Source organism: Paenibacillus sp. FW101-FHT12H11 (assembly GCF_058790355.1).
Map to the genome: position 1 here is coordinate 1 of NZ_JBYTCO010000014.1, position 101,323 is coordinate 101,323.

Consider the following 101,323-nt stretch of genomic DNA (forward strand, 5'->3'; position numbering starts at 1 on the left):
GTAGCCGAGTTGAAATTATCCTTGAATAAAGATATTGATAAAGCCGGAGACTTTAACTTTACGGTGTTAAACCAAGCAGCGATCGCTACGGGTAAAGTGAGTGTTCAATCCCAAAAAATCGCAACAAAAGTTGAAATCGGCGATTTGAGTGATGTCATTGCAGCGGGCGATGAGGATGTGTATGTCCCAGTCGTAGCTTATGATGCGTCCGGCAATCAATTGAGCATGGATGATCTGACAAGTGATGATAACGTAGAGCGCATTCAAGTGAATGTTTCTGGAGTTCTAGGTACAACAACACCGAAGATCCTCCAGTCGGGTGAACACAGAGGAACCATTAACCTGCACAACATTGCGATGAACAGCAAAGGTGCGGTAACAGTAACCGCGATCATCGTATCGCCAAATGCCCAAAGCACAGCGACAAAAACGTATACGATCAGCGATGTTCGTGTACCGGATCGTTTGAAAGAAGTTGAAGCACCAGCGGCTTCCATTCTTCCAGGGGCACATGCGTCCTTCCAATACCAAGTGCTTGACCAATATGGCAAAGTGATGGATAAAGCATGGGATAGCGATGGCAATGGGAACGCGGTTGCCAATGGTTCCGGGAAATATGGCTACACGGTAGAGCTTGTTGATGCGACAAGCGGGACAACAACATCCGTCAGCCCAGCGTTTGCTACGAATGTTTCCAATAGTACAGCGGGTGTAACGACAGATGATGATGTACCAGGCAACGTGTACCAAGTGTACAGCGGCCGCGTGGTAGACGGTAACGGCAATGAAGTGAAAGAAAATGGTACACAAGCTGATTTCGAGAAATTTAACGACGGATTCCGCTTTGTAGCGCCAACAACAAATCCAGCAGCATCGTACAAATTCTATGCTCGCATCGTAAAACATGAAGGTACAACAGCAACAGAAATCGCTAAAATCGATAAAAACATCGATGTAATCACAAGTGCGCAAGATTTGACGTACTCCGTAGGTGAACTCGGCAATATTGCGAACGTGCTGGATAGCGGCATTGCAGCGAGCACTGTAGCAGCAGATCCAAATGCGGATGATGCGTTCAACGGTACAGGACACAGCCAATTTGCGAAAGAGATCAAGATTACGGCAACGAATAATGCCGGTGAGTCGGTGGCATTGCCAGGTATTATTACAAGTGCCACATCTTCGGATTCCACGGTAGCTGTTGTAGGTTATGATGCAGCAAACAAAAAAGCGTATGTACTGGGTAACAAAACAGGCACAGCGACGATTAGCGTTACGTACCTGACAACGAAAAATGAGTACAAACAAGCGACATTAAGCGTAACGGTTAAAGGCGATGCGATCTCCGTAGAGTCCTTGACAGCTGGCAACAGCAGCTATGATGTGACAGCAACAGAAGTAACAGCAGGTGCATTCAACATGTACGGCGGCATGGACTTGGAAGTTCGCGATAACTACGGCATTAAGTATGATGGCGGCGCGAACGGCGTTGTACAAAAATACAATGGCGTATACGGACTGACGTTTATTGCGAACCACATTGTTCTTGGCGCTATGACAGGCACGCCAACAGCGGCTGACAATGCAGTGACGATCAATGCAGATGGCACTGTGAGCTTCGGAGCGAACGTGAAGAAATTCGATCTGACAGTGACAGCGCCAAACGGCAAACAAGTAACAACTGCGATTAATGTTCGTTAATTGACTTAAACAATTAAAGAAAAGACTGCTGGATTTCATAGGCAGTCTTTTCTTTTTTTATTATTTCCTCTGAAGATAAAAAAACTCATTAACATTCAAATGTATAAAATAAGACAGCTGCATTTATTAAAAATTCGTTGTTCATGCTGAATTGCTATAGAATCCCCTAGAAAATCGTTTAATCAGTAAAATTAATTTTAAAAAATGAATAAAAACTTTTTTTAAACCGCAACTTTTTAGATTTTAGTGCGTTTAATACTCTGAAAGCAAGGAAACAATAAAGAGTTAACCAGTTTATAATAAGCCATACTGATCTCATAAAATAACTCTTTACGACGCTATTCGACCAATGTATAATGTAAATTGGTGTGGGTGTCTTTCTTCCTACTTTAAGTTTACTAGTTTCCAATGCAGCTACTAGAGCTGCACGCGAACTTAGTTATATTATGCTCTAACTCTGGAAAGGGGGTGAACCAAACTATGAGTAAATTGAGCTCAAATATTGATAGCTTTAACCTAAAAAATAAAACCAAAGATATTCAAGGAGGAGAAAAAAAGGTTATGAAGAAAAGTTTATCCGTAGTTCTTTCTACAGCAATGGCATTATCCATGTTTTCATCCCTAGCATTCGCAGCAAAATCCTCTGCTGATTTCACAGATCTTAAAGATCTTGACGCAGCTACAAAAGCAAAATTTGATGCAATGATCTCTGCAGGTATTTTCGACGGAGTGAGCGACACTACATTTGGTCTTAAAGACGAAATGAACCGTGCTCAATTCGCAAAAGTTGCAGCTTTGATCACTGGTATCGAAGTAAACAAAGATCTTAAAACTTCCAGCTTCTCCGATGTTAAAGCTGACGACGCTGCTAACGGCTACGCTCTTCCTTACATCGAAGCTTTGAAAACTGCTGGTATTACTGACGGCTATGCTGAAGGTCAATACAACCCAGCTGGTAAAGTAACAAAAGAGCAATTGGCTACTTTCTTGGTTCGCGTACTGGGTAAAGATGCTGATGCTAAAGGTAAAACAGGTACTGATACAACAGTTTCCGACTGGGCACAAGGCTATGTAGCACTTGCTCTTGAATTGAAACTTCTTCCTACTGGCGATGCTGGTAAATTCGGTGGCCAATCCAACGCAACTCGTGACCTACTTCTTACTGGTGCATACGAAGCGAAAGCTCAATACGTAGCTCCAGGTAAAGTTGCAGTTACAGAGGCTAAAGCAACAGGCGTACAACAAGTAACAGTTAGCTTCAATAAACCAGTTGATACTGACAAAGCAAAAGTTTCCTTGAAACAAGGTACTGCTGACGTTGTAACAACTACTAAATTTGCTGATGACAAGAAATCTGCTGTATTGACTTTGACTGATACAACAATTAAAGCTGGCGAATATACTGCAACTCTTTCGGGTATTGACGAAGCTAATCTTGGTACAGCAACTGGTAAATTCACTGGACAAAATGAAGTTCTTACAAAAGTTGACTTCGTAAGTGCTAATGACACAGTTGCTCAAGCAAGCAGCGTAATTATTAAAGCTAAAGCTACAAACCAATACGGTGAAAATGCTTCTTTCTCCGCTGGTAACTACAATGGTTATGTTACTGGTGCAGTATTGAAAAAGATCTCCAAAGATAATGATGGTAACCTTCTAGTTACAATCGATACAACAACTACGGGTGCTGGTGGAGCTGTTCCAACTCCTAACGTTTCTATCACATCCATTACTTTGATCTCCAACGACAGCAGCCATATTTCTGCTACTAAAAACTACAAAATTGGTACTACTCCAATTTTCAGTAAATTAGAGCTAGGTTCTGCTCGTTACTCCAATGGTAAAACTGCATTGGCTGGTAAAGGCGAAAACGTTAAATTTGATTTGAACATCTACGATCAATATGGAAGCCTTATGCCGTATGATTCAAACGAAGCTAATTTCGCGAAACCAAAAACTTCTTTGATCTTTAGCGACTACTTCGGTGCAGATAACACTGATTATAGCTATGCAATTGAAGATAACGGAAATAACATTGCACAATTGAAAATTTCCTTGAACAAAGAAATTGATAAGTCTGGTGACTTCAATTTCACTGTTCTGAACCAAGCTGCTATTGCAACAGGTAAACTTACAGTTCAATCCCAAAAAGTAGCTACAAAAGTCGAAATTGGTGATTTGAATGATGTTATTGCAGCGGGTGATGACGATGCATATGTGCCAATCGTAGCTTATGATGCATCTGGTAACAAACTTAGCTTGGATGATCTGACAAGTGATGATAACGTAGCTAGAATCACTGTTAACGTGTCAGGTGTTACTGGTACTGGGGCTACTACTCCTAAAATCCTTCAATCCGGCGAGCACAGAGGTACTGTTAAACTTGATGGAATTGCTACAAACAGCAAAGGTGCTGTTACTGTAACAGCTATCATTGTATCACCTAATGCACAAAGCACAGCAACTAAAACTTATACAATCCAAGATGTTCGTAAACCAGATCGCTTGAAAGAAGTAACAGCTCCAGCAGCTAACCTTGTTGCAGGCGGGAAATCCTTCTTCCAATATCAAGTTCTTGACCAATATGGTAAAGTAATGAAAAAGGTTTGGAACAATGATGGAAATGGTAACGCTTTGGCAAGTGGAGGTATTTCTTACACTGTTGAGCTTGTTGATGCAGCGGCTAGCAAATCTACATCTGTATCACCTGCCTTTACTAATGGAGCTTCTGTTAGTACAGTAGGCGTAACTACAGATGATGATCCTGGAAAAACTGGTTCTGTATACCAAGTATATAGTGGTAGAGTTAAAGAGACATCTTTCGAAACTTTCAATGATGGATTCAGATTCTACACTCCTGTAGGAACTACTGATACAGGATACAAATTCTTTGCAAGAATCGTGAAGCATGATGGTAGTAGTAATACTGAGGTAGCTAAAGTTGAAAAAGACATCACTGTAATTACTTCTGCTGACCTGACATACTCAGTTAACAGCTTGGGTAACTTGGCTAACGTTCTTGATAGTGGCGTAGCTAAAAATAGCGGTGTAACAAGTGCAACATATGCATTTGATACTGCTTCAGGTACTCGCAGCCGTTTCGGTAAAGAAATTAAAGTTTCTGCTACTAACAATGCTGGCGATGCTGTAGGTCTTCCAGGTGTTATTACTGGTGCAACATCATCAGATACTAACGTTGCTGTTGTTGGATATGACGCAACTGGCAAAAAAGCATACGTTCTTGGTAACAAAACAGGTACTGCAACAATTAACGTGACTTATATGACACTTAAAGGTGACTACAAGAACATTACATTGCCAGTAACTGTGAAGAACGATACTATTACAGTTGAAACTTTCACTGCTGCTAACAGTAACTTCACGATGGCTGCTGGAAGTACATTCAATGTTTATGATGCTATCGATGGTAAGGTTGTAGATAACTACGGTCTTACATTTGATGGAAAAGCTGGTGGGAACTTGCAACTTTATGCTAAAACATTTGGTTTAGTTTATGTTGCACAGCACCTTAGTTACTATGGAGATAAAACTGGTGGCGCTGCTGATCAAGTAACTTTTGACTATGCAACTGGTATCGCTACTGTAGGTTCTAACGTAAAAGGTTTTGACTTGACTGTTTCTGCACCTAACGGTAAACAAGTTACAACTGAAATCAAACGCCCAGCTAATTAATAGTAAATAAAAAAGAAGGCCTTTATAGGTCTTCTTTTTTTTATTGTTAGAAAGTCATTCTTTATTAATTGCATGAGTTTGTAAGATGAATTCATGATGAATACTTTTAGTTGTAGTAATATTTTTTTGTGTCAATTGTAAGGTAGCCAACATGCTTTGTTTAAAAGCAGACAAATTTGAATTGCTGTTATCGGCCATCCACGCTTGTAATAAATTTTTTGATTTAGTGATTTGTTCCATCGTTTTTGATTGGCTAAATATAATATCATCTATTTTATTATCTGATTTAATGCTCTTTTTTATGCGGTTTGCGAAATCAAGTGACTCAGTAAATTGGCTAGTTAGGGTTTGGAACTCGAGATCAATAAGTTGAGAATAGCTTGATGGCGAAGCTACTTCTAAATAATAATTGAGATTTTCGGCATATATCCTAAAAGCATAGTCTGTATCACTTAACCAATTGTAGCAATCTGAAAGAAGGGATAAATCGTTATTACTCGATGTGTCATTTTTATTCGGCAAACTGACATTGACACTATACGAAGAATCATCCCAAGCGACATCGGCACCTAACTGCCTTAACATATAAATCGGCACCATCGTTCTTCCGTTATAATTGATAGCTGGCACATCTTCTACCTTAAGATCACTCCCGTTCGTTTTCACGCTTACGATGGGATTACCTTCGAAATCTCCTCGGATTGAGGAAGCGTTGACGGTACTAGTGATAAAGAATAAAATCATAGTAACTGTTAGCAATTTTTTCATAGAATCACTCCGTTTGCTAAATTATTTAACCGTTAATAATTCAACAAAAGAAGTAAGATATCCTTTAATTTTACAGATTATTAAGACAGGAGAGTTAATAGCGAATGAATATGAAAAAAATGATCTTGGCATCAGGCGGTACAATTTTACTATTATCCACATCCCTTTCAGTTTCTCAAGCTGAAGCACCAACCCCAGGCTCGTCCACCGACCCGGTGATCACAAAGAGCTATTTTGATCAGAACACTTTAAGCGAAGCCAAGGTGAAGGAATTAATGGCCTCAGTGATCGCTGCTAGTGCTGGTGGAAGCCAGCCTGGCAGTGGGAGCAACGGAGGCACGGGCACTACACCAGCGCCATCGACGATGAAGGTTGTCCAATTGGCAAATGGACAAACGCTGTACGCCGGTGCTGGCGCTGAGTTTATCGTGCGAAGCGGTAGAGTTCTCACCGTGAGCAACGATGATAATGGCATCCCGGATGTAACGGGAGGCAAGGATCTTCCAGCGGGGACTGAACCTGCGCTGAATCATCTTTTGATTTTTCCAACTGAAGGTCGCGGTATAAAAACATCCCCGAAAAATACAGCGGAAGTTTATGTCATGGTACGTGGAAGCTATTTGTTGTTGAATGCTGATGGAAGCACGGCTGCGAAATAGTTTCTTCTCCACAATTTTACCCTTAATGACAACTTCTTATGAGGTTTGAGATCGGAAATCTAGCCATAATAAAGGTGTCCCCACTTGGGTCAACTGTTTACGGAGCATGGTTCTAATAATAAAAACTCTAAGGAGGCGTTTATTATGGCTAGAAGTAACAACAAGTTGGTTCCTCAATCAAAAAAGGCGCTAGATGCACTCAAATATGAGATTGCTGCTGAGTTGGGATTACCAGTGGGTAAGCAAGTGTCGATGAATTCGGATACCGAGTTTGCGACGGAGTTGGGTTCAATCCCCTCTTCCTCAGTGAAAGAGGACTATTGGGGACACATCTCTTCAAGAGATACCGGTGCTGTTGGAGGGACGATAACCAAAAGGCTGATCCAACGCGCTGAAGAAGCTTTGTTTTCGCTCTAAATTTAGAATTTATTCATAATTTATTCACGACTACATTCATTGACACTAGACGACAAATAAAGTAAGATAATTTATTGAAGGTCAATGTTTAATTTAACCTTTTCCAATCGGGAAAGGTTCATTTTTTTGTTGTCTTTATTTATTAATAGCTTGATTCAAATTTTAGCAGTGCGGAATTCAAAGTTCTTGTCAGCGCAGAGCGCAAAAGAGGGATTCCGTTTGGCGTGAAAAGCTGCCGCTAAAGCCGGGCCCACTTTTTTTCATATAGAGGCATCGAGTAGAAGCTTTTCAAACATACTAAATGATATTAGGAGGATGAATGATATGGCGCAAGTACGTGGACGTCGTTTATTTACATCCGAATCCGTAACAGAAGGTCATCCGGATAAAATTTGTGACCAAATTTCTGACTCGGTATTGGATGCGTTTCTTGCTAATGATCCGAACGCTCGTGTAGCATGTGAGGTATCTGTAGCAACTGGTTTGGTTTTGGTAATCGGTGAGATTACTTCAAGCTCTGAATATGTTGATATTCAAGCAATCGCAAGACAAACGATCAAAGAAATCGGGTACACACGTGCGAAGTACGGTTTTGACTACCAAACTTCCGCAGTTCTTGTTTCTTTGAATGAACAATCCCCTGATATTGCACAAGGTGTTAATAAAGCTCTTGAAGCAAGAGAAGGTAAAATGTCTGATGAGGAAATCGAAGCGATTGGTGCGGGCGACCAAGGTTTGATGTTTGGTTTCGCAGTTAATGAGACACCTGAGCTTATGCCGCTTCCGATCTCTCTTTCCCACCAATTAGCTCGTCGTTTGACAGAAGTGCGTAAGAACGGTACTTTGCCTTACCTTCGTCCAGACGGTAAAACACAAGTAACTGTTGAATACGAGAACGACAAGCCTGTTCGTGTGGATGCAATTGTTGTATCGACACAGCACAGCGAAGAAATAACGTTGGAGCAAATCCAAGCGGATATCAAAGAGCATGTTATTAAACCTGTCGTACCAGCGCACTTGTTGGACGAAAACACAAACTATTTCATCAACCCAACAGGCCGTTTCGTAATCGGTGGACCTCAAGGGGATGCTGGTTTGACTGGTCGTAAAATCATCGTTGATACGTATGGCGGTTACGCACGTCACGGCGGCGGTGCTTTCTCTGGTAAGGATCCAACGAAAGTTGACCGTTCCGGTGCATACGCAGCACGTTATGTTGCGAAAAACATCGTAGCTGCTGGACTTGCTGAAAAATGTGAAGTTCAATTGGCCTACGCAATCGGTGTAGCACGTCCTGTATCTATTGCTGTAGATACATTTGGTACGGCAAAAGTAAGCGAAGAGAAATTAGTTGAGCTGATCCACAACAATTTTGACCTTCGCCCAGCTGGTATCATTAAAGAGCTTGACCTGCGACGTCCAATTTACCGTCAAACGGCTGCATATGGTCACTTTGGCCGTAATGACCTGGATGTTCCTTGGGAGCGTACAGACAAAGCTGAGCTTTTGAAAGCTCAAGCATTAGTTTAATATAGTTAGATAAGCCATCCTATTATGGATGGTTTTTTATTTTCAGTAAAATAGAACATATGTTTGACTCACGATATAAAAAATGGTAATATATACATATACTTAATGACTTTTCATCACGAGAACTTCGTATGTTATAATGTAATTACGATTATAAGCATCTATTATAGATGGATCGGGGAGTGATGAAAATGGATAATGAGTTGAAAGAAGCTTTATCAGCACTGCTGAAGGCTGAATTTTTGCCGATGTATCATAAGATAGATTTGATGGATAAGCGTATGGATGGGATTGAAAATCGTTTGGCTGGTATCGACAACCGCCTAGATGGTCTCGATAAACGCTTAGATGGTATTGATACTCGTCTTAATGGCATCGACAATCGCTTAGATAAGCTTGAAACAGAACAATCCCAAGTTAAACAAGCTGTCTTAGAAACCAATGCAACTGTAAAACGGATTGAACTCATCCAAGAACAGCAGCATTCCATTATTGAACTTTTGTCAGCTCGGTCTATTGAGCATGAAGCTAAAATAAAACGTATTCTGTAAATTTTACAGGTTTTGTATCTCAGGCAGAGAGCAGACCCCATAAGGGATGGCTCTCTTTTTTGTGTTTCTTTGGTGTATAAATACAACTGTAATCCTATCGTAACTTTTTCCATAGTTTAAGAGTCTATATAAGTATCGTGAAAATGATAGATAATAGACTTAGACTGAAAGAGGAGTGTGGAAAAGCAACATGACGGTACAGAAGCAAGTATGGATTGGTGCGCTGGCTTGCGCATTGGTGTGGCAATTGGCAGCTGGAACTACGGTAAGTGCGGCAGGTTCAACGTTGACGCTTAGTTCACAGGAAACAATTACATCAGGCGCAATCATGAAGAATTATGTGTGGACAACAACTAGAAGCAATAAGGATGTTTCGGTAAACGCCAATGTGATCGAGGTCGACTTGACGAATCCGAACGTAAAGATAGACGCAATGGCAGGGACGAATACGCAGTTTACGAAAAACCAAAGTGTTTTGGGCATGGTAAAGGATAGCGGCGCAGTTGCAGGTGTGAATGGAGATTTCTTCAATACGCAGGCTGAAGGTGTCCCGGAGGGCGCTCAAATTACAAATGGAACGGTAATGGCGACGCCGGCCAAAATATCGGGATTATATTCTTTTGCAATCACAAAGAACAATCAGCCGATTATTGATATCCTTGACTTTGAGGGCAAGGTAACAGCGAAAGATGGAACATCTTTTGAACTTGGCGGTGTGAATAAAACGTATTATTGGGATGATAACAATGTCGCGATGATTGCTGATGGACTTTTCTTATATACAAGTGCCTGGGCAATGACACAAAGAGCAGTAGATGGTACGCATGTTCCTACTGAGGCCCTTATTCAAAATGATATCGTCAAGGAAATTGCGGTAGATACGAATATTAAAATGATTGCTCCCGCGGACGGCTACATACTTAGAGGTTCAGGCTTAGCTAGGGAGTTTATCGTAAATCACCTCAAAGTCGGAGATAAAATCACTACCAAATATGATATGGTTCCGCATGATGCTTCCAAAACATATGATTGGAAAAACTTCAAAATGCTTATCGGGGGAAGCACGCTGTTAGTTGACGATGCGAAGCCGAGTTATTTCACGCGAAACATTAATGATTTCAGCGGTTACAGTCCGCGATCACGAACTGCATTAGGTTATTCCAAAGATATGAAAACGGCATACATTATTACCTCCGATCGCAGTGCAGGTAGCGCGGGTATGACACTGCCAGAGCTTCAGCAGTTTATGATTAGTGCTGGAGTTTGGAAAGGCTTAGTTCTTGATGGTGGTGGTTCCACACAGATGGTTTCCAGACCTCTAGGTGATTTTGACCCGAAATTGGTGAATAAAACGGAGAATGGCAACCAACGTTCCGTTGCAAATGGTTTAGGTGTATATTCAACGGCGCCTAAAGGTGAGTTGAAAGGCCTTATTTTAAAAGGTCAAAATATTTTATTCATGAATGAATCCAGCACTTATCAATTCAAGGCATATGACGATTATTTTAACCCGATTTCAGTGGATGGTATCGTTCCACAATGGAGTAGTTCGACAGCAAATGGTGGCTTTAAGGATAATGTATTTACACCTACAGTACCAGGCAAAACGCAGATTACTGCGAAGTCAGGGAAAGGTTCCGCATCCATGGATGTTGAGGTTATCGGCCGGGACCAAATTACTTCCATGGAATTCAATTCAGGCGCTTTTTCATTGACCGAGGGTGGGGATTTTAAGTTGCCTATCATGGTGACAACCAAAAGCGGTGCAACAAGAGAACTGCCCGCGGCATCAGCAACATGGGAACTTAGCGGAGTAAAAGGGAGCTTGAAAGATGGTATTTTACATGTAGATAGTGCTTCAGGTTCTCAAGCTGCTCAGGTTATCGCAAGGTATGATGGCTATAGCACCATGGTTACTCTTCCTGTGGGACAAGAAAAGGTATGGTACGATCTTGATAATTCTGCGGTTATAACTACTGGTGATAAATATCCAGCTGAGGTTGTTTCTTCTGTAAATATTGAACAAGCGAATGGAAATAAGAATTTAGCGATTACTTACGATTTTACAAAAGGTACAGGTACAAAAGCCGCATATGCCCGATTTGATGGTACGAACGGTGTGCAAATTGCAGGTGAACCTGAGTTCATTACAGCTAAGGTCCTCGGAGATGGAAGCTTTAACTGGGTGCGTGCTGAAATTGTTGATGCTGATGGCAAATTGAACTATGTCAGCTTCACAGAAAATACGAACTGGACGGGCTGGCGCAAGCTAACAGCTGATGTCTCCGATCTTAAATTCCCCATTAAGCTTAAGAGCGTTTATGTAGCTAATCCGGCCAATGGACAGGATGAAAGAGCTTCGAAAGGGAAAATTAGTATAGATGATATCTCGTTTATTTATAAAGGACAGCTGCCGGCTTTGCCGAAAAATTCAGTAAAACTTACAGTGAACAAGAAGCAAGTAACAGTAAACTCAAAAGCAATGACGTTAGAGCAAGCACCGACGATTGTAAATGATAATACACTTATTCCAATTCGATTTGTTACAGAAGCTCTCGGCGGTAATGTGAAATGGGATGAGAAAGAACGGAAGGTTACCGTTATTCGCGGGGATAAGCTAATCGATTTGTGGATTGATAATGCAGATCTACTGGCAAATGGGGATCGTGTCACAGCGGAAGTAGCGCCAAAAATTATGAATAATGTAACAATGGTCCCACTTCGTGTAATTTCTGAGAAATTAGGTTTTAAAGTAGGCTGGGATCCCCAAAATTATGGGATAACTATTGAATAAATAGTGCTAGAAGTTCACTTCAAATTGTAAGAACTATGTTACAATATGGGGTAGACTAATTTCTAATATTGTTATTAAAAAGGAGCATGTTTCATTTGCAACCAGACGCTATAGATCGTGTCATAAAAAACGCAATTAACGTCATGGAGAGCAGCAAGTATCAGATGTTCGAGATCGCTGAAGCTTCTCGCTTGGAGAAAGAATCGCTTACTCGTGAACTTGAAGAAATTAAGCATGAAACAAGCATCACGATAGATTTAGTCGACAAGTTAGAGAAGGACTACAAGCGCTCCCGCATTCGACTCACGGAAGTCAGTCGTGACTTTAATAAGTACCGTGAGGAAGATATTAAGGTTGCTTATGAAGCGGCTATTGCCTTTCAATTACAACTTACTATTGCTAGAGAAAAAGAAAATAATCTGAAGACCAGACGCAATGACCTGCAAGTGCGAACTAAGAATGTGGACAAGCAGGTGGAACGGGCTGAAACGATCGTCTCTCAGATGAATGTAGTTTTAGAATACTTATCCGGAGATCTCAATCAGGTCACTCGCATATTAGAATCGGCTAAAAACAGGCAACTGCTTGGTTTAAAGATTATTCTGGCGCAAGAGGAAGAGCGAAAGCGTATTGCGCGTGAAATTCATGATGGTATGGCTCAGACCTTGGCAAATGTTGTGTTACGAACAGAAATTGCTCAGCGCATGCTTATTAAAGAAGATATCCCCGCGGTTAAGGAAGAACTAGTGGATTTGAAGGGACAAGTCAGAGGGGGACTTGAAGAAGTTCGCAAGATCATCTTCAACCTCCGCCCGATGGCGCTCGACGATCTAGGTATCGTACCGACTCTGCGTAAATATGTTCAAGATTGCGAAGAGAAATATCGAATTCGTACGCAATTCAATCTCGTAGGCAAGCAGACTCGGATTCCATCAGGACTTGAAATTGCGATTTTCCGACTGGTGCAAGAAGCTCTATCTAATGTAATAAAACATGCGAAAGCAACTTTCTTATCTGTTGAGCTAACACTGGAACCTGATCAAGTACAAATCTACGTAGTAGATAATGGGGTCGGCTTCGATGTGCCGCAAACAGAGCAGAAAATAGCTAAGGGAAATAATTTTGGTTTGTTAGGCATGCGTGAGCGTGTTGAGCTTCTGGAAGGCACAATGATCATTGATTCCGCCAAAGATTCCGGAACCAAAATTACAATGCTAATCCCTATTGGCGGCGGTGCAGAGAACAAGGAGGAAAATCAAAATGGACAACACGGCGAGTCATAAACGCAATGTGCGAATTGTTATTGCGGACGATCACCAGCTGTTTCGCGAAGGTGTTAAACGGATTATCAATATGGAAGATGATATGGAAGTCATTGGAGAGTGTGGCGATGGGATCCAGGTTATCGAGCTGTGTAATCAAATCACGCCAGATATTGTTCTCATGGACATCAACATGCCACTTGAGAATGGTGTAGTCGCGACTGAGCGCTTAAAGCTTATTTTCCCTGATATTAAGGTTATCATTCTTTCGCTACATGATGATGAGAGCTATGTGTTTGAGACCCTTCGCAAGGGAGCTTCGGGTTATTTGCTTAAGGATATGGAAGCGGAGTCGCTTATAAATGCGATTCGTTCTGTGGTGGCTGGTCACGCGTACATTCACCCCAAAGTTACAGGAAAGCTAATCAACCAACTAAGACGCATGACGTATTTAGATGACGTAGGTGTGGTTGGATCAGGACAGGGCGCTAAGGATTCTGCGCTTAAATACATACATAATACCAACAGTCCACTTACCAAACGGGAAGCGGAAGTTCTTCGTTTAATGGCAGAAGGCAAAAGCAATAAACTGATCGGAGAGTTCCTCTACATCAGCGAAAAAACGGTGAAGAACCACGTCAGCTCCATTCTCCAAAAAATGGAGGTTGATGACCGTACACAAGCGGTTATCATCGCGATTAAGAATGGTTGGGTAACCCTGTAAGACTCCCGTTGTTGGAACCCCTCTACTTTTTGTGGCATACACTGCAATTAAGGGAGGGATCCGCTATGTGGATTGGGTTACTTTGGATCTTGGGTTGCTACGGAATCAGCATCGCAGTGCTTCATCTATTGTTCGGAGCCCGCAAGGGTAGAAAGAAGAAGCCAGCAAAAGTTCTGCTTGTCACCAAAAATAACCAAAATCAAATTGAATGGTATATTCGCTCTTTATTTTTTTTCTCTGGATTAAAAGGCTACGAAGTTACGGCAACGATCTACGATGAAGGGTCTTCTGACGACACCAGGCAAATTATTGAGCGACTATCCCATACCCATTTGCTTGATTTGCGATATCAAATGGATTTTGACGCAGTTGATCAATTTAGGAGTCAGCATGAAGGGGAACCTGTTATTGTTGTTCATCTTAGCAACAGAGAAGATCTTGTGAAAATCCCTGTGGGATGGTAGTAATCGCTTACAGATGGTACTTAAAAAGAGAGTAAGGTGAGCAATGAAGGTTCAACTCTACGCCCTTTGTTTAAATAAAGAGTGGAATTGGCAATTGTCCATTCACCCTATGACAGACATTCAATATTGGTTCGAGCAATACGCAGCCGACGCCGGCCTCGTACTGTTCGAACCTTTTATTTCGTTTGGGCAAGGTGTGCGGCTGCTTAGAAAACTAAAATCTGCAAATTTAAAACAAGCGGTTCAGAACGATGAGAGTATACTGAGGCAGTTCCGCCAGGCGGCAAAAGATTGCGGTTTGCTAAATTGCGACAAAATTGCAATGAAGAAAGTAACATTTAGAGAACAAGGTTTGTTCCCTAGAATGATTTTAGATTATGGAATTTATATAAAGGTTGTATTAGCTTGCAGCGGTAGGACATTGCTTGAAGAGGAATTTGAGCAGCTTTTAAAAGCAACAAATCTAGAACTAGGTGCAGGGGAAGCGTGGATGAGTTATCTTCAGCTAGCTCATCTTAACGGAGATATAAAATTAGAGAATGGGCTGCATATAAAGGAGTACAGGGAATGGCGCCGAGGTTACCAAAAAAGGACGATTTACTCCTGTAAACGGTGCGGAAGTGGTGAGGAGAGCTTGTATTGGTCAGCCTGCCATTTCTGTGGACAAGACTGTCCTTACTGTGAGGCGTGCTTAACTATGGGGCAGGTAAGGTTTTGCTCGTTGCTTATATCGGGAGGGACATCTGAGAATGGAAGGTTAATGATGGAAGACGCGAGACAGTCATTTGAGAATCTGGAAAACTACATCAAGCCATGGGGACTTAGTGATGCTCAGACTAGAGCGTCTCTGGAGGGGCTGCAATTTATTACGGAAGAGAAGGGAAAGGATAAACGCGGACTGCTGGACAAAGAGCCTCGAAAGTTTTTAATCTGGGCCGTTACGGGTGCAGGAAAGACGGAAATGATATTCCCTTTCGTTCACATAACAGTGGCCAACGGAGGGCGAGTGTTGATTGCAACTCCACGAAAAGACGTTGTATTAGAGCTTCAACCAAGAATATCGCGAGCTTTCTCAGACTATAGTGTCGTTACGCTTTATGGTGGTTGCGAGCAGCGGTGGGAGCAAGGGCAAATTACAATTGCCACGACACATCAACTCATGCGTTTTGATGAGGCATTTGATCTTGTCATTATTGATGAAATTGATGCATTCCCATACCATAACAATCCAATGCTTGCTTATGCTGCAGCTAAAGTTTGTAAACGAAGTGGTGTAAATATATTGCTGTCGGCTACACCACCGAAAAGCGTTAGGCAAGCGGCTGAACGAGGCCATTTACCACATGTGCGGGTACCTGTGCGTTTTCATAAAAATCCCCTGCCAGTGCCGGAGCTCATAGCCACCCCAGCCATAAATAAATCTATAAATACTCGAGCTCTGCCTAATTCGTTATTTGCTAAGTTGGTAGCATCAGTGAAGCGAGGTGCACAGTTGTTTGTTTTTGTTCCCAACATTTGCTTGGTGGAGCCCACGGTGGAACTACTAAGGTTAAAGTTTCAAGGGGGTAATATGTTGTGCATTGAGGGGACCTCGTCAAAAGACTCTAACCGAACTGAGAGGGTTCAACGTTTTCGTAACAGGGACATACGAGTCTTGGTGACAACGACGATTTTGGAACGGGGAGTCACTGTTCCTAAATCGGATGTTTTTATCCTAGATGCTGATTCTAAATTATTTGATGAAGCAGCTCTTGTTCAGATGGCGGGGCGTGCGGGTAGATCAAAGGACGACCCGGCTGGAAAGGTTTATTTTGCAGCCAAAGAAATCACAAGATCTCAAAAGGAGGCTATCCGACAAATCGAAAAAATGAATCGCATAGCGCGTAAACGGGGTTATTTTGAAAGGGGGAAGTGAATGAGTGATTGGAAAAATTGGCTAGGCGCAATGAGAGGAAATTTCTTTTCACTGCTCAGTCCGTTAAAGGAAGAGTGCTTGCTGTGCAAACAAGTTAGTTCTGATCGCGTTAAGCAGTTGGGACTTTGTCGTTCGTGTTATTTGAGGATACCGTGGATTCGAGAGGCATTTTGTACGATATGCGGACGAGGAGAGGTATGTTATGACTGTCAAAGAAGGGGACACGCTTATTTTTCAAAAAGCCGCAGTGCTGTGAGATACGATGAAATGATGAAAGAATTATTAGCTCGTTATAAATATCGAGGAGATGAGCGACTAAAGGCTGTAGTTGGCCAAATGCTTGTTCATGCGTATCACTTATTGCAAGAGGAAATGAGAGAGTGTTGTATGAACCCAGCTTCAGTTAAGAAACTTATCACGTTTGTACCTGTCAGTGAACGCAGATTAGTGGAGCGCGGATTTAATCAAGCCGAACAAATGGCTGTTGAATTAGGGAGAAAAGTCGGGCTCCCTGTCGTCCCACTGCTTAAACGTTCGAAACATACAGATAAACAAAGTTTCAAGAATAGGAGTGAGCGTCTGGACGATCTAGTACATGTTTTTGAGATCAACGAGTTGCTGCTTAAACAGCTGATAAGTTGCCAGGCAGCTTCGTACGTCGTATACATCGTAGATGATGTATACACCACAGGGAGTACTATGAATCAGTGTGCAAGGGTTTTAGGCGAATACCTTCCAGCAAAAGTGTTCGGTATTACATGGGCGCGATAGGGCTACAGCCGGGCTCTCGAAAAATAGAGATATGCAAACGCTGTCGGATTGCGGTAAACTGGAATTAAATATTTAGGTATAGGGAACAATAGAAGGGGGCCATATAATGGGCATGAACGTTGCTAATTGTCCACGCTGTGGGAAGATTTTTGTTAAGGGTTTTGCTGAGGTGTGCCCGAATTGCTTGAAAGATTTGGAGCAGCAGTATGATAAATGTCTAAAGTATTTGCGTGCGAACAAAGGCACTACTATAAATGATTTAAGCGAAGCGACGGACGTATCTATTAAGCAAATTACGAAGTTTATTCGTGAGGGTCGGATTTCCATCGTACATGCGCCGAATATGGCTTACCCTTGTGAAGTGTGTGGGACTATGATTCGTGAGAATACGATTTGTGAATCTTGTCGTAGCAAGTTAGTGAAAGATGTTAAGAATAACGCTGAGGATGAGCGGAGAAAAGCAGAGCAGGCAGACAGGGAAAGCAAGATGAGCTTTAAGATTCAAGAACGACTACGTGACCGCCATTAATTTAGAATTAGGACTGTAGAGATATAAAGTTTCATATTGGGGATGCCGATAATAGTTCTAAAGATTATCGGCATTTTGTTTTTCTAGGTCAGAGATATGGGAGTGTTATAGTATGAAAATTAATGACAATCAACGAGTCGGAGCCATTAATCCTTATAAAAAAGCTGGAGATGCGGCATTTACTCAAGCTGCCAGCAAGAAAGGTAAGCTGAAGGATCAAGTTGAGATTTCAGCTGAAGCGAAAGAGCTTTTAGGGGCTTCGGAAACGGCTCGAACGGAAGAACAAAAAATTCGCATCGAACAACTTAAATCATCTGTTGCAGCAGGAACTTACCACGTGGATGCAGGCAAAATTGCAGAAAAAATCCTTCCTTATTTGAAATAAGGAAACACATCATAGATAGAAACAGGTGACGATCATGTCCATACAGACACTGTTGGAAACGATGGAGAAGCTTCAGGAAGCACACGAGGCGCTGCTTGAACTCGCCAAGGCGAAGACGCCGATTCTTGTTAGCAATGATATCGATCAACTGAATATGATTGTTAATCGTGAAAATAAATGGGTGAGAGCGATTGCAGAAGCGAATCAGCAACGGATTCAAATCATCGGCTCTTACTTAATTTCGAGAGGATATAATCCTAACCCCAAGATTACGGTCGGAGATTTAATCAAAGTTATTTTTAAGGCTGAAGAGAAACAGGCGCTTATGGAAGTACAACAGAAGCTGCTTGCTACAATAGAAGTATTGAAGCAAAACAATATCATTAATCAACAGCTAATCGAGCAATCTTTATCATTCGTCAATTATTCGCTTGACTTAGTTATTGGTCCCCCTGAAGATGATCTGGTTTACAGGAATCCGAACCAAGTTAAGAGTGCAAACCGATTAGGCATGTTCGATAGAAGAGGCTAATTATTAAACAGACCAGAATAATCCCAAAAAGGGCATAGGAGAGGGAAAACCATGAGATCGACTTTTGGTGGAATTGAAATATCCAAGCGGGGGATCCTTACACAACAAGCCGCATTGACAACGGCGGGACATAACGTAGCCAATGCTAACACCCCTGGCTTTTCGCGCCAGGTGGTCAAAATGGTTGCGGCAGAACCTATTGAGGCTCTAAGTTTGCAACGATCAACTATCCCAGGTCAAATGGGACAAGGTGTTATGTTTACTGAGGTGGAGCGGATCCGCGAAGCTTTTCTAGACAAGCAATATGCTAATGAGAACAAAAGCTTAGGTGAATGGACGGTTCGTCAAGATACATTAGAAAAGTTGGAAGCAATCATTAATGAGCCTTCGGATACCGGTCTTCGTCAGGTTCTCGATAATTTTTGGAACTCCTGGCAGGAGCTTAGCAAGCAACCGGATAATCTTGAAACAAGGGCCGTCGTTAAGGAAAGTGCTTTGGCTGTAACAGATGCTTTTAACCATGCAGCAAAACAGCTGAAAGACTTAGGTTCTGATTTGAAAGATAATATGACCGTAAAAGTGACACAAGTAGACACGACTTTGAAACAAATTGCCGGACTCAATAATGAAATTTTCCGTGTTGAAGGCCTCGGTAACAATGCTAACGACCTTCGTGACCAACGGGATTTGCTTGTTGACGAGTTATCCAAAGTAATCAATGTTAGCGTGCAAGAGGAGTCAGGCGGCTACCATGTCAAAATGGGGAACCAGGATCTTGTGGTTGCGAACGAAGCAACGGAGTTTACGAGTGACTTAGCTAGCGGAGCATATCCGGCTGATTTGAACAGCGGCGAGCTGTATGGCTTGATGTTATCGGATCAACGTTATGTAACGGAGTATAAAAATCAATTGAACTCAATGGTTTCGACCATCGTAACTGCCGTTAATGATATGCATAAGCAAGGGTATACGCTACAGGATCCTCCAACCAAAGGAGGGGACTTCTTTGTACCGATTACAGACTTTAATACAGCTGCAGAAACAGTGCAAGTAAGCTCGAATATTACGGATAATGTGGAGCGAATTGCCGCTTCAGGCAAGACATATACAGATGCTAACGGTGTGGAACGAGTGGTAAAAGGTAACAATGAGCTAGCTTTGAAACTCGCTAATATTAAGAATACGAAGTACAACTTTGATGGCTCAGGTGTCACTAAAATTATCCTTAATGGTGGCACATTCGACGAATTCCTTCGCGCGGTAGTGTCAGAAATCGGAGTTCAAACGCAAGAGGCACAGCGCCAGGTATCCAATCAGAAAATACTAGTAGATCAAGTAGATGCTAGACGTCAATCAGTCAGTGGTGTTTCACTGGATGAAGAAATGGCGGACATGATTAAATACCAACATGCATATAATGCGGCTGCCCGTTCACTAACCACTTTCGACGAAATGTTGGACAAAGTAATTAACTCAATGGGAACTGTAGGCAGATAAAAAGCTAGATACAATGGATATGGGGTGAAATTACAATGGCATTACGCGTTACGCAAGGCATGCTTAATACACAGTTGCTACGTAATTTAAATTCGAATCTAACTAGGATGGACAAGTTGCAGGATCAACTTTCAACAGGCCGCAAAATCAATAAACCATCAGATGATCCGGTTGGAATTAGTTTCTCAATGCGTTATCGCAGTGAACTTGATACCAATGATCAGTATCAGAGAAATGTAGATGCTACGGTGTCTTTCCTGGATTATACAGATACTATGTTAGATCAGACGGGCAGCGTTTTACAAAGGGCCCGTGAGCTAGCTGTATCAGCCGCTAATGGGACCAACTCAGAGGACTCGTTAAGTGCTATGAAAACCGAAATTGATCAATTGTATGGTCAGTTAACCAATATTGGGAACAGCCAATTCAACGGGAAGTTCGTTTTTAATGGACAAATTACAGACAAGGCTCCCTTCCCTGATCCGGATAACGCAGCCAATGCTGTAACCGATAACGGTGAAATTAAATTTGAAATTGGTGCAGGCGTTCAAATCGCAATGAATAAAACGGCTGAACAAATATTTGGTACTTCAGGCATGCAGGATAATGCTTTCCAGATTTTAAAGGATTTATCTACTTCACTTGCTTCCGGTAACACTGCGGGCATTCAAAAATCCATTGAACTTATGGATACACGAATGAGCGGAGTGTTGGGTGCTAGAGCAGATATTGGAGCTAAGACGAACCGGGTTCAACTTGCTGAAAACAGACTCGATGATATCGGCATTAACCTACAAAGTCTACAGTCCAAAACCGAAGATGCAGATATGTCGCTTGTTATCACAAACTTGAAAATGGAAGAAAACGTGTACCAAGCCTCACTGTCTGCTGGGTCTAAGGTTATTGTGCCTACATTAGTTGATTTTCTGCGTTAATATTCTCGCTTAGGAGGCTGTTGTGATGCCTAGTATTCCTCAAATACAAATAAGCCAGCAGCCCGCTCTTATCGGGATCGACGCAGATCTTGGGCAGCAAGATATCCGCCAGCCTCGACCTACTTATGAGATGCAAGTGGATAGGCCAAAACAAGACATCCGTCAGCCTCGGGGCGAACTCGAAATAGATCAGAGTCGTGCCTGGGATGCGCTAGGTCAAGGTCCAATTCTTACGGCTCTAAGTCGTATTTATTCGCAAAGCCATGAAATTGCCATGCAAGGAATTGCACGTAGAGTTGAAGATGGGAATCGTATGGCTGCAATTCACTTAGGTGGGAATGCCATAGCTGAAATTGCGAAAGAATTAAGTATTAGCCGTTCACAGTTCGACTATTACGGCGAAGCAAGCTATGATAATGTCGATATTACCTACACTGCACATAAAGCGGAAATTAACGTTACGGATGGAAAAGTTAACGTAAATGCGCAAGTTAATAAACCTGAGATTGACTACAATCGCGGGAAGCTTGATATTTACATGAGACAATACCCCAAGGTGGAAATTACACCACCACAAATTGATTTCAAAACCTAATGCGTTATAATCAGGCTATAGATGATTTCTATGGCTTTTTTTATTTTAAAATGGATCGAAGGAGCTTGAGATATGCACATTTCGACGTTATTTTTTGGCGAGTTAGCCGTTCAAGAGTCCGAAGTCTTCACGTTTGCACAAGGTGTTCCAGGATTTGAGGGTTTAACACAATTTATTTTGGTTCAACCTGAAGATAGTGCTCCATTTTCATATATTCAATCTGTTCAGAATGGTGATCTTTCCTTCCTTGTAGTTGATCCTTTTTTATTTTTTAAGGAGTATGATATTCTTCTGCCGGACAACTTACAGGAAGAGTTAAAAATTGAGAAGCCCGAAGATATACTAGTATGGTCAGTTGTAACAGTAAATAGCGACTTCACTAAATGTACGATGAATCTTTTGGCACCGATTATTTGGAATGTGAAAGAAAAACTAGCTAAACAAATTATTCTACATGACTCTGAATATAACATTAAACATGAGATTGTGTTGGGTGAAGCAGCGCAAGTGGAGGGGTGAGGAGCATGCTAGTCTTGGCAAGGAAAAAAGGCGAGTCCATCATGATCGGCGATCAGATTGAAATCGTTATTCTCGGAAGTGAGGGAGACACGATTCGTGTCGGAATAAAGGCCCCGAAACAAGTGGAAGTGTTTCGAAAAGAAATTTATCAGCATATTCAGGAATCGAATAAGGAAGCTACGGCTAGTTCAATTAGTCCTATGAACCTAAGCAAGCTGATTAATAAATCGAAGTGAAAGAAATGTCGACCACGAGTCGACATTTTTTTTACTTTAGCTATAAACTTTCTGGAAAGCTCCGACGATATATATATCAATGGGATAGTAAGCTGGGCGGCCGACCCGCTTGCAAACCTACAAATAAATCCACATGGACGTGGATCAAACGAACCTTCAGGAGGAAGAAAATAATGAGAATTAATCACAATATCGCAGCAGCGAACACTCACCGTCAATTGACTGGTAACACAGCAGCAGCAAGCAAATCCCTTGAGAAATTGTCTTCCGGTCTTCGCATCAACCGCGCTGGCGACGATGCAGCAGGTCTAGCAATCTCCGAGAAAATGAGAGCTCAAATCCGCGGTTTGGATATGGCTGCTAAAAATGCTCAAGACGGTATCTCCTTGATTCAAACAGCTGAGGGTGCATTGAACGAAACTCACTCCATCCTTCAACGTATGCGCGAATTGGCTGACCAATCCGCAAACGGAACGAACACAGCTGACGACCGTGCAGCTCTTCAAGAAGAGGTTAAACAACTTAAAGACGAAATCGACCGTATTGGTAACACAACTGAGTTCAATACTCAAAAATTACTGAATGGTGCTCTTAAATCCGTTGGTGGTGCCAACGTAGCCCAAGACACTACAAATGGTTCAGTAATTGCTAAATTGACTGAAGGTAAACTTGCGGCATCCGTTGCAATGGGTACACAAGTTGGTACATCGAATTATGTTAAAGAGACTTTAACTGTTGACGGAAGTGAAATTGAAGTTAACTGGCAGAACCTGACTACAGATGAGAAAGCAATTCTTACTGGAATTAGTTCCACAGATACAACTTCCCAAAATAAGGCCAAAGATTTGATTGTTAACAAAATCAATGAAGCAATTGATGCATCTGGTAAAAATACTGCTCATATCACTGGATATGTAGATTCCGCTGGTAAACTTGTACTTCAAAGTGGAACTAAAGGTGTAGATTCACAAGTAGGTATTGCTACTGGTTCAGGTACTGGTGTTGTAACTGCATTATCCGGTAGAGCTGCTGGGAACAAAGGTACAGTTGGAACAAGTGTTTACAATGGCCAAAGCATCGCTGCGGGATCTAAATTCGAAATGAAATTAAATGGTATTACACTTCAAATTTCTGTTGCTGCTGCTACTGGTGGTACAACGTCGATGGCTAGTCTTGCAGCAAATCTTGAGGCTGCCATTAAAGTTGCTGTTGATAACTATAACACTACTGTTTCTCATAAAACTAAAGGTCAAGAAGGTTTCATCGAAGATATCAAAGTTAATTCTTCTAAAGATGGCCGTCTGAATGTTGTTGGACAAAATGGACCAGTAACGTTCAATGATACTGATGGAAATACTACTGTTTCTGATCTTGGTCTATCTCAAGCACAAACAGAAGCTGCTGGTAACGGTGGTGTTTCATTCCAAATTGGCGCAAACCGTGGCCAAACAATTAGCTTTGGGATTGGAGATATGCGTACGGCAGCCCTTGGTTTATCTAATGTTGATATTTCATCAGCTGCTACAGCATCCTCTGCCCTTACGTCATTAGATAGCGCAATTAAAAATGTATCATCCCAACGTTCCAAAATGGGTGCTGTACAAAACCGTTTGGAGCACACAATTAATAACTTACAAACAGCTTCCGAAAACCTGACTTCCGCTGAGTCCCGTATTCGTGACGTTGATATGGCGAAAGAAATGATGGATTTCACGAAAAACAACATTCTTTCTCAAGCTGCTCAAGCTATGTTGGCTCAAGCAAATCAACAACCGCAGGGCGTCCTGCAATTGTTGAGATAATAAATAAGCTAGCGATAAAAGGCTCTGGGGTACCAGAGCCTTTTATATTACTAATATAGTTACCTATTTTATTTGAAAAGGGGATATATGATGGAATTCAAGCAAATTCTTAAAGATGCTATAGCGCGGATGGCTAGTATTAAAGATGAATTATTTAAATCAGGAGATATAAATGAGTTGATTATTTCTTATGTCGAGCTCTTTACGAAGATTGCAACAGCTATTCAAGAACTGGAAAGTGAAAAGGTAGATTTAGAAGAATATAATGAAAAGCTAACAAAACTGTTAGGCTCATTAGAAATTCAGGATTATGATTTATTTGCAGATATTATCGAATTTGAAGTAAAACCATTACTGGAATACTGGCAAAGTGTTGTATAAATAAATTCCTACGGGTGATGAGATGATGAAACATGCTTACAAGCTAAGTATTTGTATGATGGTTAAGAATGAAGAGAACAATCTTAACCGTTGTTTAGCTAGCCTGGAAATTCTTTTGAAAAGATCAGATGTAGAGCTTATCATTGTTGATACTGGTTCATCAGATAGTACTATTGAAATTGCCTCTAAATATACTTCGAAAGTCCATCATCATTTATGGAATAATAATTTTTCTGAAATGCGTAATATAACGATCTCTTACGCGAAAGGTGAATGGATTCTGATTCTCGACGCAGATGAAGAAATTTTAGATCAAGCCCAGTTGACTGGACTTTTAAAAGATCCTCGTCTTAATAAATTTAATACCGTTCAATTTAGTATGCATGATTATGTGAAGTCCACGGATGATTCTAATTATTTAAAATACAATTCTTATCGAATGTTCAGGAATGACGGAACATTTAATTATAAAGGGGCAGTACATAATCAGCCTAATATGAAGGGTCCGATATTAATTGCACCCGTCGTTTTAAACCATTACGGATATCAATTTGATAACAAGGAGCTACTTGAGCGGAAATTTCAAAGAACAGCTTCTATATTACAGAGCGAATTAGAAAAAGAACCTAATAACATTTACTATCGATATCAATTAGCGAATAGCTATTATATACATGATGATTTAATGGAAGCGTTAGATGAGATTCGGATAGCATATGCTAACATGAAAGAGTTAACCTTAGAACAAAGAGTTAAACATCCATATGTTTATGCTGAATACGCTAGAGAAAGTTATGCTAATCGTCAATACAATGAATGCATTGAAATATGCCAAGAAGGTATTATGTTAATACCGGATTATATTGATTTACATCATTATATTAGTTTAGCCTATCGTGTTCTTAATAAACCAGATAAGTCAATAGAACATGCCCATAGACATCTGGAATTAGCCAATTCCTTTGATAAATTGGAGATAACTAAAGAAGCTAGTGTCATAATGATGTGCGCAGATTTATATTCAATAAACTCAAGTTACACTATCTTAACTAGTCAGTATTATGAACTCGGTGAGTATAGATATGCATTAGAATTTGCTATGAAAATGCAAGATTCGGAAAAGAAATACGAGTTTTTATTATTAATATATATTCAGACAAATGAATTTGAAGCTATTTATAATAATTTTTTAAAACTCAATGATGATAATCAAGTGAAAGGGAATTATGTCAGGAAGTTAGAACAACATAGAACTACGCTGAGTGTTCAACAGAAAGCTGAAATTGAGAGACTTTTTGCTCAAGGCGACGATGACTATGCCTTTTTACAAAAAATCAGATCTGGTGGTAATAGTGAATTAGGCGAAATTCTAACAGTAGAATTTATAAAATCTATTAACTTTAATGAAAAAGAGTTATTTTATGGTGATGTATTTACACATTTTGAACGTGATAGAAAGGAAATATTATCTGCATTTAAAAAAATAAAAAATAATAAGCTAAAGCAATATATACAGTATTTAACTAGCCATTATTCTATAGTAGAACATCAATTAATTTCATATTTGGTTAGCGAAAATATAAGACCTAATGATTATGATGCAAACCGAGTATATGCTTGTATTGCAAACGTCTTGTTTTTAACAGAAATTGAAGCGGCGAAAAATGAAAATAGAAAAGTTCAGACGCTTTATCTTGATGTTTTCGAAAAATATGTAGATAGAAGTATTTGTAAACTTTCTCAGATATTCAAATTAGATAAGATGCGACTCTATTATTCAACACTAGATGATGCTGAAGATCAATATTTTATGTTACTGCACTTCGCACAAGAAGCAATACAGAAAATGAATTATCAATTGGCAGTTAAATATATTAGAGAAGCCGTAGAAACTTATCCTTATTTAACTTTGGCAATGTCAAATTATCAAGACAAATTATTTAAATTTACGATGTCCAATTAAGTCTATTTTATAGTAAAGGGTGCAACCTTTGAAAAAAATTCTTGAGAAGATAATAGAAAGTAAAAATGGGATTAAGGCGCTTATTGAGGAAGGAAATATTGAACTAGCAAAATCAAAAGTGAACGAATATGCAAGAATAATGCCAGGTGATGTTGAAATTTATTCTATGCAAGCAATAATTGCTATCTTAGAAGGCGATCTAAATGATGCTAAACGAATATTAGAAATTGGTTTGAGTAACGATTGCTATAATTTTGATTTAACGTATAACATGGCTTACGTTTTTGAAATTAGCGGTAATTTCCTTGATGCATTTATATATTATAAAAAAGCTAGGAATTTAGTTTTTTTTGAAACTGAAAGACGACTAGAATTGGAACAAATAATAGTAAAAATTCAACGTGCATTGTTGGAGAGCAATTACTCAAAGACTGAAGAATATATCTTCTCAAAAACTGATCGTAATATCTTGATAATCGATTTTGATCTAAAGAAAGAGACAAATGAATTTGCGAAATTATTATCAGAACTTTCATTCAATGTCGACTTGGCATATACAGGCCAACAACCCGAAGTGATTTTTCCTGATAATCAACTTTTTTACAGAAAAATGATTAGATTCAGCACTATCCAGGATTTAAAACAATATATTTTACATTATAATTTTGATATTATACACGCTATAAGCTTGCCTAAAGTTTATCAATTGCAACTAAAAGACTTAAGTGAGCATATTATTTATGATGATTCAAATCTAATCGCTATCAAAAACATTTCAGATATATTGGAGGTATATTCATCATATCAATCAGATTTGAAGAGTAAAAAGTCAACAGAAATAAACGAAAATAATACAATTCTTATACCAACTTATAATAGACCACTGTATCTTGAAAGACTTCTTGCATACTTTAGTGATTTCAAAGAACTTAAGCCGAAAATTATTGTTCTAGATTCAAGCAAAGAAGATAGCAAACAACAGAACAGGCTGACGGTGAAGAAGTTCAGTACCTTGAATCTCAGCTATATTGAATTTGAGAGTAGTAAGGATTTTTATGAAAAGTTAAATTTTGGATTAGAGATGTTAGATACTAAATATGTATGTTTATGTGCTGATGATGACTTTCTAACCGAGCAGGGAATTATAACATCTCTAAAAATGCTTGAGCATGATGAAGACTTATTCACCGTAAAGGGGAAAAATCTGTATTATATTGAGACAATGTCCAAATTAAAAGAATATGACTTCTTTAATGGACTTTATGATAAAGACCCAATTAAAAGGCTCGTGGATATTACTAAGGGGTTTGTTCCGTCATTAATCTATCAAGTGTTTAGGTCAGATAGATATAAAGCAATGTATTCTTTTATAATTAATAATAAGGAAACAATGCCTCTAAATACCACCTTTCAAGAGTACCTAATGTATTTTATGGTGATCATCTCTGGGAGAGTAGGTCAAGTTGTAGTTGATTTGAATGTCAGAATAAAAGGTGAAATAAGGGAAGTAGAGATTCCTAATTTTCCTCATGCGATCGTGGATGGAAGTTTCAATATTGATTTTAAAAAATTTAAAGAATATTTAAGAAACTATCTTCTTTATTTTCAAATTCCGGTCGAACATTATGATTTGCAGATTGATTCGATTTTTTCGAGTTTTTTAAATAAGTTTTTAAATGTCGACAATAAATATATTGTTTTAAAGAACGGTGAATATGATTTAAAGAAACTAGAGATTGGTATGCGAAGTAGTTGGGTATGGCCGAGTACATTAAGATAATAAAATTTGTAAAGTGGTGGAGTCATGAAGGCTGTAATCTTAGCTGGGGGATATGGAACAAGAATAAGTGAAGAAACACATTTAAAGCCAAAGCCAATGATTGAGATAGGTGGCAAACCAATCATTTGGCATATTATGAAGATATATTCCTATTATGGAATTAACGATTTTATTATTTGTCTTGGCTACAAAGGATATTACGTCAAAGAGTATTTCGCGAATTATTATATGCATACTTCTGATGTGACATTTGATCTTAGTAATAACAGTATGGAAGTCCACAGGAACAATGGAGAACGATGGAAAGTTACGTTAGTTGATACTGGTGAGCATACAATGACCGCGGGTAGGTTAAAGAGAATTGAAAAATATATTGGTGATGAAACATTTTGTTTTACTTATGGTGATGGTGTAAGTGATGTAGACATAAATAAGCTAATCGATTTTCACAAAACTAAGGGAACAATAGCAACAATGACAGCAATCCAGCCTCCTGGAAGATTTGGCGCAATTAACCTTGATAATGATTCCATTATTGCTTTTAAAGAAAAACCACAAGGTGATGGTAACTGGATTAATGGTGGTTTTTTTGTATTAGAGCCTGATGTATTTCAATATATTCATGGTGATCAAGACATCTGGGAGAGAGATCCTTTAGAGTCAATATCTAGAATTGGACAATTATCAGCATATAGACATACAAACTTCTGGCATCCAATGGATACCTTGCGCGATAAAATGAAATTGGAAGAATTATGGGATTCCCAAAATGCACCATGGAAGGTATGGTCCTGAGATGTATCCATTTTGGAAAAATAAGAGGGTTTTAATTACGGGTCACTCAGGTTTTAAGGGAAGTTGGTTATCAATTTGGTTAAATTCTCTTGGGGCTGATGTAACAGGATTTTCATTAAATCCCCCTACCTCTGAGAATCTGTATGAGAAGGCTTCTGTTCATTCGTGTACTCGCTCAATTATTGGAGATATAAGAGATTACAGCAAGCTATCGAAAGTTATAATAGATAACAAACCAGAGATTATATTTCATTTAGCTGCACAACCAATAGTAAGAAAATCATATGATAACCCAGTTGAAACTTATAGTACCAATGTACTGGGGACCGTTAACTTATTCGAGGCTACAAGACTTTCTAATACAACAAAAGTAATAATAAATGTTACTAGCGATAAATGCTATGAAAATAACGAGAATTTATATTGGGGGTTCAGAGAGACCGATCCTGTTGGTGGTAGTGACCCTTATAGTGCAAGCAAGGCATGTGCTGAAATTATAACAAATAGTTACCGTAAATCTTTCTTTAATACGAGTACTTCGTTACAAGTGTCATCAGCTAGAGCTGGAAATGTAATAGGTGGAGGGGATTGGGCAGATGGGCGTCTTGTTCCTGATTTAATAAAGTCAATAAATGATAAAAGAAGTATTATACTTAGATATCCTCACGCAATACGCCCTTGGCAACACGTATTAGATCCGTTGAATGGGTATCTGCTATTAGCAAAAATGATGTGGGAAAGTAGTGATTATTCGCAAAGTTGGAACTTTGGTCCGACATCTGAGAATTTTGTATCCGTTTCGGATATAACCGAAAAAATAGCGAGTATTTGGGGTTCAAGTTTAACCTGGAAGCTTGAAACTGGAAATAATCCATATGAAGCAACAATTCTAAAACTAGATTGCTCGAAAGCAATACTGGCTCTTGGCTGGAAGCCAAAACTTTCTCTAGATAAATGTTTACAGTGGACAGTAGATTGGTACAAAAAGGACCTCGAAGGTAAAAATATGCAAGAGATCACTAGAAATCAAATTAATGACTTTATGGAACTTTGAAGGAGTATTAAAGATGACGACAAGAACGTGTAGATTTTGTAAACATGTGATAAGCCATACTTTTGTTAATTTGGGGATGACTCCATTAGCGAATTCTTACCTGAAAAAAGCAGAGTTAAATAAAAAAGAAACTTTTTATCCACTACACGTTTTTGTTTGTGAACAATGTTTTTTAGTTCAATTGGAAGAATTTGAATCGCCAGAAAAAATATTCAGCGATTATGCCTACTTTAGCTCATATTCACAAACTTGGTTGGATCATGCTGAACAATACGCAAACAAAATGATTACGCAGTATAATATCTCCGATAATTCATTGGTAGTGGAGATTGCTAGTAACGATGGATATTTATTAAAGAATTTCAAAAAACAGAGTATTAATGTCTTAGGGATTGAACCTGCTGCTAACGTAGCGGAAGTAGCAATAAGTAAGGGTATTCCAACAAGAATTTCTTTCTTTGGAGAAGTTTTAGCAAAGGAACTTATTCAAGAGGGCATGAAAGCTGACTTATTAATTGGCAATAATGTTCTTGCTCATGTTCCAAATTTATGTGATTTTATATATGGCATCAAATTAATCCTGAATAACAGTGGTATTGTTACATTGGAGTTCCCTCATTTAGTTAAATTGTTTAATGAAAACCAATTCGATACTATATATCATGAGCATTTTTCCTATTTTTCACTTACCACTATCAGCATTATTCTAAAGAGATATCAACTAGTCGTGTTTGACGTAGAACTATTAAATACCCATGGTGGCTCATTGAGAATATATATTAAACATGAGGATGATTTTTCAAAAACAATTAGTTCTAATGTTAAAATTTTACAAGAATATGAAGATAATATAGGGATTAGTCAAATAGAGACTTACTTTAACTTCCAGCAGAAGGTTATGGAAACGAAAAGAACCTTATTATCATTTTTAATTGGAGAAAAAAGAAAAGGGAAAAGAATAGTTGGTTATGGAGCTCCAGCTAAGGGAAATACCTTGTTGAACTATTGTGGAATTAAAGAGGATTTTATTGATTACACAGTAGATAAAAATCCGCATAAACAAGGCCTTTATTTACCAGGCACTCATATAGAAATAAAGTCTCCAGAAGAAATTTTTAATACAAAACCGGACTATTTACTTATACTTCCATGGAATATAAAGAATGAAATTATGCAGCAAACATCATTTATTAGAGAATGGGGTGGTAAATATATAGTGCCAATTCCCACATTAGAGGTACTTTAAATGATATTTACGAAGACACAATTACCTGATGTATACATAATTGAAATTGAAAGACATTCAGACGAGAGAGGGTACTTTGCTCGAACTTTCTGCCAAGATGAATTTCATTCAAATGGAATTGAAACCGAATTCGTACAGACTAATTTATCCTTCAATAAGAAGAAGGGTACCTTACGAGGTATGCATTTCCAACAGAAACCTTACGAAGAGGACAAATTAATTTTGTGTACGAAAGGCGCGATTTATGATGTAATAATAGATTTGCGAACGGATTCTCCCACTTATAAGAATTGGATTTCAGTTGAACTTTCCGAACAAAGCAACAAGTTAATATATATTCCGAAGGGCTTTGCTCATGGGTTTCAAACATTGGAGGACAACACAATTCTTATTTATCAAATGGGTGAATTTTATAAACCTGAGTTTTCAAGAGGAATAAAGTGGAATGACCCTGCATTTCAAGTAATTTGGCCACTTTCAGATCCAATTGTTTCAGTAAAGGATACTATGTTTCCAGTTTTTGATGAGGATAATTTGAGGTGACTAATAATATAATGAGCGGATTATATCCAGATTTACTTACAGATGAACAAGTAAATGAATTTCATACTAATGGTATCCTTGTTATTAAATCCTTTTATGATATCAAAAATGAAATAGAGCCTATACAACGTAGCATTTATAGTATTATTGGAATATTAATTAAAAAATATAAATTATCCTTCGAACAGGCTATATTTTCAACTGAAAATTTTGATTCAGGATATACTGAACTTATTGCTAACGACCGAAAAATTGGTGGTGAAATATATGATGCAATAAAACAAATACCTGCCTTTATTCGCTTAGTATCGAATTTGAAGCATGAATCTATAATTTCCCAATTACGCCAGACTAGTCTTACAGGAATAGCAGCTGGTGGTTATGGAATTAGGATAGATAATCCTAATGAAGAAAAATATAGAGCTGGATGGCATCAGGACTATCCTGCACAGTTCCGGAGTTTGGACGGTATAGTTTTCTGGAGTCCATTAGTTGAAATAACTGAAAAGTTGGGACCAGTGCAATTTTGTCTTAGATCCCATAAAGATGGTTTAGTACCTGTTTATACAAAAGATGCAAAAAATCCTGAAAAATCGGGTGCTTATAGCTTAACCTTAAAAGACGAAGAAATAACAATTGGTAAATATCATATTACTGCACCTTTATCAGAGCCCGGAGATTTAATATTAATTGATTTTCTTACACTTCATGCTTCTGGTTATAACAATGGTTCACGTTCAAGGTGGTCCATGCAGATGAGATATTTTAATTTTAATGAGATTACTGGTCAACAAATTTCATGGTCAGGGTCATTTGCAGCTGGAAAGTCTATTAATGAAGTGCATCCTGAGCTTTTAGCTGACTAGAATGGAGAATCATAATGTTAACTTGTAACGTTTGTTATACTTCGATTGAAAAACCTGTATATGTATCCTCTAAACCGGTTTCCATTACTTCATTGTGTGAAATCGCTAATATTCAGACAATTGTTTATTATTGTGAACACTGTGGTCATCTACAAACAAGTTCGATGGGAAATATCGATGAATTTTATAACAAAGAATATAAAATATTAATAAATAGTGATGAAGAAGATCAATTATATGACATTATTAACAATGTGAAGATATTTCGGACTGAACATCAAGTGAAAACACTTATAAACAAAGTAGATATACCATTAAATGCGAAAGTTCTTGATTATGGGTGTGCTAAAGGGGCTTCCTTAAAAGGCTTAATAAAAGAAAGAGCTGATATTAACCCTTTTCTTTTCGATGTTAGTGATATGTACATCCCATTTTGGCAAAAATTTGCGATCGAAGGCAATTGGTCAATTTATAATCCCAATGAGGATTGGAATGAAGAAATGGATTTGATAACTTCCTTTTTTGCGCTTGAACATGTTGAAGATCCTAAACTAATGTTAGAAAAAGTAAGAAGATTATTGAAGGTAGAAGGAATATTTTACTGTATCATACCAAACGTATATAAAAATATTGCGGATTTTGTTGTAGTTGATCATATTAATCATTTTTCAATAAATTCATTGAACTATCTTTTTAATAATTCAGGATTTGAGCTATTGGAAATTGATGAAGTTTCGCACCAAAATGCTTATATTATAATTGCAAAGAAAAGAGAAGAAAAGATAGTTTCAGAATTTCAAGTGAATAAAGATTTAAAAAATACGGTATCTAATATGGCTAAGTATTGGGAAACCTACGCTCAGAAAGTAAAACATTTCGAAGAGGATCATGCTAATCAAAAAAGTGCAATTTATGGATCTGGCTTTTACGGTACATTTATCTATACTTGTCTTTCAGATACTTCGAAAGTTTGTTCGTTTTTGGATCAAAATCCGTATCTCCAAGGAAAGCATATATTTGATAAGCCAGTCATAGCACCATCCAATATAGACCCTTTGATTGAAAATATATATGTAGGATTAAACCCTATCAAAGCTTCAGCTATTATCAATGAAATTAGTATTTGGAAAGAAAGCCGACATCATTATTTTTTCCCCCCCAAAGAATTAGTAGGAGGTTAGTAAAGTGAAAATAGGAATTATTGGTTCTGCGGGCGGAAGTGCATTCAGTGAACTTTATTCTCTAATCAGAGAACAGCAAGTAGATGGATCTGAAAACCACCAATTTTATATTGTTACTGATAGAGAATGTGGTTTAGAATCTATATGTAGTAATAATAATTTACCTTATCGCAGGATTGTACAAAAAGATAATAGGCTTTTTTCAAAATATGCAAAAGAATATTTTGATAGTGTAGGTGGAGTAGAATTTGTGCTTTTGTTTTTTTCTAGACTAGTTACATCTGATTTATATTCTAATTACAACACGCTTAATATTCACCCAGCACTACTACCTTCTTTTAAGGGTATGAGTCCTATCAAGCAGTTTATTAAAGGCAAAGCTAGATTTTTAGGTTCAACTCTTCATTTGGTAGATGAAAGTATAGACGGAGGGCCAATCATAGCTCAAGTTAGTATGCCTATAAAGGACAACACTCCAGAAGAAAAATTAAATAAATTTTCATTTATTCAGAAAACGTATCTTGCTGCAGTAGCAGTAGAATTATTTGAAAACAGATCGATTACAATTAATTCAAATAAATCTAATTTCATTTTAAATGGTGATCTACCTTGTAACGATAGATGTAATCCTAGTCTAACAAATCGGTATTATTATAATGGTATTAGGAATTTGCAAATGGTGGAAAATGTTGAGGTGATTATTTGACAAAAGTAGTTATTTCACAGCCGATGTTCTTTCCGTGGGTAGGATTATTTGAGCAAATACTACTTGCTGATGTATATGTTCATTACGATGATGTACAATTTTCTAAAGGTAGCTTTGTAAATAGAGTTCAAATAAAGTCTCATGATACTATAAAATGGTTAACAGTTCCACTTAGAAATCATAAGTTAGGGGACTCAATTAATCAAGTTTTCATAGATAAGAATAAAGATTGGATTAATAACCATATTTCTCTATTAGCACAAACATATATGAACGCACCTTATAAAAAGGACTTACTCGATATTCTTAATTATGTTTATGCACAATCTTTTAATACGATATCGGATTTATCAGTCGCCAGCATTACAGCTATTTGTGAGTACTTTAATATTAAAAATAAAAGGGTTATCTATTCTTCGGATTTAAATATTTCTGGTCGATCAAGTCAAAGAGTATTGGAAATAGTAAAGTATTTAGAGGGAAGTACATATATAACTGGTCACGGGGCTAGAAATTATTTGGATCATGAGTTGTTTGAAAGAAATCAAATAAGCGTAGAGTATATGGATTATAAAAAAACGCCATATCCTCAGATACATGGTAATTTTACTCCATATGTTTCAATCTTAGATCTTATTGCCAATACTGGAACTGATGGTATCAAGTATATAGCATCGACTACAAAAAAATGGAGGGAATTTATAAATGAATGAGATTGAAAAATTTAATAAGGAAGTTGAACAAAATATAGAATCCATATCTAAGGATAAAGAGTTACAAGATGTATCAAACGTTTGGCTTCAAGATATTACCAAGCATAAGTACGCCTATAATTTCTCATGGTTAGGTCGCCCAATTATTCAATTACCTCAGGACATTATAGCAATGCAGGAAATTATTTGGGATGTTAAACCAACTGTTATTATTGAGACTGGCATTGCTCACGGAGGGTCATTAATATTTTATGCTTCTATGTTGGAATTACTAGGAAACCATGGCAAAGTAATTGGAATAGATATTGATATACGTATTCATAATAGAATAGAAATAGAGAAACATCCTATGTTTAAACGCATTACATTAGTGGAAGGATCATCAATAGACATTGAACTGGTTAATGAATTAAAAGAACATATCAGCGAAGATGATAAGGTGCTGGTTGTTCTTGATTCCAATCATACTCATGAGCATGTGCTAAGAGAATTAGAGCTTTATTCAAATTTCGTAAGAAAAGATAGCTATATTGTTGTTTTTGATACTTTAGTTGAGGATTTACCTGACCAAATGTTTGAAGATAGACCGTGGGGTAAGGGAAATAACCCAAAAACAGCAGTCCACGAATTTTTGAAAACAAATTCGAGATTTTCTATCGATAAAAGTATTCAATATAAACTATTAATGACAGTCGCCCCTGATGGATATCTTAGATGTTTGGAGGACTAAATCATGGAAAATATAAAACGAATTCCTGTTTCGGGTCCATCCATTACAGAAAAAGAAATTGCATATGTAAATGATGCAGTTCAAAATGCATGGTATGAAAATGCAAATATGTACAATGAAAAATTCGAAAAAGCCTTCGCCGTATATATTGGATCAAAATATGCAATTGCATTGCCTTCATGCACATCAGCAATACACTTATCCTTACTTTCCTTAGGCATTGGCGAAGATGATGAAGTGATTGTCCCAGACTTGACATGGATTGCATCTGCCGCTCCTATCAGTTATGTAGGAGCTAAGCCTGTGTTTGTTGATATCGACAAAAAAACCTGGTGTATATCCGCTGATGCTCTTGAGAGCAAGATTACAAAGAAAACAAAAGCAGTTATCATTGTGGACTTATACGGTAATATGCCAGAAATGGATACTCTTTTAAAAATTGCTCGAAAACATGGTATTAATGTAATAGAGGATGCTGCTGAGGCAATTGGAAGTGAGTATAAAGGAAGAAAAGCTGGCTCGTTTGGTGATGCCGGTGTTTTTAGTTTTCATGGTTCTAAAACAATGACTACTGGGGAAGGTGGTATGCTTGTTACAAATCATGAGGATATTTATAAGCGATGTTTATTTCTTCGAGATCATGGAAGAATCCCGGGAGATAAAATGTTTTGGAATACTGAAATAGCTTACAAGTATAAGATGAGTAGTATGCAAGCTGCTCTTGGATTGGCTCAGTTAGAAAGAATAGACGAGTTAGTTTCCAAAAAACGAGAGATTTTTGGTTGGTACAAAGAAGAACTTCAGTGTTTTCAAGGAATAACTTTAAATTCTGAAGACGTTCATACTGTCAATACATTTTGGATGGTTACTATTGTGTTAAACCCTGATTTTGGAATTTATAAAGAAAAAATTATGACTTTGTTGAGTGAATGGAACATCGAAACAAGACCAATATTTCACGCATTAAGTTCTTTACCAGCTTATAAGGAAAATGTTGGCCAAAATATTAAGGCTGAAAACCCAAATGCTTATTTGATTGCTCCTTACGGAGTTAACTTGCCGTCAGGTTTAAACTTAACGAGACCTTTAGTTAAATATATTTGTGATTGCCTAAAAGAAATATTAAATAAGAAATTAAGTTAATAATTCAAGTTTTTCGCCATATTCTCTGCACGTCATTTGTTCTTGTCACCAAATAATGACTGAATAAAAATGTCGTATAGCTGATCTATAAATTTATTTGAATCCAGGATTTATTGTTAGATTGCACTATTCCCTGAGGTGAATTATGAAGATTCCACTACTAGACCTTTCCAAACAATATGATTTTCTCTCATCAGATTTAAATAAAGTAATGCTAAAGGTTGCATCATCAACGCAGTATATTAATGGTCCCGAAGTCACTGCATTCGAGAAAGAAATAGCAGAGTATCTAAATTGCAAACATGCCATATCTTGTGCGAATGGAACAGATGCCTTAGTTTTGTCATTAAAGGCCTTGGGTATTGGAGTAGGGGATGAAGTGATAACCTCGCCCTTTACCTTTTTTGCTACAGCTGAGGCTATTTCTAGTGTAGGAGCTACTCCAGTTTTTATTGATGTGAAGGCTGATACATATAATTTTGATACAGATTTACTTGAACAAAAAGTAAGTCCTCGAACGAAAGCTATAATACCTGTTCATATTTTTGGACAGCCTGTTGACATGGAGCCTGTTAAAGAAATTGCTCGCAAATTTAATTTGTTGATTATAGAAGATGCATGTCAAGCTATAGGTGCTGAATATAAAGGTCACAAAGTTGGGACGTTAGGTGATGTAGGATGCTTTTCGTTTTTCCCAACTAAAAATCTGGGAGCCTTCGGAGATGGCGGCTTAATTGCCACGAATAATGATCGTACAGCAGCGATACTAAGAGGTTTAAAAGCTCATGGAAGTGGGAATGTCGGAAAGCTTGCTTATAATTACCTGAACCCAGTAAATGAAGAATCTAATGTAATTAGTCATTTGGACGATCGTTCGGCTAAATATTATAATTATTTAGTTGGTTATAATTCTAGATTAGATGAAATCCAAGCCGCAGTTTTACGCATTAAATTAAAATATTTAGATAAGTGGAATGAAGCAAGAAGACGACTCGCTAATAATTATAATAGTAAGTTAGAAGGAACAAATTTTGTTCTACCGACTGTTTTAAATGATGTTAAGGAAGTTGTACATTTATACGTTATTCAAACAGGAAAAAGAAAAGAATTAGTACAGTATTTGCAGGAAAAGGGGATTTCCACAGGCGTGTACTATCCAGTACCACTTCATCTTCAAAAAGTATATGAGCCTCTTCAATATAAAATTGGGGATCTTCCAATTTCTGAATATTTAGCTAACAGAACACTGGCACTGCCCTTGTACCCTGAAATGTCAGATGATGAGCAAGCGTATATAATTGATTGTATTCATCAATTTGAAAGCGAGATGTAATGCATGGAACTCGATTATTTCCTTCACGAATCAAGTTACGTAGACCAACCGTGCGAAATCGGAAAGGGTACTAATATATGGCATTTTAGTCATATTATGGAGGATTCCCGTATAGGAATGAACTGTAATATCGGTCAAAATGTCGTTATCTCTCCGAAAGTTGTTCTAGGTAACAATGTTAAGATACAAAATAACGTATCCGTTTACACTGGAGTTATATGTGAAGATGATGTTTTTCTCGGCCCATCTTGTGTGTTTACCAACGTAAAAACCCCCAGAAGCCATATAAATCGCAAGCAAGAATTCAAGCAAACACATGTTGGCAAAGGCGCTACAATTGGCGCTAACGCTACAATTGTTTGTGGGAATAACATAGGAAAGTTTGCTCTGATTGGAGCAGGTGCAGTAATAACAAAGAATGTTCCTGACTATGCTCTTGTTGCAGGTAATCCATCTAAGATTATTGGTTGGGTCTGCCAATGTGGCGAAAGGCTACAGTTTGAGTCTAAGCAAGCTAGTTGCTTAACTTGCCAAACTGATTATACGAAGAATGATCTGGATGTAAGGGAAGTGTTGAAATGAGCGAGAAACTACTAAAAAAGATACAGGATAAAACAGCAATCATCGGGGTTGTAGGTCTCGGTTATGTAGGGCTTCCACTTGCATTGGAAAAAGCAAAAGCAGGATTTCGTGTGGTTGGTTTTGATATACAGACAGATAAAGTTGAAAAAGTAAATCTCGGTATAAATTACATTGGTGATATCGTTGATAGTGAATTCAGTAAGATTGTTTCACAAGGTATGCTGACTGCAACAGCTGACTTTTCATTCGTAAGAGATGTAGATTGTATAGCCATTTGTGTTCCAACGCCACTTGATAAATACTATCAACCTGACATCTCATACGTAGTAAATTCTACGAGAGATATCGCTAAGTATTTAGACAAAGAAATGTTGATTATTCTTGAAAGTACGACCTACCCAGGTACAACAGAAGAAATATTGAAACCCATCCTTGAAGAAGGCGGGCGTGTATGTGGTAAAGACTTCTTTTTAGCTTTCTCACCTGAACGTGTGGACCCTGGCAACAAGCTTTACGGAACCAAGAATACACCTAAAGTTGTGGGTGGTGTAGGTGAAACTAGTACGAAGCTTGCCGCGGCCTTATATCGCAGCGTTCTGGAAGGAGAGATTCATGAAGTTTCTAGTCCTGCCGTGGCAGAGATGGAGAAAATTCTTGAGAATACCTTCCGAAATATTAATATTGCACTTGCCAATGAGATGGCGATTCTTTGTAACAAAATGGGTATTAATGTTTGGGAAGTTATTGATGCTGCGAAGTCCAAACCTTATGGGTATATGGCTTTTTATCCAGGTCCTGGTTTAGGTGGGCACTGTATTCCAGTAGATCCGTTTTATTTAACTTGGAAGGCTCGGGAATATGATTATCATACACGTCTAATTGAAACTGCTGGTGAAATAAACATTTATATGCCTCAATTTGTAACGGAAAGAAGTATGAAGATCTTAAATCGTTTTAGGAAGACGATGAATGGAGCCAAAATATTATTGCTTGGAGTTGCTTATAAACAAGATATCGATGATTTGCGTGAATCTCCAGCTCTGAAGGTAATAGAGCACCTTGAGAAAGAAGGAGCAGAAATAAGTTATTATGACCCTTACATTCCTCATTTCAATCTTCATGGGAATGAATATCAATCCATTGAACTTAATCAGGATACACTTCGCAATGCTGACTTGGTAATTCTCACAACCATGCACACACAGTTCAATTACGAAAATATTGCCAAGGATGCTTCTTATATTTTTGATACTAAAAATGCTTTTAAACTTATTAAAAATCGTGACAATATCGAAGTTTTATAATAAGGATAGGAGCGTCCGATACAATATGACGGATAGAAAGATTAAAATAGCCTTGGTTGGCTGTGGGCGGATATCAGTAAACCATTTCGAAGCTATTCAAAACAACCCTAGTCTAGAGCTTGTAGCGGTTTGTGATGTAATTGTAGAAAGAGCGCGGGAAGCTGGAGATAAATGGGGCGTCGCTTTCTATGACTCTTATGAGGCAATGTTAGAGCGAACAGATATTGAGCTGATCACTGTATGTACGCCAAGCGGTTTACATCCACAACAAACGGTTATGGCTGCAGAGAATAAAATCCATGTAATTACTGAAAAGCCGATGGCCCTATCTTTAAAAGAAGCGAATAAAATGATTCAGGCCTGCAATGATAATGGTGTTAAATTATTTGTCGTTAAACAAAATCGTTTGAATAGCACGCTTCAGCTTGTCAAAAGAGCTGTTGATAAAAATAGATTTGGTAAAATTTATATGGTTTCTGTCAATGTTTTCTGGCAAAGACCGCAAAGCTATTATGATTCGGCATCATGGCGCGGCACCTGGGAACTTGACGGTGGAGCATTTATGAATCAAGCAAGCCATTATGTGGACATGATGGAATGGCTAATTGGGGATGTAGAGAAGGTATACGCGATAACAGATACCATGGCTCGTGATATAGAGGCTGAGGACACAGGAAGTGCCGTACTTCGTTTTAAAAATGGAGCTATAGGTAACATGAATGTAACTATGCTTACGTATCCTAAGAATCTTGCTGGGAATTTGACGATTCTTGGGGAAAAGGGTACCGTTGTCGTTGGGGGTACATCCGTTAATACTATTGACAAATGGGACTTTGAAGACTCTGATAATGATGATGAGCTGGCAGCTAACGTTAGCTACTCACCTCCATCTGTGTATGGATTCGGACATATTGGTTACTATCAGAATGTAGTAGATGTGCTCTTTAACGGTGCCGAGCAAGGGACGGATGGAAATGAAGGAAAGAAATCATTAGAGGTAATACTGGCTATTTATCAATCGGCCAGAGAACAAAAGGAAATTAAGTTGCCACTAATAGAAAATTAGTAATTATTTAAAGAAGATCTATAACAACTAAACGACCTCTATCCGATATAAAAGATATATCTATATCTTCGGATGGAGGTTTTGCTATGAGCATTAATAACCCAGTCGGCGGGTTCGGAAACAACGGAGGAGAAATAAAACAAGCCCCTGAGCCAGTAAAGGTACATAAGGTAGATGAGATCGGGACCAATGATGCAGCAGCATTCATTGCATCTAATATTACAAGCACGACAGAACTTAAAACTGCTGAATTACAAGGCGAAAATGTCACAATTAGTGATGCACAACTAGTAAAAGCTATTGAACATGCAATTAAAGCAATACAAGGGAGAACAACGTCTCTTGAGTTTTCAATACACCAAAAAACGAAGCTAATCTCAGTTAAAGTCCTGGACAAAGATACGGGGGAGACGATACGCGAAATTCCGCCAGAAAAGAGTCTGGATTTCGTGGCTAAGCTCTGGCAGATGGCAGGAATACTTGTGGATGAGAAAAGATAGATAAAATTTATTGAGAGGAGAGAAACGACATGGTATTAAGATTAAGTGGTTTTTCTAATTCCGGTATAGATATTGATGATACAGTTAAAAAGCTAGTTGCTGCTGCTCGGATTCCGCAGGACAAGTTGAAACAGCAAAAACAGTTGCTGGAGTGGCAACGCGATGATTACCGAGCGCTAAATACAAAAATTTTAAATTTCCGCAGCGCTGCTTCTGATATGACGCGTCAAGCTATATTTCAAAGCAAAAAATCCTCATCTGCTGATGAAAGTGTGGTTTCAGTTACTTCAACGGCTACTGCTCCGGAAGGAATTTACTCATTAAAGGTGATCAAGCTAGCTACATCAGCTTCAGTAACTTCTGAAAAAACGGGACAATCGTCTGAAACTGCGGAACTTAAAGCCATTGATCCAGCCTTTACAAATGCCACGACCCTTTCTATTGGTGGCGAAAAAGGGTCAGCGACGATTAATGTTAAACCTACAGATACTATTGCTGGCCTAGTGGCCGCTGTTAACGCTAAAACGAGCACTACAGGTGTAACGATGAGTTACGATGCAACATTGGATAAGTTCTTTTTTGCTTCCTCATCCACGGGAAGTAAAGCAGGAATTGATCTTAAAATGGGCAGCGAGTCGAATGGACATAATCTTTTGACCTCGGTATTAAAGTTAAGTGTGGATGACGATAACAACAATACTACCCCGAGCATCCCGCTTTCAACAGATCAAGCCAATAAGGGTCAAATCTTGACGGGTACTCAATCATTCGTGAGTGGTATCACAACACTGATTGATAAAGATTTGACAACGACTCAGAAGTTTCATATGGAAGCTAACGGGAAGACGTTAGACATGGATATTACAAAAACGACAACAGTTGGCCAGCTTATTGATCAAATCAATAGCTCTGATATTGGTAAGTCAGGTGTGTCAGCTTACTTGGATGCAAACAATAAGATTGCTTTCAATAATCCAGATCAGACAAAAGCAATCACATTTGGTGATGCAACGTCAGACACATATGATCTTCTTGATAAATTGGGTGTTAAGGCACCAGTCGTAGCTGGAAATCAGGATTATGCTTCATTCAGTAAAACTGGGCAAAAAGCGCAGGTTGAATTCAACGGAGCTTCTGCAGAGTATGACACAAATACGTTCTCTATTAGTGGTATGAACATTACGATCAAAAAGGAACAAACTACAGCTGTTAATATTACAAATACACGCGATGTTGATAGTGTCTTTAACTCAATTAAATCGCTCGTGGATAAATATAATGATCTAATTGATACTGTGAATACTAAAACTTCGGAGAAGCGTAATAGAGATTATGCTCCGCTTACAGATGAACAACGTGAAGCAATGAAAGATGACCAAATTGCAACATGGGAAGCAAAAGCTAAAAGTGGTTTGTTGCGCAGTGACTCTCTGTTGACAAGTGCTATGAGTGGTTTTAGATCAGCTTTCTCTAGTTCAGTAGAAGGTCTCCCGGTAGGTAATGCCAAAACGCTGTCTCAAATTGGTATTTCCACAGCTAATCTTAGCGGCACCAGTATTTCGGGGAGTTATCTAGAGAATGGTAAAATTTATATCGACGAGGATAAGCTTAAGAAAGCTATTGCCGAAACGCCAGATGAAGTTATGGCTTTATTCACAGCGAACGATGGCCTTAAAGACTCGGATAAAGGCGATGGTTTGGCAAGACGATTGTCTGATAAAGCAGATGCTCTTTTCAAGAATATTACTGCTAAAGCAGGGGTTACAAACAGTGTAGACACGAGTTATCTAATGGGAAAATCGCTTAAAGACATGGATAAAAGAATTGATGACTTCAATGATAAACTATCAGATCTCGAAACTCGTTACTATAACCAATTCACCGCAATGGAAAAGTATATGAACCAAATGCAAGCCCAAAGTGCACAGTTGACACAACAAATGGGCTAATAAAGGTTCTACTTTAAACTAGGGGGAAATAACTATGATTCAAGCCCAACGCAATAAATACTTGGAGAATACGGTTCAAACGGCAAGCCCAGCACAGCTGCTGATTATGCTATGTGATGGGGCAATCCGTTTTTGCCGTGCAGGTATAGAGGCCTTGAAAACAACCAACTACCAAGACGCTAACACCAACCTAGTCAAGGTACAGGACATTATTAGCGAGTTTTCCATTACAATTGATCGGAACGCACCGATCGCTGATGATTTATTGAGACTATATGAGTATTTTAATCACCGTTTAATTGAGGCTAATATCAAAAAGTCAGTTGAACCTGCCGAAGAGGTGCTTGGTTATTTGATTCAGCTGAAGGAAACTTGGTTGCAGGCAGCTAAGCAAGTTAATGCAGGCTCTGCAACACCTGCCGGAGCGCTGCATGGATAAGCTGGTCGTGGAGTTGGAGCAACTTACGCAACAGGGACTCGCGGAGCTTGTAATGATGGATGCGGAACATATTTCTGGGTTTATGGAGAAGCGGGCAAACATTATGCAAGCCCTTCTTAGAGCGACAGAAGCGGTGACAGCGAGGGATAAAGAGGCTTATCAGTCACGTATTCAAGCTGTAATCAGTCTTGATCCCATTTTCTTGAAGAAGTTGCAACAGTTTAAGGATGAAGCTAGTTTGCAACTAGCCAAGCTGGAAACGGGTAAAACTCAGCGTAACGCGTATGATAACCATTATGACGGTGAAAGCTTCTTTTTTGACCGTAAGAAATAAGTTTATACACAGTAACCTTTTGCGGCGGCAGAAGGTTTTTTGTTTATCAACCGGTTCCTTACGCTTTCATACCAGTAATGTGGACAGGCAATTCATTATAGAACTTATTATGTGCACAAGCACACCGTAACGTAACCAACTTACCCATATCTAACGAAAACACACCTGTGGATAATGTGCACAAACCTGTGCATAACTATGTGCACAAAGTGGATAAACCCGCGCCACGACAATATTCTACAAATTTTGCAGTTATCCACGGTTTGTATATACCCGAATTTTCAAAAAATTTACTTGATTGGCAAGTTTCAAATTGACAGGTCAAGCAGACGGGTGTTATAGTCAAAAAGTAAGGGCTTACATTATTCATTTGCTTACGATTATAACATTTTTTAAAACGAAGGGAATGTGTACGTTATGCAAGGTAAAGTGAAATGGTTCAACGCAGAGAAAGGCTATGGTTTCATCGAGCGTGAAGATGGTGGAGATGTATTCGTGCATTTCTCAGCTATTCAATCCGAAGGATTCAAAACGCTGGACGAAGGTCAAGCAGTAGAGTTTGACATCGTAGAAGGCGCACGCGGTCCGCAAGCAGCTAACGTTAGCAGACTATAATCACCCGGCACGATTGGTGCCGCTAGTATACACCTACGAACATGCACACCTTGGGAGTCATCCCGGGGTGTTTTTTTGCGTAGATTAGAAAGCATAACGTTTATCCTTGGTATACATATTATGCTCGGAATTTAAAGGAATTATGAAGATGGGGTGGAATGTAGTATACTGTAAGTAGGAAGGGAGATGTTTAACTATGATGATTAGCATTCGCGGAGAACACCTTGAAGTAACTGAGGCCCTCAGGGACTATGTCGAGAAAAAATTAAACAGACTAGATAGGTATTTTGAAGCTCCCCTTACATCCGATGTACAAGTAAAGCTAAGTGTGGTCAAAGATTTACAAACCATCGAGGTCGCCATTCCTTTAACTGGCGTGCTGCTTAGAGCAGAGGAACGCAACTCTGATATGTATGCTTCGATTGATTTGGTTGTGGACAAGTTAGAGCGCCAAATTCGCAAGCATAAAACTAGAACCAACCGCAAAATTCGCGAAGAAGGCGGCAAGCGTGATTTGTTTAAAATGGAAACATCACCTGTCACTTTCGTGGAAGAGGAAGAAGACTTTGAATTGGTCCGCAACAAACGCTTCGATTTGAAGCCGATGGATGTGGAGGAAGCGATTTTGCAAATGAATTTGGTTGGTCACAGTTTCTTTGTTTTCTCCAATATGGACACAGATTCTGTCAACGTAGTTTATAAGCGTAATGATGGCAAGTATGGATTGATTGAACCGGCTATTTACAAATAAAATAAATACTTACAAAGAGCTTGATTCGATTCGGTCGAATTGGGCTCTTTTCTATTAATACAGCATTGTAGATGCGTTTATTTTGCATGCATGCATTTCCGATAACGATTCAATACTATACAAATAAGCTAAAACGTGAAACTTTTGAAGGCCATAAGCAGTTTATATGAATGTAGGCCGAGGGTTTGTTGCGGCAGGGCAGTCAAAGGTGGTACAATTTAAGGATACGAATGCAATAGAAAGGGGTTCACCGATGCTAGGACTAGTGAAGAAGATTTTTGGTGATTCCAATGAACGGGAAGTTAAACGGATGTTGAAAGCCGTTGATTATATCAACGAGCTGGAAGCAGGCATTGAGCCGTTATCTGATGAAGAGCTAAGAGGCAAGACAGTGGAATTCCGCAATCGCTTGGAAAAGGGCGAGGAACTGGATGATTTGCTTCCTGAAGCTTTTGCCGTAGTCAGAGAGGCAGCCAAACGTGTATTGGGTAAACGTCATTACGACGTTCAGCTTATTGGGGGTATGGTGCTGCACGAAGGGCGTATCGCCGAGATGAGAACAGGGGAAGGGAAAACGTTAGTTGGAACACTTCCTGTCTATTTGAATGCCTTGCTGGGTAAAGGCGTGCACGTGGTAACGGTCAATGACTATTTGGCGCAACGTGATAGCGGCGAAATGGGCCAGATCTATGAATTCCTTGGTCTAACGGTCGGGGTCAATCTGCATGAACTTTCCCATGAGGAAAAGCAAGCAGCTTATGCCTGTGATATTACGTATGGAACGAACAACGAATACGGGTTCGATTACCTGAGAGATAATATGGTGCTCTACAAAGAGCAGATGGTACAGCGTCCGCTTTATTACGCGGTTATCGATGAAGTTGACTCCATTCTGGTCGATGAAGCGAGAACGCCTCTTATTATTTCGGGACAAGCTGCCAAATCAACGGATTTGTATTATTCGGCGGACCGTTTTGTGTCCAATTTGAAAATAGAAGAGGATTACACGATCGATATTAAAGTGCGTTCCGTAGCTCTTACAGAAGAAGGAGTTGCGAAAGCAGAGCGCGCATTCGGCATTGAGAACTTATTTGATCATCAGAATGTGAACATTAACCACCATGTGACTCAAGCCCTTAAAGCGCGTTTCATCATGAAACGTGATGTGGACTACGTCGTGCAAGACGACGAGGTTATGATTGTTGATGAATTTACAGGCCGTATTATGACAGGCCGTCGCTATAGTGATGGGCTGCACCAAGCCATCGAGGCCAAAGAGCAGCTGCAAGTTCAGAATGAGAGCATGACGCTTGCGACAATTACGTTCCAGAACTATTTCCGGATGTACCGCAAGCTTGCGGGTATGACCGGTACGGCGAAGACGGAAGAGGAAGAGCTCAAGAAAATTTACGGCCTTGAAGTTATCATTGTTCCAACCAACCGTCCGATGATTCGTAAAGATATGCCGGATGTTGTGTACAAGTCGGAAAATGGTAAGTTTAGAGCCGTTGTTGAGCAAATTGTGGAAAAGCACAAGCTGAATCAACCGGTTCTTGTCGGTACAGTTTCGATTGAGAACTCCGAGGTCCTTTCTGAAATGCTTAAAAAGAAAGGTGTGCAGCACAAAGTTCTCAACGCCAAATACCATGCGGAAGAAGCAGAAATCGTATCTCGTGCGGGTCAACCTGGTGCTGTAACTATCGCTACCAACATGGCAGGCCGTGGTACGGACATTATGCTTGGCCAAGGCGTACATGATATTGGTGGACTGCATATTATAGGAACAGAACGTCATGAAAGCAGACGAATTGATAATCAGTTGCGCGGTCGTGCAGGCCGTCAAGGCGACCCTGGTTCGTCGCAATTCTACCTCTCTCTAGAGGATGAATTGATGAAGCGATTCGGTGCAGAAAACATCATGGCGATGATGGATCGTCTCGGGATGGAAGAAGACCAGCCGATCGAGAGCAAGTTGATCTCGCGTGCGGTTGAATCCGCACAAAAACGCGTGGAAGGAAACAACTTCGACGTTCGTAAAGTGGTCCTTCAGTATGACGATGTGATGAACCAACAACGTGAAATTATTTATAAACAGCGCCGCGAACTGCTGGAATCTGAAAATATCCGCGAAGTCATCGAGGGTATGATTAACGCAGTAATCGAGCGCGTCGTGAAAGCACACTGTCCGGAGGAGCAAATTCCGGAAGAGTGGGAGCTTACAGAGGTCGCGAATTTCGTGAACAACAACTTCCTACAGGAAGATGCGCATATTAGCGATCAAACGATTTGGGGCAAAGAGCAAGAAGAGATCATTGATCTGATCAAAGAACTTGTCAGCAAACGTTATGACGAGCGTGAAGAAGAGATCGGACCTGAATTCATGCGTGAATTCGAGAAGGTTGTTGCGCTTCGTGCAGTAGACAGCAAATGGATGGATCATATTGATGCGATGGATCAGCTGCGTCAAGGTATCCACTTACGCGCATATGGCGGTACAGATCCGCTTCGTGAGTATCAGTTCGAAGGTTTCGAGATGTTCCAGGAGATGATTGATAACATTCGTGAAGAAGTCGCGATGTATATCATGAAAGCTCATGTTCAAAGCAACTTGGAGCGTCAAGCTGTAGCCGAAGGGCAAGCGGTGGATACGAAGAACGAAGCTGGCGGCAAGAAGCCTGTCGTACGCGACGAAGAGCAACGTATCGGACGTAACGATCCATGCCCATGCGGCAGCGGTAAAAAGTTCAAACAGTGCCACGGACAAGGCAGCTAAGCGAAGCTGACGCGATCCGGTTAGCAAAGGCACAAGAGAATAAAGAGGTGTAAGACATGCTGGAACCAGAAGTGAAACAAGATTTAAGAGAAACAGCAAAGCGACTAACCGAATTACGGGGGTCTCTTTGACTTAGATCATAAGCTGGAAGCGATCGGCGATTTTGAGGAAAAAATGGGGGCGCCGGACTTCTGGGACGATAACGAACGCGCCCAGAAGACCATCTCTGAGCTCAACGCGATCAAAAGCGTTGTGGATCAGTTTCAGGGCTTCACGAACGAGTTTGACGACCTGCAGGTCATGGTCGAGCTCGAGGAAGAGGAAAGCGATGCCGGCCTGGTGGCTGACATTGAGAAAGGCATCGCGGCCTTAAAGACCAAGCTCGAAAGCTTCGAGCTTGGCCTGTTGCTGAATCAGCCGTATGATAGGCTGAATGCGATTCTAGAGCTGCATCCAGGGGCCGGCGGCACGGAGTCGCAGGACTGGGCGGAGATGCTGCTGCGCATGTACCGCCGCTGGGCGGAGAAGCAGGGCTACAAAGTCGAGGTGCTCGACTATTTGCCCGGCGACGAAGCCGGCGTGAAGAGTGTCACGCTGCAGATCACGGGCTTCAACGCCTATGGCTACTTGAAGGCGGAGAAGGGCGTGCACCGGCTCGTGCGGATTTCGCCGTTTGATGCCTCAGGCAGACGCCACACATCCTTCGTGTCATGCGATATCATGCCTGAGATCGAGGACGATACGGAAGTTGAGATCCGTACGGAGGATCTCAAAATCGATACGTATCGGGCGAGCGGCGCCGGCGGTCAGCACATCAACACCACGGATTCGGCTGTGCGGATTACGCACGTACCGACTGGGGTCGTGGTGAGCTGTCAGCAGGAGCGTTCGCAAATCAAGAACCGCGAGAAAGCAATGAAAATGCTGCGTTCCAAGCTGTATGAGAAGAAAATCGAAGCGCAAATGAAGCATTTGGCTGAAATTCGCGGCGAACAGTCCGAAATTGGCTGGGGAAGCCAAATTCGTTCTTATGTTTTTCATCCGTACAGCATGGTGAAAGACCACAGGACATCGGCCGAGACCGGGAACGTCGGCGCTGTTATGGACGGGGATCTGGATATGTTCATTGACGCCTACCTGCGTCATCAGATTCGCAAGCCGGACAACGCGGAATAGTTGATGTTTTGTCCTTGGTGGCAAAGTGAAACGCATAACAGAAGCAATTGACGATCATCCTACACCTAACAGGTGTAGGATTTTTTGTGAGAGGAGGCCTATCGTGGCCAGAAGAGAACCACTGATACGGATAGGAAGTCCTGCACATACCGTATTTGAATATTCTTTGCTAGTTATAGGGTCATTGGTCATGGCAGCAAGCTTTAACTGCTTTTTGAACCCGAACCAAATTGCCACCGGCGGGGTTTCGGGCATTTCGACCATCATTCAACACCTTTCAGGTTTAAATCCCGCTATCACCCAATGGGCGCTGAACATTCCAATTTTCCTTTTAGCCTTATGGTTGCTGGGAGGGCACTTCGGTGTGAAGGCTGCAGTTGGTTCGGTCATATTTCCGCTATGCGTCCTGGTGACCAGCCATATAGGCGTGCCGACACACAATCCTTTGCTCGCTGCCGTTTATGGCGGAATTGGTGTCGGGCTAGGACTAGGGATTGTTTTTCGCGGACGTGGATCGACAGGCGGGCTTGGGTTGGCCGCGCAAATTTTACATAAGTACACGGGATTAAGTTTAGGATTCTCAGTTGCGGTATTTGATGGCCTGGTGATTATCACATCAGCGCTAGTGTTCACACCGGAGAATGCGCTGTACGGAATGATCGGCTTATTCGTGACGACCAAAACGATTGATATCGTGCAAGTCGGCTTCAACTACGCAAAAGTAGCTTTCATTATTTCTGACCATTCGGATGCGATTCGCAAAGCTATTTTGTTTGATTTGGATCGCGGGTTGACCGAGCTTAACGGGTCTGGCGGTTTTACCGGGGAATCCCGGAATGTGATGATGGTTGTCGTGAAGCAGAACGAGGTCAGTCGATTGAAAACGCTGGTCCAGTCGGTGGACCCGCAGGCGTTTGTCATTTTGAGCGAAACGAATGAGGTGCTGGGTGAGGGTTTTAAGCGGCATGCTTAGAAGCTTGGCGGCTGCCAAATGGGAGGAAGACGTGCTTAGGCACGTCTTTTTTGCATGGATGGACTACGGCGTATGGATATCGATAAGGCAGCTTAGTTGTTGTATTTTGTGCAACATGGCAACGAATTCTGGATAAAGCCCGGTCCTATCTTGTATAAAGTGCAATCATTTCGGTTAAAAAGCACTGTAATCAGCCCCTTTTAGCTAAAATGGTTGCACAAAGTACAATGAGGGGGAAGACTAGTCCTCAAATGTAGCGATAATGATGTATAAAGTACAACATAGAATGATCTAGAACCGCCAATCTCCAAGACTGCAGCTTCAGCTGTGCAAGAAAACGCAGTCACTGACTAGCGCAGCCTCAAAAGAGTCACAGATCACCATAAAAAAATGTTGCTTGTCCATCAATTTATTTGGGATAATATAACTGTTCGTGAATGAACAAAACGTCTATGCATATTATGAATTTTTTTCGTCCAAACGACTGCGAGAAACTCAACGTAAGATTTTTGTTGAAAAGCCGGGGAAACCCTTGATTCATATCGGATCCAAACGGATGAAAACGGAGAAAACTGGTGAAAAAAATTCATTGAATTATTATGTATATGACTGTATAATCATACATATATTTTCGGAGTAACGGGGGAATTCATATGAGTCAAATCGTTAGAGCGGCTATTATTGGGGCTACAGGGTACGGTGGCGCGGAGGTTATTCGCCTTTTGCAGGCGCATCCTCTTGTGAAAATCACTTCGGTCATCTCGACCTCGAATGCGGGTGCTCCGCTTGCTGATCATTTTCCACATTTGCAGGAAGTGGTTGTTGATATTTTGGATCAACTCGATGTTGATCTTATTGCTAGTAAATCCGATGTCGTGTTCCTGGCAACACCAGCGGGCGTAAGTGCTGAGCTTTCACCGAAACTATTGGCTGCCGGCCTGAAGGTTATTGATATTTCCGGGGATTTGAGATTGAAATCAAGCAGCGATTATGAAAAATGGTACAAAAAGAAGCCGGCTTCCGAGGAAATGTTGGCGAAGTCGATCTATGCTTTGTCTGAAGTATTCGGGGACGAAGTCAAAGGCAGCGATCTGATCGCAAATCCTGGCTGTTACCCAACAGCAACGCTTTTGGGGCTAATCCCTGCTGTAAAAGCAGGTTGGATTGATCCGTCTACGATTATCATTGATGCCAAATCGGGCGTATCCGGTGCAGGACGAGGCGTTAACCTGGGCGTGCACTACGCGGAAGTCAATGAGAATTTGAATGTGTATAAAGTGAATAAACACCAGCATATTCCGGAAATTGAGCAAGCACTTAGCCGTGTAGCGGGTAAGCCGGTTGTGACGACATTCACGACACATCTTGTGCCAATGACGCGTGGAATTATGTCCACGATGTACGCAACCGTCAATGGTGAGCATACGGCTGCTGATTTTATTGAACTCTACCGTCAATTCTATGAGGGCCGGAAGTTTGTACGGATTCGTCAAGAAGGCAAGTTCCCTTCAACGAAGGAAGTATACGGTTCTAATTATTGTGATATTGGTTTTTCCGTGGATGAGCGGACGGGTCGCGTGACGATTGTTTCCGTTATTGATAATGTCGTGAAAGGCGCTGCCGGGCAGGCCATTCAAAACTTGAATTTGATGTACGGTTGGGAAGAAACGACCGGATTGCTGTTCGCACCGGTATATCCATAAGAAGCGGAACATGTGAGGAGACGAGGATGTTGGATACAGTTAGTTTCACGGTGGTGCCTGAGGGCACAGTAACGACACCGAAAGGCTTTCGTGCAGGCGGCCTGCACTGTGGATTAAAGAAGACGGAGCGCTTTGACCTAGGCGCAATCGTATGTGATGTGCCGGCGGCAGCGGCAGGCGTGTACACGCTGAACGCGTTCCAAGCGGCACCGCTGCGCGTGACGCAAGAAAGCATCGCTCAAGGCGGCAAGCTGCAGGCCATGATCGTGAACAGCGGCAACGCCAACGCGTGCACCGGCCAGCAAGGCGAGGACGACGCATATGCGATGCGTGCAGCCAGCGCGAAGGCGCTAGGCGTAGCTGAGCATCAAGTCGGCGTGACGAGCACGGGCGTAATCGGCGAGCTTCTGCCGATGGGTAAAGTGCTGGCAGGCATCGAGCAGCTGCCGCAGCGCATTAAGCTAGACGGAGGCGAAGACTTCTGCCAGGCGATCCTGACAACGGATCTTGTGCAGAAGATGACGTGTGTCCGTCTTGTTGTTGGCGGCAAAGAGGTTCACATTGCCGGTGCAGCCAAAGGTTCGGGGATGATTCACCCGAACATGGCGACGATGCTCGGTTTCATGACAACCGACGCACCGATCGAAAGCGAATACCTGCAGCAGCTGCTTAGCAGGATCACAGATAACACCTTCAACATGATTACTGTTGACGGCGATACATCCACCAACGACATGGTCGTGGTGATGGCTAGCGGTTTGGCTGGCGGCGAGACACTGACTCCGGAGCATCCGGATTGGGAAGCATTCGCAGCAGGTTTCCAATACGTTGGCGAGTATTTGGCCAAGGCGATTGCACGCGACGGCGAGGGCGCAACGAAGCTGATTGAGACGACGGTTATCGGCGCGGAAAGCGACGAAGCAGCTCGCAAGATCGTGAAGTCAATCATCGGATCGAGCCTCGTGAAGTCCGCTGTTTACGGCGCTGACGCGAACTGGGGCCGAATCATTGCGGCTGTAGGCTACTCGGGACAGCCGGTGAATGTGAACACAGTCGATATTCGCTTGGGCGATATCGCAGTGCTGGAACAATCGCGTCCGGTGAAGTTTGATGAGGAAGCGGCACTGGCTTATTTGAAAACAGATACCATTCAAATTCATGTGAATTTACATATGGGCACTGGCAAGGCAACGGGCTGGGGCTGCGATTTGACATATGATTACGTGCGCATTAACGCGGCTTACCGCACATAAGAAGGGGACCGAACGCAGTGAAGAACAATTGCTTTGTGATGAAATGCGGAGGCAGCACGCTTGCGGCGCTGCCTGCCAGCTTTTTTGAAGATATGCGTCACCTTCAGGAGGAAGGCATCGTAACGGTTATCGTTCACGGCGGCGGCCCTGCCATTTCAGAAACGCTTGGGAAGCTGGGCATCGAGTCCGGTTTCGTGAACGGCCTGCGAGTGACGAACGAAGCGGTGCTCGACGTTGTAGAGATGGTGCTTTCCGGCCAGATCAACAAAGAGATCGTACGCCGTATTCAATTGACAGGCGCAGCAGCGCTAGGTTTGTCCGGTGTGGATGGACATTTAATTGAAGCTAAGCCGGTGGCGAACAGCCACGAGGTTGGTTTAGTCGGCGATGTGACGAAAGTGAACGCGGAGCTGATCCAAGGCATCGTGAATATGGGCTACATTCCGGTTATTGCGCCGGTTGGGCTTGGTGAAGATGGCGGACAGCGTTACAATATTAACGCGGATACGGCAGCTGGCGCGGTGGCCTCCCACCTTGGCGTGGAACAAATGGTTGTCGTGACGGACGTACCTGGCATCATGAAGACCGTAGACGGTGAGAAACAGGTGCTGCCGGTTGTGAGTGTTGCTGAGATCGAAGAAATGATTGCAAGTGGAGACATTTACGGCGGTATGATTCCGAAAGTTCGCGCAGCGATCGCTTGCATTCAAGGCAAGGTGCAGGAAGTTGTGATTGTGAATGGAGCGGAGCCGAATGTGCTTAGCAAAGTGCTGAAGGGCACGGGAATCGGTACAAGAATTGTACGATAACACTATTAAGGAGGGAATGTACATGAGTGAAACGGGTAAAAGCTCGCTCTTTCCAACGTACGCCAGATATCCAATTACGCTGGTGAAGGGGGAGGGCAGCCGACTATGGGATGATACAGGCAAGGAGTACATCGATTTGATGAGCGGAATTGCGGTAGCGAACCTCGGACATGCGCCTAAAGAAGTGAAGGAGCAGCTTGTGCAGCAGCTTGATCAGCTATGGCATGTCAGCAACCTTTTCCATATTCCGAACCAGGAAAAACTAGCTTCCTTACTTACGGCTAACAGCTGTGCGGATGCTGTATTTTTCTGTTCCACAGGAGCAGAAGCGAATGAGGCCGCAATCAAGCTGGCGCGTCGCTACAACCAAAAGGTGCTGAACAACGGTCGGTACGAGATTATTACGTTCAACATGTCATTCCACGGACGGACGCTGGCGACATTGACCGCTACAGGTCAAGACAAAGTGAAGGAAGGCTTCCATCCGCTTCCTGAGGGCTTCGTATATGCGCCTTATAATGATATCGAGGCTGTTCGCAGTCTTGTGAATGACAAAACATGCGCGATCATGTTGGAGATGGTACAAGGGGAAGGCGGCGTATTGCCGGCTGATCCGGAATTCGTGAAGCAATTGGCAGAGCTGTGCAAACAGGAAGGCCTGCTTTTGATAGCGGATGAAATCCAAACGGGCGTAGGGCGTACGGGCAAGCTTTTTGCCTACGAACACTATGGTGTTGAACCTGACATTTTCACATTGGCCAAAGGGCTGGGCGGCGGATTCCCGATTGGGGCTATGCTGGGGAAAGCTTTCCTTGCTGAAGGTTTTAGCGCTGGCAGTCATGGTTCGACATTTGGCGGAACGCCGATTGCGACGGCTGCAGGTTTTGCGGCTGTGGATACGATTCTTGCCCAAAAGCTGCCGGAACGCGCAGCAGAGTTAGGGGAGTATACGATCAAGAAGCTGGAAAGCAAGCTTGCCGGCAATCCGCTAATCGCGAAAATTCGCGGTATCGGGCTTTTGATCGGGATTGAGTGCACGCAACCTTCAGGTGAAATGATTAGTGAAATTCATAAAAAAGGCGTGCTCGTTATTCCAGCTGGACCAAACGTTATTCGTTTAGTGCCGGCCTTAAATATACCGCAAGAAGATTTGGATCAAGGGCTGGATGTGCTGTGCGCGGTCCTTGCAGAGAAGGCATCTACGATCAGCAGCATCTAGGGAAGTAACAGGAGAGAGGTTGAATGAAATGAATATTACCTTACAAGAAGAAATGGCTGCCCAATTGAAGGGCAAAGATTTCCTTGCTTTGGCTGACTATACACCGGAAGAAATCGAATACTTAATTCACTACGGGATCGAGCTTAAGCGTAAGCAAAAGGCTAGAGAGCCTCATGCTGTGCTTGCCGGCAAGACACTCGGGATGATTTTCGAGAAATCCTCTACGCGTACGCGTGTTTCGTTTGAAGTGGGGATGTACCAACTGGGAGGTCAGGCATTATTTTTGAGCAAAAACGACCTGCAGCTTGGACGCGGTGAAACGGTTTGGGATACGGCACAAACGCTGTCCCGTTACCTTGATGGCATTATGATTCGCACGTACGAACACCGTAAAGTGATCGATCTTGCGCGTGGAGCGACGGTTCCGGTTATTAACGGCCTGACGGATTATGCGCATCCTTGCCAAGTGATGGCGGATTATCAGACTGTTCTTGAGAAAAAGGGCCGTCTCAAAGGCATTAAAGTAGCTTACATCGGGGACGGCAACAACATGGTGCATTCCTTAATGGTGGGGGCAAGCAAATTGGGGATGGACTTCGCGATTGCTTCTCCTGAGGGGTATGATCCTGATCAGGAAGTGATTCAGAATTCCAAGGAAAATGCTGCGCATTACGGCGGCAGTGTACTTCTGACACGCGATCCTCGCGAAGCGATTGAAAATGCGGACATCGTCTACACGGATGTATGGGCGAGCATGGGCTTCGAGGCTGAGCAGCAGGAGCGGGAGATTGCTTTTAAAAACTACCAAATCAACAAAGATCTGGTGAAGTACGCCAAATCGGATTACTTGTTCATGCACTGCCTGCCTGCACACCGCGGGGAAGAAGTGAGCGAAGGTGTCATTGACGGCGCACATTCCATTATTTTCGACCAAGCAGAGAATCGTCTTCATGCGCAAAAGGCTATTATGGCCGCGACCATGATATAATAAATAGATAGAGGAAACGGAGAGATTAGTAGACATGGCTAAGGAAAAAATCGTGCTCGCCTATTCCGGCGGGTTGGATACTTCGGTAATTTTGAAATGGCTTAAAGAGACTTACGACGCTGAAATCATCGCGTTCACGGCAGATATCGGGCAAAAGGATGAGCTCGACGGTCTGGAAGAAAAAGCGCTCGCAACCGGCGCCTCCAAAATCTACATCGACGACCTGCGCGACGAGTTCGCGAAGGACTTCATCAACCCGATGTTCCAAGCAGCGGCTTTGTACGAGGGGCAATATCTGCTCGGTACGAGCATTGCGCGTCCTTTGATTGCGAAGCGCATGGTTGAAATCGCACGCGCAGAAGGCGCAACGGCGATTGCACATGGTGCAACCGGCAAAGGAAACGACCAAGTGCGTTTCGAACTAACAGCTGCGGCGCTTGCTCCTGAGATTTCGGTGATTGCGCCTTGGCGTTTGGAAGAATTCCGCGAGCAGTTCCCGGGCCGCGCTGAAATGATCGCATATGCCGAGAAACATGGCATTCCGGTAACGGCATCCGCTGCGAAGCCGTATTCGACAGACCGCAACTTGCTGCACATCTCCTTCGAAAGCGGCATGCTGGAGGATCCTTGGTTTGATCCATCCGCTACATCCAACAAAGATATGTTCGTGCTGAGCGTTGACCCTGAGGATGCGCCAGACCAAGCCGAATACATTGAACTTGAGTTTGAAAAAGGCGACTGCGTTGCGATCAACGGTGCGAAATTGACGCCGCTTCAAGTGATGGAAACATTGAATGAAATCGGCGGCAAGCATGGTATCGGCCGTGTAGATATGGTAGAAAACCGCTTCGTCGGCATGAAGAGCCGCGGCGTGTACGAAACGCCAGGCGGTACGATCCTGTTCACGGCTCACCGCAAAATGGAGTCCTTGACGATGGACCGCGATGTGATGCATCTTCGTGACTCTCTGATCTCCAAATATGCAAGCCTTGTATACAACGGTTTCTGGTTCGCTCCAGAGCGTTTGGCGATTCAAGCGCTTGTTACAGAAAGCCAAAAGAACGTATCCGGTACAGTTCGTTTGAAATTGTACAAAGGCAACGTTATCGGAGCTGGCGTGAAAAGTCCGGTATCCTTGTACAATCCGGATATTGCGACAATGGAAGCTGATCCGACGAAAGCTTACGATCAAGGCGATGCGACTGGCTTCATTCACTTGAACGCCCTTCGTTTGAAAGTATCTTCGGGTGTTGAGCAAAACGCTAAGAAGTAAGTTAACATAGGCTATGAAACCGGGCTTTCCCTCGTGGAAAGCCTTTGGGCTGTAAAATAGAGAGGAGTGGATGCACGTGTCAAAACTATGGGGTGGACGATTTACGAAGCAAACCGACCAATTGGTTGAAGAATATACAGCATCAATTATGTTTGATAAGGAGCTTGCGGAGGAAGATATTCAAGGCAGCTTGGCGCACGTGACGATGCTTGGCAAATGTGGCATTCTTCCTGCGGATGATGTCGAGAAAATCAAGGATGGCCTCTACGCGGTTCAAGGCATGATTCGCCGCGGCGAGCTGGAGTACACGATTCAGAATGAAGATATTCACATGAATATCGAAAAAACGCTGATCGATTTGATCGGTCCTGTTGGCGGCAAGCTGCATACGGGCCGCAGCCGTAACGATCAGGTGGCGACGGACATGCATCTGTACCTGCGCAAACGGGTAGTCGAGTTCGTTGGACACCTTATCAAGCTGCAGGAAGCTCTTCTTGATCAAGCGAAGAAAAACATCGATACGATTATCCCGGGATATACGCATCTTCAGCGTGCGCAGCCGATTCTGTTCGCCCACCACATGATGGCTTATGTCAGCATGTTCCAGCGTGACCTTGAGCGCTTGCAGGACAGCTACAAGCGCGTAGACATCCTGCCGCTGGGCGCTGGCGCGCTAGCCGGCACGACGTTCCCGATCGACCGCCATTTCGTGGCGGAGCAGCTCGGGTTCGGACGCGTATACGAGAACTCCCTGGATGCGGTCAGCGACCGCGATTTCATCTTGGAGTTCCTCTCTAACGCGTCCATGATCATGATGCACCTTTCTCGCTTCAGCGAGGAAATGGTGCTCTGGTCTTCCACCGAGTTCGCGTTCGTTGAACTCGATGATGCTTTCTGCACCGGCAGCTCCATCATGCCGCAGAAGAAAAACCCGGACGTGGCGGAGCTCGTCCGCGGCAAAACAGGCCGCGTCTACGGCAACTTGTTCGGTCTGATGACCGTGCTGAAGTCGCTGCCGCTGGCGTATAACAAGGACATGCAGGAAGATAAGGAAGGCATGTTCGATACAGTTCGTACGCTGCAAGGCGCGCTTCAACTGTTCGCTCCAATGGTCGCTACCATGAAAGTGAACACGGATCGGATGAGACAAGCCGTGAACCAGGACTTCTCGAACGCTACGGACATCGCCGATTACCTTGTTAACAAGGGGCTGCCATTCCGTCAAGCTCACGAAGTTATCGGCAAAACGGTGCTGTATTGCATCCAGAACAAAAAATACTTACTCGATATGAGCATCGAGGAGTTCAAAACGTTCTCAACGCTGTTTGAGTCCGATATTTATGCCGTGCTGCAGCCGGAACAAGTCGTGAATGCACGTAATGTATACGGCGGAACGGCAAGCAATCAAGTATCGGAAGCTATTGCCCGCGCCGAGCAAGTGTTGGCGCAATCCAATGAGTGGTTGCAAACCTATTTGGAGAAGAGCAAATAAGTTTAAGTATAAAAAAGCCTTCAACGTCATCCGTATGGATGACATTGAAGGCTTTTTGCTGTTTATCTGCCCGTAACCGAGATATACCCGGTGTCGACGCGAATTTTCACTTTTTTGCTGCCATCCCCGAGGGTACCTTTGGCTGAGTGATGGTCTTCCCGATCTACAGTAAGACCAGGCACTTCCAGATTGGCGCTGCCCGTATCGGCGCTTAGATCGAAGCTCACATTTTTAGGCGTAGGCTCAAGTGTAAGGCGGACACTGCCTGTGTCGGATTCAAGGGAGACTGAATCGCCGATATCGCTTAATTTTGCCGTGATGCCACCTGTATCTGTCTTGATCTTGACCTCGCCTTGTCCTTCTTGGATGTGAATATTCCCCGTATCCGCTTGAAGATTCAATTGTTTGCCTTCATAGCGGTCAAGTGAAATGTTGCCTGTATCCGTGTTGGCTGTTAACTTCTCAGATTTGAGATCATTGAAGTTGATATTACCTGTATCGGAAGTCACGGTGATGGCTTTGTACATTTTATCCGGTAGGGAGACTTCAGTTTTGAGCCCAAAGCCGCGGCCGGCAATCAAATTTTTGAGTTCGGTGATGTCAAAACCAAAATTGATGCGATCTTTTTCTTTCGTGCAAACATCAACCCGCCATACATTGCTTCCTTCTGTGGCTGCGTCAATCGTGCATTCATTCGCGTTAGCTTCCCGCACCGTACCGACTAGGCGTACTTTAATTTCATCGCCGTTTGTTGGGACGAAAGTGATGCTCGAGTCATCGTTTTGAAGGATGAGAGTGTCGATATTTGCCGCAGCGATCTTCTTCTCGATATTAATGTTGGAGACGCCTGCATTCAAGTCTAAGGTTTTGAACGAAACAGCCGCACCGATGAGTCCAACGGCCAGGCAGGTAAAGCCGGTTATTAAGAAAAATTTATATCTGCTTTTCACGGCTTAAGCCCCCTTAATTAATTTGGCATTGAACTGGATGTACGCCCGGGTGATTTTGAAAAATAGTTGGAACAGCCAAGTACTGAGTGTAGTGAGAATGACGCCTAACCCGAAGCATGCCAACATGGCAAAACCAATGAACTGCAGATCACTGCCTACGTGCTCCATAAAGCTGCCAAGCATACCGGCGATCGGAGCGACGATTAGTGCAAAGCCCGAAGCGAATAAGGCAATTAATGCTACCAAGATACCGAACCATGGGCCAACAACGAACAGGAGGTTGAAAAAGCCGAGCGCAATGCTGACGATAATCGCCTTCAGCCCTGTTTCCTGCTTAGCCGGATAAGGGTAAGGAGGTTGCTGTGCGTAATAAGGATTTTCATAAGGCGGCGGCGTATAGGAAGGAGGTGTATAGCCACCGGCTTCTGGTGCCTGCTTTGGTGCCGCTGGCTCGGGTTTTGTATATACTTTCTCAAGCGGTGGAGCTTTTGGTGCTTGAGGAGCCTGAGGAGCTTGATGTGCTTGATGTGCTTTAGGTGTTGGAGGTGTTTGAGGCGCTTTAGGTGGTATAGGAGCTTGAGGAATTGACTCCTGTTTTGCACTTTTTGCAGACTCCGGGTGGCTGACCGTTGAGGCATCTTTCTGTGCGTCCCAGTTAGGAATTCGCGGATAACCTAGCGATTGTGCCACCTCATCCTCGTGTTTGCCGTTCTCAATCGCTTTTTGGAACAATTCCTCGTAGACAGACAATATATTTTGGCGCTCCTTCTCTGGAAGTCCGCGCAGTCGATAGTTGAGTTCTTTGAAATAATCAATCTTGCTCATCGTTCATCCTCCTTATCTCAAATTGCGTACTCTTATCATAATAAAAAAAAGTCATAGTGACCTAGTAACTACAGTCACATGACCTTTAGATGTTTGACCCTTTTTATGGTTCAAAATAGTCACAAAGATTACCGGAAGGAAGGTCCTTTGACGCCGTCTTCCAAAATGGGTTGTGGCTCAGGTGCGCCACCTAATTCAGGTTTGATATCGCCCCGGTTAGAGGCGACCAAGGTCGGCACCGGAGAGTACTGATCCTTCGAGATGAGTTCTTTGCTGACGAAAACGCCGTTTTCCCTTTTAATCCGATAGGTTTCAACTTTGTAACCTGCTTTACCCGTACTGATGGGTCGAGTGGCTCCTGGGGCTAGCGTTGTATTATGCAAGTATTTAACTGGAGGTTGAATCGTCTCTGTGACGTTTGATTCTATGTCATATGTGATCGAAGGAGACATGTGTCCGAACAGCTTGACGGTGACGTCCCGATCCGTTGTGACGGTGCGAATCAATAGATAGGCATCGGTATTGTTGCGAAATTTGAAATTGATGTAGCCGTTGGCAAAAGTCGCATCTTGTCCAAGCGTGACGTAGCTGACAGGCAGGGAGTGGTTACGGCGCTCAACAATAGCAAGCCCACTGCGCAGTACAGCATTGTACAGTGTTGTCGATACTTGGCATATGCCTCCGCCGATACCGGGAACCAGCTTGCCGTTAAGGATAACTGGCGCTTCCTTATAGCCGAACGTGGTTTCAGTCTGTGCAATGATTTTACTATAGTCAAACGTTTCTCCTGGTGCCATGAGTAAGTCTTGAATGGACGCGGCGGTAGACCGAATGTTATGAATCCGTCCTTCACCGGAAGCGGGAAACGTGGTCGTAAACTCGGATATTTTACGGTCGATGCCCTGCTGCTTCAATGTTTCTACGGTTACGGCGGGACTCTGCTCGTATAAGGGCAGCGTCAATCGAACGGGTGCCGCGTTGTGAATATACGAAATGGAGGGAGCAACTTCTTGCAGGTGTTCCCCCAAATGTACGGTGTCAATGCGTAGTACTCTGTGTTCCGGTTCATAATTTAACGAGTCCTGAGCGGTCACGATCCGCTTCGCCGGCGCAGGCTGCTGGCTATAAAGGTCTTTCCATGCCTCTTTCAACGCTGCGTTTAGCTGATTTTCGTTCACGGTGACCTCAATCGGGATATCGGCATGACGAAGCTCCCAGCGGGCTTTTATCCGTTGCAAGGGTGAAGCTTCGAACAATTGGGCGATTGACTGGGTAAGCGCATCATTGTGGTATTCGACGCCTAGCTGTCTAAGGGTCAATTGCCGATTGGCAATGTCCGGATAGGAGGTTTGCAATTGGACAGGAAAAGCGTTTAACAGTTCAAGCCTCTCCTCGTATTGCTGCTGGAACGTATCATAAGGCATGCCGCCGACGCGCCAGCCGGCAACCGTAAATTTCGGAGGCAGTGTGCTCTGAGAACCATACAGGTATAGACCGATACTTATAGAGCTTAGCAGTCCTATTGTGATCGTCGCATAGAAGGTGGCTTTTCTAATGAGGGGTGGCATGTGCAGCGGCTCCTTTACATACGAATGAGTGAAAGGCCTGTACTACCATATGTATCTTCTTTCCGATCAATTTATTACTAAAACCTTGTGACCCTTAAATGTGTACAAATCATGATATAGTGACAGTAAACAACAGGAATTTTGAACGATTTTAGAAGGAATTTCCGACTTCGTGTCGAACTCCTTAAAGCTGTCTGTACAGCAGAGAGACTTTAGGCTTCGCTTAAGGACCCCTATATTAGGATGTGATATTGTGATCGAAATGCAGGACGTATGGAAAACGTACTCCAACGGTACTCATGCATTGAGAGGGATTAATGTAAAAGTAGACCGCAACGAGTTTGTCTATGTTGTCGGACCTTCCGGGGCTGGTAAATCGACATTTATGAAATTGATGTATAGAGAAGAAAGACCGACCAAGGGCCAAATTTTCGTGAATGGATTCAATTTAGAAAAGCTGAAACAGCGTAAAATACCTTTTTTGCGTCGAAATATCGGAGTTATTTTCCAAGATTATCGATTGCTGCCGAAGCTGTCTATTTTCGACAATGTAGCCTTTGCTATGGAAGTAATTGAAGCACCGAAGAAACAAATCAAGAAACGTACGATGGAAGTGCTTGAACTGGTGAGGCTGAAGGACAAAGCAAATTCGCTTCCCTCACAACTATCCGGCGGTGAGCAGCAGCGTGTCGCCATTGCCCGGGCAATAATCAACAATCCATCCGTCATTATCGCCGATGAACCGACAGGAAATCTCGACCCTGAGACATCGTGGGGGATTATGAAACTTATGGAGGAAATTAACTTCCGTGGTACGACAATCGTCATGGCTACGCATAACAAGGAAATCGTAAATACGATGCGTAAAAGAGTCATTGCAATCGAGAATGGCATTATTGCTCGTGACCAGTTACGGGGGGAATACGGCTATGAAGATTAGTACATTCTCCCGGCACTTGCGGGAAGGTACGCGGAATGTTGTCAGGAATGGATGGATGACGTTTGCGTCGATTAGTTCAATCGCAATCTCGTTGTTCATTTTAGGAATATTCGTACTAATAACATTGAATGTCAATGATATTGCCAGTCAAATTGAGGATCAAGTTGAGATTAACGTGTACCTGGAGGTTAACACCCCTCAGGATCAAATCACAGAGCTGCAGACCCAAATTCAAGGTTTACAAGGAGTCAAAACGATCAAGTTCGTTTCGAAAGAAGAAGGACTTGTCTATTTGCGTCAAAAGTTAGGGGAAAGCGGCAAAGCTTTGCTTGATGGTTTTGAAGGAGAAAACAATCCGCTGAATGATGCATTCACGGTTGAGGTGGATGATCCCCGTAATGTAGCCGTGGTTGCGGATCAGATTAGCGCACTTAACGCAGATAAGGATCCAAAGCCTATTTATAAAGTGAATTATGGCAAAGGGACTGTTGAAGCTTTATTCAAAGTAACGCAAATTGTTCGTTGGGTCGGCTTTGGGATTGTGATTTTGCTCTCCTTTACGGCGGTGTTCTTGATTGCCAACACGATTAAAATTACGATTTTAGCCCGTCGCAAAGAAATTTCAATTATGAAAATGGTTGGAGCGACGAATTCATTTATTCGTTGGCCGTTTTTTATAGAAGGAGCTTTACTTGGATTTGTGGGTTCACTCATTCCTGCTGCAATCATTCTCGGTGGATATTGGAAGTTGCTGAACTTAAGTTCTTTGAACTTAAATTTATTGATGATCGAGCTGACACCTTTCGGAAAAATTGCTCCTACGATGATTGCTTTATTGCTAGGTATTGGAATCGTCATTGGCGTCTGGGGGTCCCTAATCTCCGTCCGCAAATTCCTCCGCGTCTAATAAGGGGGCTTTAAAAACCGACTTTGATAACGAAGTTATTCACTGTAGCATACTCGGCGTCGAATCTTGAACGAAAATGGGGTAGTCCGGTACTCATGTAGCTCGCTACACTCCGTTTCCTCCTACACCCATTTTCGTCCAACCTTCTCGGTTCTGAAAGCCGGTTTTTAAAGCTTTATTTATGTTTTCAAAGATTCATAGATTCAAAGATAAGAGAATAAGAGATTTGAGATGAAGTCCAAAAAAAGCATCATGTTTTTGATGATGAGGAGGCTACGTGCTTGAAGAAGAAGATTCTACCCTTGGTGATGTCATTTGGAATTGCCGCTTCGCTAGCGGTGCCATATGCAGGTTATGCCGCATCTACAACGGATAAGATCGATCAGCAGTTGACTCAACTTAAGAAGCAGAAGGCAGAAGCGCAGCAGAAGGCGAAAGACGCCGAGAATCAGATAGATAAAGTACATTCTGAGAAAGATCAAGCCACCAAGGATATGAATACGCTTGTCCAACAAGTCAATGAGGCCAGTAAAAAGCTTACGCTGTTGAATGAGCAAATCGATCAAGTTACCGATACGTTAGAGGAAAATGGGAAACAGCTGGATGAGGCGATAGCACGGGTAGAAAGTCGCGACCAAATGCTGAAATCCCGCGTGCGTTTGATGTATATGAACGGTTTTGTTTCCTACATGGACGTTGTTCTGAGCGCTACTAGCTTTTCTGATTTCTTGAACCGGATTGAGGCTTTGAAATCTATTGTAAATCAAGATAAAGTCGTGCTAGAAGCAAATAAGAAAGATAAAGAGATTGTCGCTAAGAAAAAGGAAGAGACCGAGCAGCAGCTCGAAAAGGTCAAAAAGCTCTACGCAGATGCAGATGCATTAAGAGATGATCTGCAGGCGAAGGAGAAAGCGAAAGAAGTCAAAATTGCTTCGCTTACGAAGCAGGAGAAGACGCTTGAAGATATTTCGGAAGAGAGCGACAAGTTAATTACGCAATTGGCGAAGCAAGAGGCGGATCTTCAAGCGAAGAAACGTGCTGCGACCAAAGCGAAGTCTCCTTTCACTTACGCTGGAGGCAAGTTAGGTTACCCTCTGGCAGCGCAAGCGCCGCTTACGTCAGATTTTGTTAACCGGATTAATCCCGTTACAGGTAAAGCCGAGAATCATAAGGGCATAGATCTAGGCGCTCCAAAAGGGACAAGCATTCTTGCTGCGGAGAACGGCTCCGTCATTTACGCTTCGTGGATGAACGGTTACGGGAACTGCGTTATCGTCGATCACGGCAATGGATTATGGACACTGTACGGCCATATTATGAACGATGGCATCTATGTCAAAGTGGGCGATACAGTCAAACGTGGGCAGAAGATTGCCGGAGTTGGCTCGACAGGGCAATCGACAGGAAACCATCTGCATTTCGAGGTTAGGCTGAACGAAACTCCGACCGATCCTAAACCGTTCTTGCGATAGGACAACTTGGTTATAAAACGGGAAGAGCTTGTCATATACTACAAACAAGCGAACCCGAATGGGTTTTAGGAAAAAGGTGGTGAATCACGCTTTGCAATTCAAAGGGCGCACGGTCATTGTTTTTGTATTGTTAGCTATGTTTGCAAGTAGTATTGTGACATTGACGGTAGTCGATCCATCCTTCACATGGGGGCGGAGTGAGCAGCCAACGGGCAGTGCAGCCGACTCTACAGGATCTTCGGCAGGACTGTCGAGCAAGGATTTGAGTAAAATCTCTACAACCTTTCAACTGATCGAAAGTAAATATTTGAAACAGCCGGATCATGATAAGCTCGTTAACGGCGCGATCAACGGCATGCTGGAATCTCTGGAAGATCCGTTCACGGTCTATATGGATCAGAAGGAGGCGAAGCAGTTCGATGAAAGTATTACGTCCTCTTTTCAAGGGATAGGGGCTGAGGTATCAATTGAGGAAGGCAAGTTCGTCATCGTTTCCCCAATTAAGGGCTCTCCAGCGGAGAAAGCAGGCATTCAGGCCAAAGATGTCATCCTCTCGGTGAACGGAGAAAAGCTGGATGGTCTGACGCTTAACCAAGCGGTCATGAAGATCCGTGGTCCGAAGGGAACGCAAGCGAAGCTGGATCTTCTTCGTCAAGGTGCCGGCGATCCGGTTCAAGTGATTGTAGTCCGCGATAATATTGATGTGGAAACTGTCTACGGAGAAATGATGCAGGATCAAATTGGAAAAATTGAGATTCGCCAATTCTCCTCGAATACGGCCGTACGCTTTGCGGAAGAATTGAAGAATCTTGAAGCCAAAGGCATGAAGGGACTCGTTATCGATGTTCGCAATGACCCGGGCGGACTTTTGAACGTCGTTGTCGACATTGTGAATCCTTTTGTGAAAAGCGGCAAACCGATCGTTCAAGTGGAGAATCGGGACGGCAAGCGGGAGCCGACGCCTTCCACGGGAACAGGCAAAAATTATCCGGTTACGGTATTGATCAATAAAGGCAGCGCCAGTGCTTCGGAGATTTTGGCAGGTGCTTTCCAAGAAGCGGTTGGAAGTAAAATTGTCGGTGAAACTTCTTACGGTAAAGGGACGGTTCAAGTCACTTTTGAGAAGGAAATGGGCGACGGCAGCAACATCAAGATGACCGTCTACAAATGGTTGACGCCAAACGGCAATTGGATTCACAAAACCGGTATTCAACCGGATATCGCGGTAGAACAACCGGCTTATTTCAAAGCGGCGCCGCTTTCCAAGAAAACTGCGCTTAAACAAGATATGACGAGCGATGATGTGAAAAATTTGCAGCTGATGCTCGCAGGTCTTGGTTTTAATCCGGAACGTTCCGACGGTTATTTCAATGAGAAAACAACGACAGCCGTGAAAGCTTTCCAACGGACGAACAGCTTGCCGATGACCGGTGAAGTCGATACGGAAACCGCGAACAAAATCGAGAAGCTGTTATTGGAGCAAATTCGTGAGCCTAAGAACGATTTGCAGTTGAAGGCCGCAATTGCACAAATTCAAAAGCAACTCGGGAAATAATTGTTAGTGAGATATTGGAAATTCGCAGCGCAAGGCAGGAAAATGAGCCCTCGCAGTCGAAATAGAGTAGGAAGGGTGCTTAGGCAGCCTTCCTATTTTCTTTATATCGAGGAGACCGGAATCGTTATGGATGTTCTGATTCAACTCTTGGAGAGGCTGCTTCATGCGGTAGGGCAGCTGTTTGCGAATCCTTTCTACTATATAGGTGTTTTATTTATCGTGCTGCATTATCGAAAGCAAATTCAAATGGAACGTAAGTTATTTCATACACGCCTGCATTCTCTACTCAATGAGACGTGGCGAACGGTCTTTTGGGGATGGATTGGGGGGCTGTGTGCGTCTGTGCTTTTGCTGTTCGTAGGCGTAAACATTCAATTTGATGTGGTTATTTTATTGTGGGTTATCACGGTTATCCTAGTCTTACTCAGAGTGAGATTCCTTTGTTTGGCTTACGCAGTTGGCATCCTGGGAGTGGCCCAAGTGATCTTGTCATGGATTCCGGATATGGCTAGTCTGAAAGAGACATTGCCGATGTTGGATATTGTCAGGCATGCGGATATGCCTTCTTTGCTTGCCATTGTAGCTGTGCTTCATCTGCTGGAGGGGATGCTTACTCATTTCCAAGGAGCGCGTATGGCGACACCGTTATTTCTGGAGGGTAAACGCGGGCAAATCATCGGAGGGCAGCAGCTGCAAGGCTTCTGGCCTGTGCCGTTATTTTTAATAGTACCTTTGACGGGCGGTAGCGACATAAGCTTACCTTGGACAACGTTGTTCGGTGCGGATCTCGCCTCAGGATGGACGTTACTTGCTTTCCCGGCGATGATCGGATTCACGGAATTAACGATCTCGAAGCTGCCTCGTAAGCAAGCACGTTCAAGTGCTAATTTGCTCTACTTATATGGCATAATTTTGCTGGCTGCCGCGGTTGCTGCGCATTTTTGGTCGGTGATTGTACTGTTAGGGGCTTTGCTAAGCATAGTGCTGCATGAGGGATTAATTCGCTATAACCAATGGATGGAAGAGAAACAAATTCCTTTCTATGTCCATTCAACACGAGGGCTTATGGTGCTCTCCGTTGTTCCTAACAGCCCTGCGCAGGAAATAGGGATCCAAACGGGTGAAATCATTCATAAAGTAAATGGCTACAAAATTAAGACAAAGTCTGATTTGCATTTAGCTATGGGGCTGAACTCGGCCTTCTGTAAGCTGGAAATCTTGAATGAGGAAGGCGAGGTTCGCTTTCTGCAGCGGGCAATCTTTAACGGCGATCATCACCAACTTGGCATTATTTTAGCTCCGGACCAAGAGGCTTTGTACTTCACAGAGCATAGACCTGTGCATCTATTTTCTTATTTGCGAGGGAAATTAACTGGTTTGCTGAAGAATGATTCGACGAAATCGATGTAAAAAAGAAGACCCTATCTCACTAAAATTAGGAGGTAGGGTCTTTTGTTTATTTCGGTACACTGGTTGGAGCCAGTGCATCACGCAGGACAATGATTTCAACGCGGCGGTTTTTGCTGCGGTTCTCATCGCTGTCGTTTGGAACCTTTGGCATTGTATCAGCGTAGGCTGTCGCAATGAATTTGTTATCATTCAGCTTGGCCGTATCACTGAAATAGCGCAGCACCGATAGGGATCGGGCGAAGGAGAGTCCCCAGTTATCTTTGTATGGAGAGCCGGTTGCGAGCGGTAAATCATCGGTATGGCCTTCAATGCTTACCTTACTGTTTAGCGTCGGGAAGAGAGAGGCGAGCTTTTGCAGAATAGGGGCCGAGCCACCTTTGAGATCTGCTTTTCCTAAATCAAATAAAAACAAATCATTCAGTGTAATCGCTACACCGCGTTCTGTATCACTTGCGGACACTTGCGCCTCCAGATTTTGATCCTTAATGTATGCTTGTACTTGTTTTAAAAGATCTTGAAGTTCTTTCTCGCGCTTTTCTTTCTCGTTCTCATCAGGTTTTGCTTTATCTTTTTCTTCCTTCTGATCGTTTATATTTTGCTTGGTATAATCTTTGTCCTTGCTGTCGGAGTCGCCTTGCTTCGGAGTCATTTGGCCGCTAATGCCGCTTCCTTTGTCCAAAACAGAGTCGGCTTTCTGGAACTGCAGGTTTAATACTTGCGCCAGAACGGCATACTTTTGAACATCGACCTTACTCATCGCATACATAATGATGAAGAAAACGAGCAGAAGGGTGATTAAGTCAGCATAAGTAATGAGCCATCTTTCATGATTGACGTGCTCTTCTTGCTTCTTACTTCTCCTCGCCATAATCGGCTTCCTCCTCTACCGCTGGTGCTTTCTTGGACGATTTTTCGTGGAGGAAGGAGGTCAGTTTTTTCTTAATCAATTGCGGGTTTTCGCCGGCTTGCAGAGCAAGAATGCCTTCAAGCATCAGTTCCATTTCGGCAACCATTTCCTTGCCGCGCACTTTAATTTTGGTTGCAAGCGGCAGATAAATTAAGTTGGCGCTCATAACCCCATATAGAGTAGCTGTGAAGGCAACAGCGATGGCTGGGCCAAGACTAGAAGGATCTTCGAGATTGCCTAGAACGTGAATGAGTCCCATAACGGTTCCGATAATCCCCATCGTTGGCGCATAGCCGCCTCCAGCTTCGAATATTTTCGCCATATTATCAACCTGATGCTCAATGGCATCCATTTCGAGCTCGAGAATTTGTCTGGTCAATTCGGGATCTGTTCCATCTACGACCATAAGCAGACCGTCCTTCAGGAAAGGATTGGTATGCTCCTGAGCGCGCTGCTCGAGAGCAAGTACACCTTCTCTTCGTGCAATGGAAGCCATGTCTACTAGTTCTTCAATTGTAGCAGCTGGATCTCTCTTAACTTCTTTGAAGGCAATGCCCAGAGCCTTAGGGATTTTCGCGAGAATAGAAAGAGGAAAGCTGACTGCTACTGCTCCAAAAGTACCGCCGAAAACAATTAACATCGCGCTTGGGATAATTAATGAACTAATGTGGCCGCCATCCCACATGTAACCGCCAATCAAACCTACAAGACCTAAGACTAATCCTAAAACTGTTGTCAAATCCATGACTTTACCACTCCTATTTAGCGTAAAAAGAATTGGGGCCCTACAGGTGGCCTGATGCAAGTGTTTTGGTGTCTCTTGATGAAGGATTCAGGCCGTAACAGATATTGCCGTTTGCATCAAAGATTTAAAAAGAGTATAATGGAAAAACCAGAACAAACATTCTTATGATGGGTGTCAAATGTTACCATCATATATGTACGACAGGTTCCATAAACTTCTTTATCGGAAATTACAAAAAGAAAATGAATAGGATAAAAGTTCGATTTATTACCAATAAGTGTAGGTGATTATTGATGAGTGAACTTGTTAAGAGCTCTAAGAAATTTGAGCTTGTTTCTGATTTTGCTCCACAAGGCGATCAGCCCCAAGCCATTGAAGAAATCGTTCGAAGCATTCAAGATGGCAATAGACATCAGACGCTCTTAGGAGCTACAGGAACAGGGAAAACGTTCACGGCTGCGCAAGTGATTGCGAAGTTGAACCGCCCTACCTTGATTATTGCGCATAATAAAACATTGGCCGCACAGCTGTGCAGCGAATTTAAAGAATTTTTCCCCCACAACGCCGTCTCCTATTTCGTTAGTTACTATGATTACTACCAGCCTGAAGCCTACATTGCCTCCTCCGACACCTACATCGAGAAAGATTCCAGCATCAATGAAGAGATCGACAAACTTCGCCATTCAGCGACCAGCTCCTTATTTGAGCGTCGTGACGTTATTATCGTTGCGAGTGTGTCGTGTATTTACGGCTTGGGTTCGCCGATGGAATATGGCAATTTGCTGCTTTCTTTACGCGTAGGGATGGAGAAATCACGCAATGAGATTTTGCACAGGCTTGTGGACATTCAATATCAGCGCAATGATTTGAACTTTGTACGCGGGACATTTCGTGTACGCGGGGATGTTGTTGAGATTTTCCCGGCATCGCATGGTGAACAGGCGGTTAGGGTTGAATTGTTCGGTGACGAAATTGAGCGGATCACGGAGATTAATGTACTGACAGGCGAGATTGTCGGTGAGCGTGATCATATCGCGATTTTCCCGGCTTCTCACTTTGTGACGCACGAAGATACCATGAAGCGCGCGCTTGTGAATATAGAGCGAGAGTTGGAAGAACGTCTTGCGGAGCTGAAAGAGCAGGGGAAACTGCTTGAAGCGCAGCGATTGGAACAGCGAACGCGCTATGATATGGAAATGATGCAGGAGATGGGCTTTTGCTCCGGAATTGAGAATTATTCAGGGCCGCTGACATTCCGTGAGCGCGGGGCAACGCCTTATACGCTGATTGATTACTTCCCGGATGACATGTTATTCATGGTTGATGAGTCTCATGTGACGTTGCCGCAAATTCGCGCTATGTATAACGGAGACAGAGCTAGAAAAGAAGTGCTGGTTGATCACGGCTTCCGCTTGCCCTCTGCACTGGATAACCGACCATTGCGATTTGAGGAATTTGAGGAGAAAGTTAATCAGATTTTATATATATCTGCAACACCAGGACCCTATGAGTTAGAGCATTGCCCTCATATGACACAGCAGATTATTCGTCCTACGGGCTTATTGGATCCTATTATTGAAGTGAGACCGACCAAAGGGCAAATCGATGATTTGATTGCCGAAATTCATGATCGGATTCGGAAAGACGAGCGGGTGCTCGTTACGACGTTAACGAAGAAGATGTCTGAGGATTTGACGGATTACTTCAAAGAAATCGGCATTAAAGTTCGTTATTTGCACTCGGATATCAAGACGTTTGAGCGGATGCAAATCTTACGTGATTTACGCTTGGGTACCTTCCATGTATTAATTGGGATTAACTTGCTCAGGGAAGGGCTTGATTTGCCAGAGGTATCCCTTGTCGCCATTCTGGATGCGGACAAAGAGGGATTCCTGCGTTCTGAACGCTCCATGATTCAAACCATTGGACGCGCAGCGCGTAATTCCGATGGTAGGGTTATCATGTATGGAGATAAAATTACGGACTCTATGGAGAAAGCCATACGTGAGACGAGTCGCCGCCGCAGCATCCAGGAAGCTCATAATGAGAAGATGGGAATCACACCACAAACGATTGCCAAGAAAATTCGCGATGTCATTGAAGCTACGAAAGTAGCTGAACAGAAGGCGGATTACTTGACGGATGTGAAGGGCGCGAAAATGTCGAAGAAAGACCGCGCATCCTTGATCGAACGTTTGGAAGGCGAAATGAAAGAAGCAGCGAAGAATTTGCAGTTCGAACGGGCGGCACAGCTGCGTGACGCTATTATGGAAATGAAAACTGAAGCCTAAATGGGCTTCAGTTTCACATAGGAGAGGAAGGTTACCCGTGTCTAGAGATCAAATCGTCATTAAAGGAGCCAGAGCTCATAATCTAAAAAATATCGATGTCACGATTCCGCGCGATAAGTTCGTAGTTCTAACAGGCTTAAGCGGCTCGGGCAAATCGTCGTTAGCCTTTGATACGATTTATGCCGAGGGTCAGCGCAGATACGTTGAGTCATTATCTGCATATGCCAGACAATTTCTAGGCAATATGGATAAGCCGGACGTAGATTCCATTGATGGACTATCACCGGCTATTTCTATTGATCAGAAGACAACAAGCCGAAATCCGCGCTCCACAGTGGGGACCGTAACGGAGATTTATGACTACTTGCGGTTGCTATTCGCGCGTATCGGACGTCCGCATTGCCCAACACATGGCATTGAAATTACATCGCAAACCGTGGAGCAAATGGTAGACCGAGTCATGGAGTATCCGGAGCGCACCAAACTTCAGATTCTGGCTCCTCTTGTTTCAGGACGCAAAGGCGAACATACGAAACTTTTTACCGACGTTCAGAAACAAGGTTTTGTAAGGGTGCGCGTGAACGGAGAGACGATCGATCTCTCTGAGAAGATTGAGCTCGACAAGAACAAAAAGCACACAATTGATGTCGTTGTTGACCGTATTGTAATCAAAGAAGATGTACAAACGCGTCTTGCCGATTCTCTAGAAACAGCGCTTAAACTTGCGAATGGTCGAGTCATTGTCGACATTATCGATAAGGAAGAGCTGTTGTTCAGTCAGAATCTGGCATGTCCAGAATGCGGTTTTAGCGTGGAGGAATTGGCGCCAAGGATGTTCTCCTTTAACTCGCCTTTCGGTGCTTGCCCGGAATGTGACGGACTCGGCAGCCAGATGATTGTCGATCCTGATTTGTTAGTGCCTGATATGAAGCTGACGATTGAAGAAGGGGCTTTTGAAGCTTGGGCGGGCAGCACATCCAACTACTATCCGCAGTTTCTTGCGGCAGTTTGCGATCACTATTCGATTCCTCGCAATGTCCCTGTATCCGAGTTGTCGAGTGAACAAATGAAGGTCATTCTCTATGGGACAGGCGGGGAGAAGATCCGCTTCCGCTACGAGAATGATATGGGAGCGACCAAGGAAGCTCTTGTTCCATTTGAAGGCATTATCCGCAACTTGGAACGCAGATTCAAAGATACCTTCTCTGAGGGCATCAGAGAGCATATCCAAACTTATATGAGCACGAAGCCATGTCCGAAGTGTAAGGGGCAGCGTCTGAAACCAGAGACACTTGCTGTGACGATCAATGGCAAGAACATTGCTCACGCAACTTCCCTTTCCATTGGAGATGCGGAAGAATGGTTCAAAACGTTAGATCTGAACGAGAAAGAGCTTACTATCGCGAACCTGATTCTCAAAGAAATCAGGGCACGCCTTGGATTCTTGGTGAATGTCGGTCTTGACTACTTAACGATGCATCGTGCAGCGGGTACGTTGTCAGGAGGAGAAGCACAGCGGATTCGACTTGCGACGCAGATTGGCTCCAGCTTAATGGGCGTTCTTTATATTTTGGATGAGCCTAGCATTGGGCTGCATCAGCGGGATAATACGCGTCTGATTCAGACGCTTGAACATATGCGGAACCTAGGTAATACGCTGATCGTCGTTGAGCATGATGAAGATACGATGATGGCAGCGGATTACATTATCGATATCGGACCTGGTGCCGGTATTCACGGGGGGCAAGTCATTGCCCAAGGTACGCCTACAGAGCTTATGGCGGACGAGAACTCGCTTACCGGTCAATACCTTAGCGGCAAGAAGTTCATTCCGATTCCGGCGGCGCGCCGTAAACCGAATGGCAAATGGATCGAAGTCAAAGGGGCCAAAGAGAACAATTTGCGCAATGTTTCGGCTAAAGTACCATTAGGTGTGTTTACTTGCGTAACAGGCGTATCCGGCTCCGGCAAAAGTACATTAATTAACGAAATCCTATTCAAAACGCTGGCACGCGACTTGAATGGAGCGAAAGTTCGTCCTGGTGAACACAAAGAAATTATCGGGCTTGAGCATGTGGACAAGGTTATTGATATTGACCAATCTCCAATCGGTCGTACGCCTCGTTCGAATCCAGCGACCTATACAGGGGTATTTGATGACATCCGTGATGTGTACGCGAATACGAATGAAGCAAAGGTACGTGGCTACAAAAAAGGACGCTTCAGCTTTAACGTGAAGGGCGGCCGTTGTGAGGCTTGCCGCGGAGATGGCATTATCAAGATCGAGATGCATTTCTTGCCAGACGTTTACGTGCCTTGTGAAGTATGCAAAGGCAAACGATACAATCGTGAGACCATGGAAGTGAAATATAAAGGCAAAAGCATTTCGGAAGTGCTTGAGATGACGATCGAGGACGGTTGCGAGTTCTTCAAGAACTTGCCGAGGATTCATCGTAAGCTGACTACACTTCTAGATGTAGGGCTGGGATACATGACACTCGGCCAACCGGCCACGACGTTGTCCGGGGGCGAAGCCCAGCGCGTGAAGCTCGCGGCGGAGTTATACCGCCGCAGTACAGGCAAGACGATCTATATCTTGGATGAGCCTACGACAGGGCTCCACATCCACGATATCGATCGTCTGCTGAAGGTGCTTCACCGCCTCGTAGAGAGCGGTGAAACCGTACTTGTCATCGAGCATAACCTCGATGTGATCAAGACGGCGGACCACCTCATCGATCTGGGCCCTGAAGGCGGCAGCCGAGGCGGTCAGATCGTGGCTTCCGGTACGCCGGAAGATGTTGTGAAGGTGGCCGGTTCCTATACCGGCCAGTATTTGAAACCGATCCTCGAGAGGGATCGGGAACGCTCGGAGAACTATGCGAAGCGGTTGGAAGTGTTGGAAGAATCGGTCGGTTAAACCGCCGATTAGCAGCAAGGCCTCACGGATGATTATCGTGGGGCTTTTTTTGCGTGGCAGGGTAAGGGGACACCTTCCCCGATGTTGGACCATCGCCAGACTGTTAATTTATTCGACAAACGCGGCTGATCTGATCTTATTCGTCAGAATATTCATAATTCCGACTTATTTGACATGGCTTTTGTTAAGACTTAATTGGATTCGACAATTTAACCCTCTATCAAAAAATAAGTGAATAGTCCTATAATTAAGATAGTGGTTGCAACACGATTTTCCTAGCTGACTATTCAGGATCGAGAGATATAAGCTGTACAAATCTATTACTTCATGGAGGATTGCTATGAAACCGACGTTAGACATACAGGAGATTGTTTCTGCATTAGGAATAGATCCATTTCGTTTTTTAGATTGGCAGGAAAAAGAAGTAGGGCTGAAGGATCAGCCGACGACACCCATCGAGGAACATAAAGAAACGCTCTCCGCCTATGGATTAATGGCGTAGGTAGTAATTCTATACATAAAATAGTCAGCTAAGCCTGAGTGTCTTCTAGAGACGCTCGGGTTCTTTAATTTTGAATCCATAATGGGTAAACATGAGCTGTAATAAAGGGGTATAAAGAAGGGCATCATTAACCTTAAAGGTGTAATATTTTCCGCAGAAGGTGGTTAATCTAACCAAAAGGTGACAAACTTGTTACACATGCGCTTAATCACTTGCATCTAGTGTCCAATCAAGCTAACATAGAATTAAAATAGCAGGACGTGTGCCTTGCACCGAGTTATTAGAAGGAGGGTTTCACCATGTTATTCGCGGAAGAAGCAGCAGCAACAACTAGCACGTATACAAGTTTTGATATTTACGTTTTGATTTTCACAGTGATTATTGCCATTGCGGTCATCAGACAATTGATCTCACCCAAAAAAAATTATTTTGCCCTAGCATTTGCGGTAGTTTCCCTGCTCGTATTCGGCCTCATGGATTATGTCATGATCACAGGCTGGTAATTCAGAGCTAACCCATGTTTGACAAGATAAAAGCCCGTAGGACCAAGATCGAGAGATCATCGGTGCCTGCGGGCTTTTTTGATGGGCAGGAAGGGGGTAAGCGGTTAGCCGCTTATACCCACCACATTTCTCCAAGCGGTTCTTTGATAAGAACTTGTTGAAGGTTCTGAACAGCTTTGGAGAAGCCTTCTTCAACGGACATCAATCCGTCTTCGTGCTCAATGCTCACGACATAGTCGTAACCGACAAGACGTAATGCGCTGATGATGTCAGCCCATACTTTCATGTCGTGACCGTAACCAACGGAGCGGAACTGCCACGCACGATCAAGCATGTTTGCATAGGACTGCATGTCCGTAACGCCATAACGGTTTACATTGTTAACATCCATGGATGTATCTTTTGCGTGGAAATGGTGAATTGCTCCTGCGCGGCCAAGAATTTGTACGGCTTGTACAGGGTCAATTCCTTGCCACCACATGTGACTCGGGTCTAGGTTGGCACCAATGGCCTCACCTGCTGCTTCACGCAGACGGAGAAGGGTAGCCGGTGTATGTACGGAGAAGCCGCCGTGCAGTTCCAAACCGATTTTGACATTGCGATCAGAAGCATATTTCCCTGTTTCCGTCCAGTAAGGAATGACTTTATTTCCCCACTGCCAGTCAAGAATTTCTTGGAAATCGTTCGGCCATGGAGCTACCGGCCAGTTCGGATATTTGGCATCCTCGTGGTCACCAGGGCAGCCAGAGAACGTGTTAACTACAGGGACTTCAAGGCGCTCAGCAAGATCAATCGTTTGTATAATAGCATCATGGAATTCTTTCGCAATTTGTTTTTGCGGGTGAAGCGGGTTTCCGTGAACGCTCAAAGCACTAATCGTCAGACCGCGGGATTCTACCGCATGTTTAAAAGCTTTTAACTTACCAGCATCAGCAAGCAGCTCAACCGGGTTGCAATGCGCATTACCAGGGTAGCCCCCAGTTCCGATTTCGACAGCCTCTAAGCCCTTAGAAGCAACATAATCAAGAGCTTCCTCTAAAGGTTTTCCACCAAACAGAACCATAAAAACGCCTAACTTCATTAGGTACACCTCCATAAATGGTAAACAACCACACAAATTATAACACTATCATCCCGTAAAATGAAGCAAGCCTTTATAGATCCGCAGAACCGTCTCATAATTGGAGCTGTAAATAATTACGGAGAACGTCACTAAGACTTGTGTTACGAAACAGCGGAAATAGAAATAGGTTTTAGAAACTTTCTTTTTATTTACCGTTGTAATTTTGAAAATATTCTCGATCGCTAGAATGATCCCGTGATAGAGACCATAGAAGAAGTAAAGCCAGGTAAAGCCATGCCACAGGCCCATTAAGACCATAATTAAAATAGACAAGCTGGAGGCAACCCAGCGGGAAGGTACAGTACGCGAGAAGAACATGAAGATATGATCACGGAAAAAATCGCCCAGCGTAGCGTGCCAGTTGCGCCAGAATTGGGTCATGGAAGGCGAGAGCAGCGGTCGTTTGAAGTTTTCAGGCATCGTATAGCCCATTAACCGCCCAAATCCGATGGCCATATCCGAATAGCCGGAGAAATCAAAGTAAATTAGCGCATAGAACCATACAAGCAGAAATAATGACTGATGCGTGTGCAAGTCCTGCTTCAGCACTTGATCGAAGACGCTGGTCATCCAAGTGACGATGACGATCTTTTTGAACAAACCCAGAATAATGCGTTTGACACTGTCTTCGAAGAGGGCGGCGTCTACCGTGTACGGCTTTTTGCTATCGGCCATAAAATCCCGGAATTTCAAGATCGGCCCTGAAGTAAACGTTGGGACAAACAGCAGGTAATTCGCATAATCAATAGCAGGCACTTGGCCGTCTTTTCCAAAGAAATAAGCAAAATAATAAGCATCGATCACTTTCAAAACATTATAAATGAGTCCAAGGTAGATGACGGCGTCGAACAGCGGGTTGTGGAAAATGCCCATGATGAAAAGCCGGACACCTAGAAAAACGCCGATAATATTAGCGGCAAGCGCAAAGATAAAAGTAGCTTTACGCCAAACGGTCGTACGGCATAAATACACAAATCCAGCGTAGTTGATCACAGTAAAAGCAGCGTAGAAAATGAGCAGCTTTTGACTGTACAGCAGTAAAAAGCAGAGACTGAAAATAATCATCAGAATACGTTTGTTGTCGGCCCACTTGCGGGTGAGCATCAGAACGGCAACCATGCCTATCATAGCGATAATCGCGTTCATTTGCATATAAAACATAGCTTTAGAACTCCTCGCTTGGAAAGCCCGATTAGAATTTCTCGTAGATAAATAGGCCCTTACCGGTAAAATAAATGAAAACCAGATACAGCATCACGAGATAGATGAGGACTTCGGCTATTTTCCTAAGGACTTTAACCATGTGTCCACCTCCTTCGTAAATAGCGGAGCGCCTTCTTCGCGGTTTAAGTGTACGAGATCATGAAAATACTTGGGATCGTATGTATGCATCAAATCCAACACGGGTACACCGGCGGTTTTCAATTGGCCGTTTACTGCTTCCTTCAAGGAAGCTACATAAGGCGGATCGGCATAGCCCTTGTTCCAAGGCATCCAGATGACTCGCAAACGAAGCTGATTTTCCTTAGCATAGCGAATGACCCACTGCATGGCGTCCAGATTATTCTGGAAATCCTTTAAGGTCATAGCACCGAAGCGTTTGTCGTAATCGTTCCATTTCGATTGAAGGGCGGTATTGTCTTGACGGCCGGGATACAACTCTTTATCTATCCAACGCGGCTCGTAGGCTAAGCTTCCTTTACTTAAATTACGGACGAATTCTTCGCCGGAATCACGGAAGTAGTCACGGTACGTATACACATAGGGCTGATACCATGGTTTGAACCATTGGTAGGTCGGATCGGTTTCGAGGGGATCGAGCATCGTATGAACATCAATGCCAATCACTAGTTCATCACGAACCTGGTACAAGCGATCCTCGAGGATACCTTTAAGATCGGTGATCTTCCCATAGGAAAGCCCCATCTCTACCAAATGGGCATCAGATTTTTCTTCGATGTAAGCCCCTGTTACAGCTGAATTACCGAAGAAAACCGGACCCGATTGGGACCAGCTATGGTGGTAGAGCGTTTTGGTAAAGTCGTTTTTGTAGAAACGGCGCGAGCTAACCATCGGGTTCCACCAGGAGATGAGAAGGTCCGAAACGACGATTGCTAGCAGCAGGCCGAGCACGAAACTATTCTTTTTAAGAAATGTGGCTGCTTTCAACGGAATCACTCATTATCTTGGATTAGGATGGGGCCCACAGCTGACGTCCAATGATCAAAGGTCGGCGTGTGGGCCCAAATAAAAATTTGAATAGAAGAATAGGACGACTAAGTGATGAAAAGGGACAAACGGTTCCTTACAGAGCCTTTTCCTGCCAAGCGTGGTACTGCTCGCGGAAAGTAGCCGGCCACTCCTGCTCATCTAATCCGTATTGCGCCAAGAACGCAAACGCCCAGCGCTCAATACCGAAGCCTACGCAGCCTGTAACCGCGTTGCGTTTGCCCATTTTAATATTAAACGCATTCCCGAAGGTGTTGCTGTGGAAATTGACAGAAGAGCAGGCAATCGACTTCTTCACATGCGGAATCGTCAGACGCAGCTCGTATTTCATCTCTTGATTGCGTTGGAAGGATGCCTTGACTTGGAAATCATTCGTAAAGAAAGGATCATTCGCAATTTCCAACATGGAGTCTACGTTCCATTCCACCGCTAATTCTTTGAGATATTCTATCGATTTCAAGCGATTCTCTTTGACGAAGTCCGGTTTGCCGACGAAAATGATTTCGCGCATGGAGAAGTCGAGCAAACGTCCGAAGTCGCTGTGGTTTTTGGACTCGAAGCGGTGGCACTTGGCTATTGCCGTTACCACGATGCCTTCACCCTCAAGCGTCTCATTCTCTAACCCCTCATAGCAATGGTAGCAAGTGGAAGGATTCATCATGAAATTAGGCTTCACCATGTTAGGATCAAGCTCTAACGGCTCATCTTGCTTCCAACCGCCAGCATCGCGAATGGATTGCGAGAACGATTCAATCACGTCCAAATCCTCGCGTAAATGCGTAACGAAGTGAATATGCTCCGGAAATGATGTGAAATGGTTTGTTTTGTTCAAAGTGTGACTATGAATAACCGCAGGATACTGCTCTTCCTGCATGCCCTCAAAGCGTTTAGCAATTTTCGTCACGAACGAATAATCCAGGAAGCGCATCAAGCTGGAGAAAGGCTCACGGAAAATAAATAGTCCGGGTTCCAGAATTTTAATGGCTTTGCGCTCTACTAATTCAGCGATAATATCGCCTTCATAAGGAGTGTCTACTTTATTTTCGAATAAAATATTTTCTTTGAACCCGAAATCGCCATGGGAGAAACGTTCGATCAGGCGTCCGACTCGCTCCGTAATTCCTTCGTTGCCATTCGGCGAGTTGTGCGTGATGATGATGTGGCCATCAATAAGCGCGATATCCTGTATATGCTCATCAGCAAAGGCGGAAGCATACTTGACTTGTCCGTGCTGGCTTTCGGCTAAGCCTTCTAGAGAAATTTTACATGTCAACATGAGTGGGTTACCTCGCAGTCTTCTTGGAAATAAAATCGGCAATTTCGCTTACCGTGTTCATGGAGTACAACATGAGATCTTGATTCGTCACTTGGATGCCATAAGTCTTCTCAATGTGGGCGATCAGTGCCGTAGCACCGATGGAATCGATAAACCCATAATCGAACAAGTGAACATCAACGCCAAAATCGTCATCGTCCTCGGCAATTTCATAACGCTCGCGAATATGCTGCTCAAGCTGCGTAAGTAAGTCTTCATTAGACATGATGGAAAGCCTCCTGGTTAATTGAAATTTAATGTTATTTTTTAAAAAGTAGATAGTAGTTCAGCGTAAGTGCATTGTCACTTTGCTTTGCTTGTGAACGAAAGCGTAGTTACATCTCCGTATCGGGTAATCGTGTAAAGATGGTTTGCTGCGTCATACTCGATTTTGGCATCGCCAGTGAATGAAAGCTCTGTAGGACTGAATAGTTTCACCTGCTGCAACCCAGCTGCCTTGAGCTCTAAATTGCGTGTAGATCCTTGCTCTGTCAGCGAAAAAGGCACGTTAGCACGCACAATATGCAGCCGTTCTTTGGCCGGCGCAATACCGATGGCGGATGGCCCAGCCAATCCTACATAGAAACGGTTGTCAATTGTCGTATAAGTATTTGAATCACTTTGCAGGGAGTACAAGGCTAGTTTCTCGCCTTTTTCTATGACCACTCCTAGTGTTCCCGCATACTCTTCAGCTAAGCTAGGGACTGCCTTCGCGTTCGGTGTCAGAGTCGCATGGAAGTGCGGGCTGCCACCCGCTAAACGATCCTTGAGCCTGTCCCATAAATAGAAGGCCCATGACTGGCTGATCCGAACTTCGCTTTTCATCGCGTTTAAGAAGGATTTGGCCATTTGTTTCTCGGTCATGAAATTATAATCATGCTTCGTGCGAAGCTTGTTAAAATAGTCGGCGAACTGCGTCAAATCGGCGATTTTGGCCGGTTCGGGAAAATGGTACTCGATGTGCTCGAAATAATCAATCGGCATGTCCAGCTTGACCATCGATTCGAATACATCCGTCGTGGCATAGTCGCCTGTGCGCAGCACCGGTGTCGGTGTATGTATCAGCATGGTACGGTCCGTGCTGCCTAGTCTGTCTTGCAGTAAGAACGGCAGCGACCATATCGATTCAGGCCGGGAAATAACGGGCGATTCGGAAGGCAGGAAGCCAAAATTATACCACATTCCGTCCTGTTCCTCGCTTCGCAGTGTTTGCTGATGATCTTCATTATTTATGCGCCATGTGTGCTGATTCGTGCCGGGATGCAGCCAAGGAATGCCTAGCTTGGCGAAGGCTTGTTTATGAAGGGCAAGCTCATCTTGCTCCTGTTCAGCACTTTTGAAATTGTGCACAAAAATGTGCGGATCTAAGTCTAGATGGTTATCACGGGCATATTGAATGAATTCCTTCAGTTCTACTTGATAAGGGAACTGCGGATTATCAATTGCCACTGGGGATCCGAATTCGATGCCTCCGACGATGAGATCGTCTTTGCCGTCGTGATTGAGATCCAGCCATAGCGGAACGGAGTTATGTCCGGCAACCAATGCCCGATTGCCGACCTGGTTTAAGGTTGTGCCTTCCAGGGGACCCGTATTCGTCCAAGCGCCAGAGGCGCTTTGGAGATATACTTGCAGGTCCCCGTCGCTGCTGCCGACCAAGAGATCGAGTCGGCCATCGCCGTTCATGTCGCGTGCGGCCGGCGCAGCGTACGCGGCTTTGTTAGGCAGCGTGAGAATCTCGCTGCCGGCCTCTAAAGTGAGGGCCGCTGCGCTGCGGCCCTTATAGAGCCATACTCGCCCATCGGCTCCGCCTAGGACGAGGTCGAGCTTGCCGTCGCCGTCGATATCGGCGACGTATGGCGCTGCAGCCCCTCCGGGGAGCTGCAGCGCTTTCCCGCCCGCGCGCACGGCCGCGGGCTTCGCAAACCTGCCGCCAGCGAGCTGCGGCAGCTCATACACGGCCCCGGACTCGTCGGAGACGACGAGGTCCGGGCGGCCGTCCCCGTTCACGTCTGCCGCGTGAACGGCACTGTAAGGGCTGAGCTGGAGCGGCATGCCGGACTCCAGCAGCAGCTTCGCAGGCGCGCCGAACGTGTCCGGCAGCGCCATTCCGGCAGGCGGCGGCTCGCTCGCGTACGCCGCCGGATCAGGCCCTTGATTCGTGTAGACGTACACGAATCCGTCCGCGCTGCCGGCCAGCACGTCGGTGCGGCCGTCGCCGTTCAGATCCGCGGCGGCCGGGTACGCGCGGTAGGGCAGTTCGATCGCGCTCGCCAGATCGCGATACTGCGGGAACAGCGCCTGCCGAAGCGGCTTGCCGGCTGACATCACGTGCAGGCCGCTTGCGTAGCCTGAGCCGGGCAATTCCCCGACGAATGTCGGCTGCGCATTCGTTCCGGTGTTGAGCTGCACCGTTAAGCTCTCGCGCCACTGCCCCCAATAGAACGCGTTACGCACCAGGGTGAACGAGGGAATCTCGTTATACTTTTTGAGCTCCTCTGCCCAGGCGATGCCATCTTTGTGTTGGATGGCCGGCATCGCCTCAAAGTGATTCTGAAAAGCCATGGCAGGTCTGCCATAAGGACCGAGCACTTTGCGAACGCTGTAACCTAGCGTCTCTTTGGCTACATACGACAACAACTCACTGCGATACTGCATGTTGGCCGCTGCGAAATCAAAATTGAAATAGGGATCAATCGGTAAAGCTCTTTTATTGAAGTAGGTCGTCCCCGGCGTAGATTTGCCTGTGGCTTGATATTTGGCTGCCAGTTGAGCGAAGCCCAGGTTCAGGTCAGCGCCGCTTTGCATGTCGTATCCGGTTGGAAAGTAGCGGTTAGGCAAGAAGTTGCTAGAGATCAGCACGGTGCCTTTCCCTATACGATTCTCCATGGCTAGCGAAACAGCTTTACCGGACACATTCATGGCGACAAGGGTCTGTCCTGACGACGGAACAAAGCCGTACCCCATATGAAAACCCGGAAGGTCCTCCATCGTATGATGCTTGAGGTAGCTGTCGCTAAACAATTGAAAGGTTGTCTGCACGCCTTGTAAATTCATAGAAACCTTGGGGTAGCTAAGGCTCGGCGTATTTGCAGCCAATTGAGGCGCTCCTAAACCTGTAAGCGAAACCTTCTGCAAGTTAACAAGCTCTGATGCCCCAAGGAAATCAAGCGGCAGTCGGGGGGCAAATCCATTTTCGACTAGCAAATGCCCGCCTTGCTTCACATAGCTTATGAGCTTTGTTGTCTGCTCCGTCCATGCGGGATCTTCGGCTAGCGCCGGGTCCAGATAGATAGCATCGTATGTCTTCAGCTTTCTAGCGGATAGGGCTGCTAGCTTCTGCTTATCTACGGAAATGCCAGCCTGCAAGCTCTGCGAAAAGTTGCCATAAGCCGCCGTATCATACGAATCTCCACTAGTTGCGTAGAGAAGCTTGGTTTCCTCTATTTTTGGCAAAAATAGAAGTAGGCCCACTACCAATAGGAAACCGAGGGCTAGTCCGATAACAATTTTTAAAATGCGTATTTTCGACAAAACCAAAAGGATCCCTCGATTACTAAAATGGTCACTATCCTTGACATTATAGCATTCATGGGTAAGTTTGTTAACTTTTAAAGGGTTACCCGGCATGCAGGTAAGGTTTGGGAATTTGCGGAGGTTGTCGGATCATGACTGGGTTTGGAAATGGTTGTGCCCTAGATTCCTACCTATCGTTTCTGTTACACTAAAGAGAAGACTAAGAGGGTCGCTTGAGGATCTATTATTGAAAGGATTTGCTGCCATGCGTACGATACGCAGAGAAGATATAGAATTATTGGCCCCTGCGGGGGATTGGGATTGTTTGAGAGCGGCTGTTGCCAATGGGGCGGATGCCGTGTTTTTTGGTGTGGAGAAATTTAATGCTAGAGCGCGCGCGCACAATTTCACGATGGCCGAGCTGCCGGATATTATGTCTTTCCTCCATCTATACGGCGTTAAGGGTTTTCTGACTTTTAACATTCTAGTATTTGAGGAAGAACTGAGCGAAGCAAAGCAGTTGATTGAAGCTTGTGTCGATGCTGGCGTGGATGCGGTCATTGTGCAAGATCTTGGTCTTGTGAAAATGATTCGTGAAATCTCTCCGGATTTCCCTATTCACGGTTCCACGCAGATGACGATTACATCGCCTGAAGCTGTTGAATTTACGAAACCTTTTGATATTGAACGGGTCGTTCTGGGACGCGAAAATAATTTGAAGCAGATTAAACAAATCGGGGACCAAGCGAAGCTTCCGATGGAAGTGTTTGTGCATGGCGCGCTTTGCGTGTCCTATTCGGGCCAGTGTCTGACCTCTGAAATGTGGGGCGGCCGTTCGGCTAACCGTGGAGAGTGCGCACAAGCCTGCCGCTTGCCTTATGATTTGATGATTGATGGTGTGCAAAAGCCGATGGGCGACGTGGCGTATTTGCTGTCGCCAAAAGATTTGGCGGCTATTGAAATTGTGCCTGAGTTGATCGAAGCGGGCGTGTGCTCCTTCAAAATTGAAGGGCGTTTGAAAACCCCTGAATACGTGGCTAACGTCGTGAGCAAGTACCGCAGCGCGATTGATCGTTATTTTGAAGGCAAAGATGCTCGTCCTTCGAAAGAGGAAGTTCGCGAGCTGCAACAAAGCTTCTCTCGTGGTTTTACTGTTGGTTTCTTGAATGGAACCAACAATAAACAGCTCGTCGACGGTACGTTTCCGAAGAGCCGCGGGGTATTCGTTGGCCGCGTGAAGCAGATTTTGCGCGACGGTGTGGTTTGTGAGCTTGAAGCTCCGATCAAGCGCGGAGACGGGATTGTATTCGACGCCGGAGATCCGACGAAGAAGGAAGAAGGCGGCCGTATCTACGATTTGCGCCGCAAAGGCGAGAAAATCGAAGGCGAAGCTGAGGGCGGCATTATTGAAATCATTGCGGGACGCAATGATGTGGATCTGAGCCGCTTGCATGTGGGGGATCGGATCTGGAAGACGAACGATCCGCATTTGGACAAACGTCTGCGCCAGACGTTCGAGACCGATAAGCCTTACCGGACGTTCCCGGTTAGCATCAAGATTACCGGCGCTGAAGGCGAGCCGCTCAAAAGCTGGTGGACCGATGTGCAAGGGGGCCATACCGTCTTCGTACAATCCGAACTTCCGCTTGTTCGTGCAGAGAAAAGACCGATGGATGAGCAGCTGTTCGCTGATCAGTTTGGCCGTCTTGGCGGTACGATCTATGCGCTTAGCGATCTCGATGTTCAGTTGAACGGTGAACTCATCGTGCCGATGCGCGAGCTTAATGCTATGCGCCGCAGCGCGGTAGAACTTATGGAAGACGAGCGTCAGAAGCCGCGTGCGTACATGAAGCGTGAGATCGGCGTTTATGACGACGTGCCTCATCCGGCTGTTGAGCGACAAGCCGCTGGGCAGGCGCCTGCGTTGTCGTTGGCGGATCGCAGCGGGGTACACCTTACAGCACTTTGCCGTAATCTGGATCAAGTGAAGGCCGTGCTTGAAAAAGACGACGTTCAAATGATTTACGCTGATTTCGAATTTATTAAGCAGTTCCCTGCGGCTGTTGAAGCTGTGCATGCGGCCGGGCGCAAGATTGCCTTGGCGACGCCAAGAATTCATATGCCTGGGGAAACGGGCTATTTTAACAATATCTTGAAGTTGAATCCTGATGCTGTGCTGATTCGGAATACAGGTGCCGCTTACTTCTTCTTGAAGCATCAGCTGGAGCATCCGAATGGGCCTAAGCCGCAGCTTATCGGCGATTTCTCCTTGAATATAGCTAACCACAAAACAGCTTCGTTATTCTTGGATGCAGGTTTGTCGAAGGTTACGCCGTCTTACGACTTAAACATTCAGCAGATGGTTGATCTGCTTGGCCGCGCTGAAACTTCCAAGCTGGAAGTCGTCATCCATCAACATATGCCGATGTTCCATACGGAGCACTGCGTGTACTGCACGTTCTTGAGCGAAGGCACAGACTTCACGAACTGTGGTCGTCCATGTGAAGATCACCATGTGTCCTTGCAGGACCGGGTCGGGATGTCGCATCCCGTTCGCGTCGATGAAGGCTGCCGCAACACGGTTTATAATGCAGTGGATCAATCTGGCGCTGAATATCTGAACCATTTCATGGATTTGGGCATTCGCTCTTTCCGCGTAGAGTTCCTTGAAGAGACGCCGGACAAGGTACATGAGATTCTAAGCTTGTACCGCCGTGCGATTAACGGTGAAATCAGCGGAACGCAAGTGTGGCGTTCACTGAAAGCTACTAATCAGTTGGGCGTAACTCGCGGTCAATTGGTGAAATAAATTGTCGCATAGTAGATCATAAACGCTTGCCGTTTATGGTCTATTTTTTATTTACCCCCGCCTACCTCCCACGTTGTGTTAGGGGGACTACAGGGCGCTATTTCTGTGAAATCGGCCCCTATATGCGCCGAAGGGGAACTGGGGTCCCTTATTTCTATGATTTTGTTGATTCTTCGACAGAATCTATAGAAATAAGGCCCTCTAGTTCCCCGAAAAGCTCTGGAATAACCCCGAGAACACAAATAGTGCCCTTAGGTTCCGCTATTTCGGCATTTCCACTTGTAACGGGTCTCTTGCGGAAACGAGGTCCTGTAGTTCCCTAGGTACACCCACGACACAGAAGTATTTCATTCTCCGTGTTTAACTTAACTTTTGCTGGTTTAGACTGAAATTAAGGCACAAACAACATACTTTGTTCACAATTCAGACACAACTTTTTAATGTATTTTTCAGATTTGCTTAAGGTTGGTTTATTGTTCCACGCGTATAGTGATGATGGTTACTATGAACGAAAGAATGAATGGGGGATCTTGGATGCTTGAGGTCAAACAAGTCAGCAAGCTGTACGAAAATGATCGCGGCGTACACAACATCGACTTCTCGATGCAGCGCGGCGAAATCGTCGGCTTTTTAGGGCCTAACGGTGCTGGCAAAACAACGACAATGCGCATGATCACGGGTTACTTGAATCCGACGCACGGCCAAATCCTGGTGGACGGCCACTCCATGGCGGACAATCCGAAGAAAGCGCGCCGCAAAATCGGCTACTTGCCGGAAACGCCGCCGCTTTATCCGGAAATGACGGTGCAATCGTACCTGCGCTTTATCGCGAATCTTCGTGATGTGCCGGCACGAGAGCAGAAGCTTCGCGTCGGCGAAGCGATCGACAAGCTCGGTCTGCAAGGCCGCGAGAAGCAGATTATTCGCTCGCTGTCCAAAGGTTACAAACAGCGCTTGGGCCTCGCGCAAGCGATTCTGCACCAACCGGATCTGCTAATTCTGGACGAGCCTACGTCAGGCCTCGATCCGAAGCAGATCATCGAAATCCGCCAGCTGATTCATGAGCTGGGAGAGAACCACACGGTGCTGCTGAGCACGCACATTTTGCCTGAAATTAACGCGATTTGTAACCGCGTTCTCATTATTAACCAAGGCCGCGTCGTACTCGACGAGCGTCCTGAGCACCTCGGCCGCACGATGGGCGAGACGTTTGAAGTGTCGCTCGAGGTCAAGGGACCTCGCGAGCGGATTCTGACCGAGCTTCGCAGCTTGGACACGGTCGCTGACGTGAAGGAGCTTGATGCTCCAGCTCCGGTAGAAGAAACATCCGCAGAGCCTGCGGCTGAAGAAGCTCCGGCCGCCAAGGAGTCCGTGAAGCTGCTCGTCACTTCGGCGGATCGCTCCGACATCCGGGAGGATCTATTCTTCCGCCTGGCCGGCGCAGGATACCCGATCCTCGAGATGAAGCGCGAAAGCCTCAGCCTGGAGGATATCTTCCTCAAGCTGACGACGGACGAGCCTGCAGAAGCGGATAGCAAATCGGAAGAGGAGGAAGACAACGATGCGTAAAATCTGGGCGATCTGCTCGAAAGAGCTGCAAATGTATTTCTTTTCGCCAGTTGCATATGTAGCCTTCGCTTTCTATGTGCTGCTGTCCAGTTTCTTCTTCTACATCAATTTTGTAAGCGGTCAGCCGCCGATTGTTGATGCGCGTTCCGTGGTAGGCAACACTTCGTTTATCTATCTGTTTATCATCCCGTTATTGACGATGCGTCTGATCGCGGATGAATTCCGTCAAGGCACGGATGAGCTGCTGCTTACATCGCCTGCAGGCATCGGTGAAATTGTGATGGGCAAATATTTGTCCGCTTTCATCGTTCAGGTGGGACTGGTGGCAATTTCCTTGATTTATCCGCTTATCATGTCCGCTTTCGGAGAGATGGATAAGCCGGTTCTATGGCTGTCCTATCTAAGCATGTTCCTGATAGGGTGCGCGATGATGGCTATCGGTTTGTTCGCGTCGAGCCTGTCTAACAACCAGATGGTTGCGGGTATTACCGGTTTTGTGATTTTGCTGCTGCTGTGGCTGCTTGATTGGGTGAGCTCCAGCATGACAGGCAAACTGAAAGATTATGTCGGTCAATTCTCATTGACGAGCCATTTGACGAACCTGCAAAAAGGCGTTCTGCATGGCGGAGACATCCTCTTTTATGTCACATTAACAGCGGTATTTCTCGTTCTAAGCATACAAGTCCTTGAAAGAAAGCGTTGGAGGTGAGCGGGATGAACAAGTGGATACGGGGAACGAATGCGACAGTTTTATCCATCGCGGTGATCGGTATTTTCATCATTCTGACCATTTTCCTTCACTCGCTGAAAGGCTTTCAGGTCGATTTGACGAAAAACAAAAATTTCACGCTTTCGGAGCAAACAGTCAACACGCTTAAAAATCTAAATCAAGATATTCATGTCATTGCTTTTACAAATAGCGGCGACAACAATGAATTCGTAACACGTCAGGTTACGGATATGATCCAGGAGTACAAGAAGCAAAGCAGCAAAATCACGTATGACGAATACGATATGCTGAAACAGCCTTCTATGGCTAAGCAATATGGCGTCGATCAAGGCGGCACGCTCGTTTTTGAAATGGGTACCAAGAAACAGAACGTGAATTTCTACGAGTTGTTCGTGGGTCAGCAGGACGGATCTTACACGTTTTCCGGGGAAGAGAAGTTCACGCAAGCGATTACGAGCTTAACATCTACGGAGAAACACACGGTGTACATGCTTTCGGGTCATCAAGAGTATCCGCTGACGGCGATGTCGATCTTGAGAAGCAGTCTGGAAGCCGCCAATTATACGGTGAAGGATCTCAATCTGTATGTTGAGGGTAAAATACCTGACGACGCGCAGATGCTTATGCTGCTAGGCCCGCAAAACGATTTGAACGACAAAGAAGCTGATCTGATTAAGGCTTATTTGAAGGATAAAGGTAAAATCTACATGGCGCTGGGCTTTGATAAAGATATGGCGACCAAGTGGAAAAATATTGATGCCATCATGAAAACGTATGGTATCCAGGATCAGCACGCAATTGCGATTGAACCAAAACAAACGTCGCTTTACGATCCATTAACGATCATTCCGGACTACGGTCCCCATGACATTACCAACAAGCTTTCCAGCAATAATCTCGTTACGATGCTGTCGCTGGCAGTGAGCTTGAATGCAGATGAAAGTGCGCCGGATTACACGCAATCGCTGCTATTGAAAACGACTGACAAAGCATACGGTGAAACCGACATTAACCTGTTGGCACAATCCAAAACCAAACAAGACGCGACGGATGTCAAAGGCCCGCTGAACTTGGGTTATGCGATTTCGAACAAAGATAATAAGCCTAAGGCTGTTATTCTTGGTGGTTCGACGTTTGTATTGGATCAAGATATTCAGAACCAAGGGAATAAAGATTTTGCAATGAACAGTATCGGTTGGCTGCAGGAGCAGAAGGATCAAATTACGATTCGTCCGCGTCAAGGAGATGCCTTCCAGCAAGCGATGATTACGCCTAGCCAGGCGAATACGATTTTCTTAGTCACGATCGTGTTCTTACCGCTCTTGTTCTTAGTCATCGGCGGCTTGATCTGGTGGAGGAGGAGAAGAGGATGAAACGGTTTATTCCTACGATTCTGTTAGTGGTTATTTGTATCGGCGGTTTCTGGTACGCATCGAGCAAAGACTTCTTTCAAGAGAAAAAAGAAGAACCGAAAACCCTTCTCACGCTAAAACAGGAAGACGTGCAGTCCCTTGCGGTGAAAACCGAAGAGCAGCAGATTGATTTGAACCGTACGGACAGCGGCTGGGAAATGAAAACGCCGGCTGCGGCGCCAATGAATACGAATCAGGTTGATTCGTGGCTGGATGCTATCGGTTTAGTGACTTCTACCAAAGTGGTGGAAGAACAAGCGAGCAACTTAGCCAATTATGGCTTAGATAAGCCTGTTGGCACTTATGAAGTTACGATGAAAGATGGCTCTAAAAAGGGGCTTCTGGTCGGAACTGCTCTTCCAATCGAAGGTTTCTCCTACGTTCAAGTGGAAGGTTCTCCGGTTGTTTACCAAGTCAGTGATCAATCTTTGTCTTCGCTGAACAAGGCTCCGGTTGACTTTGCCGAAACAAGCCCGTTCAAGATCGAGAATGACAAGGTTCAATCGGTGAAGGTCACGTGGAAGGGTCAGACCTGGTCACTTGCCAAAACCGACAAGGACAAAGTGGCTGCTGAGGCAAACTGGAAGCTTGGCGATAAGGAGCTGAAAGGCGCGGATGCGAGTCCATTACTGGATGAGCTGGTCTTTCTGCATAGCGCGGAGCTGCCACAGCCGCTTGCTCAGAAGCCGACGGCAGGCGGCGAGCTCAAAATTGAGCTTGGTTTGTCTGTAGACGGCAAAGATGTTACCGAGGTTTACGAAGGTCAAGTAAGCCAAGACCAAGTCTGGCTAGCTAAGCAGGGCGGGACGTGGTCCTTCCAAATTGCGGCGGCAGACATACAGAAATTAGCGGATGCTTATGCCGGTAAGCCGGCGCAGCCTGCTTCATAGAAAGAAAGCCCTGACAGCTACATGCTGTTCGGGGCTTTTTTCATTCGACGATTTTCTCAGGATTTTTTTACCAAACGACATAAAACGGGAATTTTTGGGAAACCTACAAAGAAGGAATGGAAAGGAGGGTAACATTCACATGTACAACAATCAAGGGAACCAAACCATTACCGGCAAGGAGCTCTCGTACCTATCGGATACGTTGAAGAATGAAGATTTATTAGCAAAGCTTTGCGTGCATGCTTCTGTTGGCAGCCAAAGTCCATCGTTGAAGCAAACCATGTCTCAACTTTCCCAGGAACGGCTCCAAAGCGTCAGCATCCTCATCAACACGCTGCAGCAGCAATCAGGCTTGACCCACTAACACGTACACAGAGGAGGTGCAAGAAGCATGTATCAACAAAATGCCTACCAACAACAGCAGCAGCACCAAGTGCTTTTGCAAGAGCAGGATCTTGCTAATTTAGTTCTATCCGAGTTGAAACGCAGTGCAGGGGAGTACACAACAGCGGTCACAGAGGCCGTGAATCCCCAAATTAAACAGACCTTTCAAACTTTATTGACCAAGACACTTCAATGTCATGCGACTTTATTTCAAGAAATTCAAAAACTCGGATACTACGAGATGCAGCCGGCTGAGCAGCAGCAAATCCAACAGGAGCTGCAGAAGCAAAGCCAGACCGCAGCTCAGCTGCAGTCTTTCGTGCACCAGAATTTGAGCCAGGCACCGACGATGAGCTACCAACAGCAGGAGCCGATGGGGATTTCCCAGCAGCAGCCGCAACAACAACAGCAGTACTCCCAAAATCAGCACCAGCAGGCGCAAAGCCAACAGCACAATCCAATCGCTGGCCTGCACCAACATCAGGCGCCAATCCAACCGATCATCAATACGTCCCAGTATCCGAACGCCGTGCATAACAATCAAGGGCAAGGCTACGGCCAAACGAGCTATGGCTACTCCCAAAGCTACGGGGCATCATCCGCTTATGGAGCATCGGAGAATGCTGGCATGGCCGGCAAATCGGCGAATTCAAGCATCGCTTCCCGCCAAACTTCCAATGTAACCGGCGAGAACTCCTACATGAACAAACAGCATGAGGGCAGCAAATATAGCTTTTAATCAATTAGACGTCCGCAGCGATAAGCTTAGGGCGTCTTTGTTTTTTCTGTGTCCCAACTTTTTTTTGATTTTGTCCCACTTTTCTCATAATCAAGGTATGGAAGCGGCTTGTCACACATATATAAGGAACAAGGATGTCCAAACTTATGGGAAAAGGGAGTAGAGCTGATGAAAAAAACATGGATTTACGGCGCAGCGACTTTAATGTTACTTGGAGCAGTGACAACTGCATGCGGTTCTAAAGAGGAAGTCATTAGTTCAACCGGAGCAGGCCCTAAGGTAGCGACAACGGTGGCAGGCGGCCAAGCAGAAAGCAGTGTGAAAACGGTGGCTTCCGGCGCCAAACCGGCCATTGATGCGCAAGTTTCCAAAGTGGATGGCAGAAATGTAACGATTACGTACCAGACAACGAATTTCCAACTATCTGCCGATAGTATGGATAAAGCGAATGTACAGGGGCAAGGACATCTGCATCTGTACGTGGACGGCAAGCAGAAAGCGATGATCGGCAAAACAGGTCCGTTAACGCTGAACAATTTAGCTGCTGGTAAACACGAGATTCGCCTTGAACTTCAGCAAAATGATCACAAAGACCTGAATGTCGAGAAAATTCTTAACATTGAAGTGAAATAGGTGGGAACATTTGTGCGTATTCGGGCGGAAAACAAGCTCGGGTGAAGATCGGAACACGCTGCAAGCATATTCTTTGAAAAGACGGGCAAATAGCCCGTCTTTTGTCATTTGACACACCTGAATGGGTAGCATAGACTGTTGATAGTATGGCAGGATTGCCGCCTAATCGGAGGGAAACAATTGATTGTCGATATACGGAAGTGGAATCATGTTTTTAAGCTGGACCCTGATCGTGATATATCCGATGAGGCGCTTGACCTCATTTGTCAGTCGGGAACGGATGCGATAATGGTTGGAGGTTCAACAGGTGTTACGTTTGATAATACCGTAGACCTCATGGCCCGGATTCGCCAGTACGAATTGCCGTGTGTACTTGAAATTTCTAGCCAAGAGGCTATCGTCCCCGGGTTCGATCTCTATTTTATTCCCGTGGTGCTCAATGCGGAAGATCCGAATTGGATCGTCGGGCAGCATCATGAGGCGTTGAAGGAGTATGGTTCCCTGCTCAATTGGGACGAGATTGTAACGGAAGGTTATGTGATTCTCAATAGCGAGGCTGCGGCGGCGAAGCTGACGAAAGCTCGTTCGAACTTGGATGCCAAAGATGTTGCGGCTTACGCACGAATGGCGGACAAGTTATTTAACATGCCAATTGTATATTTGGAATACAGCGGTGTCTTCGGCGATATGGAGCTGGTGCGGAGGACGCGGCAAGTTCTGGAGAATGCCCGTTTATTTTATGGGGGCGGGATCGACAGCTTGGCCAAAGCGCAGCAAGCGGCGGAAGTGGCAGATACCATTGTCGTAGGCAACATCATCTATAGTGATCTGGAGCAGGCGCTTCAGACAGTGAACGTGAATTTTGATAGAACAGGAAGGTAACTTAATGAACGAGACAGTCAATATCTTAGATGCGATTAAAAGGTTGAATCCCCAGCAGCGCAAAGCGGTTGAAGCGGTTGACGGTCCACTTTTGATTATGGCTGGCGCGGGAAGCGGAAAGACGCGGGTGCTCACGCATAGGATCGCTTACCTGATCGGCACACGCAAAGCGGCGCCATGGAGCATTCTAGCGTTAACCTTTACGAATAAAGCAGCACGTGAGATGCAGGAGCGTGTAGGCAAACTGGTCGGCGGGAGCGGGAACGATATCTGGGTTTCCACGTTTCACTCCATGTGTGTACGTATGCTGCGCAGAGATATTTCGCGAATCGGTTTCACCTCGAATTTTACGATTCTGGATTCAGGCGACCAACTCTCCGTGATCAAAACCTGCTGTAAGGAACTCAACATCGATACGAAGAAGTACGAACCCAAGACGTTTCAAGCGGCGATCTCTACGGCCAAAAATGAACTTATATCTCCTAAACAATTTGAAGATAAAATCGGTGACTATTTCGACGGACTGACCTCAAAAATTTATACGCTTTACCAAAAAAAGCTGAGAAGCAACAACTCCCTGGATTTCGATGACCTGATTATGGCTACCATTCATTTGTTTAAAGAAGTGCCGGAAGTTCTGGATTACTATCAAAACAAATTTCAATATATTCACGTCGATGAGTATCAAGATACGAATAGGGCGCAGTATATGCTGTGTCAAATGATTGCTGCCAAACATAAGCGCATTTGCGTCGTAGGAGACAGCGACCAGTCCATTTACCGTTGGCGCGGAGCCGACATTACGAATATCCTTAATTTTGAAAATGATTACCCGGATGCCACGTCCATTTTATTAGAGCAAAATTATCGCTCCACCTCGAATATTTTGAACGCGGCGAATAAAGTCATCGCCAACAATACGGGCCGTAAGCCCAAAAATTTGTGGACCGACAAAGAGGGCGGGGCAGGCATCAAGCTATATCAAGCCGACACGGAACATGAAGAAGGCTATTTCATAACAGGTGAAATTAACAAAAACAAGTCCAAAGGTAAAAAGTTCGCCGATCATGCCATTCTCTACCGGACGAATGCACAATCACGGGTAATAGAGGAGATTCTTATTAAATCCGACATTCCGTATACGATTGTTGGCGGTGTGAAGTTCTATGATCGTAAAGAGATCAAAGATATTTTGGCTTACTTGCGGCTCATTTCCAATCCCAACGATGATATCAGCTTGAATCGGATCGTCAACGTTCCGAAGCGGGGTATCGGTGGCACCACAATGGATAAAGTTGCGGAGATGGCTGGACGCCGCGGGATTTCGTTATTTGCCATGCTGGAGGAAATTGATGTTCTGGAGATCAATGCCAAAGCGAAACACGCGTTGGCTGATTTCCGTGAGATGATCGATAATCTGAACCGGATGGTTGAATACTTATCCGTGACGGAACTTACCGAGAAGGTGCTGGAGCTATCTCAGTACCGTTTGGAAATGCAGCGGGAAAATACGATTGAATCCAAAGCTCGTCTCGAAAATATTGAAGAGTTCCTGTCCGTGACGATGGACTTTGAGAAACGCAACGAGGACAAGTCCCTCATTTCGTTCTTGACCGATTTGGCGCTTATCGCCGATATCGATACTTTAGATAAAGACCAACCTGAGGAAGAACAAGACGCTGTCGTCTTAATGACGATGCACAGCGCCAAAGGTCTGGAGTTCCCGGTTGTGTTCATCATCGGGATGGAAGAAGGCGTCTTCCCGCACAGCCGGGCTTTTGCCGATAACGAAGAGCTTGAAGAGGAGCGCCGTTTGGCCTATGTCGGCATCACGCGCGCCGAGGAAGAGCTGTTCCTCACGTGCGCGCGCATGCGCACGCTCTTTGGCCGCACCGCCGCTAACGCGCCATCGCGATTCCTGCAGGAGATTCCGCCGGAACTTCTGGAGAAAGTCTCGATGGGAGGTTCCATCGGCGGAGGCTTCTCACGAGGTGGCCGCACCAGCTCGTGGGGCAGCAGCGGAGGCGGCAGCACCGCCGCCTCCTCGACGAGCCGCGGTTCCGGCGGCTCGTCTGCCTGGGGCACGCCGTCCTCCTTCGGACGGCCAAGTGCCGGCGAGGCTGCGCCAAGCCCTGCGGCGGCTGTGAAGCCGCCTGCGTTCCGGGCTCCGCAGCCTGCCGCGGGCGATCCGGTGCCGGACTACAAAGCCGGCGACAAAGTGTCGCATGGCAAGTGGGGCGTCGGCACCGTTGTGTCCGTGAAAGGCTCGGGTGACGACACCGAGCTGCAAATTGCTTTTCCGGCGCCTAATGGCCTTAAGCGCCTGCTGGCGAAATTCGCCCCGATTACCAAAGTGTAGGGGCAGGACATTTCACCCTTGGATTACCCATTTCCCATTAGAGAGGAAGAGCCCGTAATGACAGATGCCATCGCGGCAATGAAAACCCTCATCCAAGAAATTAACAAGCACAATCATAATTATTATACACTCGATCAACCGACGATTTCGGATGCCGAGTGGGACGCTTTATATGATAGATTAACAGCGCTGGAGAAGGAGACGGGAACCATCCTGCCTTCTTCCCCAACCCAGCGTGTGGGCGCCGATATCCTGAAGGGTTTCGAACCGCACCGCCATCTAGCCCGTCTATGGAGCTTGGACAAAGCGCAAAATGCGGAGGATCTTCAAACCTGGCATACACGTGTTCTTAAATTGATTGCCGACTATAACAGCAAGAACCCGGAAACTCCTTTGCCGGACCCTACTTATGTTGTGGAATTAAAGTTTGATGGGCTTACGATCAATCTTACCTATGAAGCGGGGCAGCTAAAACAGGCCTCCACGCGTGGGAATGGTACCGTAGGAGAAGGGATTTTAGCACAGATCAAGACGATTAAATCTATCCCGCTCGAGATTCCGTATGATCAAGGGACGATTGAGGTACAGGGTGAAGGCATGATGTTCCTGTCTGTCCTTGAAGCGTACAATCAGACGGCCGCAGAGCCGCTCAAAAACGCTCGTAATGCAGCCGCCGGAGCACTGCGTAACCTGAATCCCAAAGTAACCGCAGAGCGCAAACTGAACGCTTTCTTCTATAACGTAGGTTATTCGGACAATATTCAATTTGCTAACCATGCGGATATGGTTCAGTTCCTACGGGACAACCATTTCAAAATCAGCAATCGTACACGGTATTTCAATACGATCGAAGAAGTAAGCGCAGAGCTGGAGCGGATCGCCGAAGAACGTTTAGGTTTTGACTTCCTCATCGATGGTAGCGTTGTTAAGCTTACGGACATGCGCACGCGGGAAGTGCTTGGCTATACGGAGAAGTTCCCTCGTTGGGCTATCGCGTACAAGTTTGAAGCCGAAGAAGCAACAACGATCCTGCAAAGCGTATCCTGGGAAGTAGGCCGCACCGGCAAAATTACGCCGTTAGCTCGCGTAGAAGCTGTAGACCTCGCTGGCGTTACCGTACAAAACTGTACGTTGAATAACGTCGGCGACATCGAGCGTAAGAACCTCAAGCACGCCTTAGGCAGCCTTGTCTACATTCGTCGCTCCAATGACGTCATTCCCGAAATTCTCGGTAAAGTGACCGAGGAGAATGACGGCGAGGAAATTGTCGCTCCGACGCATTGTCCTTCTTGCGGCAGCGAGCTGGAGATGCGTGGTGCGCATCTGTTCTGCTTGAATCGGCTTGGCTGCAGCCCGCAGCTCGTTGGCCGTATGTCGCATTTTGCTTCGCGCGATGCGATGGACATAGAGTTCTTCAGCGAGATGACGGCTTCGCAGCTGCACCAAGAGCTTGGCGTCAACGATCCTGCGGATCTCTATGCGCTGAAGTTCGACGATCTGGTGAAGCTTGACCGGTTCGGGGAGAAGAAAGTCAACAATTTACTGGGCGCTTTGGAGAAAAGTAAATCGCGCGACCTCGCGTCGTTCCTATATGCACTAGGCATTCCCAACTCCGGCAAAACGACAACCAAAGTGCTGGCCGATTATTATCGCAGCCTGCCCAAAATCATGGCGGCAACGCCGGAGGAGCTCATCACGCTCCCAGACGTGGGTGGTATTGTTGCCGAGAGCATCTACTCATTTTTCCGTGATCCTGTCATGGTATCCAGTATTGAGCGCATGTTGGCCGCCGGAGTCAACCCGATTGCCGAGGAGCCTGCCGTCGTGCTGGCTAGCCCGGACAATCCGTTCTTCGGCAAAACGGTTGTACTTACGGGGACGCTTTCCACTATGGGGCGCGACGAATGCGCCAAGAAGCTGGAAGCGCTTGGGGCCAAAATTACCGGTAGTGTTTCTAAGAAAACGGACATCGTTATTGCAGGGGAGAGCGCCGGCAGCAAGTTGACCAAGGCACAGGAGCTTGGCATTCGGATTATTGATGACGAACAGGAGCTTCTGCAGTTGCTGGGTGAAGGTTAATTTAAATTTTTTGAAAAGAGGGTGCGCCATGCCAGGAAAGCTGCATATTGTGAACGGTGACGCTTTTGGAGATAAACTGCGTAAGTCGAGCATAGATGGTGACATTCTGGTGTGGCGCGAGTCTCTATATGAAGGACCTATCGGCATGCGAATGTCAGATAGCCTCCTTTTACCCATTAGGGCCTCCTATATGTTTCGAAAGCATGGGATCCCGGAAGAGCTGTTTACATCCACCACGCTTCATCAAGAAAAGCAATTGGATAAGCTCTCAGATGAGGCAAGCGAAATTATCCTATGGTTTGATCAGGATCTTTTTGACCAGTTGATGCTTTGTTATTTATTAACGCGACTATCTAATCTGCACTATGGCCAAAAGCGACTATCGCTTATCCAATATGATCAAAAGCTCGAACATCAAATTCCTCAACTCTACAGCGAGATGTCGCCAGTAACAGAAGCGCAGCTTAACATTGCTGCTAAGGTATGGAGTGCCTATTCGGCCTCTGAACCGCTGTCTTTGGCAGTTTTGATGGGGGAGGACTTGTCGGAGCTTCCTTTTCTAAAAAGGGCTCTAGAGGCTAATTTAGGGCGCTATTCCTCTATGCAAAATGGTTTGAGCAGCCTGGAGCAGCTCATTCTAGAGGAAATTGATCGAACGGATGTTTCTCTCTATTCCTTATTTCAATATGTAAGCGAGAAAGCCAGTGACTTTGGCTTAGGTGATTTGCAATTCTGGGGTATGTTAGAGCGGCTCCGGTTATGTGATCATCCATTAATCTCTCTTACCGGGGGTGACAGACTTCCTCAATACGGTGAACCCTTACCTGTTCAGTTCGAGAATTGGCGAGTAAGATTAACAGATGCGGGTAAACTAGTTCTCACGGGCAAAGAAGACCATATTGCTTTGAATGGTATCGATGACTGGATCGGTGGTGTTCATTTGCAAGGGAAGCAGTTGATTTGGCGCCTAGATCGTGCTAATTCAGGGTTTTTCAAGCTGTAAGATATTGTATATAAAAAGATGCTTGCAATTCGTTTTGAAACCTGATAGTATATGTTCTTGTCACCGCAAGAGCGACACATTAACGCTTTAAACGGTAACGCAATAAAGCTCTTTGAAAACTGAACAAATAGATGAAGTAAATCAGCAAATTAGTCGAGTAAACGACAAAATGAGATTGTAAAATCTCGCTAGCAAGTCAATGAGCTATTCAGCTTTTCTATTATGGAGAGTTTGATCCTGGCTC

The 101,323-nt window shown here is 44.0% G+C and carries 86 protein-coding genes and 1 pseudogene; 75 read left to right on the top strand and 12 right to left on the bottom strand.

All coding sequences use genetic code 11. The annotated features are described in order from the left end of the window. Window positions 1-1,701: pseudogene (locus AC3WTJ_RS34270) on the top strand (hypothetical protein); the annotation flags it as partial. 480 nt (window positions 1,702-2,181) lie between these two features. Next, window positions 2,182-5,394, top strand: a complete 3,213-nt coding sequence (locus tag AC3WTJ_RS34275) for an S-layer homology domain-containing protein (protein WP_492525893.1) — start codon at window positions 2,182-2,184, stop codon at window positions 5,392-5,394. A gap of 54 nt (window positions 5,395-5,448) precedes the next feature. Here AC3WTJ_RS34275 and AC3WTJ_RS34280 read toward each other — a convergent pair whose 3' ends face one another. Continuing rightward, window positions 5,449-6,162 (bottom strand): stalk domain-containing protein, encoded by a 714-nt coding sequence (locus tag AC3WTJ_RS34280; protein WP_492525895.1) that lies wholly within the window; start codon window positions 6,160-6,162, stop codon window positions 5,449-5,451. Window positions 6,163-6,266: 104 nt separating this feature from the next. On the opposite strand from AC3WTJ_RS34280, the gene AC3WTJ_RS34285 reads away from it, so the two are divergent. The 52 genes from AC3WTJ_RS34285 (at window position 6,267) to argH (ending at window position 59,912) form a co-directional block, all read left to right on the top strand. Next, the gene (locus tag AC3WTJ_RS34285; RefSeq protein WP_492525897.1) at window positions 6,267-6,821 is read left to right on the top strand and encodes a hypothetical protein; all 555 of its coding nucleotides are present in this window, start codon (window positions 6,267-6,269) and stop codon (window positions 6,819-6,821) included. Window positions 6,822-6,965: 144 nt separating this feature from the next. Further along, window positions 6,966-7,238, top strand: a complete 273-nt coding sequence (locus tag AC3WTJ_RS34290; RefSeq protein WP_492525899.1) for an alpha/beta-type small acid-soluble spore protein — start codon at window positions 6,966-6,968, stop codon at window positions 7,236-7,238. Window positions 7,239-7,562: 324 nt separating this feature from the next. Then, window positions 7,563-8,768, top strand: coding sequence for a methionine adenosyltransferase (gene metK / locus AC3WTJ_RS34295; RefSeq protein ID WP_492525901.1), 1,206 nt, complete (start codon window positions 7,563-7,565; stop codon window positions 8,766-8,768). Window positions 8,769-8,959: 191 nt separating this feature from the next. Beyond that, window positions 8,960-9,319 carry a hypothetical protein gene (locus AC3WTJ_RS34300; RefSeq protein ID WP_492525903.1) on the top strand — a complete coding sequence of 120 codons (360 nt, stop codon included), beginning with the start codon at window positions 8,960-8,962 and terminating at the stop codon, window positions 9,317-9,319. A gap of 190 nt (window positions 9,320-9,509) precedes the next feature. Beyond that, on the top strand, window positions 9,510-12,113 hold the full coding sequence (locus AC3WTJ_RS34305; RefSeq protein WP_492525905.1) for a stalk domain-containing protein: 2,604 nt from the start codon (window positions 9,510-9,512) through the stop codon (window positions 12,111-12,113). Window positions 12,114-12,208: 95 nt separating this feature from the next. Beyond that, on the top strand, window positions 12,209-13,396 hold the full coding sequence (locus AC3WTJ_RS34310; protein ID WP_397370667.1) for a sensor histidine kinase: 1,188 nt from the start codon (window positions 12,209-12,211) through the stop codon (window positions 13,394-13,396). Continuing rightward, window positions 13,374-14,099, top strand: a complete 726-nt coding sequence (locus AC3WTJ_RS34315; protein WP_127453353.1) for a response regulator — start codon at window positions 13,374-13,376, stop codon at window positions 14,097-14,099. Before AC3WTJ_RS34310 ends, AC3WTJ_RS34315 begins: the two co-directional genes overlap by 23 nt. Window positions 14,100-14,164: 65 nt before the next feature. Then, window positions 14,165-14,563 (top strand): hypothetical protein, encoded by a 399-nt coding sequence (locus AC3WTJ_RS34320; RefSeq protein ID WP_492525908.1) that lies wholly within the window; start codon window positions 14,165-14,167, stop codon window positions 14,561-14,563. Between the two features lie 43 nt (window positions 14,564-14,606). Continuing rightward, window positions 14,607-16,478 (top strand): ATP-dependent helicase ComFA, encoded by a 1,872-nt coding sequence (locus AC3WTJ_RS34325; RefSeq protein WP_492525910.1) that lies wholly within the window; start codon window positions 14,607-14,609, stop codon window positions 16,476-16,478. Beyond that, window positions 16,479-17,249, top strand: coding sequence for a ComFC family protein (locus tag AC3WTJ_RS34330; protein ID WP_492525912.1), 771 nt, complete (start codon window positions 16,479-16,481; stop codon window positions 17,247-17,249). Between the two features lie 106 nt (window positions 17,250-17,355). After that, a complete protein-coding gene (locus AC3WTJ_RS34335; protein WP_492525914.1) occupies window positions 17,356-17,778 on the top strand; it encodes a TIGR03826 family flagellar region protein in 423 nt (140 codons plus the stop codon). A gap of 112 nt (window positions 17,779-17,890) precedes the next feature. Further along, on the top strand, window positions 17,891-18,163 hold the full coding sequence (flgM, locus tag AC3WTJ_RS34340) for a flagellar biosynthesis anti-sigma factor FlgM (RefSeq protein ID WP_407870125.1): 273 nt from the start codon (window positions 17,891-17,893) through the stop codon (window positions 18,161-18,163). Between the two features lie 34 nt (window positions 18,164-18,197). Beyond that, the gene (locus tag AC3WTJ_RS34345; protein ID WP_492525916.1) at window positions 18,198-18,695 is read left to right on the top strand and encodes a flagellar protein FlgN; all 498 of its coding nucleotides are present in this window, start codon (window positions 18,198-18,200) and stop codon (window positions 18,693-18,695) included. Window positions 18,696-18,746: 51 nt separating this feature from the next. Then, window positions 18,747-20,192 carry a flagellar hook-associated protein FlgK gene (gene flgK, locus AC3WTJ_RS34350; RefSeq protein WP_492525918.1) on the top strand — a complete coding sequence of 482 codons (1,446 nt, stop codon included), beginning with the start codon at window positions 18,747-18,749 and terminating at the stop codon, window positions 20,190-20,192. A gap of 35 nt (window positions 20,193-20,227) precedes the next feature. Then, window positions 20,228-21,127 carry a flagellar hook-associated protein FlgL gene (gene flgL / locus AC3WTJ_RS34355; protein WP_492525920.1) on the top strand — a complete coding sequence of 300 codons (900 nt, stop codon included), beginning with the start codon at window positions 20,228-20,230 and terminating at the stop codon, window positions 21,125-21,127. A gap of 25 nt (window positions 21,128-21,152) precedes the next feature. Continuing rightward, the gene (locus AC3WTJ_RS34360) at window positions 21,153-21,722 is read left to right on the top strand and encodes a DUF6470 family protein (RefSeq protein WP_492525922.1); all 570 of its coding nucleotides are present in this window, start codon (window positions 21,153-21,155) and stop codon (window positions 21,720-21,722) included. 72 nt (window positions 21,723-21,794) lie between these two features. Further along, window positions 21,795-22,241, top strand: a complete 447-nt coding sequence (gene fliW / locus AC3WTJ_RS34365) for a flagellar assembly protein FliW (protein ID WP_492525924.1) — start codon at window positions 21,795-21,797, stop codon at window positions 22,239-22,241. A gap of 5 nt (window positions 22,242-22,246) precedes the next feature. Beyond that, window positions 22,247-22,477 carry a carbon storage regulator CsrA gene (csrA, locus tag AC3WTJ_RS34370; protein ID WP_407870131.1) on the top strand — a complete coding sequence of 77 codons (231 nt, stop codon included), beginning with the start codon at window positions 22,247-22,249 and terminating at the stop codon, window positions 22,475-22,477. 173 nt (window positions 22,478-22,650) lie between these two features. Further along, window positions 22,651-24,279 (top strand): flagellin N-terminal helical domain-containing protein, encoded by a 1,629-nt coding sequence (locus tag AC3WTJ_RS34375; RefSeq protein WP_492525927.1) that lies wholly within the window; start codon window positions 22,651-22,653, stop codon window positions 24,277-24,279. Window positions 24,280-24,369: 90 nt separating this feature from the next. Next, entirely contained in the window at window positions 24,370-24,660 is a 291-nt protein-coding gene (locus tag AC3WTJ_RS34380; protein ID WP_492525929.1) for a DUF8042 domain-containing protein, read from the top strand. A 22-nt stretch (window positions 24,661-24,682) separates the two neighbouring features. Then, a complete protein-coding gene (locus tag AC3WTJ_RS34385; protein WP_492525931.1) occupies window positions 24,683-26,623 on the top strand; it encodes a glycosyltransferase in 1,941 nt (646 codons plus the stop codon). A gap of 28 nt (window positions 26,624-26,651) precedes the next feature. Further along, a complete protein-coding gene (locus AC3WTJ_RS34390; protein ID WP_492525933.1) occupies window positions 26,652-28,403 on the top strand; it encodes a TIGR00180 family glycosyltransferase in 1,752 nt (583 codons plus the stop codon). A gap of 24 nt (window positions 28,404-28,427) precedes the next feature. Beyond that, window positions 28,428-29,198, top strand: coding sequence for a glucose-1-phosphate cytidylyltransferase (gene rfbF / locus AC3WTJ_RS34395; RefSeq protein ID WP_492525935.1), 771 nt, complete (start codon window positions 28,428-28,430; stop codon window positions 29,196-29,198). Window position 29,199: 1 nt separating this feature from the next. Beyond that, the gene (gene rfbG / locus AC3WTJ_RS34400; protein WP_492525937.1) at window positions 29,200-30,252 is read left to right on the top strand and encodes a CDP-glucose 4,6-dehydratase; all 1,053 of its coding nucleotides are present in this window, start codon (window positions 29,200-29,202) and stop codon (window positions 30,250-30,252) included. Window positions 30,253-30,265: 13 nt separating this feature from the next. After that, entirely contained in the window at window positions 30,266-31,498 is a 1,233-nt protein-coding gene (locus AC3WTJ_RS34405; RefSeq protein ID WP_492525939.1) for a class I SAM-dependent methyltransferase, read from the top strand. Next, on the top strand, window positions 31,499-32,041 hold the full coding sequence (rfbC, locus tag AC3WTJ_RS34410) for a dTDP-4-dehydrorhamnose 3,5-epimerase (RefSeq protein ID WP_492525941.1): 543 nt from the start codon (window positions 31,499-31,501) through the stop codon (window positions 32,039-32,041). It abuts the gene before it with no gap. Window positions 32,042-32,052: 11 nt separating this feature from the next. Further along, entirely contained in the window at window positions 32,053-32,907 is an 855-nt protein-coding gene (locus AC3WTJ_RS34415; protein ID WP_492525943.1) for a phytanoyl-CoA dioxygenase family protein, read from the top strand. Between the two features lie 14 nt (window positions 32,908-32,921). Then, entirely contained in the window at window positions 32,922-34,088 is a 1,167-nt protein-coding gene (locus AC3WTJ_RS34420) for a class I SAM-dependent methyltransferase (RefSeq protein ID WP_492525945.1), read from the top strand. A gap of 4 nt (window positions 34,089-34,092) precedes the next feature. Then, entirely contained in the window at window positions 34,093-34,794 is a 702-nt protein-coding gene (locus tag AC3WTJ_RS34425; protein ID WP_492525947.1) for a formyltransferase family protein, read from the top strand. Then, window positions 34,791-35,507, top strand: coding sequence for a WbqC family protein (locus tag AC3WTJ_RS34430; RefSeq protein ID WP_492525949.1), 717 nt, complete (start codon window positions 34,791-34,793; stop codon window positions 35,505-35,507). The genes AC3WTJ_RS34425 and AC3WTJ_RS34430 overlap by 4 nt, the downstream gene beginning before the upstream one ends. Then, window positions 35,500-36,237, top strand: coding sequence for a cephalosporin hydroxylase family protein (locus AC3WTJ_RS34435; RefSeq protein WP_492525951.1), 738 nt, complete (start codon window positions 35,500-35,502; stop codon window positions 36,235-36,237). Before AC3WTJ_RS34430 ends, AC3WTJ_RS34435 begins: the two co-directional genes overlap by 8 nt. A 3-nt stretch (window positions 36,238-36,240) precedes the next feature. Next, window positions 36,241-37,380 carry a DegT/DnrJ/EryC1/StrS family aminotransferase gene (locus AC3WTJ_RS34440; protein WP_492525953.1) on the top strand — a complete coding sequence of 380 codons (1,140 nt, stop codon included), beginning with the start codon at window positions 36,241-36,243 and terminating at the stop codon, window positions 37,378-37,380. Between the two features lie 145 nt (window positions 37,381-37,525). Further along, entirely contained in the window at window positions 37,526-38,713 is a 1,188-nt protein-coding gene (locus AC3WTJ_RS34445) for a DegT/DnrJ/EryC1/StrS family aminotransferase (RefSeq protein WP_492525955.1), read from the top strand. A gap of 3 nt (window positions 38,714-38,716) precedes the next feature. Continuing rightward, complete coding sequence (locus AC3WTJ_RS34450) at window positions 38,717-39,295, top strand: acyltransferase (RefSeq protein ID WP_492525957.1); 579 nt, start codon at window positions 38,717-38,719, stop codon at window positions 39,293-39,295. Continuing rightward, window positions 39,292-40,599 carry a nucleotide sugar dehydrogenase gene (locus AC3WTJ_RS34455; RefSeq protein ID WP_492525959.1) on the top strand — a complete coding sequence of 436 codons (1,308 nt, stop codon included), beginning with the start codon at window positions 39,292-39,294 and terminating at the stop codon, window positions 40,597-40,599. The genes AC3WTJ_RS34450 and AC3WTJ_RS34455 overlap by 4 nt, the downstream gene beginning before the upstream one ends. Before the next feature lie 25 nt (window positions 40,600-40,624). Further along, complete coding sequence (locus AC3WTJ_RS34460; protein WP_492525961.1) at window positions 40,625-41,665, top strand: Gfo/Idh/MocA family protein; 1,041 nt, start codon at window positions 40,625-40,627, stop codon at window positions 41,663-41,665. 86 nt (window positions 41,666-41,751) lie between these two features. Then, entirely contained in the window at window positions 41,752-42,165 is a 414-nt protein-coding gene (locus AC3WTJ_RS34465; RefSeq protein ID WP_492525963.1) for a flagellar protein FlaG, read from the top strand. Between the two features lie 29 nt (window positions 42,166-42,194). Further along, on the top strand, window positions 42,195-44,114 hold the full coding sequence (gene fliD, locus AC3WTJ_RS34470; RefSeq protein WP_492525965.1) for a flagellar filament capping protein FliD: 1,920 nt from the start codon (window positions 42,195-42,197) through the stop codon (window positions 44,112-44,114). Window positions 44,115-44,148: 34 nt separating this feature from the next. Continuing rightward, a complete protein-coding gene (gene fliS, locus AC3WTJ_RS34475) occupies window positions 44,149-44,553 on the top strand; it encodes a flagellar export chaperone FliS (RefSeq protein ID WP_492525967.1) in 405 nt (134 codons plus the stop codon). Further along, on the top strand, window positions 44,546-44,887 hold the full coding sequence (fliT, locus tag AC3WTJ_RS34480; protein WP_492525969.1) for a flagellar protein FliT: 342 nt from the start codon (window positions 44,546-44,548) through the stop codon (window positions 44,885-44,887). Before fliS ends, fliT begins: the two co-directional genes overlap by 8 nt. Window positions 44,888-45,304: 417 nt before the next feature. Then, window positions 45,305-45,502: a cold shock domain-containing protein gene (locus AC3WTJ_RS34485; RefSeq protein WP_028556842.1), complete on the top strand. Its 198-nt coding sequence runs from the start codon at window positions 45,305-45,307 to the stop codon at window positions 45,500-45,502. A 196-nt stretch (window positions 45,503-45,698) separates the two neighbouring features. Next, window positions 45,699-46,253, top strand: coding sequence for a ribosome hibernation-promoting factor, HPF/YfiA family (gene hpf, locus AC3WTJ_RS34490; RefSeq protein ID WP_127453305.1), 555 nt, complete (start codon window positions 45,699-45,701; stop codon window positions 46,251-46,253). A 253-nt stretch (window positions 46,254-46,506) separates the two neighbouring features. Then, window positions 46,507-49,026, top strand: coding sequence for a preprotein translocase subunit SecA (gene secA, locus AC3WTJ_RS34495; RefSeq protein ID WP_492525972.1), 2,520 nt, complete (start codon window positions 46,507-46,509; stop codon window positions 49,024-49,026). Between the two features lie 56 nt (window positions 49,027-49,082). After that, a protein-coding gene (prfB, locus tag AC3WTJ_RS34500) for a peptide chain release factor 2 (protein ID WP_492525974.1) occupies window positions 49,083-50,202 on the top strand; the annotation gives its coding sequence in 2 pieces (ribosomal slippage) (window positions 49,083-49,154 and window positions 49,156-50,202; 1,119 coding nt in all). Between the two features lie 100 nt (window positions 50,203-50,302). Then, on the top strand, window positions 50,303-51,175 hold the full coding sequence (locus AC3WTJ_RS34505) for a YitT family protein (RefSeq protein ID WP_492526033.1): 873 nt from the start codon (window positions 50,303-50,305) through the stop codon (window positions 51,173-51,175). A gap of 653 nt (window positions 51,176-51,828) precedes the next feature. Continuing rightward, window positions 51,829-52,878 carry an N-acetyl-gamma-glutamyl-phosphate reductase gene (gene argC, locus AC3WTJ_RS34510; RefSeq protein ID WP_492525976.1) on the top strand — a complete coding sequence of 350 codons (1,050 nt, stop codon included), beginning with the start codon at window positions 51,829-51,831 and terminating at the stop codon, window positions 52,876-52,878. Window positions 52,879-52,904: 26 nt separating this feature from the next. After that, window positions 52,905-54,131, top strand: coding sequence for a bifunctional glutamate N-acetyltransferase/amino-acid acetyltransferase ArgJ (argJ, locus tag AC3WTJ_RS34515; RefSeq protein ID WP_127453298.1), 1,227 nt, complete (start codon window positions 52,905-52,907; stop codon window positions 54,129-54,131). Between the two features lie 38 nt (window positions 54,132-54,169). Continuing rightward, complete coding sequence (gene argB, locus AC3WTJ_RS34520) at window positions 54,170-54,940, top strand: acetylglutamate kinase (RefSeq protein WP_492526035.1); 771 nt, start codon at window positions 54,170-54,172, stop codon at window positions 54,938-54,940. A gap of 22 nt (window positions 54,941-54,962) precedes the next feature. After that, window positions 54,963-56,159 (top strand): acetylornithine transaminase, encoded by a 1,197-nt coding sequence (gene argD, locus AC3WTJ_RS34525; protein ID WP_492525979.1) that lies wholly within the window; start codon window positions 54,963-54,965, stop codon window positions 56,157-56,159. A gap of 28 nt (window positions 56,160-56,187) precedes the next feature. Then, window positions 56,188-57,147 carry an ornithine carbamoyltransferase gene (gene argF, locus AC3WTJ_RS34530; RefSeq protein WP_492525981.1) on the top strand — a complete coding sequence of 320 codons (960 nt, stop codon included), beginning with the start codon at window positions 56,188-56,190 and terminating at the stop codon, window positions 57,145-57,147. Between the two features lie 34 nt (window positions 57,148-57,181). Further along, window positions 57,182-58,420 (top strand): argininosuccinate synthase, encoded by a 1,239-nt coding sequence (locus tag AC3WTJ_RS34535; protein WP_492525983.1) that lies wholly within the window; start codon window positions 57,182-57,184, stop codon window positions 58,418-58,420. A gap of 76 nt (window positions 58,421-58,496) precedes the next feature. Further along, on the top strand, window positions 58,497-59,912 hold the full coding sequence (gene argH, locus AC3WTJ_RS34540; protein ID WP_407870149.1) for an argininosuccinate lyase: 1,416 nt from the start codon (window positions 58,497-58,499) through the stop codon (window positions 59,910-59,912). 62 nt (window positions 59,913-59,974) lie between these two features. Here the strand turns inward: argH and AC3WTJ_RS34545 are convergent, their stop codons facing one another. From AC3WTJ_RS34545 to AC3WTJ_RS34555, 3 genes are all read right to left on the bottom strand, one after another. Continuing rightward, window positions 59,975-60,862, bottom strand: coding sequence for a DUF4097 family beta strand repeat-containing protein (locus AC3WTJ_RS34545; protein ID WP_492525985.1), 888 nt, complete (start codon window positions 60,860-60,862; stop codon window positions 59,975-59,977). 3 nt (window positions 60,863-60,865) lie between these two features. Next, window positions 60,866-61,687, bottom strand: coding sequence for an HAAS signaling domain-containing protein (locus AC3WTJ_RS34550; protein ID WP_492525987.1), 822 nt, complete (start codon window positions 61,685-61,687; stop codon window positions 60,866-60,868). Window positions 61,688-61,815: 128 nt separating this feature from the next. Continuing rightward, window positions 61,816-63,255 carry a VanW family protein gene (locus tag AC3WTJ_RS34555; protein WP_492525989.1) on the bottom strand — a complete coding sequence of 480 codons (1,440 nt, stop codon included), beginning with the start codon at window positions 63,253-63,255 and terminating at the stop codon, window positions 61,816-61,818. A gap of 253 nt (window positions 63,256-63,508) precedes the next feature. Between AC3WTJ_RS34555 and ftsE the strand changes: the two genes are divergently transcribed. The 5 genes from ftsE to AC3WTJ_RS34580 all read left to right on the top strand — a co-directional run bounded on the left by ftsE (window position 63,509) and on the right by AC3WTJ_RS34580 (window position 69,539). Next, on the top strand, window positions 63,509-64,195 hold the full coding sequence (ftsE, locus tag AC3WTJ_RS34560) for a cell division ATP-binding protein FtsE (RefSeq protein WP_492525991.1): 687 nt from the start codon (window positions 63,509-63,511) through the stop codon (window positions 64,193-64,195). Beyond that, on the top strand, window positions 64,185-65,102 hold the full coding sequence (gene ftsX, locus AC3WTJ_RS34565; protein WP_407870153.1) for a permease-like cell division protein FtsX: 918 nt from the start codon (window positions 64,185-64,187) through the stop codon (window positions 65,100-65,102). Before ftsE ends, ftsX begins: the two co-directional genes overlap by 11 nt. Before the next feature lie 281 nt (window positions 65,103-65,383). Beyond that, window positions 65,384-66,574, top strand: a complete 1,191-nt coding sequence (locus AC3WTJ_RS34570) for a murein hydrolase activator EnvC family protein (protein WP_127453281.1) — start codon at window positions 65,384-65,386, stop codon at window positions 66,572-66,574. 91 nt (window positions 66,575-66,665) lie between these two features. Beyond that, on the top strand, window positions 66,666-68,129 hold the full coding sequence (locus AC3WTJ_RS34575; protein ID WP_492525994.1) for a S41 family peptidase: 1,464 nt from the start codon (window positions 66,666-66,668) through the stop codon (window positions 68,127-68,129). A 126-nt stretch (window positions 68,130-68,255) separates the two neighbouring features. Next, entirely contained in the window at window positions 68,256-69,539 is a 1,284-nt protein-coding gene (locus AC3WTJ_RS34580; RefSeq protein WP_492525996.1) for a serine protease, read from the top strand. A 46-nt stretch (window positions 69,540-69,585) separates the two neighbouring features. Here the strand turns inward: AC3WTJ_RS34580 and AC3WTJ_RS34585 are convergent, their stop codons facing one another. Together AC3WTJ_RS34585 and AC3WTJ_RS34590 are read right to left on the bottom strand one after the other, a co-directional pair. Then, entirely contained in the window at window positions 69,586-70,407 is an 822-nt protein-coding gene (locus AC3WTJ_RS34585; protein ID WP_492525998.1) for a flagellar motor protein MotB, read from the bottom strand. Beyond that, a complete protein-coding gene (locus AC3WTJ_RS34590) occupies window positions 70,391-71,191 on the bottom strand; it encodes a flagellar motor protein (protein WP_492526000.1) in 801 nt (266 codons plus the stop codon). Before AC3WTJ_RS34590 ends, AC3WTJ_RS34585 begins: the two co-directional genes overlap by 17 nt. 293 nt (window positions 71,192-71,484) lie before the next feature. Between AC3WTJ_RS34590 and uvrB the strand changes: the two genes are divergently transcribed. From uvrB to AC3WTJ_RS34610, 4 genes are all read left to right on the top strand, one after another. Beyond that, window positions 71,485-73,482 (top strand): excinuclease ABC subunit UvrB, encoded by a 1,998-nt coding sequence (uvrB, locus tag AC3WTJ_RS34595; protein ID WP_492526002.1) that lies wholly within the window; start codon window positions 71,485-71,487, stop codon window positions 73,480-73,482. Window positions 73,483-73,519: 37 nt separating this feature from the next. Then, window positions 73,520-76,402: an excinuclease ABC subunit UvrA gene (uvrA, locus tag AC3WTJ_RS34600; protein ID WP_492526004.1), complete on the top strand. Its 2,883-nt coding sequence runs from the start codon at window positions 73,520-73,522 to the stop codon at window positions 76,400-76,402. Between the two features lie 340 nt (window positions 76,403-76,742). Then, on the top strand, window positions 76,743-76,904 hold the full coding sequence (locus AC3WTJ_RS34605; RefSeq protein ID WP_492526006.1) for a hypothetical protein: 162 nt from the start codon (window positions 76,743-76,745) through the stop codon (window positions 76,902-76,904). 299 nt (window positions 76,905-77,203) lie between these two features. After that, window positions 77,204-77,407, top strand: coding sequence for a DUF2759 family protein (locus AC3WTJ_RS34610; RefSeq protein ID WP_492526008.1), 204 nt, complete (start codon window positions 77,204-77,206; stop codon window positions 77,405-77,407). Window positions 77,408-77,519: 112 nt separating this feature from the next. Here the strand turns inward: AC3WTJ_RS34610 and AC3WTJ_RS34615 are convergent, their stop codons facing one another. From AC3WTJ_RS34615 to AC3WTJ_RS34640, 6 genes are all read right to left on the bottom strand, one after another. Then, on the bottom strand, window positions 77,520-78,488 hold the full coding sequence (locus AC3WTJ_RS34615; RefSeq protein WP_492526010.1) for a sugar phosphate isomerase/epimerase family protein: 969 nt from the start codon (window positions 78,486-78,488) through the stop codon (window positions 77,520-77,522). A gap of 48 nt (window positions 78,489-78,536) precedes the next feature. Beyond that, window positions 78,537-79,691, bottom strand: coding sequence for an MBOAT family O-acyltransferase (locus AC3WTJ_RS34620; protein ID WP_445560581.1), 1,155 nt, complete (start codon window positions 79,689-79,691; stop codon window positions 78,537-78,539). A 117-nt stretch (window positions 79,692-79,808) separates the two neighbouring features. Next, entirely contained in the window at window positions 79,809-80,708 is a 900-nt protein-coding gene (locus AC3WTJ_RS34625) for an SGNH/GDSL hydrolase family protein (RefSeq protein ID WP_492526012.1), read from the bottom strand. A gap of 127 nt (window positions 80,709-80,835) precedes the next feature. Beyond that, window positions 80,836-82,035: a class-II aminoacyl-tRNA synthetase family protein gene (locus AC3WTJ_RS34630; RefSeq protein WP_492526014.1), complete on the bottom strand. Its 1,200-nt coding sequence runs from the start codon at window positions 82,033-82,035 to the stop codon at window positions 80,836-80,838. A gap of 7 nt (window positions 82,036-82,042) precedes the next feature. Next, on the bottom strand, window positions 82,043-82,300 hold the full coding sequence (locus tag AC3WTJ_RS34635; RefSeq protein WP_127453260.1) for an acyl carrier protein: 258 nt from the start codon (window positions 82,298-82,300) through the stop codon (window positions 82,043-82,045). A gap of 77 nt (window positions 82,301-82,377) precedes the next feature. Then, window positions 82,378-85,608 (bottom strand): FG-GAP repeat domain-containing protein, encoded by a 3,231-nt coding sequence (locus AC3WTJ_RS34640; protein WP_492526016.1) that lies wholly within the window; start codon window positions 85,606-85,608, stop codon window positions 82,378-82,380. Between the two features lie 247 nt (window positions 85,609-85,855). On the opposite strand from AC3WTJ_RS34640, the gene AC3WTJ_RS34645 reads away from it, so the two are divergent. The 12 genes from AC3WTJ_RS34645 to AC3WTJ_RS34700 all read left to right on the top strand — a co-directional run bounded on the left by AC3WTJ_RS34645 (window position 85,856) and on the right by AC3WTJ_RS34700 (window position 101,079). Further along, window positions 85,856-88,399, top strand: a complete 2,544-nt coding sequence (locus AC3WTJ_RS34645) for a U32 family peptidase (protein WP_492526018.1) — start codon at window positions 85,856-85,858, stop codon at window positions 88,397-88,399. 534 nt (window positions 88,400-88,933) lie between these two features. Continuing rightward, window positions 88,934-89,968, top strand: coding sequence for an ABC transporter ATP-binding protein (locus AC3WTJ_RS34650; RefSeq protein ID WP_492526037.1), 1,035 nt, complete (start codon window positions 88,934-88,936; stop codon window positions 89,966-89,968). After that, the gene (locus AC3WTJ_RS34655) at window positions 89,961-90,677 is read left to right on the top strand and encodes an ABC transporter permease subunit (RefSeq protein ID WP_127453255.1); all 717 of its coding nucleotides are present in this window, start codon (window positions 89,961-89,963) and stop codon (window positions 90,675-90,677) included. Before AC3WTJ_RS34650 ends, AC3WTJ_RS34655 begins: the two co-directional genes overlap by 8 nt. 5 nt (window positions 90,678-90,682) lie before the next feature. Next, on the top strand, window positions 90,683-92,071 hold the full coding sequence (locus AC3WTJ_RS34660) for a GldG family protein (protein WP_407870165.1): 1,389 nt from the start codon (window positions 90,683-90,685) through the stop codon (window positions 92,069-92,071). After that, window positions 92,068-93,000, top strand: coding sequence for a DUF4340 domain-containing protein (locus AC3WTJ_RS34665; protein WP_492526021.1), 933 nt, complete (start codon window positions 92,068-92,070; stop codon window positions 92,998-93,000). The genes AC3WTJ_RS34660 and AC3WTJ_RS34665 overlap by 4 nt, the downstream gene beginning before the upstream one ends. 139 nt (window positions 93,001-93,139) lie before the next feature. Further along, window positions 93,140-93,364, top strand: a complete 225-nt coding sequence (locus AC3WTJ_RS34670; RefSeq protein WP_127453252.1) for a hypothetical protein — start codon at window positions 93,140-93,142, stop codon at window positions 93,362-93,364. Window positions 93,365-93,391: 27 nt separating this feature from the next. Then, window positions 93,392-94,123 carry a spore coat protein gene (locus AC3WTJ_RS34675; protein WP_492526023.1) on the top strand — a complete coding sequence of 244 codons (732 nt, stop codon included), beginning with the start codon at window positions 93,392-93,394 and terminating at the stop codon, window positions 94,121-94,123. Between the two features lie 168 nt (window positions 94,124-94,291). Beyond that, window positions 94,292-94,756 (top strand): DUF6130 family protein, encoded by a 465-nt coding sequence (locus tag AC3WTJ_RS34680; RefSeq protein WP_127453250.1) that lies wholly within the window; start codon window positions 94,292-94,294, stop codon window positions 94,754-94,756. Window positions 94,757-94,936: 180 nt separating this feature from the next. After that, window positions 94,937-95,638, top strand: coding sequence for a heptaprenylglyceryl phosphate synthase (pcrB, locus tag AC3WTJ_RS34685; RefSeq protein WP_492526025.1), 702 nt, complete (start codon window positions 94,937-94,939; stop codon window positions 95,636-95,638). Between the two features lie 4 nt (window positions 95,639-95,642). Then, the gene (gene pcrA, locus AC3WTJ_RS34690) at window positions 95,643-97,997 is read left to right on the top strand and encodes a DNA helicase PcrA (RefSeq protein WP_492526027.1); all 2,355 of its coding nucleotides are present in this window, start codon (window positions 95,643-95,645) and stop codon (window positions 97,995-97,997) included. A 57-nt stretch (window positions 97,998-98,054) separates the two neighbouring features. Continuing rightward, window positions 98,055-100,076: an NAD-dependent DNA ligase LigA gene (ligA, locus tag AC3WTJ_RS34695; RefSeq protein WP_492526029.1), complete on the top strand. Its 2,022-nt coding sequence runs from the start codon at window positions 98,055-98,057 to the stop codon at window positions 100,074-100,076. 28 nt (window positions 100,077-100,104) lie between these two features. Then, a complete protein-coding gene (locus AC3WTJ_RS34700) occupies window positions 100,105-101,079 on the top strand; it encodes a DUF1835 domain-containing protein (RefSeq protein ID WP_492526031.1) in 975 nt (324 codons plus the stop codon). Window positions 101,080-101,323 lie beyond the last annotated feature (244 nt).

Bases quoted from the DNA above. Each gene is read 5' to 3' on its own strand.
- AC3WTJ_RS34275 (WP_492525893.1), top strand. From the start codon at position 2,182: ATGAGTAAATTGAGCTCAAATATTGATAGCTTTAACCTAAAAAATAAA.
- AC3WTJ_RS34280 (WP_492525895.1), bottom strand. From the start codon at position 6,162: ATGAAAAAATTGCTAACAGTTACTATGATTTTATTCTTTATCACTAGT.
- AC3WTJ_RS34285 (WP_492525897.1), top strand. From the start codon at position 6,267: ATGAATATGAAAAAAATGATCTTGGCATCAGGCGGTACAATTTTACTA.
- AC3WTJ_RS34290 (WP_492525899.1), top strand. From the start codon at position 6,966: ATGGCTAGAAGTAACAACAAGTTGGTTCCTCAATCAAAAAAGGCGCTA.
- metK (WP_492525901.1), top strand. From the start codon at position 7,563: ATGGCGCAAGTACGTGGACGTCGTTTATTTACATCCGAATCCGTAACA.
- AC3WTJ_RS34300 (WP_492525903.1), top strand. From the start codon at position 8,960: ATGGATAATGAGTTGAAAGAAGCTTTATCAGCACTGCTGAAGGCTGAA.
- AC3WTJ_RS34305 (WP_492525905.1), top strand. From the start codon at position 9,510: ATGACGGTACAGAAGCAAGTATGGATTGGTGCGCTGGCTTGCGCATTG.
- AC3WTJ_RS34315 (WP_127453353.1), top strand. From the start codon at position 13,374: ATGGACAACACGGCGAGTCATAAACGCAATGTGCGAATTGTTATTGCG.
- AC3WTJ_RS34320 (WP_492525908.1), top strand. From the start codon at position 14,165: ATGTGGATTGGGTTACTTTGGATCTTGGGTTGCTACGGAATCAGCATC.
- AC3WTJ_RS34325 (WP_492525910.1), top strand. From the start codon at position 14,607: ATGAAGGTTCAACTCTACGCCCTTTGTTTAAATAAAGAGTGGAATTGG.
- AC3WTJ_RS34330 (WP_492525912.1), top strand. From the start codon at position 16,479: ATGAGTGATTGGAAAAATTGGCTAGGCGCAATGAGAGGAAATTTCTTT.
- AC3WTJ_RS34335 (WP_492525914.1), top strand. From the start codon at position 17,356: ATGGGCATGAACGTTGCTAATTGTCCACGCTGTGGGAAGATTTTTGTT.
- flgM (WP_407870125.1), top strand. From the start codon at position 17,891: ATGAAAATTAATGACAATCAACGAGTCGGAGCCATTAATCCTTATAAA.
- AC3WTJ_RS34345 (WP_492525916.1), top strand. From the start codon at position 18,198: ATGTCCATACAGACACTGTTGGAAACGATGGAGAAGCTTCAGGAAGCA.
- flgK (WP_492525918.1), top strand. From the start codon at position 18,747: ATGAGATCGACTTTTGGTGGAATTGAAATATCCAAGCGGGGGATCCTT.
- flgL (WP_492525920.1), top strand. From the start codon at position 20,228: ATGGCATTACGCGTTACGCAAGGCATGCTTAATACACAGTTGCTACGT.
- AC3WTJ_RS34360 (WP_492525922.1), top strand. From the start codon at position 21,153: ATGCCTAGTATTCCTCAAATACAAATAAGCCAGCAGCCCGCTCTTATC.
- fliW (WP_492525924.1), top strand. From the start codon at position 21,795: ATGCACATTTCGACGTTATTTTTTGGCGAGTTAGCCGTTCAAGAGTCC.
- csrA (WP_407870131.1), top strand. From the start codon at position 22,247: ATGCTAGTCTTGGCAAGGAAAAAAGGCGAGTCCATCATGATCGGCGAT.
- AC3WTJ_RS34375 (WP_492525927.1), top strand. From the start codon at position 22,651: ATGAGAATTAATCACAATATCGCAGCAGCGAACACTCACCGTCAATTG.
- AC3WTJ_RS34380 (WP_492525929.1), top strand. From the start codon at position 24,370: ATGGAATTCAAGCAAATTCTTAAAGATGCTATAGCGCGGATGGCTAGT.
- AC3WTJ_RS34385 (WP_492525931.1), top strand. From the start codon at position 24,683: ATGATGAAACATGCTTACAAGCTAAGTATTTGTATGATGGTTAAGAAT.
- rfbF (WP_492525935.1), top strand. From the start codon at position 28,428: ATGAAGGCTGTAATCTTAGCTGGGGGATATGGAACAAGAATAAGTGAA.
- rfbG (WP_492525937.1), top strand. From the start codon at position 29,200: ATGTATCCATTTTGGAAAAATAAGAGGGTTTTAATTACGGGTCACTCA.
- AC3WTJ_RS34405 (WP_492525939.1), top strand. From the start codon at position 30,266: ATGACGACAAGAACGTGTAGATTTTGTAAACATGTGATAAGCCATACT.
- rfbC (WP_492525941.1), top strand. From the start codon at position 31,499: ATGATATTTACGAAGACACAATTACCTGATGTATACATAATTGAAATT.
- AC3WTJ_RS34415 (WP_492525943.1), top strand. From the start codon at position 32,053: ATGAGCGGATTATATCCAGATTTACTTACAGATGAACAAGTAAATGAA.
- AC3WTJ_RS34420 (WP_492525945.1), top strand. From the start codon at position 32,922: ATGTTAACTTGTAACGTTTGTTATACTTCGATTGAAAAACCTGTATAT.
- AC3WTJ_RS34435 (WP_492525951.1), top strand. From the start codon at position 35,500: ATGAATGAGATTGAAAAATTTAATAAGGAAGTTGAACAAAATATAGAA.
- AC3WTJ_RS34440 (WP_492525953.1), top strand. From the start codon at position 36,241: ATGGAAAATATAAAACGAATTCCTGTTTCGGGTCCATCCATTACAGAA.
- AC3WTJ_RS34445 (WP_492525955.1), top strand. From the start codon at position 37,526: ATGAAGATTCCACTACTAGACCTTTCCAAACAATATGATTTTCTCTCA.
- AC3WTJ_RS34450 (WP_492525957.1), top strand. From the start codon at position 38,717: ATGGAACTCGATTATTTCCTTCACGAATCAAGTTACGTAGACCAACCG.
- AC3WTJ_RS34455 (WP_492525959.1), top strand. From the start codon at position 39,292: ATGAGCGAGAAACTACTAAAAAAGATACAGGATAAAACAGCAATCATC.
- AC3WTJ_RS34460 (WP_492525961.1), top strand. From the start codon at position 40,625: ATGACGGATAGAAAGATTAAAATAGCCTTGGTTGGCTGTGGGCGGATA.
- AC3WTJ_RS34465 (WP_492525963.1), top strand. From the start codon at position 41,752: ATGAGCATTAATAACCCAGTCGGCGGGTTCGGAAACAACGGAGGAGAA.
- fliD (WP_492525965.1), top strand. From the start codon at position 42,195: ATGGTATTAAGATTAAGTGGTTTTTCTAATTCCGGTATAGATATTGAT.
- fliS (WP_492525967.1), top strand. From the start codon at position 44,149: ATGATTCAAGCCCAACGCAATAAATACTTGGAGAATACGGTTCAAACG.
- fliT (WP_492525969.1), top strand. From the start codon at position 44,546: ATGGATAAGCTGGTCGTGGAGTTGGAGCAACTTACGCAACAGGGACTC.
- AC3WTJ_RS34485 (WP_028556842.1), top strand. From the start codon at position 45,305: ATGCAAGGTAAAGTGAAATGGTTCAACGCAGAGAAAGGCTATGGTTTC.
- hpf (WP_127453305.1), top strand. From the start codon at position 45,699: ATGATGATTAGCATTCGCGGAGAACACCTTGAAGTAACTGAGGCCCTC.
- secA (WP_492525972.1), top strand. From the start codon at position 46,507: ATGCTAGGACTAGTGAAGAAGATTTTTGGTGATTCCAATGAACGGGAA.
- argC (WP_492525976.1), top strand. From the start codon at position 51,829: ATGAGTCAAATCGTTAGAGCGGCTATTATTGGGGCTACAGGGTACGGT.
- argJ (WP_127453298.1), top strand. From the start codon at position 52,905: ATGTTGGATACAGTTAGTTTCACGGTGGTGCCTGAGGGCACAGTAACG.
- argB (WP_492526035.1), top strand. From the start codon at position 54,170: ATGAAATGCGGAGGCAGCACGCTTGCGGCGCTGCCTGCCAGCTTTTTT.
- argD (WP_492525979.1), top strand. From the start codon at position 54,963: ATGAGTGAAACGGGTAAAAGCTCGCTCTTTCCAACGTACGCCAGATAT.
- argF (WP_492525981.1), top strand. From the start codon at position 56,188: ATGAATATTACCTTACAAGAAGAAATGGCTGCCCAATTGAAGGGCAAA.
- AC3WTJ_RS34535 (WP_492525983.1), top strand. From the start codon at position 57,182: ATGGCTAAGGAAAAAATCGTGCTCGCCTATTCCGGCGGGTTGGATACT.
- AC3WTJ_RS34550 (WP_492525987.1), bottom strand. From the start codon at position 61,687: ATGAGCAAGATTGATTATTTCAAAGAACTCAACTATCGACTGCGCGGA.
- AC3WTJ_RS34555 (WP_492525989.1), bottom strand. From the start codon at position 63,255: ATGCCACCCCTCATTAGAAAAGCCACCTTCTATGCGACGATCACAATA.
- ftsX (WP_407870153.1), top strand. From the start codon at position 64,185: ATGAAGATTAGTACATTCTCCCGGCACTTGCGGGAAGGTACGCGGAAT.
- AC3WTJ_RS34580 (WP_492525996.1), top strand. From the start codon at position 68,256: ATGGATGTTCTGATTCAACTCTTGGAGAGGCTGCTTCATGCGGTAGGG.
- AC3WTJ_RS34585 (WP_492525998.1), bottom strand. From the start codon at position 70,407: ATGGCGAGGAGAAGTAAGAAGCAAGAAGAGCACGTCAATCATGAAAGA.
- AC3WTJ_RS34590 (WP_492526000.1), bottom strand. From the start codon at position 71,191: ATGGATTTGACAACAGTTTTAGGATTAGTCTTAGGTCTTGTAGGTTTG.
- uvrB (WP_492526002.1), top strand. From the start codon at position 71,485: ATGAGTGAACTTGTTAAGAGCTCTAAGAAATTTGAGCTTGTTTCTGAT.
- AC3WTJ_RS34605 (WP_492526006.1), top strand. From the start codon at position 76,743: ATGAAACCGACGTTAGACATACAGGAGATTGTTTCTGCATTAGGAATA.
- AC3WTJ_RS34610 (WP_492526008.1), top strand. From the start codon at position 77,204: ATGTTATTCGCGGAAGAAGCAGCAGCAACAACTAGCACGTATACAAGT.
- AC3WTJ_RS34615 (WP_492526010.1), bottom strand. From the start codon at position 78,488: ATGAAGTTAGGCGTTTTTATGGTTCTGTTTGGTGGAAAACCTTTAGAG.
- AC3WTJ_RS34620 (WP_445560581.1), bottom strand. From the start codon at position 79,691: ATGTTTTATATGCAAATGAACGCGATTATCGCTATGATAGGCATGGTT.
- AC3WTJ_RS34630 (WP_492526014.1), bottom strand. From the start codon at position 82,035: ATGTTGACATGTAAAATTTCTCTAGAAGGCTTAGCCGAAAGCCAGCAC.
- AC3WTJ_RS34635 (WP_127453260.1), bottom strand. From the start codon at position 82,300: ATGTCTAATGAAGACTTACTTACGCAGCTTGAGCAGCATATTCGCGAG.
- AC3WTJ_RS34645 (WP_492526018.1), top strand. From the start codon at position 85,856: ATGCGTACGATACGCAGAGAAGATATAGAATTATTGGCCCCTGCGGGG.
- AC3WTJ_RS34650 (WP_492526037.1), top strand. From the start codon at position 88,934: ATGCTTGAGGTCAAACAAGTCAGCAAGCTGTACGAAAATGATCGCGGC.
- AC3WTJ_RS34655 (WP_127453255.1), top strand. From the start codon at position 89,961: ATGCGTAAAATCTGGGCGATCTGCTCGAAAGAGCTGCAAATGTATTTC.
- AC3WTJ_RS34660 (WP_407870165.1), top strand. From the start codon at position 90,683: ATGAACAAGTGGATACGGGGAACGAATGCGACAGTTTTATCCATCGCG.
- AC3WTJ_RS34665 (WP_492526021.1), top strand. From the start codon at position 92,068: ATGAAACGGTTTATTCCTACGATTCTGTTAGTGGTTATTTGTATCGGC.
- AC3WTJ_RS34670 (WP_127453252.1), top strand. From the start codon at position 93,140: ATGTACAACAATCAAGGGAACCAAACCATTACCGGCAAGGAGCTCTCG.
- AC3WTJ_RS34675 (WP_492526023.1), top strand. From the start codon at position 93,392: ATGTATCAACAAAATGCCTACCAACAACAGCAGCAGCACCAAGTGCTT.
- AC3WTJ_RS34680 (WP_127453250.1), top strand. From the start codon at position 94,292: ATGAAAAAAACATGGATTTACGGCGCAGCGACTTTAATGTTACTTGGA.
- pcrA (WP_492526027.1), top strand. From the start codon at position 95,643: ATGAACGAGACAGTCAATATCTTAGATGCGATTAAAAGGTTGAATCCC.
- ligA (WP_492526029.1), top strand. From the start codon at position 98,055: ATGACAGATGCCATCGCGGCAATGAAAACCCTCATCCAAGAAATTAAC.
- AC3WTJ_RS34700 (WP_492526031.1), top strand. From the start codon at position 100,105: ATGCCAGGAAAGCTGCATATTGTGAACGGTGACGCTTTTGGAGATAAA.